The 115,343-nt window shown below is 46.8% G+C and carries 105 protein-coding genes, 1 tRNA gene and 1 pseudogene (2 of these 107 cut by a window edge); 24 read left to right on the plus strand and 83 right to left on the minus strand.

Annotation, left to right across the window (positions count from 1 at the left end; all coding sequences use genetic code 11):
• The 4 genes from Q1B47_RS07570 to Q1B47_RS07585 form a co-directional block, all read left to right on the plus strand.
• Positions 1-1,682: the 3' portion of a WecB/TagA/CpsF family glycosyltransferase gene (locus Q1B47_RS07570; RefSeq protein ID WP_299791130.1), read on the plus strand. It extends 415 nt beyond the left edge of the window; only the last 1,682 of its 2,097 coding nucleotides appear in the window; the start codon falls outside the window, past its left edge; it ends in the stop codon at positions 1,680-1,682.
• Positions 1,683-1,740: 58 nt separating this feature from the next.
• Positions 1,741-3,243, plus strand: a complete 1,503-nt coding sequence (locus Q1B47_RS07575) for an NDP-sugar synthase (protein WP_299791133.1) — start codon at positions 1,741-1,743, stop codon at positions 3,241-3,243.
• Positions 3,244-3,327: 84 nt separating this feature from the next.
• The gene (locus tag Q1B47_RS07580) at positions 3,328-3,726 is read left to right on the plus strand and encodes an adenylyltransferase/cytidyltransferase family protein (RefSeq protein ID WP_299791136.1); all 399 of its coding nucleotides are present in this window, start codon (positions 3,328-3,330) and stop codon (positions 3,724-3,726) included.
• A 17-nt stretch (positions 3,727-3,743) separates the two neighbouring features.
• Positions 3,744-5,051 carry a CDP-glycerol glycerophosphotransferase family protein gene (locus Q1B47_RS07585; RefSeq protein ID WP_299791139.1) on the plus strand — a complete coding sequence of 436 codons (1,308 nt, stop codon included), beginning with the start codon at positions 3,744-3,746 and terminating at the stop codon, positions 5,049-5,051.
• Positions 5,052-5,388: 337 nt separating this feature from the next.
• On the opposite strand, the gene rfbA (Q1B47_RS07590) is transcribed toward Q1B47_RS07585, so the two are convergent.
• Positions 5,389-6,282 carry a glucose-1-phosphate thymidylyltransferase RfbA gene (gene rfbA / locus Q1B47_RS07590; protein ID WP_299791142.1) on the minus strand — a complete coding sequence of 298 codons (894 nt, stop codon included), beginning with the start codon at positions 6,280-6,282 and terminating at the stop codon, positions 5,389-5,391.
• Between the two features lie 707 nt (positions 6,283-6,989).
• On the opposite strand from rfbA (Q1B47_RS07590), the gene Q1B47_RS07595 reads away from it, so the two are divergent.
• Entirely contained in the window at positions 6,990-7,442 is a 453-nt protein-coding gene (locus tag Q1B47_RS07595; protein ID WP_299791145.1) for a transposase, read from the plus strand.
• Positions 7,443-7,595: 153 nt separating this feature from the next.
• Here the strand turns inward: Q1B47_RS07595 and Q1B47_RS07600 are convergent, their stop codons facing one another.
• The 5 genes from Q1B47_RS07600 to cysD all read right to left on the minus strand — a co-directional run bounded on the left by Q1B47_RS07600 (position 7,596) and on the right by cysD (position 13,863).
• On the minus strand, positions 7,596-8,561 hold the full coding sequence (locus Q1B47_RS07600) for a DHH family phosphoesterase (RefSeq protein WP_299791148.1): 966 nt from the start codon (positions 8,559-8,561) through the stop codon (positions 7,596-7,598).
• Between the two features lie 216 nt (positions 8,562-8,777).
• Positions 8,778-9,419 carry an adenylyl-sulfate kinase gene (gene cysC, locus Q1B47_RS07605; RefSeq protein ID WP_299791151.1) on the minus strand — a complete coding sequence of 214 codons (642 nt, stop codon included), beginning with the start codon at positions 9,417-9,419 and terminating at the stop codon, positions 8,778-8,780.
• Between the two features lie 145 nt (positions 9,420-9,564).
• Positions 9,565-11,292: an SLC13 family permease gene (locus tag Q1B47_RS07610; protein WP_299791154.1), complete on the minus strand. Its 1,728-nt coding sequence runs from the start codon at positions 11,290-11,292 to the stop codon at positions 9,565-9,567.
• Positions 11,293-11,386: 94 nt separating this feature from the next.
• The gene (gene cysN, locus Q1B47_RS07615) at positions 11,387-12,796 is read right to left on the minus strand and encodes a sulfate adenylyltransferase subunit CysN (RefSeq protein ID WP_299791157.1); all 1,410 of its coding nucleotides are present in this window, start codon (positions 12,794-12,796) and stop codon (positions 11,387-11,389) included.
• Between the two features lie 161 nt (positions 12,797-12,957).
• Positions 12,958-13,863 (minus strand): sulfate adenylyltransferase subunit CysD, encoded by a 906-nt coding sequence (cysD, locus tag Q1B47_RS07620; RefSeq protein WP_299791160.1) that lies wholly within the window; start codon positions 13,861-13,863, stop codon positions 12,958-12,960.
• 881 nt (positions 13,864-14,744) lie between these two features.
• Between cysD and Q1B47_RS07625 the strand changes: the two genes are divergently transcribed.
• Positions 14,745-16,268: an MBL fold metallo-hydrolase gene (locus tag Q1B47_RS07625; RefSeq protein WP_299791910.1), complete on the plus strand. Its 1,524-nt coding sequence runs from the start codon at positions 14,745-14,747 to the stop codon at positions 16,266-16,268.
• A gap of 102 nt (positions 16,269-16,370) precedes the next feature.
• Here Q1B47_RS07625 and galU read toward each other — a convergent pair whose 3' ends face one another.
• Both galU and Q1B47_RS07635 read right to left on the minus strand, forming a co-directional pair.
• Positions 16,371-17,252: a UTP--glucose-1-phosphate uridylyltransferase GalU gene (gene galU, locus Q1B47_RS07630; protein ID WP_299791163.1), complete on the minus strand. Its 882-nt coding sequence runs from the start codon at positions 17,250-17,252 to the stop codon at positions 16,371-16,373.
• 91 nt (positions 17,253-17,343) lie between these two features.
• On the minus strand, positions 17,344-18,513 hold the full coding sequence (locus Q1B47_RS07635; RefSeq protein ID WP_299791166.1) for a nucleotide sugar dehydrogenase: 1,170 nt from the start codon (positions 18,511-18,513) through the stop codon (positions 17,344-17,346).
• 450 nt (positions 18,514-18,963) lie between these two features.
• Here Q1B47_RS07635 and Q1B47_RS07640 point away from each other — a divergent pair, with 450 nt between their 5' ends.
• The 7 genes from Q1B47_RS07640 (at position 18,964) to Q1B47_RS07670 (ending at position 26,666) form a co-directional block, all read left to right on the plus strand.
• Positions 18,964-20,046: a TDP-N-acetylfucosamine:lipid II N-acetylfucosaminyltransferase gene (locus Q1B47_RS07640; protein WP_299791169.1), complete on the plus strand. Its 1,083-nt coding sequence runs from the start codon at positions 18,964-18,966 to the stop codon at positions 20,044-20,046.
• 72 nt (positions 20,047-20,118) lie between these two features.
• Positions 20,119-21,201: a dTDP-glucose 4,6-dehydratase gene (gene rfbB / locus Q1B47_RS07645; RefSeq protein WP_299791172.1), complete on the plus strand. Its 1,083-nt coding sequence runs from the start codon at positions 20,119-20,121 to the stop codon at positions 21,199-21,201.
• Positions 21,202-21,393: 192 nt separating this feature from the next.
• Positions 21,394-22,290, plus strand: a complete 897-nt coding sequence (gene rfbA, locus Q1B47_RS07650) for a glucose-1-phosphate thymidylyltransferase RfbA (protein WP_299791913.1) — start codon at positions 21,394-21,396, stop codon at positions 22,288-22,290.
• A 3-nt stretch (positions 22,291-22,293) separates the two neighbouring features.
• Complete coding sequence (locus Q1B47_RS07655) at positions 22,294-23,712, plus strand: MOP flippase family protein (RefSeq protein ID WP_299791176.1); 1,419 nt, start codon at positions 22,294-22,296, stop codon at positions 23,710-23,712.
• 2 nt (positions 23,713-23,714) lie between these two features.
• Entirely contained in the window at positions 23,715-25,472 is a 1,758-nt protein-coding gene (locus Q1B47_RS07660; RefSeq protein WP_299791179.1) for an asparagine synthase-related protein, read from the plus strand.
• Positions 25,472-26,149, plus strand: a complete 678-nt coding sequence (locus Q1B47_RS07665) for an acetyltransferase (RefSeq protein WP_299791182.1) — start codon at positions 25,472-25,474, stop codon at positions 26,147-26,149. The genes Q1B47_RS07660 and Q1B47_RS07665 overlap by 1 nt, the downstream gene beginning before the upstream one ends.
• Before the next feature lie 82 nt (positions 26,150-26,231).
• Positions 26,232-26,666 carry a hypothetical protein gene (locus Q1B47_RS07670; RefSeq protein WP_299791185.1) on the plus strand — a complete coding sequence of 145 codons (435 nt, stop codon included), beginning with the start codon at positions 26,232-26,234 and terminating at the stop codon, positions 26,664-26,666.
• Positions 26,667-27,011: 345 nt separating this feature from the next.
• On the opposite strand, the gene Q1B47_RS07675 is transcribed toward Q1B47_RS07670, so the two are convergent.
• From Q1B47_RS07675 to Q1B47_RS07770, 20 genes are all read right to left on the minus strand, one after another.
• A complete protein-coding gene (locus Q1B47_RS07675; RefSeq protein WP_299791188.1) occupies positions 27,012-28,103 on the minus strand; it encodes a DegT/DnrJ/EryC1/StrS family aminotransferase in 1,092 nt (363 codons plus the stop codon).
• Between the two features lie 378 nt (positions 28,104-28,481).
• A complete protein-coding gene (locus Q1B47_RS07680; protein WP_299791191.1) occupies positions 28,482-29,933 on the minus strand; it encodes a hypothetical protein in 1,452 nt (483 codons plus the stop codon).
• Between the two features lie 552 nt (positions 29,934-30,485).
• On the minus strand, positions 30,486-32,651 hold the full coding sequence (locus tag Q1B47_RS07685) for a secretin N-terminal domain-containing protein (protein ID WP_299791194.1): 2,166 nt from the start codon (positions 32,649-32,651) through the stop codon (positions 30,486-30,488).
• On the minus strand, positions 32,644-33,231 hold the full coding sequence (locus Q1B47_RS07690; protein ID WP_299791197.1) for a hypothetical protein: 588 nt from the start codon (positions 33,229-33,231) through the stop codon (positions 32,644-32,646). Before Q1B47_RS07690 ends, Q1B47_RS07685 begins: the two co-directional genes overlap by 8 nt.
• The gene (locus Q1B47_RS07695; protein ID WP_299791200.1) at positions 33,228-33,788 is read right to left on the minus strand and encodes a hypothetical protein; all 561 of its coding nucleotides are present in this window, start codon (positions 33,786-33,788) and stop codon (positions 33,228-33,230) included. Before Q1B47_RS07695 ends, Q1B47_RS07690 begins: the two co-directional genes overlap by 4 nt.
• Entirely contained in the window at positions 33,788-34,903 is a 1,116-nt protein-coding gene (locus Q1B47_RS07700; RefSeq protein ID WP_299791204.1) for a hypothetical protein, read from the minus strand. The genes Q1B47_RS07695 and Q1B47_RS07700 overlap by 1 nt, the downstream gene beginning before the upstream one ends.
• Positions 34,903-35,814, minus strand: a complete 912-nt coding sequence (locus Q1B47_RS07705) for a type II secretion system protein GspK (protein WP_299791207.1) — start codon at positions 35,812-35,814, stop codon at positions 34,903-34,905. Before Q1B47_RS07705 ends, Q1B47_RS07700 begins: the two co-directional genes overlap by 1 nt.
• Positions 35,811-36,512, minus strand: a complete 702-nt coding sequence (locus Q1B47_RS07710) for a type II secretion system protein J (protein ID WP_299791210.1) — start codon at positions 36,510-36,512, stop codon at positions 35,811-35,813. The genes Q1B47_RS07705 and Q1B47_RS07710 overlap by 4 nt, the downstream gene beginning before the upstream one ends.
• Positions 36,509-36,967 carry a hypothetical protein gene (locus tag Q1B47_RS07715; RefSeq protein WP_299791213.1) on the minus strand — a complete coding sequence of 153 codons (459 nt, stop codon included), beginning with the start codon at positions 36,965-36,967 and terminating at the stop codon, positions 36,509-36,511. The genes Q1B47_RS07710 and Q1B47_RS07715 overlap by 4 nt, the downstream gene beginning before the upstream one ends.
• A gap of 1 nt (position 36,968) precedes the next feature.
• Positions 36,969-37,406 (minus strand): prepilin-type N-terminal cleavage/methylation domain-containing protein, encoded by a 438-nt coding sequence (locus Q1B47_RS07720; RefSeq protein WP_299791216.1) that lies wholly within the window; start codon positions 37,404-37,406, stop codon positions 36,969-36,971.
• Entirely contained in the window at positions 37,390-38,592 is a 1,203-nt protein-coding gene (locus Q1B47_RS07725) for a type II secretion system F family protein (RefSeq protein ID WP_299791219.1), read from the minus strand. The genes Q1B47_RS07720 and Q1B47_RS07725 overlap by 17 nt, the downstream gene beginning before the upstream one ends.
• Positions 38,592-40,247, minus strand: coding sequence for a GspE/PulE family protein (locus tag Q1B47_RS07730; protein WP_299791221.1), 1,656 nt, complete (start codon positions 40,245-40,247; stop codon positions 38,592-38,594). The genes Q1B47_RS07725 and Q1B47_RS07730 overlap by 1 nt, the downstream gene beginning before the upstream one ends.
• Positions 40,244-40,645, minus strand: coding sequence for a type II secretion system major pseudopilin GspG (gspG, locus tag Q1B47_RS07735; RefSeq protein ID WP_299791223.1), 402 nt, complete (start codon positions 40,643-40,645; stop codon positions 40,244-40,246). The genes Q1B47_RS07730 and gspG overlap by 4 nt, the downstream gene beginning before the upstream one ends.
• Positions 40,646-40,792: 147 nt before the next feature.
• A complete protein-coding gene (locus Q1B47_RS07740) occupies positions 40,793-41,542 on the minus strand; it encodes a glycosyltransferase family 2 protein (protein ID WP_299791226.1) in 750 nt (249 codons plus the stop codon).
• A gap of 11 nt (positions 41,543-41,553) precedes the next feature.
• Positions 41,554-42,375 (minus strand): glycosyltransferase family A protein, encoded by an 822-nt coding sequence (locus Q1B47_RS07745; protein ID WP_299791229.1) that lies wholly within the window; start codon positions 42,373-42,375, stop codon positions 41,554-41,556.
• Positions 42,376-42,408: 33 nt separating this feature from the next.
• Positions 42,409-43,287: a glycosyltransferase gene (locus Q1B47_RS07750; protein ID WP_299791232.1), complete on the minus strand. Its 879-nt coding sequence runs from the start codon at positions 43,285-43,287 to the stop codon at positions 42,409-42,411.
• A gap of 9 nt (positions 43,288-43,296) precedes the next feature.
• Positions 43,297-44,370 (minus strand): EpsG family protein, encoded by a 1,074-nt coding sequence (locus Q1B47_RS07755; protein ID WP_299791235.1) that lies wholly within the window; start codon positions 44,368-44,370, stop codon positions 43,297-43,299.
• 2 nt (positions 44,371-44,372) lie between these two features.
• Positions 44,373-45,275 carry a Wzz/FepE/Etk N-terminal domain-containing protein gene (locus tag Q1B47_RS07760; protein ID WP_299791238.1) on the minus strand — a complete coding sequence of 301 codons (903 nt, stop codon included), beginning with the start codon at positions 45,273-45,275 and terminating at the stop codon, positions 44,373-44,375.
• Positions 45,276-45,304: 29 nt separating this feature from the next.
• The gene (locus tag Q1B47_RS07765; RefSeq protein WP_299791916.1) at positions 45,305-46,288 is read right to left on the minus strand and encodes an exopolysaccharide biosynthesis polyprenyl glycosylphosphotransferase; all 984 of its coding nucleotides are present in this window, start codon (positions 46,286-46,288) and stop codon (positions 45,305-45,307) included.
• 206 nt (positions 46,289-46,494) lie between these two features.
• Positions 46,495-49,263, minus strand: a complete 2,769-nt coding sequence (locus Q1B47_RS07770; RefSeq protein WP_299791241.1) for an SLBB domain-containing protein — start codon at positions 49,261-49,263, stop codon at positions 46,495-46,497.
• Between the two features lie 881 nt (positions 49,264-50,144).
• Here Q1B47_RS07770 and Q1B47_RS07775 point away from each other — a divergent pair.
• On the plus strand, positions 50,145-51,617 hold the full coding sequence (locus tag Q1B47_RS07775) for a peptide MFS transporter (protein WP_299791244.1): 1,473 nt from the start codon (positions 50,145-50,147) through the stop codon (positions 51,615-51,617).
• A gap of 612 nt (positions 51,618-52,229) precedes the next feature.
• Here Q1B47_RS07775 and Q1B47_RS07780 read toward each other — a convergent pair.
• Together Q1B47_RS07780 and Q1B47_RS07785 are read right to left on the minus strand one after the other, a co-directional pair.
• Positions 52,230-53,333 (minus strand): response regulator, encoded by a 1,104-nt coding sequence (locus tag Q1B47_RS07780; RefSeq protein ID WP_299791247.1) that lies wholly within the window; start codon positions 53,331-53,333, stop codon positions 52,230-52,232.
• A 75-nt stretch (positions 53,334-53,408) separates the two neighbouring features.
• Positions 53,409-54,260 carry a VacJ family lipoprotein gene (locus Q1B47_RS07785; protein ID WP_299791250.1) on the minus strand — a complete coding sequence of 284 codons (852 nt, stop codon included), beginning with the start codon at positions 54,258-54,260 and terminating at the stop codon, positions 53,409-53,411.
• Positions 54,261-54,660: 400 nt separating this feature from the next.
• Here Q1B47_RS07785 and Q1B47_RS07790 point away from each other — a divergent pair, with 400 nt between their 5' ends.
• A complete protein-coding gene (locus Q1B47_RS07790; RefSeq protein WP_299791253.1) occupies positions 54,661-56,892 on the plus strand; it encodes a hypothetical protein in 2,232 nt (743 codons plus the stop codon).
• Between the two features lie 336 nt (positions 56,893-57,228).
• Entirely contained in the window at positions 57,229-57,561 is a 333-nt protein-coding gene (locus Q1B47_RS07795) for an EscU/YscU/HrcU family type III secretion system export apparatus switch protein (RefSeq protein WP_299791256.1), read from the plus strand.
• Between the two features lie 303 nt (positions 57,562-57,864).
• Here the strand turns inward: Q1B47_RS07795 and Q1B47_RS07800 are convergent, their stop codons facing one another.
• The 36 genes from Q1B47_RS07800 to Q1B47_RS07975 form a co-directional block, all read right to left on the minus strand.
• Positions 57,865-58,269, minus strand: a complete 405-nt coding sequence (locus Q1B47_RS07800) for a DUF2802 domain-containing protein (RefSeq protein ID WP_299791259.1) — start codon at positions 58,267-58,269, stop codon at positions 57,865-57,867.
• Between the two features lie 191 nt (positions 58,270-58,460).
• Positions 58,461-58,952 carry a chemotaxis protein CheW gene (locus Q1B47_RS07805; protein ID WP_299791262.1) on the minus strand — a complete coding sequence of 164 codons (492 nt, stop codon included), beginning with the start codon at positions 58,950-58,952 and terminating at the stop codon, positions 58,461-58,463.
• 7 nt (positions 58,953-58,959) lie between these two features.
• Complete coding sequence (locus Q1B47_RS07810; RefSeq protein WP_299791264.1) at positions 58,960-60,054, minus strand: chemotaxis protein CheW; 1,095 nt, start codon at positions 60,052-60,054, stop codon at positions 58,960-58,962.
• Entirely contained in the window at positions 60,038-60,829 is a 792-nt protein-coding gene (locus Q1B47_RS07815; protein ID WP_299791267.1) for a ParA family protein, read from the minus strand. The genes Q1B47_RS07810 and Q1B47_RS07815 overlap by 17 nt, the downstream gene beginning before the upstream one ends.
• Before the next feature lie 30 nt (positions 60,830-60,859).
• Positions 60,860-61,495 carry a hypothetical protein gene (locus Q1B47_RS07820; protein ID WP_299791270.1) on the minus strand — a complete coding sequence of 212 codons (636 nt, stop codon included), beginning with the start codon at positions 61,493-61,495 and terminating at the stop codon, positions 60,860-60,862.
• Positions 61,488-62,603: a chemotaxis response regulator protein-glutamate methylesterase gene (locus Q1B47_RS07825; protein ID WP_299791273.1), complete on the minus strand. Its 1,116-nt coding sequence runs from the start codon at positions 62,601-62,603 to the stop codon at positions 61,488-61,490. The genes Q1B47_RS07820 and Q1B47_RS07825 overlap by 8 nt, the downstream gene beginning before the upstream one ends.
• A 25-nt stretch (positions 62,604-62,628) precedes the next feature.
• Positions 62,629-64,839, minus strand: coding sequence for a chemotaxis protein CheA (locus tag Q1B47_RS07830; protein ID WP_299791276.1), 2,211 nt, complete (start codon positions 64,837-64,839; stop codon positions 62,629-62,631).
• A gap of 15 nt (positions 64,840-64,854) precedes the next feature.
• Entirely contained in the window at positions 64,855-65,592 is a 738-nt protein-coding gene (locus Q1B47_RS07835; protein WP_299791279.1) for a protein phosphatase CheZ, read from the minus strand.
• A 13-nt stretch (positions 65,593-65,605) separates the two neighbouring features.
• Positions 65,606-65,989: a chemotaxis response regulator CheY gene (gene cheY, locus Q1B47_RS07840; RefSeq protein WP_081730747.1), complete on the minus strand. Its 384-nt coding sequence runs from the start codon at positions 65,987-65,989 to the stop codon at positions 65,606-65,608.
• 31 nt (positions 65,990-66,020) lie between these two features.
• Entirely contained in the window at positions 66,021-66,740 is a 720-nt protein-coding gene (locus tag Q1B47_RS07845; RefSeq protein ID WP_299791287.1) for an RNA polymerase sigma factor FliA, read from the minus strand.
• On the minus strand, positions 66,733-67,614 hold the full coding sequence (locus Q1B47_RS07850) for a MinD/ParA family protein (RefSeq protein ID WP_299791919.1): 882 nt from the start codon (positions 67,612-67,614) through the stop codon (positions 66,733-66,735). The genes Q1B47_RS07845 and Q1B47_RS07850 overlap by 8 nt, the downstream gene beginning before the upstream one ends.
• Positions 67,615-67,618: 4 nt before the next feature.
• On the minus strand, positions 67,619-69,016 hold the full coding sequence (flhF, locus tag Q1B47_RS07855; protein ID WP_299791290.1) for a flagellar biosynthesis protein FlhF: 1,398 nt from the start codon (positions 69,014-69,016) through the stop codon (positions 67,619-67,621).
• Positions 69,017-69,027: 11 nt separating this feature from the next.
• Positions 69,028-71,130 carry a flagellar biosynthesis protein FlhA gene (flhA, locus tag Q1B47_RS07860; protein WP_299791293.1) on the minus strand — a complete coding sequence of 701 codons (2,103 nt, stop codon included), beginning with the start codon at positions 71,128-71,130 and terminating at the stop codon, positions 69,028-69,030.
• 227 nt (positions 71,131-71,357) lie between these two features.
• Positions 71,358-72,491 (minus strand): flagellar biosynthesis protein FlhB, encoded by a 1,134-nt coding sequence (flhB, locus tag Q1B47_RS07865; protein ID WP_299791297.1) that lies wholly within the window; start codon positions 72,489-72,491, stop codon positions 71,358-71,360.
• 31 nt (positions 72,492-72,522) lie between these two features.
• Entirely contained in the window at positions 72,523-73,320 is a 798-nt protein-coding gene (fliR, locus tag Q1B47_RS07870; RefSeq protein WP_299791300.1) for a flagellar biosynthetic protein FliR, read from the minus strand.
• A gap of 52 nt (positions 73,321-73,372) precedes the next feature.
• Complete coding sequence (gene fliQ, locus Q1B47_RS07875) at positions 73,373-73,642, minus strand: flagellar biosynthesis protein FliQ (protein ID WP_299791302.1); 270 nt, start codon at positions 73,640-73,642, stop codon at positions 73,373-73,375.
• Between the two features lie 8 nt (positions 73,643-73,650).
• Entirely contained in the window at positions 73,651-74,400 is a 750-nt protein-coding gene (gene fliP / locus Q1B47_RS07880; RefSeq protein WP_299791922.1) for a flagellar type III secretion system pore protein FliP, read from the minus strand.
• Positions 74,394-74,771 (minus strand): flagellar biosynthetic protein FliO, encoded by a 378-nt coding sequence (gene fliO, locus Q1B47_RS07885; protein ID WP_299791305.1) that lies wholly within the window; start codon positions 74,769-74,771, stop codon positions 74,394-74,396. The genes fliP and fliO overlap by 7 nt, the downstream gene beginning before the upstream one ends.
• An 8-nt stretch (positions 74,772-74,779) precedes the next feature.
• On the minus strand, positions 74,780-75,163 hold the full coding sequence (gene fliN / locus Q1B47_RS07890; protein ID WP_299791308.1) for a flagellar motor switch protein FliN: 384 nt from the start codon (positions 75,161-75,163) through the stop codon (positions 74,780-74,782).
• A gap of 140 nt (positions 75,164-75,303) precedes the next feature.
• The gene (gene fliM / locus Q1B47_RS07895) at positions 75,304-76,329 is read right to left on the minus strand and encodes a flagellar motor switch protein FliM (RefSeq protein WP_299791311.1); all 1,026 of its coding nucleotides are present in this window, start codon (positions 76,327-76,329) and stop codon (positions 75,304-75,306) included.
• A 41-nt stretch (positions 76,330-76,370) separates the two neighbouring features.
• Positions 76,371-76,895 carry a flagellar basal body-associated protein FliL gene (gene fliL / locus Q1B47_RS07900; RefSeq protein WP_299791314.1) on the minus strand — a complete coding sequence of 175 codons (525 nt, stop codon included), beginning with the start codon at positions 76,893-76,895 and terminating at the stop codon, positions 76,371-76,373.
• Positions 76,896-77,015: 120 nt separating this feature from the next.
• Positions 77,016-78,806 carry a flagellar hook-length control protein FliK gene (locus Q1B47_RS07905; protein ID WP_299791316.1) on the minus strand — a complete coding sequence of 597 codons (1,791 nt, stop codon included), beginning with the start codon at positions 78,804-78,806 and terminating at the stop codon, positions 77,016-77,018.
• 155 nt (positions 78,807-78,961) lie between these two features.
• Complete coding sequence (gene fliJ, locus Q1B47_RS07910; RefSeq protein WP_299791319.1) at positions 78,962-79,408, minus strand: flagellar export protein FliJ; 447 nt, start codon at positions 79,406-79,408, stop codon at positions 78,962-78,964.
• A gap of 52 nt (positions 79,409-79,460) precedes the next feature.
• Entirely contained in the window at positions 79,461-80,801 is a 1,341-nt protein-coding gene (gene fliI, locus Q1B47_RS07915) for a flagellar protein export ATPase FliI (protein ID WP_299791322.1), read from the minus strand.
• A gap of 104 nt (positions 80,802-80,905) precedes the next feature.
• Positions 80,906-81,880, minus strand: a complete 975-nt coding sequence (gene fliH, locus Q1B47_RS07920) for a flagellar assembly protein FliH (RefSeq protein WP_299791325.1) — start codon at positions 81,878-81,880, stop codon at positions 80,906-80,908.
• On the minus strand, positions 81,880-82,926 hold the full coding sequence (gene fliG / locus Q1B47_RS07925; protein WP_299791328.1) for a flagellar motor switch protein FliG: 1,047 nt from the start codon (positions 82,924-82,926) through the stop codon (positions 81,880-81,882). The genes fliH and fliG overlap by 1 nt, the downstream gene beginning before the upstream one ends.
• Positions 82,916-84,625, minus strand: a complete 1,710-nt coding sequence (fliF, locus tag Q1B47_RS07930; protein WP_299791925.1) for a flagellar basal-body MS-ring/collar protein FliF — start codon at positions 84,623-84,625, stop codon at positions 82,916-82,918. Before fliF ends, fliG begins: the two co-directional genes overlap by 11 nt.
• A 77-nt stretch (positions 84,626-84,702) precedes the next feature.
• A complete protein-coding gene (gene fliE, locus Q1B47_RS07935) occupies positions 84,703-85,035 on the minus strand; it encodes a flagellar hook-basal body complex protein FliE (RefSeq protein WP_299791332.1) in 333 nt (110 codons plus the stop codon).
• Positions 85,036-85,533: 498 nt separating this feature from the next.
• Positions 85,534-86,892, minus strand: a complete 1,359-nt coding sequence (locus tag Q1B47_RS07940) for a sigma-54 dependent transcriptional regulator (RefSeq protein ID WP_299791336.1) — start codon at positions 86,890-86,892, stop codon at positions 85,534-85,536.
• Entirely contained in the window at positions 86,885-88,000 is a 1,116-nt protein-coding gene (locus Q1B47_RS07945; protein WP_299791339.1) for an ATP-binding protein, read from the minus strand. The genes Q1B47_RS07940 and Q1B47_RS07945 overlap by 8 nt, the downstream gene beginning before the upstream one ends.
• A 207-nt stretch (positions 88,001-88,207) precedes the next feature.
• Positions 88,208-89,641: a sigma-54-dependent Fis family transcriptional regulator gene (locus tag Q1B47_RS07950; protein ID WP_299791342.1), complete on the minus strand. Its 1,434-nt coding sequence runs from the start codon at positions 89,639-89,641 to the stop codon at positions 88,208-88,210.
• Positions 89,642-89,930: 289 nt separating this feature from the next.
• Positions 89,931-90,341 carry a flagellar export chaperone FliS gene (gene fliS, locus Q1B47_RS07955; RefSeq protein ID WP_299791345.1) on the minus strand — a complete coding sequence of 137 codons (411 nt, stop codon included), beginning with the start codon at positions 90,339-90,341 and terminating at the stop codon, positions 89,931-89,933.
• A 10-nt stretch (positions 90,342-90,351) separates the two neighbouring features.
• Entirely contained in the window at positions 90,352-90,678 is a 327-nt protein-coding gene (locus tag Q1B47_RS07960) for a hypothetical protein (protein WP_299791347.1), read from the minus strand.
• A 24-nt stretch (positions 90,679-90,702) separates the two neighbouring features.
• Entirely contained in the window at positions 90,703-92,076 is a 1,374-nt protein-coding gene (gene fliD, locus Q1B47_RS07965) for a flagellar filament capping protein FliD (RefSeq protein WP_299791350.1), read from the minus strand.
• 43 nt (positions 92,077-92,119) lie between these two features.
• On the minus strand, positions 92,120-92,509 hold the full coding sequence (locus Q1B47_RS07970; RefSeq protein ID WP_299791353.1) for a flagellar protein FlaG: 390 nt from the start codon (positions 92,507-92,509) through the stop codon (positions 92,120-92,122).
• A 106-nt stretch (positions 92,510-92,615) separates the two neighbouring features.
• Positions 92,616-93,437, minus strand: a complete 822-nt coding sequence (locus tag Q1B47_RS07975; protein WP_299791356.1) for a flagellin — start codon at positions 93,435-93,437, stop codon at positions 92,616-92,618.
• Positions 93,438-93,500: 63 nt separating this feature from the next.
• On the opposite strand from Q1B47_RS07975, the gene Q1B47_RS07980 reads away from it, so the two are divergent.
• Entirely contained in the window at positions 93,501-93,707 is a 207-nt protein-coding gene (locus Q1B47_RS07980; protein WP_299791359.1) for a hypothetical protein, read from the plus strand.
• On the opposite strand, the gene Q1B47_RS07985 is transcribed toward Q1B47_RS07980, so the two are convergent.
• From Q1B47_RS07985 to Q1B47_RS08055, 15 genes and pseudogenes are all read right to left on the minus strand, one after another.
• Positions 93,680-94,504, minus strand: a complete 825-nt coding sequence (locus Q1B47_RS07985) for a flagellin (RefSeq protein ID WP_299791362.1) — start codon at positions 94,502-94,504, stop codon at positions 93,680-93,682. The two genes, Q1B47_RS07980 and Q1B47_RS07985, sit on opposite strands and share 28 nt — an antisense overlap.
• A gap of 66 nt (positions 94,505-94,570) precedes the next feature.
• The gene (flgL, locus tag Q1B47_RS07990; protein ID WP_299791365.1) at positions 94,571-95,761 is read right to left on the minus strand and encodes a flagellar hook-associated protein FlgL; all 1,191 of its coding nucleotides are present in this window, start codon (positions 95,759-95,761) and stop codon (positions 94,571-94,573) included.
• 58 nt (positions 95,762-95,819) lie between these two features.
• A complete protein-coding gene (gene flgK / locus Q1B47_RS07995; protein ID WP_299791368.1) occupies positions 95,820-97,736 on the minus strand; it encodes a flagellar hook-associated protein FlgK in 1,917 nt (638 codons plus the stop codon).
• A 76-nt stretch (positions 97,737-97,812) separates the two neighbouring features.
• A complete protein-coding gene (gene flgJ / locus Q1B47_RS08000; protein ID WP_299791372.1) occupies positions 97,813-98,826 on the minus strand; it encodes a flagellar assembly peptidoglycan hydrolase FlgJ in 1,014 nt (337 codons plus the stop codon).
• Between the two features lie 178 nt (positions 98,827-99,004).
• Positions 99,005-100,096, minus strand: a complete 1,092-nt coding sequence (locus tag Q1B47_RS08005) for a flagellar basal body P-ring protein FlgI (protein WP_299791375.1) — start codon at positions 100,094-100,096, stop codon at positions 99,005-99,007.
• Between the two features lie 12 nt (positions 100,097-100,108).
• Complete coding sequence (gene flgH, locus Q1B47_RS08010) at positions 100,109-100,798, minus strand: flagellar basal body L-ring protein FlgH (protein WP_299791378.1); 690 nt, start codon at positions 100,796-100,798, stop codon at positions 100,109-100,111.
• Positions 100,799-100,808: 10 nt separating this feature from the next.
• Positions 100,809-101,597, minus strand: a complete 789-nt coding sequence (gene flgG, locus Q1B47_RS08015; RefSeq protein ID WP_299791381.1) for a flagellar basal-body rod protein FlgG — start codon at positions 101,595-101,597, stop codon at positions 100,809-100,811.
• A gap of 11 nt (positions 101,598-101,608) precedes the next feature.
• Positions 101,609-102,352: a flagellar basal-body rod protein FlgF gene (gene flgF, locus Q1B47_RS08020; RefSeq protein ID WP_299791384.1), complete on the minus strand. Its 744-nt coding sequence runs from the start codon at positions 102,350-102,352 to the stop codon at positions 101,609-101,611.
• Between the two features lie 206 nt (positions 102,353-102,558).
• Positions 102,559-103,920, minus strand: a complete 1,362-nt coding sequence (flgE, locus tag Q1B47_RS08025; RefSeq protein ID WP_299791387.1) for a flagellar hook protein FlgE — start codon at positions 103,918-103,920, stop codon at positions 102,559-102,561.
• A gap of 145 nt (positions 103,921-104,065) precedes the next feature.
• The gene (flgD, locus tag Q1B47_RS08030; RefSeq protein ID WP_299791390.1) at positions 104,066-104,881 is read right to left on the minus strand and encodes a flagellar hook assembly protein FlgD; all 816 of its coding nucleotides are present in this window, start codon (positions 104,879-104,881) and stop codon (positions 104,066-104,068) included.
• Between the two features lie 13 nt (positions 104,882-104,894).
• Positions 104,895-105,311, minus strand: coding sequence for a flagellar basal body rod protein FlgC (flgC, locus tag Q1B47_RS08035; RefSeq protein ID WP_299791393.1), 417 nt, complete (start codon positions 105,309-105,311; stop codon positions 104,895-104,897).
• A 2-nt stretch (positions 105,312-105,313) separates the two neighbouring features.
• Positions 105,314-105,712 carry a flagellar basal body rod protein FlgB gene (gene flgB / locus Q1B47_RS08040; RefSeq protein ID WP_299791396.1) on the minus strand — a complete coding sequence of 133 codons (399 nt, stop codon included), beginning with the start codon at positions 105,710-105,712 and terminating at the stop codon, positions 105,314-105,316.
• Positions 105,713-105,966: 254 nt separating this feature from the next.
• Positions 105,967-106,100, minus strand: a pseudogene (locus Q1B47_RS08045) (chemotaxis protein CheR); the annotation flags it as partial.
• 20 nt (positions 106,101-106,120) lie between these two features.
• The gene (locus Q1B47_RS08050; protein ID WP_299791928.1) at positions 106,121-106,960 is read right to left on the minus strand and encodes a protein-glutamate O-methyltransferase CheR; all 840 of its coding nucleotides are present in this window, start codon (positions 106,958-106,960) and stop codon (positions 106,121-106,123) included.
• Between the two features lie 123 nt (positions 106,961-107,083).
• A complete protein-coding gene (locus tag Q1B47_RS08055; RefSeq protein WP_299791399.1) occupies positions 107,084-108,004 on the minus strand; it encodes a chemotaxis protein CheV in 921 nt (306 codons plus the stop codon).
• A gap of 211 nt (positions 108,005-108,215) precedes the next feature.
• Between Q1B47_RS08055 and flgA the strand changes: the two genes are divergently transcribed.
• The 3 genes from flgA (at position 108,216) to flgN (ending at position 109,791) form a co-directional block, all read left to right on the plus strand.
• Positions 108,216-108,923 carry a flagellar basal body P-ring formation chaperone FlgA gene (gene flgA / locus Q1B47_RS08060; protein WP_299791402.1) on the plus strand — a complete coding sequence of 236 codons (708 nt, stop codon included), beginning with the start codon at positions 108,216-108,218 and terminating at the stop codon, positions 108,921-108,923.
• A gap of 106 nt (positions 108,924-109,029) precedes the next feature.
• The gene (flgM, locus tag Q1B47_RS08065; RefSeq protein WP_299791405.1) at positions 109,030-109,359 is read left to right on the plus strand and encodes a flagellar biosynthesis anti-sigma factor FlgM; all 330 of its coding nucleotides are present in this window, start codon (positions 109,030-109,032) and stop codon (positions 109,357-109,359) included.
• A 6-nt stretch (positions 109,360-109,365) separates the two neighbouring features.
• Positions 109,366-109,791 (plus strand): flagellar export chaperone FlgN, encoded by a 426-nt coding sequence (flgN, locus tag Q1B47_RS08070; protein ID WP_299791408.1) that lies wholly within the window; start codon positions 109,366-109,368, stop codon positions 109,789-109,791.
• A 311-nt stretch (positions 109,792-110,102) separates the two neighbouring features.
• On the opposite strand, the gene Q1B47_RS08075 is transcribed toward flgN, so the two are convergent.
• Both Q1B47_RS08075 and Q1B47_RS08080 read right to left on the minus strand, forming a co-directional pair.
• Positions 110,103-110,549, minus strand: a complete 447-nt coding sequence (locus tag Q1B47_RS08075; RefSeq protein WP_299791411.1) for an LPP20 family lipoprotein — start codon at positions 110,547-110,549, stop codon at positions 110,103-110,105.
• Positions 110,546-111,172: a FlgO family outer membrane protein gene (locus Q1B47_RS08080; protein WP_299791414.1), complete on the minus strand. Its 627-nt coding sequence runs from the start codon at positions 111,170-111,172 to the stop codon at positions 110,546-110,548. The genes Q1B47_RS08075 and Q1B47_RS08080 overlap by 4 nt, the downstream gene beginning before the upstream one ends.
• A gap of 368 nt (positions 111,173-111,540) precedes the next feature.
• On the opposite strand from Q1B47_RS08080, the gene Q1B47_RS08085 reads away from it, so the two are divergent.
• The 4 genes from Q1B47_RS08085 to Q1B47_RS08100 form a co-directional block, all read left to right on the plus strand.
• Positions 111,541-113,319: a GSCFA domain-containing protein gene (locus Q1B47_RS08085; RefSeq protein WP_299791417.1), complete on the plus strand. Its 1,779-nt coding sequence runs from the start codon at positions 111,541-111,543 to the stop codon at positions 113,317-113,319.
• Between the two features lie 280 nt (positions 113,320-113,599).
• Positions 113,600-114,766 carry a flagellar assembly protein T N-terminal domain-containing protein gene (locus Q1B47_RS08090; protein ID WP_299791420.1) on the plus strand — a complete coding sequence of 389 codons (1,167 nt, stop codon included), beginning with the start codon at positions 113,600-113,602 and terminating at the stop codon, positions 114,764-114,766.
• Positions 114,767-114,961: 195 nt separating this feature from the next.
• Positions 114,962-115,037: transfer RNA gene (locus Q1B47_RS08095), tRNA-Arg, on the plus strand.
• A 211-nt stretch (positions 115,038-115,248) separates the two neighbouring features.
• A protein-coding gene (locus Q1B47_RS08100) for a hypothetical protein (protein ID WP_299791422.1) crosses the window boundary here: on the plus strand, positions 115,249-115,343 show its start. The gene runs 772 nt beyond the window's last position; the window shows 95 of its 867 coding nt (coding positions 1-95); its start codon is at positions 115,249-115,251; its stop codon lies beyond the right edge, outside the window.

Below are 115,343 nucleotides of genomic sequence, written 5' to 3' on the forward strand. Positions count from 1 at the left end.
GCTTCGAAGATCAGGATAGTGCCATTACCGATGCACATAAAGGAGCGGTGAACTATCTGCTTGCCATATCCAGAGCCGTCATCATCTGGTTATGTTCAAGCCCCGATGCTAACAAGCATGTGAAAACGATCCCCCTGTTTGGTATCCAGCTGAATAATTTGAGCATGGAGGAGCTGATCTCAAGCATCATCAATCGGGCAGGTCAGCCCCAAGTCAAACACAGTGATAAACAGCACATGACTCAATATGCATTTGTTAATGCTGACTGCATGAATATAAGCCAGAAGCACAGCCAATACCGTCACTGTCTGCAGCATGCCTGTGACATGGTGTTCGCCGACGGCTCCGGGATCAGGCTGGCAAGTCTCTGGAAAGGGTTAGCACCAAAAGACAACTTAAATGGTACCGACATGTTTCCGAGACTGTGCCAACAACTTGCCGATGAAGGACTCTCACTGTTTTTACTTGGTGGTGAAGATGGCATAGCCGCAGCGGCAGCAGAAAAAATGCAATGCCGATTCCCGACACTCAAGATAGCCGGCACCCACCACGGGTTTATCGATAAGCCAAAACTTAACGATAACGTCATCAAGCAGATAAACGAGTCAGGAGCGGCGGTACTACTCGTCGCCATGGGTGCCCCGAAGCAGGAACTATGGCTTGCCGAGCATAAACACAAACTCGATGTGGCCGTTGGTATCGGAGTTGGCGGCCTGTTTGACTTCTACGCCGAAAAAGTGAGGCGCGCACCACTGTGGATGAGACAGATAGGAATGGAGTGGATATGTCGTCTGTCAGAAGAGCCCGGACGCATGTGGAAGCGCTATATCTTAGGAAACCCCCTGTTTATCTACCGGGTGCTAAAAGAGATCCGCAAGGAGAGAGCTGAAGCCGTCCGGAGAGATAAGCCTCTTGCTTCGGCTAAGCTCAACCTGAGCCATTCAGACGGGAGCACGGCCATCGAGCCTGGCATGAAAGCCAACCATACCGGTTCAGAGAGCATCACAGACCTGACGAATATTGAAACGAAAAACTTGGTCGCGCTCAACCGCTGCCAGCGTCAACGAATAAGCAGCAAGCTGACCAAAATTTTGAAACGTGGGCTCGACCTGGTTGGTGCCTCCAGCTTGCTGTTAATTCTCTCTCCCGCACTGATATTAGTAGCGTTAGCGATCCGAGCCGAGTCCAAAGGACCGGTACTATTCAGCCAACAAAGAGCCGGGAAGAATAACGCCCCGTTTACCATGTGGAAGTTTCGCTCCATGTATCAGGATGCCGAGCAGAGGCTGAGTAAACTGCAAGCTGAAAACGAGATGCAAGGTGGCGTACTGTTCAAAATGAAACGCGATCCCCGAATCACCCTTGTGGGCCGGATAATAAGAAAAGCCTCCATCGATGAGCTGCCTCAACTATGGAATGTGATCCGCGGAGAGATGTCTCTGGTGGGCCCTCGCCCGGCGCTTGAATCAGAGGTCAAACAATACTCACTGAAAGACAGAACAAGGTTAGCGGTAAAGCCCGGCATTACCTGTATCTGGCAGGTAAGCGGGCGTTCCGATATCCCCTTTGAGCGTCAGGTTGAGCTTGATATCGATTATATCTATCAACAATCAATGCTTACCGATATCTGGTTATTACTCAAAACTATCCCCGCAGTCCTGTTCGCAAGAGGGGCATATTAGTGTGAATGAGAGAGCACTAACTTAAATGACAATCACCTTTAACGATGGAGAGTAACCCATGCAAGCCATAATCTTTGCTAACAGACTAGGAGATGAACTCTCACCTCTGAACAGGCACTACTGTCCCGCTCTCCTGCCCGTAGGCAACAAGGCGGTCATTGAGTATACGTTAGAGGATATCTCATCAGCTGGCATAACACAGGTCAAACTCGTCATCTCCCCCCAGGCAAGAGAGATAGAACAACATCTGGGCACTGGTAATAAGTGGGGAGTCGATATTGAGTACTTCCTGAGTAAACCACAGGAGCAGACCACTTCAGTATTGAAGCGTCTGTCACTCGATACAGAGGAAAAATTACTGCTGGCCAGAGGTGATATATTCCGCTCGCCATCGATAGGCCAGTTTATCGAATTCTCCAAAGCGTTTCCGGATAATTTTGTTCAAGCCAAAATGGCCAACCAAAAAGCGGGCATGATGTTATTACCGGCTGCGCTGCCACATGTAGCCAACCTTAACTGGCCTTTGGCCGGGCAAAGCTGTGGTGAAGCAGTCGTGACACTTGTTTTACATGGACACTGCTGCATGCTGGACAGTTTCCAATCCTATATAGATACCAACCTGAGCCTGGCAGCCAACCAATACCCATCTTTGACACCGATGGAGCGCTGTTATCAATCGGCTAATCCCGAACAGGATTTTTATGTTGGCGCAAAAGCGCATACCGGACAATTAAACAAGCAAAGCGGATGGGGAATTATCGGAGCAAACGCCCGGATCGATCCCAGCGTAACCCTGAAGAACGGTGTTTTAGTCGGCAGCAATTGCCTGATAGACCGAGAAACGACACTGAATAACTCTCTGGTGTTGCCTCATACCTATGTGGGCGAAAACTTAGAGATAAGAGACAGTATTCTAAGTAAAAACTTACTGATAAATGTGAGAAGCGGAGCCACCTTAGAGATAGATGACCAAGCCCTGATAGGCTCGAGTCAAGCCGGTGAAATTGATAGCTCAAACAGAACAAGCTTAACCACAAGAAGTTTACTCCTCATTTTACTCATGCTTAGCCTGCCTTTGTGGCCCCTGATTCAGGCGTTTTCATTTATCAAATATTTCTACCGAATGGAGAGAAAGTCGGCCAAGGTGCTGTACAAACCAATACAAGCTTCAGTGATCACACAAAGCCACCGAGATAACTCAGGCCACGCTTTCCAGACGTGGAGATGGAACATCTCGCCCAAGGTATTGGCGCTGCTCCCTCAGCTCAGACACGTCATAAGCGGCAGATTAGATCTTTTCGGCGCTTCACCTGAAGTTCGCCACTCTCAAGGCCTCCAAAACCAGCGTCTGGGGGTACTAGGGCCGGTGCAGCTGCTTCTCGATGAATCATCACCAGAGGAGGAGCGAACTCTGTTGGCACTAGAGTTTGATGCAGATAAACGCCACGGTAAATACCTGTCACTTCTATGGCGCTCCCTGCTGATACACGACGGCCAGGAAAACCAAAACGAAGTGGACGGAGCGAGTTTAAATCGAAGGCAGTCAATGTCAAACCGGTGACCCCCCCCTCACAAGGGGAGAGTAATTAACAAAAATTTGCTTTGAGAAAGCTGAGGCAAAACACCAAAGTTCGAGGAGAGGGCCATGAAGACAATTATCACTTACGGCACATTCGATCTGTTTCATTTCGGTCACGTTCGCCTGTTTCAGCGCCTCAAGGCTCTGGGCGACAGACTCATCGTCGGAGTGTCGACCGATGAGTTCAACGCTCTAAAAGGCAAGGCCGCTTTTTTCAACTATCAGCAGAGGGCCGAGATTGTTGCAGCATGCCGCTACGTAGACCTAGTCATCCCTGAATCAAACTGGCAACAGAAGCAAAATGATATCAGCAACTTAAAGGTAGATATTTTCGGTATGGGCAGTGATTGGGAGGGAAAGTTCGACTCACTCTCGGCCCTGTGTCGGGTCGTCTACTTAGACAGGACCGGCAACATCTCCACTACAGAGATAAAGAGCAACCTCTCTCAGGTTAATGGCCGATAGATAAAAGCGAGAATAAAATGATGAATTTAATGGCTGCCATATTAAGAAAGATCATCTACCACTGTTTAGGTTTCTGTCCGAGAATGAATAAAGCCGTACTTGGCAGTTACAAGAACCAGTTTTCAGACAATGCCAAATATCTGTGCCTTCACTGGCAGCAGACCCGCTTTATTCGGGCTATCTGGATTGGAGGAGATAAAAACCTGATTAAGCAGCTGCGTCAGCAAGGCGTTGAAGCCTACCACCGCAGGAGCCTTAAGGGGCTATATCATTGCCTGACTGCCAGATACTATTTTTATAACACCTATGTGGGCGATATCAATCAGTATGCCGCCAAAGGGGCTATCAAGGTGAATCTCTGGCACGGTTCTCCGCTAAAGAAGATTGAGTTCGATATCAAGACCGGTCCACTGGCTCACATGTATCACGCCAGTGGAGCACTTGGAAGGCTGCATAACACCCTGAAATTCCACCAGCAACATGTCAGTCCCGATATCATGATGAGCCCCAGCCCGGTTATCGACTCCCTTTTCAGCTCGGCTTTCAGGGTCACTCCTGAACAGGTGATCCGAAGCGGTAATCCCAGAACCGACTATTACAGGCGATACCCCAAGCAAAAGCAGTCTCTGAAGAGCATTTTTAGTGCCCAATATGATCGGGTGATCTTATATGTGCCTACCTGTCATGATGTCGAACCGATCACTTGCCGGAATTCGGCTCATAATAAAAAAGAAGCCGAACCCATGAGCCATTACAATAAAGGCTTCGACTGGCCCAGGCTCTCGAAGCAGTTACAGCAGAAAAACCAGCTGTTTCTGATTCGCTTTCACCCCAATGAAGCCCACCTCGGAAAGCAGTTAGCCAGATACCCCAACATCCTTGATATTTCATCCTGGCAGGATGTTTACGGAATATTGCACGAAGTCGATCTGTTGATCACAGACCAATCATCCCTGTTTATCGATCTGCTTCTGCATCGGGTGCCCATCCTTTTTTACCGCTTCAATCAGGCTGAGCAATCTACTCAACTCAGAGAGACCTACGACTATGCAGAGTGCTTACCCTTAGTGGGAAGGATTTGTACAGACAGCAACTCTTCATCAAATAGCGCCATACATTCATTCCCCGCACTATTGAAAAGGTTAAACCAGGATAAGTGCTTCAATATCGACAAGGAAACTGAAAAAGAGTATCAATTGCTGCGGCAAATTTATTGGCAGAGTGAAGATAACGACGCCTTTTCGACGATAGAAAATGAAATTATCGGATTTAGCCCGGCTAAAGCCGGTCCTACACAAAAGACAGATCACCTAAGCCCCCTGTAGGAGCACGCTTCAGCCTCGAAGCTTTTGGCCATGTCTGTATCATCCTTCCCGGCTGAAGCCGGTCCTACACAAGGGACAAACACCTAAGCCCCTTTAGGAGCGCGCTTCTGCCGCGAAGCTTTTTACCATGTTTGTATCATCCTGACCGGCTAAAGCCGGTCCTACACAAGAGACAAACACCCAGCCCCTCCGTAGGAGCACGCTTCAGCCGCGAAGCTTTTGGCCGTGTCTGTATCATCCTTCCCGGCTAAAGCCGGTCCTACACAAGAGACAAACACCTAAGACCCTGTAGGAGCACGCTTCAGCCGCGAGCTTTTGGCTGAATTGTTAATCCCCCCTAACGGCTGAAACCGGTTCTACAAGGGTCATCTAACAGGTTCAACAGATACTCACCATACCCGCTTTTCAACAAGGGCTTTGCTAAGGTTTTCAATTGGGCACCATTAATTAAACCCAGCCTATAAGCAACCTCCTCCGGACAATTCACTTTCAAGCCTTGTCGCTTTTCGATGGCTGCAATAAATTGCGTTGCTTCAGACAGGGCATCTGGAGTGCCCGTATCAAGCCAGGCAGTCCCCCTTCCCAAAATATTTACGCTCAGCTCTTCGGCCAACAGATAAGAATTAATGACATCCACGATCTCCAACTCATTACGAGCCGACGGTTTAACTTGCTTTGCAAAACAGGAAGCTCGATTATCGAAGAAATACAAACCAGGCATCGCGTATTGAGATTTTGGCTGTTTCGGTTTCTCATCAATCGACAAGACCTTACCAAAGTTATCAAAAGAAACGACGCCATAGTCACCAGGATTAGCAACGTGATAGCCAAATACCGTAGCACCTTTGCTATTTAAGCTAATATCGGTCAATAAAGTGCTCAGCGCATCACCGTAGAATAGGTTATCCCCCAAGATCAGTGCACAAGCCTCACCATTGAGAAAGGGTTCGCCAATAATTAATGCCTCTGCAAGTCCGTTTGGCTTTGCCTGCTCTGCATAATGCAGGGATATCCCCCATTGATTACCATCTTTTAATAAACTTTCAAACAAAGGCTTATCTGTCGGCGTACAGATGAGTAAGATCTCGGTGATCCCCGCCTGCATCAGGGTTGCCAGAGGGTAGTAGATCATCGGCTTATCATAGACAGGCAGTAGCTGTTTACTCACAACTTGCGTTATAGGGTAGAGGCGAGAGCCGGTTCCACCCGCTAAAATAATGCCTTTTCTCATCACTGCTATTTTCTTCAAAAGAGGTTACAGCGAAGTGTACAGTTAAAAGGTGAGCATTCAAAGCTGTCACATAACCTCTTATCATCCTTCCCTGTAGGAGAGTGCTTTAGCCGCGAACTTTGGCCGTATTTGTATCATCTTTCTCGGCTAAAGCCGGTCCTACAACAAAAGACAGATATCCAGCCGCCCTGTAGGAGCGCGCTTCAGCGCGAACATTGGCCGTATTTGTATCACCTTCCCGGCTAAAGCCGGTCCTACAACAAAAGACAGATATCCAGCCGCCCTGTAGGAGCGCGCTTCAGCGCGAACATTGGCCGTATTTGTATCACCTTCCCGGCTAAAGCCGGTCCTACACAAAAATAAACACCCAGCCCCCCCCTGTAGGAGCGTGCTTCAGCGCGAACATTGGCCGTATTTGTATCACCTTCCCGGCTAAAGCCGGTCCTACAACAAAAGACAGATATCCAGCCGCCCTGTAGGAGCGCGCTTCAGCGCGAACATTGGCCGTGTTTGAACCATCCTTCCCGGCTGAAGCAGGTCCTACACAAAAATAAACACCCAGCCCCCCCTGTAGGAGCGTGCTTCAGCCGCGAAGATACTGGCAAAGGAAAAGTGCTGATGATTTCCACACGATATTTCAGATATGCGAATTTTTAAACTAAAGTAACTTTTACCAAAGGTATTTCAAAACCTAGAAGGATCTAGTGATGAAACATGGAAAAGACTTAAGGGTTGGAAGATACAGTAAAGACAATAACTATTATTTTGTGACAACAAATACCCATAACAGAGAGCCACTTTTCCTCGATTTCTGCTGCGCTCGCATTGTCATTAATAGCCTAAAACAAACTGACGAACTAGAGATTACCAACACAATAGGTTTTGTCTTGATGCCCGACCATCTTCACTGGCTTTTTCAGTTAAATGAGACAGCCGACTTAAGTCACGCCGTAGGCTCAATAAAAGGACGTAGTGCGAAACTAATTAATACACAATTAAATAGAGATAAGCAGGTTTGGCAACCTGGTTTTTACGACCATAACCTTAGAAAGAGTGAAGATATTAAACAGATAATGCGGTATATAGTCGCTAATCCCCTAAGAGCTGGCATTGTCAAAAATATTGGGAGATATTCTCACTGGGACTGTATTTACCTTTGAATCCGCAGGGGGTAATGAATTACGAACCATCCTTCCCGGCTGAAGCCGGTCCTACACAAAAGCAAACACCAAGGCCCGTCTGTAGGAGCGCGCTTTAGCCGCGAAGCTTTTTACCGTGTTGGTATCATTCTTCACGGCTTATATTAAATGCCTTTAATAAAACGCTTCCACCGCTTGAATAAAACCGGCAATCCCCTCTTCAGGCAACGCATTGATACCTGCGGCGGCAGCCCTGCCACCTCCGGTCTCAAACTGGCTACAGATATCCCCCGCTCCCTGCTTATTCGACAATGGCGCACGCAGAGAAACGGTATAGCTGCTGTCGCTATTTGCCGTTAATACGGCATGCGCAGAGTCAGGGCTTTGATTGGCCAACAGATTGCCATACACACCACTTATCCGCCTGGCCCATGCTTCATCAGGGAGTTCAAACAGAGCCAGTTTATCACTGCTATATTGAGGTTTTATGGCTAACACTTTCTCCATATCCTCCTGATAGGCTTGTTTAAGGCAATAGAAGGGAGAGTGAGTATCGGCAATCACATCGAAAGGAGAGGAGTATTTCAGAAGTGCCCGGTAAAGGGACGCTGGGTGAAAGTGCAGATCTTCAACTGCAGCGCCATAGCCGTTGTAATTGATCAAGGTACCCAGCTCTTTCAACTGCCCGGACTGCTCAACGGATAAACCAGCCGCCTTTGAAAGCTTGTCAGCCTTAGCAATAAGATTATCTCCATAAGCGGCGGTAATGGCCCAATGATGAAACTGTCCATCCAAAAGCCTGTCTATGATCAGCGCCGTACAGGTGTCGGGATCAAGATCGATATGGGCATCTAATAGCTTGCTCTCAGGAATCTCGTCGGCTCTGTGGTGATCGGCATAAAAGAGTTCGGCCCCCTCTTCCAATACCTTAGTTAAACCCGGTTTATTCTTCTCCATAGAGATATCGAGCACAGTTAGCTTATCGGAGTCAGATATCTCGACTCTTTCAGTAAGCTGCGTAAGCAGATTGATATCCCGCTTAACACCCGTCATCAATTCACTCTCAACAGGATTTGCCAACCTCAGTTGTAGTAGCGCAATAATGCCATCTGCATCACCATTAAAAATATCGTAATTCATGAAAATCCTATAATCAGACCTATCCCTCTGTAGGAGCGTGCTTCAGCCGCGAAGCTTTTGGCCGTGTTTGAATCATCCTTCCCGGCTAAAGCCGGTCCTACACAAGAACAAATCATCTCTCCCCCCCTTGTAGGAGCGCGCTTCGGCCGCGAACTTTGGCCGTATTTGTCTCATCTTTCCCGGCTAAAGCCGGTTCTACAATTAACCTCAACCGGACTACACTTTGATATAGCCACTCTCTTTCAGATAGCTTACAACCTGCAGTGCACACTCTTGGATAGACTTTTCTGCAGTCTTTACATGTACTTCAGGACTGCTTGGCTGTTCATAGGCCGAGTCTATGCCGGTGAAGTTCTTTATCTCACCGGCGCGGGCCTTCTTATACAGGCCTTTGGGGTCGCGCTGCTCGCATACTTCGATAGGCGTGTCGATATAGACCTCGATAAATTGCTTATCGCTGAGCAGGGCTCGTACGCAGGCTCTGTCTTCGACAAAGGGAGAGATAAAAGCGGTTGAGACCAGCAGGCCGGCATCGACAAACAGCTTAGAGACTTCACCTATCCGGCGGATGTTCTCAACCCGGTCGGCATCTGAGAAACCAAGGTCACCATTTAAGCCGTGACGAACGTTATCGCCGTCCAGCACATAGGTCTTACACCCTAAATCGTGCAGCATCCTGTCGACGGCATTCGCGACAGTCGACTTTCCCGAGCCGCTCAGGCCGGTAAACCAGAGCACCGCCGGAGCATGGCCATTGGCCGCCTCCCGCTGGTCATGGGACACACTCGCCTGATGCCAGACAACATCGGAGGATTTTTCATTCACCACTTCTATAACTTTATATTTTTCTTGTGTCATTTCCTATCCATTTAAATCATTCCCGACTAAAGGCTGAACCTACACCAGAGACAAATACCCAACTCCTCTGTAGGAGCGTGCTTCAGCCGCGAACCTTGGCCGTATTTGTATCATCATTCCCGGCTAAAGCCGGTCCTACAAACATCTAAAACGGAAAAAATATCGGCACAGCGATCAGCACAATAGTGGCATACACCAGGCTGACGGGCAGGCCAACCCGGATAAAATCCATCAACCGATACTGGCCAGCATTGTAGACCATCAAATTCGTCTGATAGCCGTAGGGGCTGATAAAGCTGCCACTAGCTGCAAATGCCACAGTCATAACGAAAGGCAAGATGTCGACGCCGAAACCCAAGGCGATACTGTAAGCGATGGGAAACATCAGCGCCGCTGCGGCATTATTGGTCACCAACTCTGTCAGCATCCAGGTCATCAGATAGACCAGAATCAAGGCCAGATAGAGGTGCTCTTTATCGGTGACGCCGTTGACCCAGTGAGCCAATAGCTCAACCACACCTGTGTTGACCAAGGCATGAGAGAGCAGAATCGCCGATGAAACGATAAGCCAGATATCGACAGGGAAACGACGAACGATCTCGTTCACATTGAGGCTTTGACTAAATATCATGACTCCCAGGAGTAATATTAACCCCTGCAGCATCTCAATCACCCCCGTTGCCGCCAAAGCGATAGTCAAGATGAAGCCACCGATAGAGAGCCAGGCTCTGTGGCCATTGATGCGTGTTTCGGGTTCGATCCCACTGATAACGATGAAGTTTTTACTGATATTACGACGAGTTTTAAAGTCCTCACCCACGGCGAGCATCAAAAAGTCACCGGCCTTAATCACCACCTCGCCTAACTTGCCCGATACCTCTTCGCCATCACGTCTAATCGCAACCACAGCCGCATCAAACAGGGCCCTGAAACCGGCCCCTTTTAATGTTTTCCCTATAAGCACACTTTCCTGCTTAACAACAACTTCTGTCAGGTTTGAGTCTAACAGACCATTTTTCTCGGCAAACATCTCGAGCCCGGAAAACTGACTCAGCTGCATCACCTTGGTGATATCACCACTGAAGATGAGCCTGTCACCGAGCTGCAATACTTCGGTCGGGGTAACCGGACTGATTAAACGTCCACTTCTCACCACTTCAACCAGAAACAGGGATTCGAGATGTCTTAAGCCATTATCTTCCACCGAGCGACCAATCAGTTCAGAGCCCTTTACCACCTTTGCATCGATAAAATAGCCTTTAGAGCAGGTCTCTTTATGCTCAATTTCAGGTAACCAACGCGATGCAGCCCTCAATACCAAGCCACAAGCGAGTACTAATATCGTGCCGATGGCAGTAAAGGAGAAGAAGCTCAGCGACTGCCCCTGCGCATCGATATAGAGACTGTTCACAATCAAGTTGGTGGAGGTACCGATGAGAGTTAGCGTTCCCCCCAAGATCGCGGCATAGGAGAGAGGCAGCAGTAACTTACTGGCAAGATGATGTGGGTTATTTCGAATAGGAGAAAGCAAGGTAGCGACCACGGCAGTATTGTTCAGCACAGCCGAACTCAGCGCGGTAATGCCGAACAGGCGTAACCAGGTAGAGTTGTAACTGTTTACTATCACTTTAGAGGCGATGACACGTAGCAAACGCGTCTTCTCCAGCGCAAAAGAGCACAAGATCAAGAGCACGAGCGTGACTAACCCCGGGTTCGACATGCTGGACAGCAACTGCTCTTTAGAGACCAGGTTCAAGCCGACCAGAGTCAACAGAGCCACACCGAACACCAGTGCCGGTCGGCTCTGAAACCGGATCAACCCCACAATCGTCGTGAGGAAGATCCCGATAGTTAGATAAGCATCCAGAGACATAAAATCCTATCTTTTCAATGTAGGACCGGCTTTAGCCGGGAACTATAATTCAATCAAAAGATTCGGGGCTAAAGCCCCTCCTACATAAAAAACCTTAACCCTTCGATATATCCTTCGCACCCCAGTGTGGGAAGTGCTTACGGACCAGTGCGTTCATCTCTAACTCAAACTCAGAAAACTCATGGGCTTTTACCCTCTTTCCTTCGACAGAGTTTCTGATCATGCCCGCACCTACGGTGACATTGGTGAGTCTATCGATAACGATAAAGGCACCTGTCGAGCGATTCACATCGTAAGCATCGAACTGCACCGGTTCGGTCACAGTGAAATGACAGTTTCCAATCTCATTGAGCTCGAGTTGCCCGGCCGATTGCTTCTCCAATGTGTTGACATCTACCTTATGGTTGATGGCATCGGCATAACCATAAACAGATTTGCTTCCAAGCTTAATGGCATATTCACGATCGACGCAGAGCGGCTCCTCAGTCATCCAGACGACATCGGCTTCAAAGTTACTCACCGAATGCGGCCTGTCATGAGGGCGCACCAACATATCACCACGGCTGACATCGATCTCATCTTCAAGTGTCAATGTCACCGCTTCACCGGCCCCGGCCTTCTCCAGTTCACCATCGAAGGTTACGATTGACTTGATACGACTCTCTTTCCCCGAAGGCAGTGCGACAACCGTGTCACCGACACGAATTTCACCCGAGCCAATATTGCCACAGAAACCACGAAAATCGAGATTAGGACGGTTAACATATTGAACCTGAAAGCGAAAAGATTCACTACTATCTTGCTTCACAGAAACGGTATTTAGCAATTTGAGTAAGGTAGAGCCCGGATACCAGGTCATCTGCTGACTTTCATTTACCACGTTATCACCTTTAAGTGCCGAAATAGGCACGAAACGAACATCGGTAAATGACAGGTCTTTAGCAAACTCGCGATACTCTTTCTTAATCTTCTGATAGGTCGACTGATCATAATCCACAGCATCCATCTTATTGATGGCGATGATCACGTGCTTAATGCCTAACTGAGAGCAGATAAAGCTGTGGCGACGGGTCTGCACCTGCACGCCATGACGGGCATCGATCAAGATAATGGCTAGGTCACAGGTTGACGCACCGGTTGCCATGTTGCGGGTGTACTGCTCGTGACCCGGCGTATCGGCGATAATAAACTTACGCTGCTCGGTGGCGAAGTAGCGATAGGCGACATCGATAGTGATCCCCTGTTCCCGCTCAGATTGAAGGCCGTCTACCAACAGAGCCAGGTCGAATGCTTCATCTGTGGTATTAAAGCGTTTCGAGTCTTTCTCAATCGCCGCCATCTGATCTTCAAAGATCATCTTACTATCGAAGAGCAGTCGACCGATCAGAGTAGACTTACCGTCATCGACACTACCACAGGTCAAAATTCGCAGCATATCTTTGTTTTCATGGACTTTCAGATACGCTTCGATGTCAGAAGCAATCAAATTAGAACTGGTGGTCATTTTTCTTCCTTATCTGTGAGCTTCGAGCTTAGAGCTTCGAAAAAGTTTGCTCACGGTTAATTCGATATTCAATTTTTCAAAAAAGCACTAAACCGATGTAGTGACCGGTTTCTCTGTAGGAGCTCGCTTTAGCCGGCCCTATTTCTAAATCGTTCCGCGATTTAGAAATACCCCTCCATCTTTTTCTTCTCCATCGAGCCGGCCGAGTCATTATCTATGACACGTCCCTGACGTTCTGATGTGGTGCAGAGCAACATCTCCTGAATAATTTCCGGCAGGGTTTGTGCCTGAGATTCAACAGCACCGGTTAAGGGGTAACAGCCTAAGGTTCTGAAACGCACCATCTTGGTCTGCACATCTTCACCGGCCTCGAGTGGCATACGCTCATCATCGACCATGATAAGGGTGCCGTCACGCTCCACCACGGGGCGCTCGGAAGCCAGATAGAGAGAGGGGATCTCAATATCTTCCAGATAGATGTACTGCCAGATATCCAGTTCGGTCCAGTTAGATAGCGGGAAGACACGGATGCTCTCGCCCTTATCGACCTTGCCGTTATAGATGTTCCAGAGCTCAGGACGTTGATTTTTAGGATCCCAGCGATGCTTACTGTCACGAAAGGAGTAGACACGCTCTTTGGCGCGGGACTTCTCTTCATCGCGGCGTGCACCACCGAAGGCGGCATCGAAACCATGCTGATCGAGCGCTTGCTTAAGCCCCTCTGTCTTCATGATATCGGTGTGCTTAGCACTGCCGTGAGTGAAGGGGTTGATACCCATCTCCATGCCGCGGGGGTTTTTATGTACGATAAGGTCGAAACCGTACTTTTGTGCCATATTGTCACGAAACTCGATCATCTCCCTGAACTTCCAGTTAGTATCGACATGCATCAAAGGAAACGGGATTTTCCCCGGGTAGAATGCCTTGCGTGCAAGGTGCAGCAGAACTGAGGAATCCTTTCCTACTGAATAGAGCATCACAGGGTTATCAAACTCGGCGGCGACTTCTCGCATAATTTGAATCGACTCAGCTTCCAGCTGCTTCAGATGGGTTAGATGTTTTGACATATCGATTTCCGTGTAAACGATTGTAAAAATTACTTTTTCAAGCTTGCACTTCACTGTTTCCAGGTAGCGGTAATTGAGTGTTGTCACCAGAGCCTATGCATCGGCTACAACTATTCATTAACCTGCCACCTCACATAAGTTAACATACCATGCTCTAATCAAAGAGAAGCAGCTCAAATACAATCCAGACTAAAATATCGTCAGGATGACGTCCTGAAATCATCATACCCACGGCGGAAATGATTTTAAAGTTATAAAGGTGGCAACACTTATACCAAAATGGAATATGAAGTTCTCAATTGAACCTTTACCCTCTATATCTTTGATTAATCGGGAGCGCTCTACCCGTTGTAGGAGCGTGCTTCAGCCGCGAAGCTTTTGGCCGTGTTGGTATCATCCTTCCCGGCTGAAGCCGGTCCTACACAAGAAACAAATCATCTGGCCCCTTGTAGGAGCGCGCTTCAGCCGCGATTGCTCTTGTTATAGGTGTGTTTTTATCATCTTTCCCGGCTAAAGCCGGTCCTACACAAGAAACAAATCATCTGGCCCGTTGTAGGAGCGTGCTTCAGCCGCGAAGCTTTTGGCCGTGTTGGTATCATCCTTCCCGGCTGAAGCCGGTCCTACACAAGAAACAAATCATCTGGCCCCTTGTAGGAGCGTGCTTCAGCCGCGAAGCTTTTGGCCGTGTTGGTATCATCCTTCTCGGCTGAAGCCGGTCCTACACAAGAAACAAATCATCTGGCCCCTTGTAGGAGCGCGCTTCAGCCGCGAAGCTTTTTATCGGAAGCACGGAAACCGCTTGCTCTCTCTTTGAAAGGCGATATATTCAGATTAGATAGTGACAAACATACAGGGAGTGTATTTTGCCAAAAGCTCAAGCCATGCCTGCAGAACTAAAAGTCGATATCATCCACCATGGTGCGGTGGATGGCGTCACCGGCTCCTGCCATCAGCTTATTATCAATGAAAATAGCAGCCTGCTTATCGACTGTGGCCTGTTTCAGGGAGCGGAAACGGCCGGTGGCTCTAATGCCGAACAGTTAGAGATAATATTCGATATAAGCACTGTCACCGCACTCTTGATCACTCACTGCCATATCGATCATGTAGGGCGTATTCCTTTTCTTTTAGCAGCCGGATTCAACCAACCAATTTTTGCCACTACGGCCACGGCGGCACTGCTGCCTATGGTCATCGAAGATGCTATCCGGGTTGGTGTCACAAAAGATAAACGGCTTATTAAACTGTATCTGAAACAGTTGAAGAAACTGCTGGTACCAGTCGAATATAACCTGTGGTTTCCACTTGAAGTCCCTTCTCAAAAATCCGATAGAAACGCCGACACAGATGACAACAGGCAGAGCGGCTCCAGGTTTAATAAGGCTAAGGCAAAATTTAAACCTGCCGGTCATATTCTGGGTTCGGCCTACATAGAGATAGAGCTCAGCAACCCAATAACTGATAAACCCGGCAGCAAAGCATCGAGCATGCATAGAGTCGTTTTTTCGGGCGATCTGGGAGCAACTTATACACCACTGCTTGCCAGCCCGAAGAGCCCCTACCGGACAGATACATTGATCATAGAATCCACCTATGGCGATAAAAATCATCAGGGACGAAAGAGACGAACGCAAAGCCTTAGATCTGTGATAGAGAAAGCGGTGTCAGATAATGGCGTAGTACTCATTCCCGCCTTTAGCATAGGCCGAACACAGGAGCTGTTATATGAGCTCGAGCAGATCATTTTTCAGCAGCATAAGCTCTCCAAAAAGCAAGAACATAGCAAAACATGCCAATCTCAGATGTGGGAAAATATTGAGATCATCGTCGACTCACCTCTGGCGGCAAGCTTTACGAAAAAGTATCTCGAGTTCAAAGAGTTGTGGGACAAGGAGGCAAGGCAAAAGCTTAAACACCACAGGCACCCACTGGACTTCGAGCAACTCTATACCATAGACAGCCATGAAGAGCACCTGGCAACGGTAGAGTATCTCTCAAAAAGGGACAAACCCGCCATCGTTATCGCCGCCAGCGGCATGTGCAGCGGCGGTAGGATAATGAACTACCTGAAGCAGTTTATCGAAGAGCCGACCGCCGATATCCTGTTTGTGGGGTATCAGGCTCAGGGAACGCCAGGCAGGGATATTCAGACCTATGGCCCTAAGAAGGGCTATGTCGTTCTTGAAGGAAATAAACGGGATATAAAGGCCGGCGTACACACCATCAGCGGCTACTCAGCCCATGCAGACCAGGCGAACCTCATCAACTTCGTCAAACGTATGCACCACAAGCCCAAGCATATCCGCATCGTCCATGGTGATGATGAAGCTAAAGCTGCACTGGCGGCAGAGTATAAAAAACTCTTGCCCGAGGCTGAAATTGAGATAGGAATACACCGGGAGTAATAAGCGCCCTCCTATGTAGGAACGCGCTTCAGCCGCGAAGCTTTTAATAACAAACAAGGCGGCTCGCTGGTAAAGCCGGTCCTACACAAAAAGCAAAGAGCATTAATCCAGCAATGCGGCTAGCTGGGCTCTAAATTCATCACCTAACTTCTCATTGCGAAGGCCATACTCGACAAACGCCATCATGTATCCAAGCTTGTCACCGCAATCATGTGATTTACCTGTCATATGAAAGGCTTCAACTGTATCTGACTCGATCAGCATATCGATCGCATCGGTGAGTTGAATTTCATCACCGGCACCCGCTGGTGTTCTGGCAAGCAGATCCCAGATCTTTTCAGATAATACATAACGCCCCACAACCGCCAGATTTGAGGGTGCTTCATCGACGTCAGGCTTTTCAACCATCTTTGAGATGGCTGCCGAATCTCCAGCCGAGAGCTCCACACCACCACAATCGGCAATGCCATACTTATTGACATCACTGGCAGGAACCGGAGCCACCATGATCTGGCTGCATTGAGACGATTTGTAATGGCCTATCATAGAAGCTAAATTTTCACTGGTTTGATCGGCGGTATACTCATCTAAGATGACATCGGGCAGCACAACGGCAAAGGGTTGATTACCGATGCAGGGTTTAGCACATAAGACGGCATGCCCCAGACCTTTTGCCTCGCCCTGGCGCACATGCATAATGGTCACATCTTTGGGGCAGATAGCCTGAACTTCATCCAGTAACTGGCGCTTAACCCGCTTCTCCAGGGTAGACTCGAGCTCGTAGGAGGTATCGAAATGGTTTTCGATAGCATTTTTACTGGCATGGGTCACCAGCACAATCTCTTTGATCCCCGCCTTTACACATTCATTGACGATATACTGAATGAGCGGCTTGTCTACCAAAGGTAACATCTCTTTAGGTATGGCTTTGGTTGCAGGCAGCATACGGGTACCAAGTCCTGCAACCGGAATGACGGCTTTCATTTTTATCCTTAAATGAAAAGAGCTTAACTAAATTGATAATTAAGTTAAGCTCAAAAAAATTTCTACAAACTATCTAAACAGAAGCAATGAGTTACATATCATTTCCGAACAGATCCCGAGTGTAAACCTTGTCGGCTACATCGGCGATCTCTTCAACCATACGGTTCGACACAATAACGTCGGAGATCTGCTTAAATTCAGCCAGATCTTTAACTACCCGAGAGTGAAAAAATTCGGCATCATCGAGCACAGGCTCATAGACGACCACTTCGATTCCCTTGGCCTTGATACGCTTCATAATTCCCTGAATCGAAGAGGCTCTGAAGTTATCTGAGCCACTCTTCATGATTAAGCGGTATATGCCAACCCTGGTAGGGTTTTTCTTAATTATCGCATCGGCAACAAAGTCCTTACGAGTCGTATTGGCATCGACAATGGCACCGATCAAGCTGTTAGGCACATCGGCATAGTTTGCACGTAACTGTTTGGTATCTTTAGGTAAGCAGTAACCGCCATAACCAAATGACGGGTTGTTGTAATGGCTGCCTATACGAGGGTCTAAGCCTACCCCTTCGATGATCTGACGCGTATCTAAACCATGTGTTTCGGCATAGCTATCAAGCTCATTGAAATAGGCGACACGCATTGCCAGATAGGTATTGGAAAACAGTTTAACCGCTTCGGCTTCCGTCGAATCGGTAAACAGCAGAGGAATATCTTCTTTAAGAGCCGCTTCAGATAACAGATTTGCAAAAACCGTTGCACGTTCGGAGCGTTCACCTATGATGATGCGAGATGGATGCAGGTTATCGTATAACGCTGAGCCTTCACGCAAAAATTCGGGCGAGAAGATAATGTTATCGCACTTAAACTTTTCACGAACAGACTCGGTAAAGCCAACGGGAACTGTTGATTTAATCACGATAGCGGCTGAAGGGTTTATCGCCAACACATCCTCAATGACACCTTCTACAGAAGAGGTATTGAAGTAATTGGTTTCGGGATCATAATCCGTCGGCGTAGCAACAATCACATAATCTGCATCGGTATAAGCAAATTGCTTATCACAGGTAGCGATAAGGTTTAATGATTTAGTCGCCAGATAATCTTCAATCTCCTTATCGGAAATAGGCGATTTTTTATCGTTGATTAACGCGACTTTCTCTTCAATGATATCAACAGCTACAACTTCATTATGTTGCGCCAATAACACGGCATTAGACAGGCCTACATAACCTGTACCTGCAATAGCAATTTTCATTTTAAAGTCTTCCCAGAAAAATATTCGCGTACGTTACCACTCCAAAAGCAAAATGTCTCGGTCGGGCAGCACATAAAGCAGCTGATTTTTGATACTTTAGGGAGGATTGGATGAAATATCACGCCCCGATTAAACTGCAAACCAAAGGAATTCAAATATAAATGGCTGCAACTTAAGTAATAATCAAGAACTCCTGACTACTCAGTCAAGAGCCAATTACAAGTAAATGACTCAATTTCCCATTTTGTTTCGTTAAAATAGCCACACAAAGTCTACACAAAGAGCCTGCAGTTTCATTACACCGCCACTACAACCCCCTGCAGTCTCCCCAAAAAGCACAACTCTTAAATTTAAAAAGAAAAGTTTTTAGTCAAAAAATATTGGGTTTATGGCATCATACGCAACCGAAAAATAGATTCGGCCGAATATATCGCCATAGGCAGTTACAAAATGATCATTCATATTTTTGAGAATATTCCTCATCATTACCATAACTTTATTAAATTTTTCATAAACCATTGTGGAAATGAGTTCAAGCATAAAGTCTTGATCGAAAGCAGCAGTAACACCAATAACGATGAGGAAAATGTCAGACTACTGAATGAGTTGGGCTGCCAAGCTGCAATTTATCGGAATCACCAGCAACTTATTTTGCTGATGAAACAGGAAGATAAAAACGCTGAGTTCATTTTTCATAGCCTGCTGAACCGCAGACTATGGTTAAAACTACTATTAACAAACCTGCCGAAAAGAAGCAGTTGGGTGAGTTGGGGAGCAGACACATATCAATACCTTATAAATAAGCAAGATATGAAGCAACATGTCGCCAGAATGATTCACAGTATCACGTGTAATAGAATGCACTATGTAAAGTCGCTCAACCCCGGCGATGGTAAACTAATTAACCAACTACTTGGGCGCAAGCAGGTCGAAACACTTCCCTACCCTCTGGTCGGTGTTGAAAAACCAGAAACTCTGGACTCAAAAAGCCACAAGACTCAAACAATTTTGCTGGGGAACTCTGCGGCAAAGAGTAATAACCACTTCGAATTACTCGATTCGATTAAGCATCTGGCAACAGAAGATATTAGCGTCCTCATGCCACTCAATTATGCCGGAACCCAGGATTATATCCATAGCGTCATAACCCAGGGAAATAAACTCTTCGGAAACAAGTTCCAGCCTATCACTGAGATGCTCTCTAAAGCAGAATATGACAATCTGCTAGCCGGTGTAGACATAACTGTATTTGCACACGATCGACAGCAAGGTTTATACGTGGCCTACTACATGATGTTACATGGAAAAAAACTTTTTTTAAAAGCATCAACCAGCACGTTTGAGAACTTTAAAAGCTATCAGTTTGATGTACATTCATTAGAGAACCTCAGCCAGCTTACATATGAGCAATTAAAGCAAACTGATCCGGTAAAACAGGTGACAAACCAGAACATTTTACTGGAAAACTTTACCGAAGCAGCCTTAGCGAGAAAATGGCATCACTTTTTTGGAAAATTAAGTCAGCAACACTGAATTGATTACACTGTAAATGTTATAATGCGCGGTTCGCCAGTAGCACTTTCAAAGAGACAACAGGTTTAAAAGATGAAAACTATCATAGTCACAGGTGGGGCCGGCTTTATCGGCAGCGCGTTAATTCGCTACCTGATCACAAGCACAGACACTAAAGTTATCAATATAGATAAACTCACTTATGCCGGTAACCTGAGTTCGCTCGATAGTATTGCCAGCCATCCGAATTACTCTTTTATTCAAGCCGACATCTGCGACAACAAAGCGATGAAGCAGGCATTTGAAATCCATAAGCCTGACTTTATCATGCACCTTGCGGCGGAATCCCATGTTGATCGTTCCATAGATGGGCCTTCAGAGTTTATTCAAACTAACATTGTCGGCACATACAACTTGTTGGAAGTCGCTCGCGAATACTGGCAAAACTTAGATGATGAATTAAAGCAAGCGTTTCGATTTCATCATATCTCAACCGATGAAGTATATGGTGATCTTGGAGACAGCGGTAAGATGTTTACCGAAGAAACCCCCTATGACCCCAGCTCTCCCTATTCGGCTTCTAAAGCCAGTTCAGACCACTTAGTTCGAGCTTGGCAGAGAACCTATGGCCTTCCCGTAGTGATCACTAACTGCTCTAACAACTATGGCCCATATCACTTCCCGGAAAAGCTGATCCCACTGGTAATTATCAATGCATTAGCTGGCAACCCCTTGCCAATATATGGGGATGGCAGCCAGATAAGAGATTGGCTATATGTTGAAGATCATGCCCGCGCTCTTTACAAAGTAGTTTCAGAAGGAGAAACCGGCGAGACCTACAATATCGGTGGTTTCAATGAGAAAACGAATCTGGAAGTGGTTACCACTATCTGTACTATCTTAGATGAGTTGATCACGAATAAGCCTGAGACCGTTATCAAAAGTGAAGATAGCTCATTTTCCAGCTTAATCACCTACGTGAAAGACAGACCCGGTCACGACTTAAGATATGCGATTGACGCCAGTAAAATTTCCAAGGAGCTAAACTGGCAGCCCCAAGAAACATTTGAATCAGGGATCAGGAAAACGGTACAATGGTATCTGGCCAATGAGAAATGGTATCAAGCTATACTCAACGGTAGTTATCAGGGGCAAAGATTAGGGTTAATGGACTAACAAAACTCAAAGTTTCATATAGTTAAAGATATTGAGCTTAGATTAAATGTGCTTGGTTCTTTATCTGTATGCTCAGTGGCAACTTAGCAGTCTTTTCATTATTCATTTTCTTAAGCTAAATCGGGTTATCTATATATTAAATAATAGATAACCTCGCAGATCATTATTTAATACAGGTTTAACAATATCGTGATTCAGAAACGAAAAGGTATTATTCTTGCTGGTGGTTCAGGCACTCGACTGTATCCGATCACAATTGCAATAAGTAAACAGTTGGTTCCGGTTTATGACAAACCAATGATTTACTACCCTCTATCTACACTAATGCTCGCTGGAATCGATGAGATCTTGATCATCACAACTGCCAAAGACCAACCTCAATTCAAGGCGCTCCTGAAAGATGGCTCCCAATGGGGTATCTCAATCACCTACGCAATACAGGAGCAGCCTAATGGTTTAGCCGAAGCATTAACCATAGGTGAAGAGTTTTTAGACGGAAGTCCATGCGCATTAATTTTAGGCGACAACATTTTTTACGCCAGAGACTTCTCTAATGTTCTAAAACGCGCTAATGACAGACAACAAGGTGCCACTGTATTTGGCTATCACGTTGCCGATCCGGAGAGATATGGCATTGTCGAGTTTGATAAAGATTTAAAGGTGATCTCCGTCGAAGAGAAACCTGAAAAGCCAAAATCTAACTATGCGCTTACGGGGTTATACTTTTATGACCATCGCGCCGTTGAATACGCAAAAAGCCTATCGCCGTCTGTACGTGGCGAGCTTGAAATTACCGATCTGAACAGAGTCTACCTGGACAATGACGAGCTTTACCTTGAGATGATGGGCCGAGGCACCGCCTGGCTAGACACGGGAACACATGACAGTTTAGCGGAAGCAACCCAGCTTATTGCTACCATAGAGCGTAGCCAAGGCTTAAAAGTTGCCTGTCCAGAAGAGGTGGCTTATCGTCGCGGCTTTATCGATAAGCAACAACTGGTGGCACTGGCCAATAAACAACTGAAAAGTGGTTACGGTAAATACTTGCTACAAGTCATCGAAGACCCTTTCTATCAGCCTGCGAACTAGTTAATGAGCATAACTAAAACCGCGGCAAAAGGTTTTTCGTGGACAGCCAGCTCAACATTGATTCGAGCTGGATTACAGATCGCGCAACTATTAATCGTTGCGCGATTTCTTTCGGCTGCAGAACTGGGCGTATTAGCAATTGTGAACTTAGTCGTTGGGTTTGCTCAGATTTTTGGTGATGCAGGCCTGTCCAATGCCATTATTTACCATAAAGAGCTAAACGCTAAACAGCTTAATCACCTCTATATTATTAACATCATGTTGGGCCTGGGCTTAACGATGTGTGTCGTGTTATTGGCGTTACCAATCAGCTTCTTCTTCGATATGCCCGCTCTGAGCCAACTACTCGTCGCGCTATCTCCCGTTTTCTTTATACGAAGCTTTATCCAGCAGCCAATGGCAAGGCTACAACAAGAGTTTAAATTCCGAGTTCTGGCCAAAGCTGAGACCATCGCCGCAGTTATCGGCTTTATCAGTTTGCTCATCTGCCTCCAACTTGAACTACGCATGACGGCAATAGTTCTGAGCCAGCTCATAGCGGCAAGCTGTCTGGCCTTCATTATTCTGAAGACCTCTGGCTGTAAACGCCCCCAATTAGAATGGCCTGAATGGAAGCCTATACGCAAACCAATCAAGTATGGTCTGTACCAGTCGGCAGAAGCCTGTGTGAACTTTTTCAGTGCTCAATTTGACCAACTCCTCATTGGTAAACTGATGGGCGCCGAAACCCTTGGTATCTACTCCTATATCAAATCATTAGTATTCAGACCTGCCATGCAGTTGATCAATCCGGTTGTACATAAGGTAACGTTCCCGCTGATGTCTCACTATAAAGATCAACACGCCATCGGGGATATTTATTGGCAGATACTCAGAGTCTTAAGCTTATTAAACCTGCCCCTTTACATGGCGTTTGTACTCTACCCCGAAGCCATTCTAGGGCTGATATTTGGTGAGAGTTGGGTCGAGCATGGGATGATACTAAGGTGGTTAGCGGTTTATATGCTTTTCATCTCCTTGATCAACCCTATTGGCGCAATGTTAAGAGCCACGGGAGAGGTTAAGCGTGGCTTTTGGTGGAATATTGTTGTCACGATAACCCGCCCTGCAATGGTTTTAGTCGGCTACCCTTTTGGCTTAATCTGGATTGTCAAAGCACTCGTTTTCCAACAGATCATACTGTTTTTTGTTCATTGGCTGGTGTTAGTAAGACCAGTCAGTCATCTATCCTTTATGCGCTTTATCAGCGCATTTAAACAATCAATATTATTATGCCTTGTGTCGTTACTAATGGTGCTCAGTATTAAATTTATACTACCAAGCATCGCAGATCTGACCCAGGCAGTGTTACTCGCAGGTGTTTACGGCCTCATGCTGCTACCGATAGCAAGAAACATCATTCAAGAGATTAGGAACAAGTAATTATGCCAGGTATTACAGGCTTCGTTGGCGAATATGCCATTTCATATGATGCAGCACCTTTTACTGAGCTATCAGGAGAAGTCGTAAAGCAGTTTCAGCAAAATAAACTGCAACTGGCGGTAACTGCGATAAAGCAGGATATTGGTTATAACTACCTGGAAACCGAAGAGCACCTTATCATTCTTGATGGTGACATCTTCTCAATCGCGGGTAAGGACGCTGACGAACCTCTGATGGTGATTCTACAAGCCCATAAAAAAGGACAACTTTCAGAGCTACTAGCCACAGTCAATGGTTACTTCTGCCTTTTAATTCATGATAAAAATGAAGACAGAGTGCAGCTAGTCTCAGATCGCTTCGGTATTAAGCCCCTGTACCTTGCTTATGAAAACCAAGAGTTAATTGGTTTTTCATCTGAATTCAAGGCATTGGCTTTGCACCCGAAAACTAAACTCACTATTGATAAAGACGCCCTGAGTGTGTTCACCGAACTCGGACATATGCTTAATCAATCAACCTGGTTTGATGAAATTAAACGCCTCGCGCCGGCCTCGATTATCACTATAGATACATCATCTGGGAGCATGGAGACAGAGCTATACTGGCAGTGGGGACAGATCGAGCCAAACTCTGAGATAAGCTTTGAAGAGGCCACAGATAAGCTGTATCAGGTTTTCGATCAGGCTGTAGGTCGCTGTATGAGAAGCATTAAACAGCCAAACCTTGCTGTCACCCTCAGCGGCGGATTGGACTCCCGCGCGATATTGGCTGCCGCCACAAATCACTTTAAAGGTAAAATATCGACCTACACCTTTGGCCACCCAAGCTGTGAAGATGCCATCATCGCAAAACGGGTCGCCGAGGTGGCAGGCGTCAGTAATACACTCCGCACGATAGATCAAAAAAATTGGTTTGAAGGCCGTGATAAAGGGATCTGGAAAACCGATGGCATGTTTAATGTCTTACACATGCATGCATTAGGCTCTGTCCCCGAAATATCACAAGAGAGTAATTATCTTTTGAATGGCTATGTCGGTGACGCAGTCCTTGGCGGAAGCCTGTTACTGGAACAATGTGAAGATGTTCCGGTATCGAAAGAGATCGCAGCGAAGAAATTCCCTGGCCTTTCACAACAGATTGTTCTGAACCCTGACTATTTCTCTGCTAAGAAATATGATCCACTGTTTCTTTACAATCGAGGCGTGCGCTTTACCGCTGCCGGCACAGATCTACTAAGCGGGCAACTGCATAACCTCAAACCATTTATGGACAACGATCTGATCGAATTTATCTACTCGGTGCCCGACAGTTACCGCAAGAAAAGTCGACTCTACAATGCCATGCTACTGAAGTATTATCCTGAATATTTTAAAGATATTCCGTGGCAACAAACCGGTAAGCCCATCACATTACAGAGTGAAGAGAGTGCTGTGCCAAAAGTCACTATAAAGCGTAGATTAATCAACTTTATCAAGGCTACACCCTTTGCGGGGATTGCCCATATAATCTATAGAAAGACGATAGCAAACAAAGGTTACACATCCTATACCGACTGGATGCAGCAACCTGAATTCAAAGCAGAGATGAACCGTTTATTGCTGTCAGATAGTGCACCGATCACTCAGCTAATTCCGGTAAAAGAGCTGGAGCAGAAGCTTACTCAGTTTTATCGCACCAAACCCAATAATGCAGACAGTATCGGTAGCTTAATCACACTGGCAATCTATCTGGAGCAACTGAAAAAGTTCAGGAGTTTTTAATGCAAGCTAAGGTTTATGTCATAGGAAGTAGCGGACACGCCAAGGTCGTTATCGACGCGATAGAGGCCGAAGCCGACTATGAGGTAGGGGGTCTAATCGATGACTTCAAACCGGCCGGTGAAACAGCTTTAGGTTACCCGGTAATTGGAAAGCTGGAGCATATCGCCAAGCTTGTACAACAAACTGAATCCGAAAAACCCGTTAACCTGTTTATCGCCGTCGGCGATAACTATAACCGTAGCCTTATAGCAGACAAAATTGATGCCATGGCACTCAAGGTAAACTACATTCATATACAACACCCTAAGGCCAGCATCAGTAAACACGCAAAAATTGGCCCCGGCAGTATAATCATGGCCAATGCCAGCGTAGGTCCTGAAACTCAAATAGGTACCCACGTAATCATTAACCATAATGCCAGTGTTGACCACGAATGCACACTGGGCCATTTCAGCAGTGTTTCTCCAGGCGCGGTACTGTGCGGCAACGTGCAGCTTGGTGAACAGTCAGCGATCGGAGCCGGCGCTACCGTTATTGAGAAGGTCGTTATTGGTAACAATTCAGTTATCGGCGCTGGCTCTGTTGTTATAAAAGCGATAAAAGATAACCAATTGGCTATTGGCAGCCCGGCAGATACAGTTAAAACTCGCGAGCCGGGTGAAAAATATTTAAAATAACTGTTGTCCAAGACAATAACAATCTTGTTCTTGGTACTGCCGTTTGAATGATTTTTTCATCTATTACATTTAAGGTTATAACATGCTCAAAAAGCTGCTCTCTGCACTCTTAATATCACTCATCACAATTAGTTCAAGCTTTGCTTCCACAACAGAGCTTATGCAACAGGCAGAAAATGGCGATAAGCTTGCCGCTTATCGACTCGCCAGCCATTATGACAAACAGACCGTCGATACCGATAACAACCAGAAACTAGCGGTGAAATGGTTCAAAAAATCAGCAGAGGCGGGATTTGAAACGGCGCAGATGGTGCTGGCATTTAAATACGCACTGGGTAATGGCACAGAAAAGAATATGCAGACGGCTTATACCTGGTTTGCAGTTGTCGCAGAAACCGGGAATGAAACAGCCATAGCTTACCGCAATAAAGCGGCGCTTGAGCTTACACCAGAGCAGATCTCTTCTGCTGAAAAACAGGCTCGAGTGTGGATCAAGAAGTTAGCCACTAAAAAATAAAAAAAATAAAACGACTTAAAAGGTTATACCTTCTACTATGGAGTAGCACTTCACTGAAGTGCTACTCCTCGGAAATGTTACTGCCTCAACTCCCTCGGCAATAATATCAGACATTAATATCAGACATTAATATCTTCCACCTAATTTCATTAGCTGACATCAAAGCTCAAAAAAAACGACGCAAGTCAACGCTGACATTATTCCATGTATTTGGTATGACAAAGTTAACAAAGCAGGTATGCGTCCTCTTTCTCCAGAACATTCAGATTCAATGAAACCTGCGCTCAAAAGAGATATAAAGCTCACCTTGCTTCTTATTCTTATACCGGCTATTGAGATCGCAACTTAGCGAACGGCTCTTAATGCCCGCTTCACCAAGAGACAGATATCCTCGACATCATCGCTTGTTATATCGGCATAAAGAGGCAGACAGAGCACGCGTCGACTTATCTCATTTGCGATAGGGGTATCCCCCTGCATGCCATAGCAGGGCACCTCAGACAGGCTGGGATAGAAGTAGCGGCGCGTCTGAATCCCTGATTCAGTCAACAGAGGCATTAACTGTAATAGCTCCTGCTCTGAGCGACACAATACAGGCATATAAGCCCCATTAACACTGCTGTCTCTTGCCCACCGCTGGAACTCGAACTCGTCAGCAAGCCGCTCTTGGTAGGCGTTGACGCAGGCGATACGATGGCTCTGACGAGCCTCGATATCATCGAGCAGGGCGAGCCCCATTGCCGCATTAGTTTCATTGAGCTTGGCGTTGATGCCAACCAGTTCCGGATACTGTTTACCATCGAAGCCAAAGTTAATCAGTTGCTTGGCTTTGATAAGGTCCGCTTCATGTTTAAAGATGATCGCGCCGCCCTCGACGGTGTGAAATATTTTGGTCGCATGTAGGCTCAGGGTGCTGGCATCGCCCCAGTTTAATATTGACTCGCCTTTATACTTGCAGCCAAATGCATGGGCCGCATCATAGATAACTTTGAGCTTATGTTTCCTGCTCAAACTCTCCAGTTTCTCGACATCGCATGGGTTACCAAATACATGGGTGGCAACGACACCATCACAGCTATCGGCTAGCTCATCAGAAATACAATCAGGGTCGATATTAAGGCTAGCCTTATCAATATCGACAAACTGACAGCTATGGTTTTGCCAGGCAAGTGAGCTGGCCGTGGCCGCAAATGAAAACGGCGTGGTGATCACCCTCTCCCCCAGATTCAGTGCACGGTATGCCACCTGCAATGCCAGCGTGCCGTTGGAGACCAGCATTAGATGTTTAACACCCAGATACTCTGCCAGGCGTCGCTCCAACTCCTGATGCAGCGGCCCGGCATTGGTCAGCCAGACATTGTCGAAAACGGATTTAATGTATTGCTGGTACTTTTCAAGTTCAGGCAAGACGGGACGAACGATAGGGTATTTAATCATGGACAGAATCAATTTAAACCAGAAGTTAAAGGTCAAGCTATAAGCGATAAGCTATAAGCTATAAGGTTCGAGGAGCTGGTTAAGAATCTTACAACAGGATCCTGGAATGAATTCAGGATGACGAGAAAGCTTAATCCCTCAAACTGCAACGTATTCTAACAGGAAGCAAGATAATGTATAGGCTAAGCATAAAGAAACATACATAAGGAACTAGTCCCTAGGTACTATCACTCAGGAGAGAGTCCTTTCACAAAGCGTTTTCACGCACCTTACTTATCATAAGAACAGAATTAAGTAGCTAGAAGGCTTGTAGATATGGTAAATCTCAGGCAATAAAAAAGCAGGCCTAAGCCTGCTTTTTACAACTAATAAGTAATATTACTTCTTAGTTGTATTCATAACAGCACGGTCGCCAGCATTGTAGTAAAGTGCGCTTACTTCAATGTTCTCTTTTGGTGCGTTAACGATGATGTCGAATGCTACATCACCTTCGATACCCGCATCACGTAGAGCAGCTGTGATGTTAGTCTGAGCTTGCGCCTTAGCTGCAACACCTAGAGTGTAAGACTTAGGAGCAACCCATGCAGCATCGTTCTGTGCATATACTAGTACTTCGATGTCACCATCTTGGCTAGAAGTGTTAGACACGTTAACGATTGGAGAGTAACCATCGCGGAAAGGCATGAATGGAACGTGTACAACTGCACCATTTAGCGTCCACTCACCAGCAGCTGCATCATTCAATAGAACGATATTTTGAGCTTTAGTGGCTGCATCTGTGTAGTTTAGCTCAGTTGATACAACAAACTTCTGAGTTTGAATTGCAGCATCAGCTAGACCAGCTTCACTACCTTCAACATCGATAGTAACGGTTACGCCACCATTAATCTTGCTAGAACCGTTTGTAGCCACTTCAACGCGGTCATTATATACAGTAACATCTAATGCAACTGGAGTTCCTGCATCATCAAAAGCTGTTACATTTGATGTAGTGATAACACCAGTTGTCTCATCAGCTTCACCCAGGAATGAGAAATCACCAGTGATGATATGCTCAGCAGATACCGGTGTCGCTTTCTGTGAGAAAGCGTAGTTTGCTGAAGGGCTAGAATCTGGAATTACTGTACCTTCAAGATCAGTAGATGTAAGAACTAGATCATCAACTGTTTCGTTAGTCGTTGTATTAACGTAGAAGTTTAGACGCTTAGAGTTAACATCGATGATAGCATCAAGCGGAGTTGAAACTTCAGCAGTGAACTGGTCAGCAGTAGAGAAAAGAGCAGCAGTATTGGTCTTTTCAACATCTAATGGGAAACCATTAGATGTTTCTGCTGCGTAAGTTGCATTAACAGCACCTGAAGCTAGAATTGACGTGTTAGTGAACATCAAGCCACCAAAGTCAATAACTGCACCTTTAGTTGTTGCAACAGCATTTGGTGTAGTTGGATGAACAGTAAGTGTTAAATCAGTAACACGGAAAGTTAACTTGTTTGCTTCTGTAGACAGAAGACCTAGAGTCATAGATGAATTAGCTGCATCATTTTGAACAGGATCTAATGTAATTACTGAAGTAGCAGCAGTGTTAGCAAGGCTTAGATCGCCGCCAGCAAAAGTAACAGTGATGATATCATCTACTTTATACTCAGCATTCAGAGTTACAGAGATTTTATCAGTAGCTTCGCTGTTTGTGTTGTTACCATCGATAGAGGTAAACGCAGTTGCAACAGCACCTTGGTTTGAGATAAGTGCTTCAGGAGTAACTACAGTAGCAGCAGAAGCAGCCATAGATACTGATGAGATTGCTAACGCGATTAGCGATTTTTTCAACATTTTTATCTTCCTTAAGAAAGTTTCATGAAACTGGAAGGGTGTCCTTCCCGATGTCTCGATTATGGCCGCCTTAAAAGGCCGTCGCCTAAATACCCTAAGCGACCCAACCGACTTGATTCTATGGGGGACAACCACAAGTGTCAAGCCTATTGAATCGCAAATTGTGCAAACAACACAGTAATTTACCTACAGTGTTCAACAATTAAGCAACATAAAGAGGTAAAACAAGCTCAACCTGTGTTAAACCAAACACTTATGAAATATAAGCATCTGTTAAACATTGTCAGATATTGTGAACAAGTCACACATCCATCACAACCTGAAATCAATTTAAGTATCAGTTTGTTAAATGAAATCTGGTTAATATTTAAAACACAATACCAGAGTTATACTGCTAGCTATGGCCGGGAAACAGGCTCAGCCACAGCAGCCTCTAGTCTATACCGAGTATATAAGGGTTCGGCTTACCGGAACCCTGCACCACTCCTCATTATCAATATGAATATTATGTTAATCTGTCCGAACTTGATTGAAATCAAACAAAGTTATCCTTTATTTAACCACTCCCTGCGTATCGGCTGGCTCACTGTCATCATTTAGCTCATCAATATCACTATCTGTGCGTTTTAAAAGCTCCCTTCCCGCCTCAGACTCGGTAAGATTACTCTGTTTGTCTTTGATATCTAAACTGTGAAGTTGATCGGTAAATGAAGCCTTGATGTCGTCCCACTCCTCTGATGATTGGATAATTTTCGGTGTCACCATCACCACCAGTTCTGTTTTGGTGACGGTATCGACATTAGAGCGAAAAGCACCGCCTATCCAGGGGAGATCACCTAAAAGTGGCACCTTAGACTCAACGAAGCTGTTATTTTCACTGATAAGCCCACCTAAAATCACCGCCTGTCCCGTATTGGCTACCACCTCGGTCTGAATACTGCGATCGAAAATAGCCGGCGAATCAGAGAAAGTACTACCGCTTGTGGCCTGATTACTGATCGACTGATTAATCTCCATGATCACCACCCCCTGACTATTTACAGTGGGTGTGACCGAAAGCTGTACCCCGGTTTTACGATACTGAATCGTGGTCGTCTGGCGATCGCCATCGGGATCGGATGTGGTCTCACCCGCAACAGGGATATCGGTGCCCACGTTCATGGATGCACTGACGCCATCGCGGACCACGACACTGGGGCGAGACAAGACATTCACATGACTGTTACTGGCAAAGAAGTTGGCAACGACTGAGCCGTCGGCACCTTTTAAACCAAAGCTGAAGCCGCCCATCTTCTCGACGCCGAAGGCACCTTTAGTTCCTATTGATAACTCACCGCTGTTGAAGGCAAACTCCACCCCCTGCTTAAACTCATCGGTGAGGGTCACCTCGGCTATCATCACCTCCAGCATCACCTGCTTAGGCATCACATCCATACGCTTGATCAGTGGCAACAGACGCTGGTACTCCAGACCCGATGCCTGAGTGATCAGGGCGTTAGATCTGGGATCAACCACTAAACGCACCTTGTCGTTGCTGGCGACGCCTGAACCAGTAGGCTTACCCACCGTCTTGGCGCTAGTCTCCCCCTTAGGAGAGTTATCACTGTTGCTATTCGATTTGCTGCTGGTACCCGAGATCAACGGCTCCAGGCTCTCGACAATATCGCTGGCACGGGCATAACGCGGAATGTAGGTAAAATACTGTATCTCTTCGACCAGCGAGGGTTTATCCAGCTGTTCTAACCAGAAAGCGGCGCGTTTCAGCAGGTCAAAATCATTGGCAAACAGGATAACCGAAGAGATCCGCTCAATAGGAAGCACGGTAACGGCATTTTGCTGAACGTTCTCCCCTTTGACTTTAATTCCATCACTGTTTAACACCTTAGAAAGATTATCGGCAAGTTCATTAGTGGGTACAAATTGAGATTTATAGATGCTGACCTGACGATTTTGAAACATGGGGGCATCAATCAAATGGATAAACTCCAACGCCTTAATGATCTCGGCGCGTCGCCCAAGCAAGACGATCGCATTTTGATCATAATCGACCGACGCCTTGACATTGGCAAGTTGCTGAATCGTGCCGTTAACACCCGACTTGATCGGAAAGTGGAGCGGGACGATCTGGTTGATATCCACGGATGTTCTGGGAACATCGGTTATGTCACGCCCATAACCCAGCACGATATTACGACCCGATCCACCCTGCTCTTTATTGATATAGAAGATGCCATCATTGAAGTTGAGCAAATAGCCGCCATCGGTCAACACTTCATCCACCAGGCCAAACAACTTACGCTTAGAGATAGGTTTTTGAATATTGAGGGTGATGCCACTGGTGTCGGCCTTGGCTTCACTGCCGAGAATATAGCTGACCTGCAGCACCTCCCCCATCACATAGTGCAAAAATTGATTCAGCGGCAGCGCATCGGCTGCGATGGTCACTTTCTCGGTATCACTGAACTGCTGAGTCAGATCTATCTCTTTTCCTGTTGCTTTCCTATCCACTTTAAGTGACGGCAAATTTTTATATGCAATAGTGGACTCATTGGTCGAATCCTTTGCCTTAACTGGCAGAGTTTCGTTTTTTTCAACAGCTTGATCACTACCATCAAGATAAGAGTCTGCAACGGCAACGGGCTCTGTCGGCAAGGTGCTACAAGAGGTCACGGATACCATGGCTACCATAAGTAACGACAAACTAAACTTGTTACGCATTATCTACACTTCCCTTATCACGACTTTTCTTATACATGAGTAAATCGATAACTTGTTCACCACGAACCAATACCACCGATGTATGCTTTAACTCTTTGACGGTGAACCCCTCGAAGGTATCACCCTGCTTTAACTTTAACCATGAGGTCTGCCCACTTTCGTGCTCGCTTCGCTCGAGTAAGGCGAAATGCTGGCGCTCGTTGATCACCGCTTTGAGCCTCAACTGAGATGTATCTGTATAGAGATCGAGCAGATCCCCGTGTTGGCTATCGATATCGGGGATGACTTTCTTACTTCCCCCGGCTTTATCGTCTTGTTTCGCCGCCTGCTCCTCGGCCAGTTTTCGTGCCGCACTGTCATATTTACTGTACTGAGCTAACAGCTCATCTCTCTGCTGCTTAGTTATCAGCGCAATTCCCGATAGCTCATCCAGTGTCAGCTCGGTCGATATAGACTCGCTCTCACTCGAATCGATCCAGACACGCTGTGAAAAATCACTGACAGAAATCAATAAGGTTCCGGCTATAGCTGCCAGGACATACTTCGAACCCAGCAAATTTATCCAGTTTGCAGACATCATTTGCTTAACTCACTCTGCATATAAAAATTTAGTGTCATCTGCCCACTCGCCTCACCGATCTTTGTCTTACCCTGCCGACGAAATGCGAAATTAAAATCGGCTACCTCGACCCATTTTGGCCTGGACTCCAGCTCAGCCATCAAGTTCGGAAAACGAACGCCATCGCCCATAAAACGCACCTGCAATTGATATAAGGTCAGGTCAAACTCATCGAGCTGCTTGGTTATCAACCAGCCAATACCGGACACTTTCAATCCGTAGTTTTGAATGAGACTCTCAAGCTGTTTCTGTTGCTCCAGTTTAAAGGCATTTTCACTCTGATATGGATAGAGGCGATCACGGTTTTGATTTACCTTTTCACGCAAGGGTTCCAGCAGAGGGGCAATCGTCTGTTGGTTTGCGACAGCCCGCTCAGCCTTAGCCAATCGTTTCGATTCAAGCTGCAGCTCGATTTTTTGATTGTCCTGCCACTCGACAAGAGGCACCCCTATAAACCTGGCCAGTACAAGGCTAACCAAGAGGGTTAAAAGATAGGGCTTCTCTTTAAAAATATCCATCAACTCAAGCCTCCCTTTATCTGAAAGCTTATGGTGAAGGACTCTTTCTTGCGACTTTTATGTACCTGGTTATCAAATTTAGCGTCGATAACATTAGGGTTTGCTACAAGCGCCTCGAGCAAACTGGTCGCTTTCGACGTTTCACCGATAAGCACGAAACGTTCGCCGCGATAACGGACACTGGTAAAGCGTGCCTGTTGCATTAAGGGCTCGATGACCTGCCAAAATGGGGTCTTTATCGACTGAGTCGAAATAAATGCCTGCTGTTTGTTAAGCTCGGCAGATAATTGATTAAACTCTGTCTGTATGTTCAGTGCCTGCTCGACCTCATCGCGATTGTCATCCAACTGCGCATCCAGCCAGAGCCCTTGAACGCCGAGGTAAGCCGAGCTTAAAGTTAGATATAGAGTGGCTGTAACCAACGTGGCCAAAAGGACAGGCTTTAGCTCCTGTGTCCACTGGGTCGAACTATCGCTCTTTACCAGAAAGTTAACCGGATATTGGGTTAGTAGTTTAGGCAGTGTCTGTATGACGGTCTGAGCATGCAGAATGTCACTTACCTCGTCAGGGGTAACTACATCAGGTCCGCCTGGTAATGAGATCCCCGATGCCATGGCGAAGCTGGCCGTATTTGTTATTAAGCCGCCTTTTGGTGCAGAAACAACCCCGAAAGGTGTGCGGGTTATATACAGCTGCCCCTGTTTAAAATGGGTGATGAGAGTACTGAACAGCGGGCAGTTAAAACCAAATACAAAACTTTCCGGTAGTATCAATTTGCAATCGGGCAGATGTGGATCAAAAAACCACTGATTCGTTGCCGTCTGCCCCTCATGAGATGGATAGACCACATGCTGCTGGTAACCAGGTTGTGATTGGGCTTCCAGCTTTAGAAGCTTAATAACTTCCTTCCGGTCATCCAGTGGGTAGGTCTTACTAACCTCCTGATAGTGCCCTCTGGCAACGATAAGTACTCTGGGAACAAAGCTGTCATCCGCTTTTTTCCACGACGCTACACCTTCACCGTTGAGTTGCAGCCGAAACAGACCGTGATCGTAATAGCCGACACCAGCCATAGCGAACACTTTCGTCAGCATATTTTCAAGTTTTTTCATCATTACCAAATCGTTTCTAGGTTTTCGACAACAGTGCCACTCTTATCGGCATATCTTTCTAACTTTACTGTTCGTTGTTTTTCGAGTGTCACTTCACCATATTGTACCCTAAAGGTTATCTGAAATATGTTACCCGGAGACAAGGCGACACCAATATTGTCATATACACCCGTTGACTGACTAAATTCTGCCCGGGTTAGTGTCCCGAGCTCTCTTAAATTCAATACCGATTCGGCATCGCTGTTAAGAAAAGCCTGTAACACCGGCTTTGGCGCAAACATGGGGTTAAAATAACTCGTTTGCACGATAGAGAGATTAGATGACAATGTTTGCCAGTTTATCTTCTTGGCCCCTTTTACCAGCTGCATCTCGGTTTTCAAGCTAATGGGGCGATTTCTGGGCCCCAGCTCATAATCTCCCTTCTCGGCCCCGTTTAATCGGGTCAGATCGTCTTTATCCTGCCAATCTAACAAGCTATCGACAATAACACTACTTTCATTTTCATCTGCCCCCAGTTGCTTCAGGGTATTTCGAAGCAGTAAACGGTCTGGGGTTCGAATATTGATTAACCCCGCAACATCCTGGATCTCAACGCTGGCATATTCATCAATAGCTATAGGTTTGGCATAAAAGTTATAGTTCTTCGGCAGTGGGTTATTAGCAGATATTGAATAGTCTTTACTCAGTAGCTCAAAGATCACGCGTGACTCGGCAGATTTCAGGTGCAGAGTTGCATTCGCCCTGTCATCAGCCAGCTTAGCCACCGCTATCTGTTGACGCGATGTCAAGGTAAGGTACATGGCCAGAACCGAGATTATTGCGCTAATCAACAGCACCTGTAACAGGGCTATCCCCTTCTGCTTGACCGGGCCTAACTTCCTCCCTGTCATTGAGTCCCTGTACTTTACGTTCACATCGACTCCTCAGCCAGGATGCGCTCGGCATCGGACGGAAGAGAGGTCATAAACAGCAGTTTCTGTTCAACAGCCTGTGCGGTGTTATAGACGATTGAAAGCTTAATAGCTTCAGGAAATAACCGTTTCTCTTTAGCGTTGAAAGAGTGCTGCCACAGCTTAGATGCCACCCCCATGCCCGATTGTTGTAGACTTTTATCCTGAGAGTTTTTCCAACCGTAATAGTTAAAGTCCAATGCAGAGACATCTTCGAGAAGTGTCAGTCTGAACGTAAATGTGAGATCTTGCTCGTAACTATCCAGTAGTACTGTATTTGAGGCAACCTCCTGATAGACGAGCTGCTCCTTCCCCTCCTGGGTAGACTCTATGCTGAGCTGATAGATCACACTATCTGAAGTAGACACACCGTAACGGCTTGCCGCCCTGAGATACTGCTGCTTTCCATCCAGATATAGCGCACTTTTTTTATTACCCTCACCACTATCTACCAGTAAAGGGGCTGTACTAGCAAACACCCGGCGAACCAGTTCGACATTTCGAGTAAACTTAGCAGTTTGTTCGTAACGACCTAACTCTTTTCCCCAGTTTCCGGCGAACAAGCTGAAGCTATAACTCGCAACGAAGAGCACTAAGCTAAGTAGTGCCGTAGAGATGAGTAACTCTACCAGAGTGAAACCCGACTGCTGTCTATTCATCATTGATTTAGATCCCAGCTGGTTTCCAGATAACGGTACTCCCGTTGGTAGTCGTCATATTCAACATTAACGATAACCTGCCAGAGTTTAAACCGCTTAGCCTGAGCTTCCGTTATACCTGACTCTGCAACACTTCGCTGTGGCGGAGCTTGATAGTCAATAACCTCAGCCGACCAGGTATAGCTGGACAACCCCATACCGTCCCGGCCGTTTAACGAGAGTGTTTTATCTTGCCCGTTACTCTGAATATCGCTGTCGATACTATCGATAATTAGCGGCAACAGACCATTGACGTAGATACTGCGCTCAGCCTTATGGCTGGATAGTACAGCACCACGATAGATTAAGGTGGTAGTCGATATGACCAGAAACAGAATAAAGCCGGCAATTAACACCTCCATCAAGGTGAAGCCAGTATTTTTGCTGTAATTTAGTTGAAAAGTGTTTGATATTGGCATATTAACGCTGCATCATTTTCTGAACATTAATCGAAAACTGCTTATCCGTTAATTGATATTCAACCGTATCGGCCGATGGGAAACCGTTCTTGTTTAAAAGTAGAGTCTGGGGCTGAAAAAAAAGAGTCTCGAAAGTTATCAAATCGATCGGATCTGTATCCGCTGAATTACCTTCCAGCTCGAGCGGAGTGGCGGCATAAACGACAACCTGATGCCCCTGAAGGTTAACCGAAAGCGGTGTTCCACGATTAAATGCACTGAAACTGGTCTTAATCAACCAGTTTTGCAACTGCTTCTCTTCAGTTTTTACCGTGACCTTATCTAAATTATTAACCGCCAACGGACCAACTAAACTCAACAAAACGCCCATGATGACCAGGATCACCATGAGCTCGATCAGAGTAAAGCCCTGAGATTTGTGGCTAAAACCCAACATCATTCACCGCGACCATACTCATCAACATGACAACAACCACGCCACCAACTATTCCGCCCATCATGAGGATCAATAATGGCTCGATAAGTGTGGTCATTTTCTCGGTCCAGGTCTCGAACTCTTGACGACTTCGGTTAGCTATCTCATCAAATACTTTGGCCAGATTACCTGACTCTTCACCCACTTCCAGTAACGAGATATAAAAATCGGGATAGAGTGATGTCTGTTTAAGCGATGGCGACAGGCTGTGACCATGCTTTACTTTGTTACGCACAATCTCCATCTCTCGTTGCAGTACCTGATTTTTAATATTGCCCTTGGCGAGATCGAGTGCCTTATCAATTGGCAAGCCGGCCTCGAGCATCATGGCAAGCGCGCTGTTAAAGCGGATCCGCTCTGTCGTTAGCACAGAGCTTGATAGCCCGGGAACCTTTAAAAGAGATTCCTGCCACGCTTTTACAAACTTTGGTTGTTTGAATAGGTGGATAATCCCAAATACTCCCCCGACTAAGCCCAAAGCCATAAAGACTTGGTAGTCCTGCATCCAGTTACTTAAGCCTAACAATGCCTGGGTATACCAGGGCAAGGTTTCCGGCTCGCTGAATAATACCGACAGCTTAGGAACGATGAAGTTAAAGATAAATACGATACAGAGCACGCAAACGGCTAAAATCACGAACGGATAGGTCAATGAGGAGATGATCTTTCGCTGTAGATCCCGTCTGAACTTTAGATCCTCCGCCAACTTGGCAAAGATTTCGGGAAGCTGGCCCGATGCCTCACCGAGTTCTACAAGGTTGATGTAGAGAGGATCAAATACCTCATCATGCTCTGACATAGCCTGAGACAGGCTCTGCCCTTTAGAGATACCACTACTGATAGAGGTTAGCAGCCTGACCAATGCCGGCTGAGCCTTTGAGCGTCGAATAATGTCCAGGCCTTTATCGATTCGCACACCACTGGATAGCAGCAAACTCAACTCAGCCGTTAAAAACTCAAGATCCGCTAACGAAACCTTCTTGTTATTACCAAAAAGGTTTCCGGCAGACTCTTTGTACTCTTTGATCTCTGAAGGTAGCAAGCCCTGATTTTGAAGCTCAGTTAACGCCGCCGCTTGGCTAACAGCTTCAATCTGCCCATCAGTCTTAGCACCTGCTTTATCATATGCCTTATAGATAAAAACTTTCATTATCCCGCTACTCGTAGCACTTCTTCGACCGTCGTTTGACCAAGCAGGGCCTTATAGAAGCCATCTTCAAGCAAATTACGCTTACCGCTGTCACTATTGTGCTTACGCGCTTTAGCAATAAAGTCCGAATCTTTTGGAAGCTTCATTATCTCTTCGTCACAACGCAGGTATTCATTAACCGCTATTCGCCCCTTGTAGCCGGTATGGCCACAGGCTTCGCAGCCAACACCTTTAACTAAGTTAATTTTTTTGATGTTGAATTTGTCAGCCAATGAACTTAAATCATACTTAGCCATTAAGTCTGCAGCCTCAGGATCCGGCTGAGCACAATGCTCACAGGTTCGACGTGCAAGACGCTGCGCTACGATGGAGACTAATGCGGCGTTAAGTAGAAATTCATCGACACCAAGATCCAGCAGTCGGGTATAGGCACTCGCTGCATCATTGGTATGCACCGTTGAGAAAACCAGATGACCGGTTAATGCGGATTGCATTGCAATACGTGCCGTCTCTTTGTCTCGAATCTCACCTAACATAATAATGTCGGGATCTTGTCGAACGATACTTCTCAAGCCGGCGGAGAAATCGAAACCGATATCACTGTTGACCTGTACCTGATTGATACCTTCGAGTTGATATTCAACCGGGTCTTCCAACGTAATAATTTTTACATCATCGTTGTTTAGTTCATTTAAAAAAGTATAAAGGGTCGTCGTTTTACCGCTACCTGTCGGGCCGGTTAGCAGGATAACACCCGCTGTTTTGGCTAGGTCTTCATTGACATATTGCTGAATATCATCTGCTAATCCAAGCACCTGCATATCATAGGTGACAGACTCTTTGCGTAGGAAACGCATAACGACACTTTCACCCTCATTCAAAGGCAGAGCCGACACACGAATATCCAACTCCTGATTCGCAATTTTCATCGCAATTTTGCCATCTTGCGGACGACGGCGCTCCGCGATATCCATTCCTGACAGAATCTTGAGTCGGGTAACAATAGGAAGTTGCATTCTCGGCGCCAAACGCTCGACCTCATGCAAAACACCATCGATACGATAACGTACACGATAGCGCCCCTGATAGGGCTCAAGATGCATATCTGAAGCACCTTGCCTCAAACCTCTTGAAATTAAAGAGTTCAACAAGTTAACCGTCGGAGCTTCAGAGGCAAGCTCTCTTAACCTCTCCTCCTCGTCACCGATAACAGAATCATCTCCCATTCCTGTATCGGCCACGTTAAAACGCGCATTCAGAGTTTGGATATCGGCTTCACTGCCAATTAATATAGTTGCTGTAATGCCATTTCTTCTGATGAATTCATTCGCAGAAAGGTCAAGCGGATACTTAGCAGCAAAGGTCCAATGATTATCGGCTACGCTCAGCGGTGTCCAACAGGCTGCTTTTAGCAACTCTATAGACTCAGAATCGATTTGAGGAACATCGCGCTCAATCCAGTCGGTTATATCAACTATAGGAAGAGAAAAATACCGACTATAAAGTTCTGGTAAATTATCTTCAGGCAAGCTTCCCAGATTAACCAGGATCTGTTCTAAATAACCACCATATTTCGCCTGGTAGCTTATAGATTTATCGAGATCTCTCTGAGTTACCTGAAATTCAGTTACAAGAAGCTCTGCTAATGAGATCATTTATGCACGATATCCGCATTATCGCCTTCTCCACCCGGCTGACCATCTTTACCATAAGAGGCCATATAATAGGGGTTCCCATCCTCTCCAGGCTTCTTGTAGACATAAGGATTGCCCCATGGATCCAGTGGCAGTGCCTTAGGCAGATAAGGTCCATCCCAGGTAGGTTTGTCACTCTTACGAAGCTCATCGAGTGAATCCGGGTAGTCACCATTATCGAGTCGATATGTATCCAAGGCCGTTTGGAACATCTGCATCTGTGCCGAAGCCGTTTTCTTCTGAGAAGAGCTGACCTTAGAGAACATAGCCGGTGCAACCAGAGAGGCTAAAAGGCCAATAATAACAATCACGATTAGCAGTTCAATCAGTGTGAAACCGCGCTTTTTAATTTGATTCATTCGTATACTACCGAAAAATAAGTTGGTGAGGATATTAGCAATGTTAATAGCCCAACAGCAACAGTTGGACCAAGATTATCTATTCCAAGTCTGCCAGTGTAACCGAATCGAGACACATCTGGCTGAAAGTAATGAATATGTAACTATTTATATGCGATTTCGAATCGCGTTATAGGCATAAGATACAAAATAGTATGCCGACTTCATGAAAGGCAGCTTTTCAACTTCTCTGTATACTCGCCATTGGTATTTTGCCGCAGTCACTTTGTTTGATGAAACCGTCGATACACCGACATAGTAATCCGCTAAACACTCTTCAATACCATATGCCTTATCAATCTTTCTAAGTATTTTTAGCCAAAGTCCAAGATCTTGTCTTTTAGAGATGTTCGGCATATAAACCTTGCCCAACTTTTCAGTATCGTAACAGGCGGTTAAACAACCGATACTGTTTGTCTTAAGGGTGTCGGAATAGGTGACAAATTCAGGAACATTCATGAAACCGAGTTCACGCCCATCTTCATGTACTCGCCTATAGCTTGTATAAGAAAGCGCAATATCTCTGTTTTGCATAAATTTAATCTGCTTCTCAAGTTTTTCTGGGTGCCAGGTATCATCGGCATCAAGAAAGGCAATATATCGGCCATTGGCACTACTGATTGCACGGTTACGCGTAACTGCAGGACCGGCATTCCAGGTACGCTTAATTAACTTGATTCTACTATCTCGATTTGCGAACTCTTGAATCACTGCACAAGAGTCATCACTTGAAAAGTCATCGGAAATTAGCATCTCCCAATTTTGATAACTTTGGCTTAGAACAGATTCAATAGTTTTTGCAACCGAAGTTGCACAATTAAATGATGGAGTGATGATCGATACTAAAGGACTAGTCATATTTACGTTTATTACAATTTATTTGTTTTATCAGACTGAGACATAAAATATCCCTTTAAAAGGGACATAATCGGAGATTGATTAACCAAGTTAAATTTACTCCTATTTTTGAAATAAAAGTAAAAGACTGCAGCAAGACCAATGGTAGAGCCATATATCTCCCTAAAAGCGACCCCACGACAAATGAGTGTATCAGCCTTATCAAAGACCTTACCAGAAGACAATATTGGATGATGTCCAATTACAATTGGTCTATAAAAGAGCTTTGCTCCGGACTTAATCAGCCGGGATAGGAAAACAGGCTCTTCACAAGCCGGTAAACTTGTACCCGCTCCTAAATACTCAGGAAATGTAATATTTTTTTTCTGCAGTGATGTTAATCGAATTGCCATTTCAATCGATCCAATTTTCAAGATACTTTTCAGATCATGGCGCTGTGCTTTGACAGGATAGTCTTTCAACAGTTTACCGGAATCATACTCAGAGATTTGAAAACTGATCATGTCAGCTTCTGGCTGCTCACGAAAAGCTTGGGCAATAATCTCATAGAAATTAGGGACTAAAGTGACGTCATCGTCCATTATCAGACAAATATCCCCACAAGCTACTGAAACAGCTTTATTTCTATTTCTAGACAAACCTTTATTATAAAGTGAGTGGTAACTAACATCATCACGTTCTTGTGTAAGCTTATTTATAACCTCAACATAATCATCGTCACGAGAGCACTGATGTACCACCGTATAGCAAACGTTAACGTTAGGCTCTCTTAAAACCCTTTCAACTTCCTCAATTCTGGGACCATATGTTGAAATTAAAACATTTAAAATCATTTAATACCTGTAAGAGTTGGGTTTATATTTCGGTTAAGCCAGTTTTATCTTTTTCAGATGATCTAACGTTATTTTTAACCAGTTTAGGTTCCGTTGTAAGTATAAATTAAGCGCAGACTTATAGTTGTCAGCGTTTACAGTCTTGATAAAGTTGTAAAATCCGTACTTACTACCGGAGACTTTAGTCTCTAATAAAGCCATAGACTGTAGCTGCTTAGCATTTAATATATCACGATTTTTGTTAATGAATAACCTATAACCCATAAGCTTTTTCTTGTTGCTTGATGAGATTCTTAAGCCGCCATGATTGGTCTCTAATACATAATTTCGAGCGGAGATTTTTAATGCTAAAGGCGTTTTACGCAGTAAACGAACCCAAGTATCGTAATCTTGAAAAGCTGGCATATTAACATCAAAACCACCAACCTGTTCAAATTTAGCTTTTGTTGTCAGCACTTGATTACCAACCAGGTTATGATGCAACAACTTTTCGAGCCCAAATTTTCCAGACTGAAACCCAAAATTACGATCGATTAGGTCGCCATTCCCCATCAACTCTTGGACATTTGCACACACAAAAGCATATTTTTCGTCGTATGCAGCCACCAATTGCGAGACACGCTCAGGACAAAAGTAGTCATCGTCATCTAAGCCGGTCACATAGTAGCCATTTGACGCTTCAATTGCCCTATTTCGAGAAAAGCACGCACCGGAGACTTTCTCATTTTTAAGATAAACGAAGTCATATTGCTGTTGTAATTTCTTCACAACCTCTGAAGTATCATCGGTCGACGCATCATCGACAACAATGAGTTCTATTGCTGGATAATCTTGCTTAAAAATTGAATCAATAGCTCTAGTAAGCAATTTACTTCTGTTTTGGGTGATTAAATAAACAGTTACTAACTTCATTCTGCTCCTCTAATAGAAAGTAATAAATTGTGCGGTTAAAAATAGATTCTTTAATAGCCAGGTAAAACCAAATATAATTACTATGATAGACTTTAAGATATTACTGCAGTTTACTCGATTAAAAGATGTCATAAACAAATAAACTTCATAAGGACAAAAGAGATAGAATAATCTTAAGGATAACAAATTCAGCTCATGTAAGGCTGTCATGCCTAAAAAGCCAATTACAAACGCAGTCAATGTAACATCAAAATGCTTGGATGTTCCTCTTAAATAGCGGTTATCCAACATACAATATGAGATTAATATCAGGTCAAATAAAATTGCTAGGCTCATTAAATTAGTAGAGCCAGACTGAGTTATCATGTAGTTAGCCACTCGATACATAGACGTACTATATGGGGCTAAGAAGTTGGCAAACTCAGACAAAAAATCAACATTAGCTAATATTAAAAAACAGGCAATAAAAAAGAAAATGTAGCCTGATTTCCACTGAAAACCTCTAAAGGGCCATATACATAAAAAGAGTATGGACATACTGTGAAAACTAGCTGCAAGCAAGGCAAAAAGTAAAAAGGACCAGTGCCTTCCTCGAATCATATGTATGAAAGCATACATACATATCGCTACCGCCACCCCCTGCCGAACAATATTGTACTGAAGAGTTAAAAATGTAAATGTACAAGTATATAAAAAGAATAGAACAGGGCCTAACCTTTGGTCCAAAAGATTGAATGCAGAATAAACCGTCAGCAAAGTGCAAAAATTAAGTATAAAGAGAAAACCATTAAAAGATACACCTAGCTCCTTTAATGTAGAAGCTACAAATACAAATCCAATTTCAATCCTTTTAGCTTCAAAGCCAAAATGACCTGCTTCGACAGCACTAAACAAAGGCTTAATATCCGCAAAGATTTCACCATAGCGAATAGTATCAGTTCCAATTGATAGATCCCTATAACCTATAAAATAAGCGGTCAATACTATCAATGGCAAGAAAAATATTATTCTAAAGTTTTTAAGTTGCGCAGCTACACATGCATATAATGCTGTAATTACGCCAATTAAAATATAAAAAGACAATGCTATCTCTTTCTAAGGTAGTTCAATAGAATAATAAAAACAGCAAATATAGTACCTAAGAAGGCAAATAATATGCATATCAAAGCTCTTCGAGGTGAGTTTTTTTCTTCTGGGATCACAGCAGGATCCACAACTTTAAATGCATACTCACTTTGTGCTTCTGCCAGCATCAATTTTTTCGTTTGCTCTTCAATTAACTGATAAAAAATCTTGTGCATTTCGGCAACGTTAGTTTTTGCCAACTGCTCATTTAGATAATATATGTTTCTCTTTACTTCTTCGATATCATATATCTTTAACCAGTGGTTAAGATCTGCAATAATCCACTCAACCCATTGACTAGCTAACTCTGGTGATTTTGATTGAAAACTAATCCTTATAAAGCCGCTTTCACGAACCTTTTCAAAATTTAAATTCTCATTAAAGACTTTATGAGCTTCCCAAGCAGATGGTCTTGATTGCTTAGGCGGTTTGACCACTCTTACCCATTTCTTATTTTTTTCATCATATAGGCTTTCGTCATATGTTATTGAATTTGTTTTAGAGTCCCAAGTATCAAGAGCCATTAGGGGGGCAAGTATTTCTCTCTTCTCAATGAACTTTTCGGAAAAAACCCTTGAACGTAATACCTCAAGGCCGAAAGCAGTTTTATCTCCCATTCCACTTCCGACATTAATCCCGGTGAGGGCTGCAATGCCACCTAACTGACCAACGAGGCTTTGCATTTGACTGTCAGCGTCATTAGGAGAAACTAACACTTCAGCCTTATAGATATTTGGCAGGCTGAGAGAATAAACAACTCCTGTAACCGAAAAGAAACAGACTATAGCTATAAACAGCCACTTCTTAGCCCATAATTCTAGAAAAAGATCCTTTAAATCTAGCTGAAAATTCTTACTTGTCATAACCTAAAAACCTATTTACTAAATTAAAATCAACGACCAGCACCAAACAAAACAACTTTTACAGTCTTCAGTAAAACTTTAATATCGAGTAAGGTGCTGTGATGTTTAATATAGTAAATATCGTATTTGTGTTTCCAAACGGCATCTTCTACTGATGCCCCATAAGGATAACTGACTTGTGCAAGTCCTGTAACGCCTGGTTTAACGGCATGACGAAATCGGTAATATGGTATCGTTTTTTCTAAATCTGATATAAATACTTCGCGCTCGGGTCTGGGGCCAACAATTGACATCTCACCTTTGAGAATATTAATGATCTGAGGCAGCTCATCGATACGGGTTTTACGAATAAACTTACCGACCTTAGTTACCCGAGCATCATTCTTTATCGCCCACTGTGCGCCGGATTTTTCTGCATCTGTTCCCATAGAGCGAAACTTAACAACTTCAAACTCATCGTTGTACTGACCTACCCGCTTTTGCCTGTACAACACAGGACCAGGGCTTTCAAGCCTTATCGCCAGAGCAGTAAGGATAGCTACCGGCAAAGCGATAACAGCCAAAATCAAGGCCGCCATGATATCGATTGTTCTTTTAGCCAGCTGAGTTCTTTTAGTTGATAAAATTGAAAATGCCTTTTGATGCAAAAAATAACCACTATGTAAGAGGTGTACCTCGGTGTAACCAAGACGAGTATCTAAATAACTCACTAAAGGTTCTACCCAGGCGCCAAGCTCTGTGGCTTTAACCAAAAAATTTCTTTGACTCTTGGTCAGACTCGCACTTTCAAAATGACAGATAACCTTTTTGTCATAACTATCGAGAGAGTAATCATTTACAACAATATCGAACGAATAATCCTGTACGATCTTACCGATCTCTAACTCTCGATCTTGCGGGCAGTACACATAAATCACTTTTTGAGTCAATGCTTTGCCTTTCGATTTTATTCGATTGACAGGCCCCTTTCTGGCAACCTTTAGCTCTTCATTCTCAATTGATCTATCTACCATAAAATCCATTAAACCACCGCATTTATTACTGAAAAAGGTATGCATCACTCCGACTCGATTAATGCATACCTTCTCTGTTAACACATAAAAAATAACTTATCGATTATGGACCAATTTCGTTATCAATGCATTCGTGAAACTGAATAACGTTGAAATAGGTACACTTTGATAAACTTTTAACTGCAAAAAATAATCAATAAGATAATTTAATTACCTAAATTGGCTACTGTAGCAAACGCAACCGCCGTATTGTAGATGATACTCGTCACCTGAGTCCAAAGCGCTAAATTATCTTTGTACTCGGTATCGAGCGGTACAATGATAGTGTCGCCTGGTTGCAAGCTATCTTCCCCGCTAAACCACATTGAACGACTAGGGAGCATAACCGAACCATTTGCCTTAATCACGTAAGTTCTGCTGTCATCGGCCCGCTCCCTCACACCACCGGACATATTAAGGTATTGATCAAGGGTTAACCCTTCCTTAAATCTGTGAGTCGCGGCATGTTGCACCTCCCCCATCACGGCAATCGTTTGCTTAGTTGAGGGTACATAAAGCACATCTGAATCTTCTAATTGAAGGTCGGCTTGCTCTATCCCTATTGAGATTGCAGAAAGATCTACAACCAGGCGCCCTACAGCTTCGATATTCTCAAGATCTGTAAGCATCATTCTGGCGTCGGAATAATTAACTACATCACCATCTTTTGAAACACCACGAGTGGCGATGTCTCTGCGAAGCTGGTCGGCAAGCTTCTTAATTTCAAGCTGCTCCTGCTGACGTACCGATTCGCGCACAAACACAGATGATGGCAAGTAAGCGAATCTTGTAAATCCGCCCGCCCTTTCAATGACCTCTTTCAAGGTCTCACCTCGGCGGATGTTATAAACCCCCGGAAAGCGCACCTCGCCACGGATCTCAACCGACTTATTCTCCTGCCACTCAGGTGTAGTCATGACGGTTAGAATATCTCTGCCTTTCAGCCTCTCGTTTGCCTGTTTGTCTCCGTTAAGGGCAGACAGTAGATCAATATTCTTATGGGAGATACTCGAACCATCAGACACTGTAATGGTACGCGTAAGCTCGGCTCTGGCTGTATACGCCCCCTCTTTCAATCCGCCAGCGGCTTCAACAATCTCTGATACTCTTGCATTGACGGCTAGTGGATACATTCCCTCATGGTAAACCTGGCCCTTAACGGCGACAACCTGAACTCCTTCGCCTGAACGACTCTGGTGATTCAATTTCATAATGATGGGATACAGCAACTCGCTGCGATTCATCAAGCCACTGAGTTTGATAAGTTCAGGATCTTCAAACAGGTTGGCCATCATTCGGTTGACTTCACCTTTGATTGCTAAAGCTTCGTCATCTTCTACCTGCTCTTTCGCTACTACTACGCCGCCAAGCTGGGAACGATTGCTCAACTTTTGATTATCAAGCTGTGAGAAACCAGCTTTAAAAAGATCTTTCGAAAGCGAGTTATCACCGACAAGTTGTACCACCTTCTCGACTCTCTCCCTAACGAGTTTATTAAGCTCGAAACGGTTTTGAGCATCATCGTTGAAATTAAACACCATAACGATATCACGTGGGCTAAGTTTCAAGTCATGATCGCTGGACTTATTTACAATTGCCTGAGAAGGGGCAAACTGATGCACCTCGATATCACCATGTTTATTGATCTCTCTTATGATAATGGCGTAATCAAGATCAGCAGAGGGCTCTAAATCCCCCCACACAGATGGCAGCAGGTCACTCACCTTCTGACCTTGATACCACTGATACTTGCCAGGACGAACGACAGCACCTACGACAGTAATGGCATCTTCAAATTGCATCGTCGCCGTTTTGACTTTTACAACATCACCGGCTTTCGCCTTCGCGGCGCGGCCTTCATCAGTCGTCAAATCAACATTTTTTATCGATTTCAATCCTTGATTGTTATATCGCTCAACACTACTGCTCTTAGGGTAGGCACCGCCTTTAAGGCCACCCGCCATGGCGATAACTTCCCCCATGGACTCATTGCCTTTTAGTTCATAGATAGCCGGGCGACGAACTTCACCATCAACCGAGACCAAACCACCGACCGATGGAATAAAGACAACATCACCGGAACGAAGGCGCATGTCGTTAGATGCATCCCCCCGCATTAAGAGGTCATAGAGATCTAATGTGCCTATCAGCTTGCCTTTACGCTTGAGTTGAATATTCCTCAGGGAACCAATTTCTGCGACACCACCGGCAACAAACAAAGCCTGAGTAATGGTTGAAAGGCTTGAAACCGTATAAGAACCAGGTTTATAAGCATCACCGGCAACGAAAATGCGGATAGAGCGCAGCTCGCCCATGGTAATGTTAGACTCAACACCTATCATCTGTTGCTTGATGCGCGCAGATACCGTCTTACGCAAGTCTTCAAACTTCAAGCCGGAAACTGAGATTGGCCCCAGTTCTGGAAACTGAATGATGCCATCACGGCTGATAACTAAGTCGTACTCTTTATTCTCTTTACCATAAAGCTGAACCTTGATGTTATCTCCTGGGCCAACCAAATATTCACTCGGCACCGGAATATCCGATACAGGCGCAAAGGTCGTCGGCTCACCTTCAAATAGATCGTAACCAAATGGTTTTAGCTTTTTAGTATCTTTATCTTTTTGATCTTTGAGGAACTGAGTCACTTCATCAACAATGATCTGTTGCTCTTTCATCTCTTTGAGCTTTTCATCTTCCACTTCTCTTGGATTAACAAGTTGTGGATTTTCGAAGCTCTGTTGGGAGGACGATCCGGCATCAAGCATGGCGGGGTCCAGCCCATATTGCTTGGCGACTCTCTCCTGCTCAGCTTTAGGTAACTTCTTGAATTGCTCTATCATCTGCGGTGACGGAGTCACAGCCTGAGCTGCACCACCGACTAAACATATAACACCTATGCTTGCTATAATGAGTTTTTTGACTTTTAGTAACACCGCACTCTCCGAAGTTCAAACCGAAACACCAGGGCTCCATGCCAGAGGCCTAGCTAAAAAAAGTAAAGCAACAAATTCAAAACTATGAGTTTGCCTTAATGAATAAAATGCGCAAAAAAACCAAGAGCCAACTCAGCCTAATTTCGAAACTGAGAGCCTGTGACTTTCTCTACACTGAAAAATCCGCACGATTATACTGCATAATACCTCTCAGTACAGTAGAACATTGAAACAATCTAACACAGAGGAACAGAATACTCCCCCTGATGAACAATTCAGCTAATTTGTTGGAAAGTATTAATAAACTTATCGGTATACAGCCCTCCCCCTATCTGTAATTTGTCATGATCCGATGCATTGTAATTTTTCCTCATTTTGCCAGGCTCACAGCCAGACAACACAGCATACAGAAAATGCAAACAAAAACCCCGCGAAGACCCAACAAAAAAGCAACAACCATTGTGATTTGGTTTACATTCTAAAGAGATACATAACGTTGAAGACAAGTGGGCATTTTCATATCTGTATCACATTTATAATTCCTACATCTCTTGTCCCCCTTGTTAATTTAAAAATTCCTAAAACAAGCCGAATATGACTAATTACTCGCCATTCGGCCCATCTAAATTGACATTTACAAGCTTAAAAGGGTATATAAGGTGGGTTTCGTAGGATTTATAGCTTCAAATAGTAAAAATATAACAATAGTCTGTAGCGTACTTGTTAGCGGCCTGGGTGTATAAGGTTTATTTAATCATAGGTTTAATATGAATTAGCACCCAATTGGCATGTAAGGTTACAAGACTGTAAAACAAAGTAGTATCATTTTTCTGTGGCGACATTTGTCCCGCAGGCAATCACAAGCGAAGGTGGAAGACTTAATGAGCGTAGCAAAACCTCAGGGGACGATGCTAGGGCATCCGAAGGGATTGTTCCTGCTGTTTACAACAGAGTTATGGGAACGATTCAGTTATTACGCAATGCGTGCGATTTTGGTGTTATACCTCGTAGACGCAGTGCAGACTCAAGGCGGTCATGGTTTGGGCTGGACCCAAGCGGATGCACTGTCACTTTACGGTACCTTTACCGGACTCGTTTACTTAACGCCTCTCATCGGTGGTTGGTTAGCCGATAATTATCTAGGTCAACGTCGTGCAATTGTTCTCGGTGGTGCCTTGATGGCAGCCGGTCAATTCATCCTGGGTACCCCTCATGCCTGGGTTCAGGGCATGGAAACCCAGGTCTTCTATGTAGGCTTAGGTGTGCTTATTCTTGGTAACGGTCTGTTTAAGCCAAACATCTCAACTATGGTTGGTGACCTTTACGAAGAGGGCGATCATCGCCGTGATGGTGCATTCACCATCTTCTACATGGGTATCAACGTAGGTGCTTTCCTTTCAGGTATTATCGTAGGTTCTGTCGTAGCCTATTTCGACGGTAACTTCCAGGCAGGCTTCATCTGTGCCGGTATCGGTATGGTCTTGTCGCTGGTTATCCAGTTCGTTTTCGCACAACGACTACTTGGTGATATCGGACGCGTGCCGGCAGCAAAACTTGAAAAAGAGAAAGCGGCCGAAAACGGTGAAGTACGCAAAGAGCCTCTGACTAAGGTTGAGCGTGACCGCATCAAGGTCATCATGATCATGGGTCTGTTCACTATCATCTTCTGGGCTGGCTTCGAGCAAGCCGGTGGTCTGATGAACCTGTTCACCAACGACTTTACCGACCGTATGATTGGCGGCTGGGAAGTTCCAACAACCTGGTTCCAGTCTTTGAACGCCATGTTCATCGTTATCTTTGCGCCGGTTATCGCCTCTATCTGGATCCGCCTGGGTAAGAACGAGCCTAACTCACCGGTTAAGTTTGCCTTAGGTCTGTTCCTGCTGGGTGTTGGCTTCCTGTTCATGATCGGTGCCGTACTTGAGATGGGCGGTAACCCTGATGCTAAGTCAAGCATGTGGTGGTTAGTAGGTGCATACTTCTTCCATACCATGGGTGAGCTATGCTTGTCTCCTATCGGTCTGTCAATGGTGACTAAACTTGCTCCGCTTCGTATTGCATCACTGATGATGGGTGCCTGGTTCCTGTTCGTTGCTGCCGCAAACAAGATTGGTGGTATCGTAGGTTCATTCATCGGCCATGGCGGCGCCAAAGAGGAGCAACTTGCTAACGCAATGTCTATCTTCGCCGGTATCGCTATCACATCAGCTATCTCAGGTATCATCCTCTACTTCATGGCTGACAAGCTTGTTGATTGGATGCATGGGGCCGAAGATGGTCACCACCACACCGAAGAGGAAGCGCTGGAAGAGGAGATTGCCGTTACTGCCGAGCATGAAGGTATGCAGCATTAATGGAAGTTTCCAGGTTCTAGATTACTAGTACTGAACGCTTAAAATGAATAAACGCCGCATAGAGATATGCGGCGTTTTTTGTTTTTGGATAAAAGAAGACTGTGTAGAACCGGCTTTAACGTAAGACCGGCTTTAGCCGGAATGGTTTCAACCTACATCACCGTCGATTCGTAGCCAAGAGCTTCGCAGCTGAAGCGCGCTCCTACAGGGAGGGTTAATGTAGCACCGGTTTTATGTGGGATCAGTGTTTATGTAGGACCGGCTTTAGCCGGGAATGGTTTCGACCTACATCACCGTCGATTCGTAGCCAAGAGCTTCGCAGCTGAAGCGCGCTCCTACAGGGAGGGTTTATGTAGCACCGGTTTTATGTGGGATCGGTGTTTATGTAGGACCGGCTTTAGCCGGAATGGTTTCGACCTACATCACCGTCGATTCGTAGCCAAGAGCTTCGCGGCTGAAGCGCGCTCCTACAGGGAGGGTTAATGTAGCACCGGTTTTATGTGGGATCGGTATTTATGTAGGACAGGCTTTAGCCGGGATTGATTTCGAAATAAAATTGCACACCAATCATTCGAACAAAGAACGCCGAACAGCGCAGCGTCGTCTTAGCTTTTAAAAAGAAAGTTGCACATAACCACCGGTGGGGGTTTGGGTATCGTAAATGAGCCCATGGAATTGATTATCGAGTAACATCTGCTTGTGAACGGGTTTGCTTGAAGAGATACACAGCTGCTCTCCGGGCAATAAGGTCCTGAACTGGGCACTTGGGTGCCCCCAGTCCAATATTCCAAGCTGAAGAGAGTCTGAGAGCGCGAGAGGGGTTAACCCTTCGTTGTTTCGAATGTAACAGCGTAAACCTTGGCCGGCTTGCGCAATCGATGCACGATACTGAGTGAGTTCAACCACCACGTAAACGATGTCGATACAGATATCCAGACCCGACTTGCTCATGCGCTCATTGAGGTAGCTGAGCATATTGTAGGGCTCGATGATCGCCTGTGTGGTGCCGTTACGGAACAACTTCAACTTCTGATTAACGAAGCTCTTCAACAGCACACTGGCAAATGCCGCCCTGTTATCCTGGGGATGAAAATGAGCCATATACATCACAAGATGCTTATCGCCCACATTAACTGTATCGATAAAGTAAGCACTTACCTCATCTGTCTTAAACAGGCTGTAATCGATTTTAGCGGTAAGGTAGTTGATCTGTGACGGAGGAAAGAGTTGCTGTTGAACACTCTTTGCCGCTTCGGCATTTTGCTCTAACAGCGCAAGATTATCCTGTAGCTCCTGGTATGAAAGCTCTTCGATATCTTCCAGCTGCACATCTTTGGTATGTCTCTCGTCGAGACACTGCTTAATCGCATTTTCGATGAGAAACAGATCGGAAACCGGCTTGACTAAGTAATCACTGGCTCCTATCCGCAGCGCTTCAACGACATCAGCCATGACCTGGTTACCCGATATGACGATTGATGGTGTACGGGGATTTAACTCAGACATCTTCTTGAGCATGACCAGTCCACCCATTATCGGCATACTGAGATCGGCCAATACAATATCAAAAGCTCTCTGCTTAAACTTTTCCAGCCCCTGTTCGCCGTCGTCTGCCTCTATGACCGTCGCACCTCGGCTATCGAGAAACGATGCGACGATACGACGAAATACAGGATCGTCTTCAACAAGTAAAATGACTAAATCTTTTAGCGCCATATGGGTCCTTATCAGAAGGCTCATTTTCCGGTGACTTTGTCCGGATGCCCGGGATATCCCCCCACAAGGCCTTCTTTAATCTAATTCCTGCATAAACTCATCTAACAGCTCATCTTCATCGAGATCGACAGGCACATCACCATCATACACCTTATAGTCCATATGTTGAAAATATGCTTCCTTAACAAAAGTATAAGGGTCTAATGCGTTGTCGACTAGTCTCTCCTGATCGATAGCTGCAGCCCGTCTATGTAGGTTCTCAAGCCCCCACTTCAACAACGACTGCCATACTGTTATCTCCGATAATGGAAAGTATAGGCTATCAACCCAGTCTGAAGCGATCTCACGGGTAACATAGGGGCCTAAAAACGGCGCCATAAAGTAGGGGCCATTGGGTACACCGTAATATCCCAGGACTTCGTTAAACTGATCCTGCTTACGATGCAGCCCCATCATATCGGCTACATCAATGACACCGAGTAACCCCATGGTGGAGTTAATTGTAAAGCGGCCGCCGGCATTAGCCGCCCAACCCCACTTGCCCTGCAGGGTGTTGTTCACCATGGCACTGGGTTCGTCCAGATTAGATACAAAGTTGTTGATACCTGTCTTAACAGGCCTTGGTACATAATCGTTATAGCCATGAGCAACCGGACGATAAAAGTATCGGTCCAGATACTGATAGTTAAAGTCCCACATTGCCCGGTTGAAACCTTCGATAGGATCCCTCGGGTCATTATAGGTGACCGTCACTGCTGCACTGTTTACTTGCAGGCCTTCAGATTCGGCGTCACCGGATTTCACAGCAAGGGCGGCAGAACCGACTTGTACACCTCCGGCTTCCTGTCCGGGTGTGTTTAATTGCGATGCTGAAACGGGAGCAACGCCAAATACTGCTATAACCAGCATTATCCATTTAAACTTCATATTTTTCTCTTTGGTAAAACAGCTGAATCCATTTCAGCCGTTACTGCTTACGATTAACACAAACCTGAAACTGTTTTGATGCTAGATTTAAGAGTAAGCCATAGTCACGCAAGGCACGGAAGCTCAACTTAAATTGTATGTTTACATTGACTCTTGGCAGGAAAAACTAAAGTAAGCCTCTGCCTGAGTCGATAATGAGTAGTAACACTAAAAAAATAACCTAATTAATTTGCAACTAGACTACTCAGTATGATTTTAGCTTGTAAGGCGATAAGGATACTTGTCCAAAAAAATAGATCAAATTTATTATCGCAAAAATTGTAAGCACCGATGAAAAAGTAACGGAAATCAATCAATGCCAGGACCTGTCAACACACAAAACCCGAATAGACCCAATCCCATGACAAGGGGAACCCGGGGTATCCGGTTACAGGCAAGCACCGTCTCCCAATCCGAGGGGCAAGTTCAGCATCAAACGACAGCACCCGAGCCCAAAGCCACGGCTTCTCAGCCTTCAACCACCAAGGTGACGGCCTCATCCACGACTTCACAAGCGGCAACGACTCACTCTCAGACCTCTTCAACAGCCGCCAGCGGCGCACAATCGGCGCCGGTCAAAATGGAGCACCAGGGCCTGAGGGCCGCCGTTATACAGTTTTCTTCGAAGATAGACCAAATTACTTTAGATGGTGCCAAATACAATATTGATTTTGCATCATATTCAAGCCGCCGTACTGCACAAAAAGCAATAAGCTACCTGATCAATACTAGTCAAGAGTTTACAAATCCTCAAAAGCCCCGGAGCGATGGCGCATCGCAAATGCGGCAGACCGCATATGATAAACATTCATTCCCTGCTCAACTCATAGCTCTGGGCAAACCGATAACGGTGAGCCTGCCCGATGGACTCAAGAGTTTAATCAATCAGAACGGCATCGATCTCAATCAGCTGAGACTGTTGAGCTCCCGCCCTCAGGGCTACCCCTTGCCTGCTGCGCGTATCGAATCCGGCTCACTAATTTTATCCAACGGACTGTCACAGCTTTTGCCGCGAGCCAGCCTGTCGGCGCTTGCTGACGCTAAGGGCTCTGTTCATTCGGGCTCAGGCCTGCGCCTTGATGTGATCCCAACAGTCAGCTTTCAAAACCGCCAATGGGTGTTACAACTAACCCCTGTCATAGAGACCAGCATCGTATCGCTCAACACCGATTCTGAGGCAGCCGGGCCACGCCTCTCCCCCGGCGGAGGTGAGTCACAACAGGTGTTGGCCAAACCAGAACTGTCTAAGTTATACGCGACCTTAATAAAAGCACTGGAGAAGCTCCCTTACAAAGATGTTGCCGCTTTGAACCCTAAAAGTGCAGCCGATGCCGCAGTCAGGCAGACGCCCAATGAGGGAATGGCGAAAACCGAGACCAATGCAGGCTCACCGAAACCGGGCGCAAACATTAATCCGCAACTTAACATTAAGGCAGTAGCTCCTTCCCCCCTGGCCGGTAGAGAGGTTAGCGGCAAAGGGATGGTCGGCGCAGCGATCTCGGCGCATACCGATATGAGTGGCAAAGCTCAGCTCCCTCCGGAAATACTCAACCAAACACAACCAATTAAAGAACCTGGTAAGCAGCAGAGTAAGCCCACTAACATTACCGGAGTTCAAAGCGCACTTCGTGAAGAGGTTAACCGACAAGTTGCTAACCAGAAACCGGAGCAGGCGTTACCCGTTGCAACAACAAAACAAGATATTGCCCGCTCCGCAGAGCTCAACAGAGAGGTGATGTTATCGGCTCTGAACAAGGCATTTGGTAAAGCCGGAGGGCTGCCGCAAAGTACAGAAAAAGCGGCTGAGCCGCAAAAATCGCTCGCATCGCAACTGTTCAAACTCTTGCCCCAGATCCAACCCTCTATGTTGCGAACCCTGGCACTGCCGAGCAAGGTACAGGAGGAGTTAGTGGGCCTACTGCACTTAAATTCATTAGCTGAGGTAAATCCAGGTGCCAGAGCCAGCATGTCGCATATGAACTCTGTATCTCTGCTTTTTCAACTCCTGCTTGGGGTTAAGGCGATGGCTTTACCCAATAGAGCGGGAGGCACCGGTGGCGGTAAATTAGCCTCAGCTACACAGAAGTATCTGCAAAAGCTTCAGGGGCAATCGGGGGTTAATCACTCCATCTTATCTATGTTCGATAAGGCCGGTACGACCGATACTATGGCTAAACTGGTCAACAACCTAAATCTCTACTCCCACGCCAGCAGCGATAGCAATGGCCAGGTAAACTGGTACTTTACCCTTCCCTACTCACTAAACCAGCAGCAGGACCAACTGGAGGGAAACTTCACCAAAGAGAGCGATAGTCAGGATGAAGATACCGAGCCTAACTGGCGACTTCAGCTTAAATTTAATTTAGTTCAGGGGCCACTGCTGATTAAGACTCACATCAGGAATAACCGGCTTGAGATGATCTTCAATGGTGAGAGTGACAGCCTGTTAAACAGAATTGACCTGTTACTGCCACCGCTTATGGAAAAACTAACCGATATTGGCTTAACACCGGACAAGGTTGAAACCAGGCGAACCAAGGTGCCGGCAACGCTACTCCCCGGTGACCATTATCTGGTTAAGATTAAGGCTTGATTATGTAGGAGCAGCTTTATGTAAGACCGGTTTTAGCCGGGAAGGATGGTAACAATACAGGCAGAAGCTGACGGCTTCGCCTGTAAAAGCTAAGACGATGCCAACAAGTTGGCTTAGCAAGCAGAGACGACACTTGCTATGCAAGTTAATCGACGCTTCGCTTGTGTAGGACCGGCTTTAGCCGGAAATGGTTTCGACGTACATCACCGTCGATTCATAGCCAAGAGCTTCGCGGCTGAAGTCCGCTCCTACAATGAGAAACAAATGGTTAGTGTGAGACCCGATAGCCGGAAACGGCTTTGAAAGTCCAGCAAACCATCTAATATTGAGAAAGATATGAAGAGAGACGAAAGTAACGGTCAAGAAAACCAACAGACAGAGCGACAGGCCGTCGCTTTGGGTTTCGATGGGCACAACACACCTAAAGTTACCGCGAAAGGGACGGGATTGATTGCCGAAGAGATAATCGCATTAGCCGAAGAGGCAGGCGTTCATATTCATAAGAACCCTCATCTCAGTGACTTTTTACAACGTTTAGAGCTTGGCGAAGAGATCCCCAAAGAGCTCTATTTTCTCATTGCCGAGTTAATTGCATTCGTCTACATGCTTGACGGCAAGTTTCCCGAACAGTGGAATAATATGCATAAAAAAATTGTTGAGGAGGTTTAAAAGAGAGACGCACACCTTGTGTGCTAATTGACGGCTTCGCCTGTAAAAGCTGGGACGATGCCGATAAGTTGGCTTAACAAGCAGGGACGACACTTGCGATGCACGTTATTCGACACTTCGCTTGTGTAGGACCGGCTTTAGCCGGGAATGGGTTTAATCTATTCAGGCTGCCAATTCTATTGCAGCTAAAGCTTCGCGGCTGAAGTACGCTCCTACAAGGAAGGTCCTAATAGCACAGCGTCGTCTTAGCTCTGACAGTTCCAAAGGAACGCCGAATAGCGAAGCATCACCTAATTCTTACTCTTACCCTTTCCTATGTAACCTGATAAGCAACTCGGCTTCAGCCCTGGGTATCTCGCACTCATTGATTAACTCATCTACGCCGGCGCCCAAATCGACCATCTTCATCGCTCTTGTATAAAGTTTTGCCTGCGGGTCTTGTTGGTTGGCCTCATCGAGCCTGGCATCTTGTTGAGACGCTTTCTTCTCAAGCTCCAGCATGCGCTTTCCAACCCCTATGGTGCCGCTTCTCAGCTCCTGCAACTCACGCTTTACCGTTTCACGCTGACGATCACTCTCTTTAACTAACAGAGTGAGGGCTTCCACCTTCACCTTGAGCTTAGCGGTTTGCTTTTGCTGAAAGAGTGCCAGGCCTAAACTCACAATCACATACACCAGGGCTGCAATTAAGATTTCATTACCGAACATTGATTTATAAAACTCTTTTAGATGAAGTAACTACATAGATAATGAAGTAACTTTATAGAAGATACAAGATTTCAGGCCCCGGCAAAAACCGGAACCTGAAAATAGACCAGCAAATTTGTGAAACTAATCTCCTCAAAAGCTGACTCATCAAGGGGACAAGTAGACAGCTCCCGGGGTCTGAAGCGCATCAGTTAGAGCTGAGACAGCTCCATCCACTCTTCATCAGAGAGCAACTTATCGAGATCCACAAGAATAAGTAACTCATCGTCTCTGTTACTCACACCCTGGATAAACTTAGCACTCTCCTCAGTTCCTACGTTCGGTGCATTATCTATCTCTGAACCACGCAGGTAAACGACTTCAGCAACACTGTCGACCAAAATACCGATAACCTGTTTTTCGGCTTCGATAATGACAATCCTGGTTGAATCATCGACTTCGGCAGAAGCTAAACCGAAACGCGAGCGCGTATCTATGACCGTAACAACATTACCCCTGAGGTTAATAATACCCAGAACATAGTGAGGAGCACCGGGAACGGGTGCAATTTCGGTATATCTCAATACCTCTTGAACCTGCATGACATTGATGCCATACGTTTCATTATCGAGTCTGAAAGTTACCCACTGCAACACTTCATCGTCTTTATTTACCGCTACCGCTACTTTATTTGCGTCTGTCATATCTACCTCAGCCAACAGGATCCTGACTACCTAAACCTGAATTTAATAACTCTATGAGTGCTTGCACATGCAATATGCCACACATCTGCTCTTTTACAACACCAGCCAACCAAGGACGCTTCCCAGCTTTGCTCCGCCAGTTGACCTCAGATTTCGTGATTCTTACTGCATTTACCAGGGACTCACACGTCAATCCCCAGTTGCTATCTTCTAATAATACAACATATTGATAGTTTACGGATTCAGCTAATGCTTCGTCATACTTTTCCGGCATAACCCAGGCACAAGTATCGACCACATTCAGCTGCGAATCTCTATATGTTTGGACCCCCTTGTACCAGGGAGGCCTTCCCATAATGTGATTAATCCTCTCAATTTTAACTATTCCGCCAAGACTCACTAACGGCACGGCCAATGTCAGCCCTGCTACCTTAAAGAATAGTACCTGAAACTCATCATCGAGCATTTCAAGAAGATCTTTTGTCACTTTAGGTGGTATTTCACCTAACTGTGTCTTTAATTCTACATCATGTTCCTGTTTTTGCTTGATTTCGGTCTTTATCTCTGGCCGAACCGCAACTTCAGGCTTTACTTTTATCGATTCCTTAGCCGGAGCCGGTTTAACCTTTGCAACCGTTTGATTCTCAAGCTTAACAACTGATTCTGTTTCAATCTGTGGCTCAGGTTTGAAAACCGGCGCTAATAGTTGCTCCAGCGCTAACTTATCCAGGTTAGCATCTGTCTCCCGGACTTTAGATTTAGGTAACGCCTGCGACTCAGCCTGACGTTTCTCTTTAGGCTTGAGCTGAGTTTGTAGTGTATCTTCACTCCGTAAAACCGATGCATCAAAGGCATTGGCTTGCTGCACCTGTGAGGTTTCGACCTCATGGCGGGTGACATCAGGGCTATGGTTGTCAAAGTTTTCCGCCTCACCGGACAAAGGCTCGGCAGTCGTCTCCTTGACTGTCGACGCGGCCTCTATATCCGGTATTACTGAGATATCGGCCTGAGCCTCTTCAACTTTAGCCCCCTGCTCCTCCTCTACCTCGGTCAGCAGCAGAGAAAAGTAATCATAAACGGCTTCATCAACTGAGGTGGTCATGAGAAAGCTCCCCACTTAGCAGGTGATCTAACAGCCTTTCGTAAGCTTTCACTCCTCGGCTACTGGCGCAGTAGTGTGAAGCCGGCAGGTGAGCTAAGCTGGCATCTCTGAACTTAGTATCAACCGGGATCACATCCGGCCAGAGCTTATCACCATATTTTTCACCCAGGTGTTGCAGTGCAGATGAAGCCGCCTTCGTTCGCCTGTCATACATGGTTGGAACAACGGTATAGTTATATTTGGTTTTCTTAGAGCGCCCCATCAGGATCATAGTTTTAACCATACGATCAAGCCCCTTGATGGCGAGGAACTCAGTTTGAACCGGCACTATGATATGCTGACTGGCGGCAAGTGCATTGACCATCAACACACCTAAGACGGGTGGACAGTCGATAAGCGCCACATCGTAATCACCTTCAACTAATGACAGCAACTTCTGTAAGATCAAGCCCATTCCGCCCTGGTGTCCCAGAGACCTATCCAAGGTGGCTAACGCCATCGTCGATGGCAGAAGATCGATACCTTCCACATCCGTAGAGACGATATGGCTCTTTACACTCTCTTTTGTGAGCTGCTTGTGAGCTAAGAATACATCATAAAGGGAACCGGGAACCTCTTCAGAGTCGATGCCAAGGTAGTAGCCAAGTGATGCATGAGGGTCGGTATCTATCATCAAAACCCGTTGTCCACGCTTTGCCAGCGCCCCAGCTAAACTGGCAACCGTAGTCGTTTTACCCACGCCACCTTTCTGGTTTGCTATGGTCCAGATCTTCAAAAAAATCCCCTCAATTTTACTACCATTATTCTAATTATTTTCCCGCGTTGTCACTCTTATACCACCATGAGGCAAACTGATCACCTTTACCCCATCTTCATTTTCAGAAATGGTTAATGGGACCGCCACTAACTCCTTCTGTTCGGTATCGGCAAGGTTCGAATCGGGTTTCGCTGTAACGGGCTCAACTACGGAGCCTGGGTCGGAAGCTAGACTGTTATCAGTCGCTCTTACTGCCGGCCCCTCACTGCTCTGTGGTTTAGAGTCTTCAGTTAAGGTGCGAGCCAGACTCGTTGGGACAACTATATCATCCTGTCCTGTTTCTGCAGCAGTGTTTGCCCCATCGGGGCCGGATTTGTGAACCGGAGATGATACGTCAAGACCCGGGCCAATCGTTACCTTCACCTCTTGCTGAGGTTTAGCGTGAGATAATAGCGCTTGAGTCGCCTTAGGGTGCTCGGCCATCCACTTTGCAACCACTTCCGCCTGCTCGTCGGGAACCATTAGCAACACCTGGCTGCTTTTCAACCTCTCCACCTCGCTGAGCAGGAGCTCATTCTTATGCCGCACATCGAAGTAGAGAGTTGTCGAAACAAAAACGCCGATGGAGAGTAAAAAAATAATCAGAATAGAGAAAGTATTCAGCTTTCTCTTGGCTCTAGCCATGAGTGGACTCTCTCAAGATAGCTTCGGCCATGTCATCCAGCGCTATCGATTGACTCGATAACCCTGCGGCTGTAACCGCCTGGGGCATCCCATAGACGATACAGCTGGCTTCATCCTGCGCCCATATGGTTGCACCGGCGCTCTTAAGCATTCTTGCCCCCTCTCGACCGTCCGCTCCCATTCCGGTTAATACCACGGCCAGCGTCTCTCTGCCCAAAATTTTTGAGGCAGAGGCAAAGGTAATATCCACGCAAGGTTTGTAGTTCATGTCGGCGCTACCGGCAACGATTTTGATCCGGCCATGGCTGCCGCCTCTCTCGAGCATCATCTGCATTCCGCCCGGAGCGAGATATGCGGTGCCGGGTCTGAGCTGATCACCGGACTGAGCCTCTTTAACCTGAATTTTACACAAACCATTCAAGCGACTCGCAAATGCCGGAGTAAAGGCTGCGGGCATATGCTGAATAAGCAAGATAGGATGAGGATAGTTGGCCGGAATTTGGGTCAATATCTTCTGCAGCGCAACGGGTCCCCCCGTCGATGTTCCAATCAGTAGTAACTTATACTTCTTACCGGATGCTCTTTTAACCACAGTTCCCCTGACAGGCGCGGGAGCCGGCGTTACCGAGCGGGAGATCTGAGGCGATGTGGTAGACTTAGCAGACTTTGAGGGAGCCGGAGTTGTGGGCCGGGTTATGGGACGGTAGACCCGTCTGCGGCCTAAAGCTTTGACCCTCTGTTGTAGCAGCAGAATCGCTTCATCTTTATTGGTAGCAATATCTTCGAACCGCTTGGGCAGAAAATCCAATGCTCCTGCCTCTAGCGCATCGAGTGTCGCCTTAGCACCATCTTGAGTCAATGAAGAGAACATCAAAATTGGAGTAGGTGTTGTTCCCATAATTTCACGGACGGCTGTTATACCGTCCATTACGGGCATCTCGATATCCATGGTGATCACTTGCGGCTTAAGCTGTGCCGCCATTTTTATGGCTTCCATACCATTAGAAGCTGTGCCGATGACCTCTAACTCAGGATCTTTAGCAACAATCTCACTAACCCTTCGACGAAAAAAACTGGAATCGTCAACAACAAGAACTTTAATGCCCATTCAATTTCCTATACCGCATTTTACTTTATCGTTTTGCGTAATTTTTCAGCAAACCAGGTACATCAAGGATTAACGCGATTCCGCCATCCGATGTTATGGTGGCACCAGCCATCCCCGGTGTTCCATGCAGTAAGGTACCCAGAGGCTTAATAACCACCTCCTCTTGCCCGATAAGTGAATCAACCACAAAGCCAATCTGCATTGTCCCTAGTTGAACGATAACGACATGACCATGCTCTTTATCACCATGGGTGAAACCGGTACCCTTTCGGCTCAACCACTGCTCCAGATAGAACAGAGGTACTGCCTTTTCACGCACAATCACGGTTAGCTGGCCGTCGACGATATTGGTCTTGGTCAGATCAAGGTGGAAGATCTCACTGACGCTGGACAGTGGCAGTGCAAATACCTGAGTCGCGACCTCGACCATCAAGGTTGGCATAATCGCGAGGGTTAACGGCACCTTGATCTCCAGTCGTGTACCCTTACCCCGAAGCGAGTCGATATGGATCGTTCCGTTCAGTTGTGCGATACGGGTTTTTACCACGTCCATACCGACACCACGGCCGGAGATATCTGAAATCTCAACCTTGGTTGAGAAGCCTGGCGCGAAGATCAAGTTGTACGCGTCCTGATCTGACATCCTGGAAGCGGCATCTTCGTCGAGTACACCACGACTAATGGCGATCTCTTTAAGCTTGTCGGGGTCCATTCCGGCGCCGTCATCCTCAATCTTCAACAGGATGTGGTCACCTTCCTGGCTGGCAGAGAGGGTGATAGTTCCCGTGCGAGACTTTCCGGAAGCTTCACGTTCGTCCGGCATCTCAATACCATGGTCCACCGAGTTCCTTACCAGGTGAACCAAAGGATCCGCAAGCGCTTCGACAAGGTTTTTATCTAAGTCGGTATCTTCACCGATCATTCTCAGATCGATCTCTTTATTCAGGGTTCGAGCCAAATCACGAACGACTCGGGGGAAGCGACCGAAAACTTTCTTAATCGGCTGCATCCGCGTCTTCATCACTGCACCTTGAAGATCGGCAGTGACCAGATCCAAATTAGCCAGTGCTTTAGAGAGTTCCTCGTCATCACGATTAACCCCTAAGCTGATCAGACGGTTTCGAACCAGTACTAACTCACCAACCATGTTCATGATCTGGTCTAATCTGGCCGTATCGACACGAACCGTAGTTTCGGCTTGCGGCATATTAGCCGGAGCGGCTTTAGCTACGGCCTTTGGTGCCGCTTTAGTGACCGGGGCTTTTTCAGCCGGCTTGGTAACGGCAGCCTGTGTGGCAGGTGCTTTGGGAGCTTGGGTTGGACTCTTAGGCTGGCTGGCTACGGGCTCTGTTGTTACTGCCTTAGGGGCTCCGCCAGCGCCATGCAGTTCATCGAGCAACTTTTCAAATTCGTCATCTGAGATATCATCGGAATCGACGGCCGGAGGTGCATCTTCCTCTGGTGAAACAACTTGCGCTCCCTTACTCTTGAATTGACCTGAACCGTGCAGCTCATCGAGCAGTGATTCAAACTCATCGTCTGTAATATCACCGCTTGGAGTTTCATCAGGCGCAGCAGGCTGTACAGCTTTAGCGCCTGTTGGCCCCTTAGCCGCACCATGAAGAGCATCGAGCAGGGCCTCAAACTCTGATTCATCTATCTCATCGATACTACCGTCACCAGAGCCGGTACCAGCTTCAGGCGTTGGGGATTCGACGGCAGGAGTCTCATCGAACAGCTCTATTCCCGAGTCCTGTTCGGCGGGAGTCTCATCGAATAACTCTACCGAGTCATCAGCAGGTTCCTCAGCAGCCGGTGCAGATGCCCCACCTTCACTGGGAAGAGGCGCTCCTGAACTCAGTAACTTCAAGTTTTTTAATAACTCTTCGTCTGCAGGATCTTGTTCGATCCCAGCCTGGGTTTGAGCAAACATTGAGTTGATGGCATCCACTGCTTGCAGAATAATATCCATCAATTCTGAAGATACATCACGCTTACCGGTTCGCAACAGATCGAAGGTATTCTCAGCTTCGTGGCAAACATCGACCATTGGGGTCAGGCTAAGAAATCCGGCTCCGCCTTTAACGGTATGAAAGCCTCGAAAGATTGCGTTCAGCAGTTCGGTATCTTCTGGATTATTTTCCAGTGTGACTAACTGTTCAGATAAAAGCTCTAAAATTTCACCAGCTTCGATCAAAAAGTCCTGCAGTATCTCTTCATCAACATCAAATGACATTAATATGACTCCTAATTAGAAACCCAGACTCGAAAGCAGATCATCGACTTCGTCCTGACCTGTGACAACATCTTCACGTTCTTCGGCATTAATGATGGGCCCCTCTGCCTCAACATCACTGCTCACGGATGATGCGTCCTCGCTAACGGGCTGTTCACCAAATACAGTTAGCATTGAAACTAAGTTATTTTCGACTTCCCGTACTAAGTCGATAACCCGACGAATCATCTGCCCTGTTAAATCCTGGAAATCCTGAGCCAATAAAATTTGATTTAGTAGCTCTCTTAAACGAATCGTATCCAATTCACTTCGATCAACAAACTGCTGAATATCATGACAAAGTGCCTTAAACTCATTAAGTTCAATGTCACGCCTCATGAGCTTACCCCATGTCGGCTTTACCGATTGGATGTTGGTTGTCAGAGCCTCTGCTAATGGCAGACACTCCTCAACAGCATCCATGGTCTTATTTGCAGCCTGCTCTGTCATGTCTATGACATAAGTTAAGCGTTCTTTTGCGTCGGGGATCTCAGTGTTCGCTAATTTAACCAGTCTGTCATCGACCTGAAAATCAACAATGGCACTGTGAAGCTGTCGGGTCAGTCTTCCGACCTCATCGAACAGTTCTTTTTGAATTGGCGTTGCAATTTCCCTAACTAACTCATCCGCTTTATCCTGCTCACCCTGGGTAAGCAGCTCGACAAGTTTATTTGCTTGCTCTAGCGTAATGAGCCCTGAAGTAATAGCCTGCATAGCACAACCTTGATTATCCGAGTCGTTCGAAAATTTTGTCTAACTTCTCTTTTAACGTAGCTGCTGTAAAAGGCTTCACGACATATCCATTCACACCAGCTTGCGCTGCTGCAATGATCTGCTCTCTTTTCGCTTCTGCAGTAACCATCAGCACAGGGATGTGCTTTAACTCGTCATCTGCACGAATCGCCTTAAGTAGATCGATTCCCTGCATACCGGGCATATTCCAATCGGTAACGACAAAATCAAAGTCGCCTTTCTGCAACATAGGCAGTGCTGTTGAACCGTCATCTGCTTCTTGAGTATTGTTAAAACCCAAGTCTCTTAACAAGTTCTTGATGATACGCCTCATTGTTGAGAAATCGTCAACAACGAGAATCTTCATATTCTTGTCCAAGGTTTCCTCCGCGGAGCTCTTTAATTATTACTTATGTTTTTGTCCAATGCTTTAGTTTAGCTTTAAGTCTCAGCATTGCCTGACTCAGTATCTGGCTTACCCGTGACTCGCTAACTTCAAGAATGGCCCCAATTTCTTTTAAATTCAGTGCTTCGTCATAATAGAGCGACAAAACCAATCCATCTCTTTCGGGTAGAAGCTTGATCGCCTCCACCAGTGCCTTATGAAACTCTACATCCGCAATCGACTCAAAGATGTCGTCTTGCTGTCCCTCATCATGGCTCACCACATCGACAGACACGCCCAGGTCTTCAATACCAACCACTTTACCAACAGAAACATCGTTAAGGATATGATGGTACTCATCGAGCGACATATCAAGACGTTGCGCTATTTCAGTGTCATTTGCATCTCTGCCTAACTCTTGCTCGAGCTCATCGATAACCTGGGCCACCCGTCGCTGATTACGATGTACAGACCGCGGAACCCAATCTCCCCGACGGATCTCATCAAGCATCGAGCCCCGGATCCGAATACCAGCAAAGGTCTCAAATTTTGCCCCTTTGCTGCCATCAAACTTTGCTGACGCTTCGAGCAGCCCCATCATTCCGGCCTGCAACAGGTCATCGAGCTGTACCGATGCCGGCAAACGAGCCAGCAGATGATGGGCAATCTTTTTAACCAACGGTGCATACTGTTCAACTATTGAGGCTTTATTATCTAAACAAGTATACGCAGCCGCTTTACTCACTCGCTCTATCCTCTTGATATTCTGGTCGTTGCACTAATCGCTCGACAAAAAATTCAAGGTGGCCACCAGGTTGCTGAGGTATCGGCCAACTAATAATCTTATTAGCCAAACCATGATAAGCAATCGTCGCCGGCGATTTAGGATATGCTTCTACAATCAGTTTTTGCTTACGTACCGATTTCCGCAAGTTCTCATCGAACGGTATAGTTGCAACCAACTCTAAGGCAACATCTAAGAAACGATCCGTAACTTTACTAAGTTTAGCAAAGAGTTCCATCCCTTCCCGTAAACTTCTCACCATATTGGCAACTATTTTAAAACGGAAAACACCGTGCTCACGACTCAAAATCTTTATTAAGGCATAGGCATCGGTAATCGACGTTGGTTCGTCACACACTACTACTAACACATCTTGAGAGGCACGGGAGAAACTCAATACCATATCTGAGATGCCTGCCGCAGTATCGACAATTAAAATGTCAAATTGAGTTCGCATCTCACTAAAGGCCCTGATTAAGCCTGCATGCTGCGCCTGAGACAATTCAACCATAGCCTGCGTACCGGAGGTAGCCGGAATTATCCCGATACCTTTAGGCCCACGAACAATAATATCGTCAAGCTCAGCATCACCCGACAATACGTGCGATAAGTTACGATCGGCCCGCAGACCAAGCATAATATCCACATTTGCCAAACCTAAGTCAGCATCCAGGACTAATACACGCTTGCCTTTTTCAGCCAGAGCAACGGCGGTATTGATAGAAACACTGGTTTTACCCACGCCACCTTTACCACCGGAAACGGCTATTACTTTTACTTTTTCGTTATAAGGTTGATTCATCATACGTAAACCACTTGCTTGATCCCGACTCATTGCTTTACTCAAATGCATAGGCCCTTTCATCTGACCGTTCATTGTTCTGTACTATCTGTTGATCTTTCTTGTCTAATACCGATAACGCTTTGTTTGCCAAGGCCAAGGTATCAGCAACTTGCATATCTTCCGGAACTCGTTGACCGTCAGTAACATAACTTAATGGTAACCCACTTTGAATCAATACGCTCAATGCCGGAGCCAAAGAAACTGATTCGTCGAGTTTTGTCAAAACGGCTCCGGAAAGAGGGATTCGTTTAAACTGCGCTACCGCATCCTCTAACACTCCTCTCTGCCCTGTAGAAGACAGTACCAGATAACTGCGTATAGGTATCCTGCTATTTGCAGCTAAATTATCAAGTTGTTGAAAAAGTCGGATATCCCGTTGACCCATACCCGCCGTATCTATCAATACTAGCTTGCGATTCCTGAACTGATAAAGAATTTGCTCCAACTCATTGAGATCATGTGCTTGCTTTACCGGACACCCCATTATTTTGCCATAGGTTGCCAATTGCTCAAAGGCTCCTATGCGATAATGATCGGTCGTAATCAATGCAACTTGATCTGCACCATGATGTGCAACATATCTTGCGGCTAATTTGGCCACGGTTGTGGTCTTACCCACACCTGTTGGTCCAACAAAAGCGACAACACCACCCTGACGAACGATATCATCACCTTGATTATCTAACATATTCGCTAGGCTGCGGGGCAAAGTGCGTACCAGTTCAGCCGGTGTATAGTGCTCACTCAGATCGGAGAGCTTTGTTGCCACAGCAGGCGAAAACTCTGCCTCCAGCAACTTACTCTCTAACATGGCGCCCACCGGGTTCACCCTGCTTTTCTGCTCTGTCAGCAGCGAGGTCACCTGATGAGTCAACAGATTGCGCAAAGAGGCCAGCTCTTCACGCATTGCATCTAACTCCTGGCTGGCTGGAGCCTTGCTCTCATGGCCGCCTCTTGGATTAAACGATCTTGCCTCGGGCTCTGGGGCTCTGTTTGCAACAGACGGCGCCTCTAACCCCTTAGCCCACTCCGGCATCTCAAGCTCATCACTCTTTTGATGGGACTGCTGATTGACCCGGCTCTGTTGTCGCTCTAACAGCGCCTGAAGTGAATCGGCTGCCGGTGCCGGTTTTACTTTCGATTCGGTTCGAACGGCTCTTTTCGACCCGAGTGAAATCTTCTCCTCGGCCAGTTCCAGAAATGACGGCGTTGGTGCAGGTTGCGCTGGCTGCTGTGCTTTAGGCTTAGGATCATCGTAATCGACAGCAGCGACAATCTCTATGCCGCCGGTCACCTTCTTATTCGACATAATCACAGCATCAGAACCTAAGGTCTCTTTAACCTGGGCGAGAGCTGTGCGCATATCTTTTGCTAAAAATCGTTTTATCTTCACTTACACACCCTCTACTGGCCAACAGCAGATACAATTCTAATCTGCTTCTCATCGGGCACTTCCTGATAGGAGATCACCCTTAGGTTTGGAATCGTATGTTTTACAAACCTTGATAAGGTTGAGCGTAACATACCCGATGTAAGCAATATTGCCGGTTCCCCAACCATCTCTTGCCTCTGTGAGGCATCTTCTAAAGACTTCTGCATGCGCTCTGCAAGGCTGGGCTCAATATTCGGACCTTCACCGCCCGTTGCTTGCATTGATTGATGCAACATCTGTTCCAACTCTGGCGCCAATGTAATGACAGGTATCTCCGTCTCGGGGCCACTGATCTCCTGAACGATCATGCGTTTCAGTGCAATACGTACCGCAGCGGTTAATACCTCGGTATCGGCACTCTTACTGCCATACTCTAACAGGGTCTGTACAATGGTCTTAAGGTCCCTGATAGAAACACCTTCATTAAGCAGGTTCTGCATCACCTTAACAACCGAGCCTAATGGCATGACATCCGGAATGAAACCATCGACAAGCTTAGGCGAGTGCTTACCCAACATCTCCATCAACTGCTGAACCTCTTCGTAGCCCAGCAGCTTGGCTGCATTATTGGTTAACAGTTGACTCAGGTGAGTCGCTACCACTGTCGCCGCATCAACCACAGTGTATCCCAACGTTTGTGCATGCTCCCTGAGTTCGGGGGCTATCCACACTGCTTCCAAACCAAAGGCGGGATCGGTAGTTTCGATTCCATCTAACTTGCCGTACACCTGGCCCGGGTTGATCGCAAGTTCGCAATCATGCCTGATCTCGGCTTCGCCGGAGGCGACGCCCATCAGTGAGATACGGTAGGTGTTGGGTGAAAGGTCGAGATTATCACGAATATGTACCGCCGGAACCAGGAATCCAAGCTCCTGAGACAGTTTCTTTCGTACCCCTTTGATTCGGCCCAGCAACTCTCCGCCCTGCCCTTTATCGACCAGAGGAATGAGTCGGTAACCCACCTCAAGCCCGATAGTGTCCACATGCTGAACATCGTCCCAGCTAAGTTCTTTAGGTTGAGCGGCATCGCCCTTCTCCGCCGGAGAGGTCTTAGCAAGCTCAAGCGCCTTCTCGCGGTCGCTCTCCTGTTTACGGTGGATAAAGTAAGCGACGGCGGCAGTAATGACAGCGAAAGTTAAGAATGCAATATGCGGCATGCCGGGAACAATACCCATGATAAATAATACGCCCGATGCGATAGCCAGGGATTTGGGGCTGTCAAACATCTGACTCATCATCATCTGCCCCATATCACCGGACTCGTTCTGACGTGTCACCATCAACGCTGCGGCAATAGAGAGAAGCAGTCCGGGGATCTGCGCAACCAGGCCGTCACCTATGGTCAACAGGGTATAGATCTCAACGGCGGTCGAGAAATCGAGCCCATGTTGAACCATACCTATGACAAAGCCGCCTAAGATGTTAATAACGAGGATAAGGATACCCGCTATCGCATCACCTTTTACAAATTTTGAAGCACCATCCATCGCACCGTAGAAATCGGCTTCTTTGGTCACCTCGGCGCGGCGTACTCTCGCCTGATCTTGATTTAAGACACCGGCATTCAGGTCGGCATCGATCGCCATCTGCTTACCTGGCATCGCGTCCAGGGTAAAGCGGGCACTCACTTCAGAGATACGCCCGGCACCTTTTGTCACAACCGCAAAGTTGATGATGATAAGAATAAGGAAGACGACCAGACCCACGGCATAGTTGCCACCGATAACCACTGAACCGAAGGCTTCAATCACCTTACCCGCCGCGTCACCGCCATTATGACCCTCCAGCAGAACGACTCGGGTAGAGGCGACGTTAAGCGCCAACCTGAGCAGGGTTGCGACAAGTAACACACTGGGGAAGGCGGCAAAATCGAGCGGCCTGTCGGTATAGATAGCGACGAGCAGTACCACGAGTGCTAATGCGATATTGAAAGAGAACAGAATATCGAGCAGGAATGCAGGTATTGGCAGTACAATCATCGCCAAGGCTGCCAATACAAGCAGCGGTGTACCCAAACCTTTAAAGTTAGCGGGTTTTATCTGCTTCAATTGACCTAGGCTTGCTTTAACATCCATTCAAAAAGAGTCCAAACTTTGACATCTAGCCCTTATTCAGCAATTTTTAAGCCAATATGGGGAATTTATAATTAGAATTTTCAGCTGCGCTACTATACCGTTAAACACACGGTAAATGAACGGCTTAATATCTCAAATAAGCAATATAATGCTAAAAGCGGCCGAAATGGATAAGAATGCAGCCATTTGACAGATTAAATCCTTATTGCCAATCACTAAAGTAGCCCCTAATACTTTAGATCCTCAGGGATAGGTTGATCTCTCGGTATAGGAGTCGGCCGCTTACCGCCATGCTTCTGATATTGCCGCAGCTGGAAGACATAGGCGAGCACCTGCGCTACCGCTGTGAAAAGTCCCTCGGGGATCTCCTGATCGATCTTGGTGGTATGATAGATAGCACGTGCCAGAGGCGGCGCCGAAACGATGGCAATCTCATGTTCACGAGCTATCTCACGTATCTTAAATGCCACCTCATCCACCCCCTTAGCCAGAACGAAAGGTGCTGTCGTCTTTGCGGCGTCATACTTTACCGCAACGGCATAATGTTCCGGGTTGACCACAATCACATCCGCGTTGGGCACCTCTCCCATCATACGACGCTGAGCCATCTCCCGCTGCATCTGCCGCACCCGTCCCTTAACTTCCGGCTTACCTTCGGTATCTTTATACTCATCCTTTACCTCCTGCTTAGTCATTCTCAGCTGCTTACTGTGGTTCCAGATCTGAAATGGGACATCGATTACGACTATGATGATGGTGGAGGAACAGAGGATGATAAACATCCAGATAAGAAGATCTAAGGCGTGATACACATTGCCGGGAAGGTGTTCCCGTGAAAGCGCGAGGATATCATCAAAGTAGTAACTGAGAAGAAAATAGGCCGACAAGGCCACAACCGAGAACTTAGCCAGGCCTTTCGTCAGCTCAACCAGAGCCTGAACACCAAACATCCGCTTGAAACCGTTTATCGGATTCATCTTATCCGCCTTAGGCATAAACGCCTTAGTGGAAAAGGTGATACCGCCCAGGACTATGTTGCCCAAAAATGCCATAAGCGTGAGTATTGCAATAAAGCTCAACATAGGAAATGCGAGCTCCTTGCCTATGACTGACCAGATCAAAAAGAGCTCATTGGTATCGAAGATCTGCGTCCTGTCCATAGTAAAGAGCATCTCCATGATATTATAGAGACTCTTAGCGATACTTGGCCCTGTCATGGCGAAGCCGATTGCCGCGGCCATCAAGACTGCTGAGGTGCCTAACTCCTTGGAGCGGGCGACCTGACCTTTCTCCCGGGATTGCTCCCGGCGCCTGGGGGTCGCCTCTTCGGTTTTTTCTTGACTGCTGTCATTCTCAGCCATAAGTTAGCTCCCGGATCTAACGTTCGCCAGATTAAAAAAGACCATCGACATTACATTGAAGTTGCAACACATCACAAAGCAGTAATTGAGCTGCACGCCACACCTCACCAAAATGCGCCATGATCGGGGTTAAGGTTAACCATAAGATTATCAAACCACTAACCATGGTCACCGGAAAACCGATGGCAAAGATGTTGAGCTGTGGAGAGGCTCGTGTCATTACGCCGAAAGAGAGGTTAATTAACAGCAGCGCCACAATGGCGGTGACGGACATAGTTAACGCCGCGCCGAACATATAGGCGCCCCATTCGGCTAACAGCTTGTAACTGGTTATACTGAGCCCCTGATCTGAGATAGGGATCGTCTCGAAGCTGACAACCAGCATCCTGATCAAGACCAGGTGACCGTCTACACTCAGAAAGATCATGGTCGTCAGCAGCAGGAAGAAGTTACCTATCACAGGTGTCTGTTGACCCGAGGAGGGGTCAACCATAGAGGCGAAACCCAGACTCGTTTGCATACCGATTATTTGACCTGTTAATACAAACGTCTGCATAACCAACAGGGTAACAAACCCCATGGCGACTCCGATCAATATCTGTTGCGCGGTCACAAATACCGAAGAGAGGGCGAACAACTCAATATTTTCAACCGGTGGTAAAACCGGAACGATGGCAAAAGTGATCGTCATCGACAGCAGTAAACGGACTCTGGCCGGAGTAGTATTAGCGCCAAATACAGCCATCACCATCAGCATGCTGGACACCCGAAAAAGCGGCCACATATATGAGGCTATGGTATCCATGATGGTGCCGATTAAAATCTCCATCAGCTAAGAGACTTTTGTCGAACGACAGGCCGGGCAGTGTGGTAAGGCTTCATCAGCCGACTACCTGCGGGATCATATTCACCATCTGCAGAAAAAACTCCATCATAGTCTGAATCAAAGTATGACCCAGAAACATCAAGGCAAGCAGGGTCGTCAGCAGACGGGGAAGAAAACTTAAGGTCTGTTCGTTAATAGATGTCGCTGCCTGAAATACAGCAACGATAAGGCCAACAATAAGACCGGGAACAATGATCAGGGAGACAATTGTCACGATAACCGTTAACGCTTCCCGGAATATGTCGACCAGTGATTCAGGACTCATAAGGACTCCTAGGGTCCGAAGCTGTTGGCCAGGGTTCCCATCACTAGGCTCCAGCCATCGACGAGAACGAACAACATGATCTTAAAGGGGAGCGAGACAATCATGGGAGACAGCATCATCATACCCATGGCCATCAAAATACTGGCAACCACTAAATCCAACACCAAAAAGGGGACGAATAACATGAACCCTATCTGAAATGCGGTTTTCAGCTCACTGGTGATAAAAGCGGGAATGACCACACTCATCGGCGTCTCTTCGGGAGAGTTAATATTCTGATAACCGGAGATCTGAATAAAGGTATCGAGATCCGTCACGCGAGTCTGGGCCAGCATAAACGTCTTTATTGGTTCTTTACCCTTCTCGAAGGCCTGTTCTATGCCGATACTCTCATTCATATAAGGCTTTACCGCATCATCGTAAACCCGGTCAAAAACGGGCGACATGATGAAAAAGGTCAAGAAGAGGCTCATTCCGATCAGCACTTGATTGGAGGGGGCCTGCTGCAACCCGATGGCCTGCCTGAGAATAGAGAGGACAACGATGATCCGGGTGAATGAGGTTAACATGATGACCATGGCCGGGAGGAAGCTCAGTGAGGTCATCAGCAACAGGATCTGCATGGTCACAGAGTATTGTGTCTCACCCTGAGGGCCGGTGGTAACAGTGACGGCCGGCAGTACGCCGCTTTGTGACAGCGCCTCCGGCGAGATCAGTAACAAACTTAATGCAATAAAAATCAGGATCCGTTTCATGATTGTTTTGACTTGGCTTGAATTAATCGGTTGGCAAATGAATCCGTCTCTGTATTCACCACATTTTCCAGCTTATCTATTAAATTAACCTGTTGAGGCGTCACGCCCAGCAGGTACTGTTGACCATCGACCTCGACTAACACCACCTTCTCTCTCTGTCCCAGTGACGTAGCGGCAACCACCTTAAGTACATTACTGCTTGCCGGAACCAGGTTGAAACGTCTGACAATATAAGCCAGGACAAAGATGAGTATGAGGACAAGAATTAAGCCGCCCAACATATTTGCCAGGGTGGACAGTGCTGAGTCCTTCTCTACTCCGGAAGCGGCATTCGCTGTCGTAGCAGCACCAGCTGCCAGCAATGAGATAATCATATAAGCCTTTATTTCAGCTTCTTGATTCGTTCTGTCTGACTGATCACATCGGTCAAACGAATACCAAATTTATCATTGACGACAACTACTTCGCCATGGGCGATCAGTGTACCGTTGACCATAACATCCAGCGGTTCTCCCGCCACGCGATCTAACTCGACCACTGAGCCCTGGTTGAGCTGCAGCAAGTTCCGGATACTGATAAAGCTACGGCCGACCTCCATCGAGATGGTCACCGGAATATCCATGATAGAATCCAGCTTGGCAGCATCCTCTTCAGACAGCGCCGAAGCTGTGTCGGTTAACTCGTCGAGCTCAACAGCCTGTGCCTCTTCTAAGGCTTGCTCCGCCATGGCTTCAGCCCAATCATCGCCTGTATCTTCTGTGCTCATCTTTTGTACCTTAAATATTTTTGAATAAGTTAACTTTTAGTTTCGAGTTTCAGCCAGTATTAAAGGTTAAGACTCTTAGAGCCGGGCCTTAAGCTGCCCCGTTAACCTTTTATATACCCGTAACTACCTGCCTGCTAAACCTATAGCTCTTTTGCTTCTCTGGCCTTAGCCCTTCTGGTCACCAGTTGCAGCTCACTCTTAGCGGTTTCAGGTCTTGGAATCATTTCACATATTCTCAAGGCTAAATTATCGCGTGCCGTCCCCAGCTTACACCGGTAAGTCGGCAGGTCCTCGACTCTCATAACAATATGCTCAGGCAGTTCAACGGGGATCACATCCCCCTGTTTAAACTCCATCACATCTTTCAGCCTGACCTGATGCTCAACTACGGTCGCATCTATGCCTACCTCTACATCCATAATTTCATCTTTCAGAGCCTGTGACCAACGCAGGTCGGTGTCTTGAGTATCACTCTGCACACCGGCATCGAGCAGTTCTCGAATAGGTTCGATCATCGAGTAAGGCATGGTGATATGAAAATCACCACCACCGCCATCGACCTCAATATGAAATGAACTGACCACCACGACCTCGGTCGGGCTTACAATATTTGCCATGGCAGGGTTAACTTCTGAATCGAGGTAATCAAACTCGACATCCATGACCGGTGCCCAGGCATCTTTATAATCTTCGAAGATAATTTTAAGCAGTAATTGAACAATACGACGTTCGGTAGGTGTGAACTCACGCCCCTCAATCTTTGCATGGAAGCGACCATCCCCGCCAAAAAAGTTATCCACCAGAATAAACACTAACCTGGCTTCCATGGTGATCAGTGCCGTACCTTTCAAGGGGCTGAAGCGCACCATGTTGAGACTGGTGGGTACGAACAGAGTATGAACATATTCACCGAACTTCAGCATCTGAACACCATTAATAGATACTTCGGCGGCTCGGCGCATCATATTGAACATACTGATCCGCAAATGGCGGGCAAAGCGCTCATTTACGATCTCAAGCGTAGGCATACGTCCACGGACAATACGATCTTGTGAAGAGAAGTCATAGGAGCGGGCATCAACCCCCTCATCTACCTCATCTTCTTCTACGTCATCTACACCATGCAGTAACGCATCAATCTCGTCTTGGCTTAATAGATCACTCACAATAATGCCTTTTTAACTTTTCAATAGAGTACGTTTTTGAGTTACTGCATAACAAAACCGGTAAACAGGACTTTTTCGACCACTTTTCGTCCGGTTACGGGTTGCAGGGTATTTTGAACATTGAGCAGGGCAAGCTGGCGCATCTCATCCTTGCCGGCGAGTGAGCTCAATTTCTGCACATCAGCGCTACTAAACGTAGTGAGTAACGCATCTTCGATCAACGGAATATGCTTCTTTATCAGAAGGTCATCTTCACTTCCGCGAACCATTAGCTGAACTTTAATTTCAACCAGCCTTGAACGGTTCGCACCAGGCAGGTTAAACAGGAAAGGTCTGGGCATACCCACATAGTAGGCTTCACCGGTATTGGCAGGCTCTTCTGCCTCGGCAGCAACCTCTTCAGAGCCAGCAGACTCAGGGCTATCACTCGAACCCATGAAAAACCACAGCCCACCACCGACCAGCAGCAAAACGACAAGTCCTATGGCACCAAAAATCACCAATTTTTTCTTACTTTTCGGCTCTTGGCTCTCCTCGAGCTCTAAAGATTCTTCTTCATCAGCCATCTGTATTCCCTTTTAAAAGAGGTAACTGAACGGTGTACACATCTACTGCCCAGTATTATATCTTGTCCCGACCAGAATTAATTTTCAATAACTGGTTTACTTGGGCTATAGGTTACCTGCTTATGCATAATAATCTATACCTGAACTATAACTTGTTGTCTGATTTGTGCTTAATAATGGATCTTCTGCTGTAATTTCATCCATGTCACTCCCATAACCACCAGAGCTCTCACTGCCGCCATCTTCTCCGCGCTCACCTTGCCCCATATTGTCCTGAGACACATGGCTGTCAGTTAATTGCATTCCCTGTTCGGAAAGAAGATCTTTTAACCTGGGGATCGCCTGCTCAATGAGATCCCGGGTTTGATGTTGGCTGACCTGAAACTGGACCTGTGTCTGCTCTCCCTGAACCTGAACCCTCACCATCATCTGACCTAACTCCGGTGGATCCAGCCTGATCTCCGCCTGATGAACCCCCTGGCTCACCATGGTCATCAACTGTTGCCTCATGACGGGAGAGAATCGCTGGATCATATCCTGCATCATATTCTGCTGTTCACTTCCCTGTCTTAACGACAACTGAAATTGAGGCAGATCGGTACGATTGACAGCGGGAGACTGAGTTTGCGCCGTTGTCTGGAAGGTTTTAATATCGGCCGCAAGATCACTCTGGGCAGGCGAGAACTCCAATCCCCCCTTAACCGGAGTCAACTGTACCGACAACTCGGCTCCCTTTAACTGCTGAGCAGTAACCTCGGTGCTCTGAACTGACCCTTTACTGTTAACCTGAATGTTTTTATCGACCTCGATGATAGACTTCTCACCCAATATATTGTTCAGCTTGGTATCAAGCGGCCTGACCTCGATTGGTTTAGTCTCAACTGGCTTAGCCTCAAGAGGCTTGGCTTCAAGAGGCTTAATTTCACCACTCTTAGGCTCAACATACTTAATATCGCTGCTCTTTACCTCACCGACCTTTGCATCGACGAGTTTTGCATCTACAGCTTCATTACCCTTACCAGCCGTAGCGGTTAAGGTTTCTCCCTTTACAGACTCAGCTCCCTTACCATGAGCCTGTGCGTCAGCGACACCGGTTACGGCGGCACCTGCAGCCCCCGTGTTAACCGCCTTAACGCCCTGCTCAATAGCGCTGCCCTGAGTATCGGCAGACTTATTCATTTCAGCTTGGTTAGTCCCCATCGTGGCATTGCCGGCGAGTACCTGTTGGAAATTAGTTGCCCCGCTATTAACCAGTGCCACAAGCTCAGTTAACTTCTCAGCAGGCAGAGCCAGTAGCTCCTTCTCTGACAAGCCGGTTTTAGCGCTCAGCAACTCAATCATCTCTTTATCCAGCCCTTCGGCAGACAGAAGTTCGGCTTGTTCAGCTGCCTCTGTAGTTAATCCGGCGCTCGTCGCTTGAGATAACTCATCCAGTATCAGTTCATCTCCCTGAACTGTGGCCGATAGCAGCTGGTTCGGGGTGATCGCGAACTCTGAATCTGCTGAAACTTTTTGTGCTGCCGAGTCACCGCCAAGCGGCAATAGTTTACCGCTGAATCCCAGGTTACCGGTATTATCGAGTTCGCTGGCAAGTGTAAGCTGCGCCAAAACATGCTCCACATCTGCCGCATCTGCTTCACCGCCCTCGAGCTTATCATTGCTCTTTGCCGGTTCCCTCTCCCCTTCAGCTAGCTCTTCCGTGCTGGTTTCTTTTGTCTGACTTGACTTTGCAGATGGTTTATCCGCTTGGTTGCTCGCTTGTTCAAGAGCAGCATAAAAATCATTCTTTTCAGAAGGTTGAGAACCAGATGATAGACTTTCAGAATCTGCACTTTTCTTAATACCGGAAGCAGTACTCTTCTCTGCACTCATCTCAGCATTAGGTAATAGTACACTTGTCATTTCCCGCATGAAGCCTCCATCAGCCGCCACCGTCCAGTTGTGATATGGACCAGCACATGGCGTCAAATTATCGACCGTAATAGGTCAATCTACAATTTCACATTCATTACAAGCAATTAGAATGCCAACAGTTGAGTAGGGGGTAAAAGTACAGGATGATATGCCTAACGGGAACGCTTGCGGTAAAACTGCTGTGATGCGAACTCATCGATCAACTTCTGCTCCCGTCTCAGTTCGGCTTGTTGCGCTTTCTCGGCCTTATGAGCCAACAGAAGTTCCACCGCCTTGCGTTTTTGTTGCTTCTCCTGCCAATACTGTTGACGGTGGAGTCTTTGATTATCGGCTTCGGTAATAGATACAAGCTGCTTAGTGATCGCATCATCGATCTGGCGAACGAATTGATGAAACTGATGATAATAACTGGCACTAATCGTTTTACCATGATTAGTCTCCATCTGTTTCATATAATCGAGACGATAGTTTCTCAAGGCATCCAGCTGACTCTGGCACTTCTGCAGCGCGAGTTGAGCCGACTGCAACTGCAGCGCAGCCTGCTCTTCGGCCTCAGTGGCCAGCTTCAAAACTGTATCTAACGGATCGTGCTTGGCCATTAATATTCCTGAGATAAGAGATGATACCAGGTACTAGAGCCTGGATACTTGTCTATACCTTACACTGAGCGCCTAACTGAGAGAGCATCAGTGTACTGCTATCGAAGCTGATCGCCTCTTTCATTGTTTGTCTGAGAAAGGCGTTCATCGCCGGTTGTAAACGAATGGAGTTATCAATTCTCGGATCGCTACCTTGAGTATAGGCACCGATAGAGATCAGGTCTTTGTTCTGCTGGAACAGTGAATAGACCTGCTTGACGCAGCGCATAGACTCCAGGTGTTCGGGAGTGATCACCATTGGGGCTACACGACTGATTGACGCCTCGATATCGATAGCCGGATAATGCCCGGAATCTGCGAGACTACGTGACAGTACAATATGACCATCGAGAATCGCCCTGGAGGCATCGGCTATGGGATCCTGCAGGTCGTCCCCCTCAGTCAAAACCGTGTAGAAAGCGGTGATAGACCCCTGGCCCGGTCCGCCATTTCCGGCGCGCTCCACCAACTTAGGTAATTTTGCAAATACCGATGGCGGATAACCTTTCGTAGCCGGAGGCTCGCCCACCGCCAGTGCTATCTCACGCTGCGCCTGGGCATAACGGGTGAGGCTATCCATCAACAGAAGTACGTTATAACCAAGATCTCGGAAGTACTCGGCAATTCTCGTCGAAGTTTCACAAGCCCGTAGTCTCATCAAAGGCGATGTATCGGCAGGTGCCGCCACAACAACAGAGCGGGCACGCCCTTCTGCTCCTAAGATCTCTTCGATAAACTCTTTAACTTCTCGTCCACGCTCCCCCACAAGCCCGACCACAATCACATCAGCAGTGGTCCCCCTTGTCATCATTCCAAGGAGTACACTCTTACCGACGCCCGAGCCGGCAAACAGGCCCATACGCTGCCCTTTACCCACGGTAAGCATGGCATTGATAGCTCTAACCCCAACATCCAGTGGCTCGGTAATTGCCCTTCGAGCCAGAGGATTAATCGCTTGTGCATGTCTCGGCGCCTTCTGCTCAGTTTGCAGGCGGCCCAGACCATCGAGAGGATGACCATTACCATCGAGCACTCTGCCCAGCAGCGAAAGGCCAACATTCAGACCCGCCTGTTCACCCAATGGAGTGACCTTCGCGCCCGGAAGTACCCCACGTAACTCTTCGATCGGCATTAGGTAGAGCAGTTCATCGTCAAAACCGATAACCTCGGCAATCAGCTCCCCCGCCAAAGTTTCGATGCTGCACAAACTACCTATGGGAGCCCGACAACCGGTGGCCTCGAGCGTCAGACCCACAACGCGAACCAGTTGACCGCTCGCCTCTGCAACGAAGGGATGAACCTTATTGACCTGATGCTTTAATTTACTTAGCAATTGATTCTGGCGGCTACGCATTATCTTCTTCGCCTGCTCCTTGAGTCCCACAGCGGTTTAGTTGCCGGCTGTAGCGGAAGGTTTGCGCGCCGGTCACTGTGAGACAGGCCTGCATCCCAAAATAGTTAGTTATCACTCACCTCACCGGAAGCCGGCTCGGCGATATCGGGCACATCGGCTTGCCCCTGTTGCGGCTTGTTATCTGTCTGGTCGTTAGCCTCGGCACTCCCTTCCCCGCTTTCGACCATCTCGGCCGATGAGGGTTGATTCGAGTCTACCTGGGAGTCGAGCGCCTCTTTCTGCTGATGAATATTTTGCTCTAAGTGATGATTATGACTCTCTAACTCCTCAAATACCGAGGCAATTCTTGAGTCTAAGCGCATATCCACGCTGCTTCTTTGACTATTGATAATACAGTCGCCTGGAGTCAAGCTGGGATCGGCTTCGAGTTCCCAGCGGTTTTTCTCTAACTGGTTGGCACTATACAACTCCTGAACCAGCTGCAGATCATCCGGAGTCAATCGGATCACAATACCCTGCTCTTTTAGCGGCAGCGAGTCTACCCCCAGCCTTAAAGCAGACAAGATATGTTCAGGGTGGGTTTTCAGTTCATGGCCAATGACGGCCCTGGAGAGTTTCATTGTCAGTTGGATCAACTCCTGCTCTATTTCACTGTCGAGCAGTTGCATCGGCTTTTCAAATTGCGAGAGCATGGACTCGAATCGGTTAATCAACACCTTAGCCTGTTCGACTCCCTCCTGATAACCTTGCTCTCGTCCCTGCTCAAACCCTTCACTGTGTCCCTGTTGTAACCCGTCCAGGCGACCACTCTCGACACCCGCCTTGTACCCCTCCTCTTTTCCTTCGGCGAATCCGTCCTGCTCAGCTTGCTTTCGAATATCTTCAATTTCGCTCAGAGTCGGAGGAGTGAATGGCTGCTCCTCCTCTGCAGGCTCATGCTGTACGGCTTTATGACCAAACAGGTTTGAAACATCTTCCGGGATTGGCTGAGTAACATCAGGAATTTGCCAATGACTGAAATCTGACTCTGCTTGTGCCTGATCCTTATCTTTCGGTGTATCCGGATTATCAGGTTTCATTATAAGAACTCTTCACCGCCACCGCCGCCCAACATAATCTCTCCACTATCGCTGAGACGTCGTGCAATAGAGAGGATCTCTTTCTGAGCCACCTCGACTTCACTGATCCTGATTGGTCCCATAGCCTCGAGATCATCCCTTAATAGCTCTGCGGCACGCTTAGACATATTACCCAGAATCTTATCCTTAAGTTGGTCGTCTGCACCTTTGAGCGCTTTCATCAATACATCTTGTTGGATCTCACGCAGCAGAACCTGAATACCCATATCGTCGACATCGATAAGGTTCTCGAAGACAAACATCAGGTCCTGGATCTGTTGAGCCATCTCCTCGTCAGATTCCCGCATGGTCTCCATCAGTTGGCTCTCAACCCCGGTATCGAGGTAGTTCATGATATTTGCAGCCGCTTTCAGTCCACCCATCTTAGCGGCTTGAGCACCACCTTGACCGGCAAACTGTTTCTCCATGATATCGTTTAACTCTTGTAATGCTGCCGGTTGCACCTCTTCCAGGTTCGCTATTCGCATCATCAGATCAAGGCGGGTATTTTCCGGTGATTGAGCAAAGATCTCTGCGGCCTGATCGGGTTCCAGATATGAGAGAACGATGGTTTGGATCTGCGGGTGTTCATTCTGAATGATAGTAGCAACCTGACGCGCGTCCATCCATTTGAGCGACTCCAGGCCTTTAGCGCCGCTCCCCATGATGATCTGCTCAATCAGGTTACCCGCTTTATCTTCACCCAGGGCTGCTGTCAGCGCCTTACGAACGAACTCTTCGCTGTTGAAACCAATCGAAGAGTACTTTTGAACTTCATCGAGAAAGAGCTGGTGAACGGCAATGACCTTCTCCTGGCCAAAATCCTGCAACGCGGCCATGGCCATACCGACCTTCTGAACCTGCTTAGGCTCGAGATGCTTCAGAATTGAAGCCGCGTCGGCTTCACTTAAGCTCAGCAGTAAAATGGCTGTTTTTTCGATCCCCGTAAGGTCATCAACTTTAAAATTGCCACTTTTCTTAACTTCATTCTCGTTATCATTGCTCATTATCTTGTAACCAACCCTTTACGACCTGTGTCGACAGCTCCGGCTCATTTGCCACCAGCGCTCTAATCGCTTTAATCATATCATCATCTTTGTGAAGATCTGGTATCAAAATTGAGCCGTCATCGGCATAACTATACTCGGCTTCAGGTCTGTTTAACATGCCTAAGGTGTCTGAAGCATACTGATCCTCAATCTCTGCCAGCTCATCACCAAATCTAGGCTCTTCCGGCAGTTTGGTAGTATCCGGGTAGATGAGTCGCTTCAACATAGGCCTTACGACAGCAAGAATAAGGACCAGAATAACGATACCGCCCAATGCCAGCTTAATCGCACGCCAAAACCATGGTTGTTCCCACAGTTCGGGGGCTGGCAGCTCTTCAATCAACTGATCCATGAAGGGAACGGTCACAACCTCTATCATATCGCCACGTTGGGTATTGAAGCCCACCGCCCCCTCGAGTAAACGACGGATATTCGATAACTCCTGTTCGGTTCGCGGCACTCGGTTTACCTGGCCATCTTCACCGGCGCTTCCGGATTTAAAATCAACGGCGACAGATACACTGACTCGTCTCACTACACCTATCTGCTGCCTTGTGTGACTGATGGTAGTATCGAGTTCAAAGTTACGTGTCGCTTCTCTGTGAGATGAGCCCGTTGGTGATTTAGACTCAGCCTCACCCTGGTTATTTAAGGCCTCTTGGGGAATATTGGCTTCCATCGGCGGCTGATTAGACAGTGCTCCGGGTATGCCGCCTGTAGTGGCCCCATTGGAGCTGTTCTCCACTGTCATTTCGCTGCGAAGGGCCGGGAGATCCGGATTAAATCGCTTTGCGGTCTGCTCAACAGAGGTAAAGTCCATGCTGACATCGACTTGGGAGGTAAAGTTTTCAGGCCCCAGGATTGGCATCAATATCGATTCGACCTTGTTGCGGTATTCTGCTTCTTTCTGTTGAACCAACTCCTGTTCGCGACGCGCTCTGGCCGAGACGGCGTCCTGACTACCTGAATTGAGTAAGCGACCATTGGAGTCTGTCACCGTAACACGTGTCGGCTCAAGCCCCTGAACCGCAGATGCCACAATATCGACTATTGAATCCACCTCTTCCTGCCCAAGATTTCCCCGGCGGGCATTGATCACAACTGTCGCGCTGGGCTTAGAGCGGTTGCGGGCAAACACGTTCTCTTTAGGTATCGCCAGAATTACCTTTGCACGAGTCACACTTCTGAGCTCTTCGATAGCTCTGGCTAAGTTCTGCTCCTGGCTATGTTTCAGTCTCGCCTGTTCCATTCTCTGGCTGACACCGAAGCCACTGTCCTGACTGAGGTAATCACTCGCACTCGCTGCACCATCGACGCCTTCACGACTCAGCATCAGTTTTACGTCCTGATACTTGTCTTCAGGAACCTTAACGACATCGACATCTATCTCATACTTAATCTTATTTTTATCGAGTACATCCAGTACCTGGATCATCTCCTGGGTAGACATCTTTCCAAGTGGTCGATATTCAGGCTCCTGCGCCCATAACATGACAAATACTGCAAGTGCCAGACAGATTGCAAGCGCCAGGATCATCGTCACCTGACGTAACATGTCGACTCCGCCAAAAGAGCTCAAGCCACCAGACTTGTTTTCTTCCTGTACACCACCCGCAACGCCATCGCTTGCCAATGTGGAATTTGTACCTACGACCATATCTGTACTCACAATAGATACCTGCTTTTTCTATCCATAACTATTTGGTATTCGCTCAAAATATCAGTTGGCCAAAATTATACAGGCATACTCATAATTTGTTTATAAGCTTCGACAAACTTGTTTCTGACCTGAACCGTTGCCTCAAATGCGACGCTGGCTTTCTCTCTGGCAATAACGGTATCGGATAGGGTAACGCTTGTGTCTCCCATATCTAATCTGCTCGCCATGGAGGAGGAGTTAGCCTGTAACTCACCTACCGTGCCTACGGCCTGAGAGAGGAGTTCACCAAAGTTACTGCCGGAGGTATTGTTCACCTGCCTTGTAATTTGAGTATTGATCCCACTTGCTGGAATTTCACCGCTTAGTGACTGCATCTCTTGCAGTAATGAATTGGCACCGATTTGCATAACCTGCTCCCTATCGTCGTCCTTCCAAAAGCAAAGTGACGAATAGTTGACGTAAAATCATAGATAGTTATGGAGATGCAATAAGTTTGCCAGATTGTAATAAAAGGGGAGAGAGCTATGAAGAGTGAAGGCTGAGACGATGGCCTTCGGCCTGTCGCTGCGCGGACGGCGATGCCTGTTCGACGAGCTGCGCTCTGGAAGAAAAAGAGACAGCAACGAACATTCAATTTCTTTTTAGCCAGCAAAGCTGATGTCAATTAGCTCACGCAGTGAATGTCGTCTTAGCTTATACAGCCAGCGAAGCTGGCGTCAGTTAACTCACGCAGTGAGTGTCATCTTAGCTTATACAGCCTGCGAAGCTGGTGTCAGTTAACTCACGCAGTGAGTGTCATCTTAGCTTATACAGTCAGCAGAGCTGGCGTCAGTAAGCTCATACAGTGAGTGTCGTCCTAGCTTATACAGCCAGCAAGGCTGGCGTCGATTAACTCAAGCCTTCTTTTAAGCCGGGATCTGTATTCCCATATCACGCATCTTGGCCATCTTATATCTGAGGGTACGGGCGCTTATTCCCAACTTCTCGGCAACCAACTTGCGACTTCCCTTACACTGATTCAAGGTCTCGAGAATGATGACATGCTCCTGAGCCTTCAATTCATCACCCAAGCCGTCAAGCTCGACCGGCTTAGTCTCCACCGTCTGGGCCGTTTCAACCACCTCCTGATTCAGCAAGCCATCTTGTGAGTCGATAATGATATCGCTAGCTGAGATAACCCCTGCGCTATGAAGTATCAAGGCTCTTTGGATCACATTATCCAACTCCCTGACATTACCGGGCCAGCGGTGGGTCAGCAGACGCCTTGAAGCACTTTCATCGAGTTCAGGTACCTGAGTTAATCCCGATGAGGAAGCGTGTCTTCCCAACAGGTGTCTCGCCAGGGGTAAGATATCTGCCGGTCTCTGGTTTAATGCAGGCCAGGTCAATGGAAAGACATTGATTCGATAATAGAGATCCTCACGAAACTCACCGGCGCTTGCCATCGACTTAAGGTCACGATTCGACGTCGCAAGCACCCTGACGTCCAGCTTGATGTTCTTTCGCCCACCGAGACGCTCAACTTCACGCTCCTGCAGTACGCGTAACAGCTTGGCCTGAAGCCCTAACTCCATCTCTGAGATCTCATCGAGCAACAGGGTTCCTCCCTGTGCCTGCTCAAACTTACCGGGACACGCCTGATAGGCTCCGGTAAACGCCCCCTTCTCATAGCCGAACAGGGTCGCTTCAAGCATATTTTCAGGTATGGCGGCACAGTTAATGGCAACAAACGGGCCTTCGACACGACTGCTGTTTTGATGGATATAGCGTGCAAGGACCTCCTTTCCTGAACCACTCGGGCCCATGATCATCACAGAGGCATCGGATGCAGCGACCTTCTGAGCCAGCCCCAGCAGTGCAAGACTCTTATCATCGGCGACAACGGGTTGGTCTTGCACCAGCTTAGGCTTCATGTACCGGGAGACCTGGTTTAACAGCACCTCGGGAGCGAAGGGTTTAGCCAGATAGTCCACGGCCCCTAACTTAATCGCGTTAACCGCATTATCTATCGTCGCATACGCCGTCATGAGAAGCATAGGTATCTGAGTGTGTTGCTGTAGATAGTTGAGCAGGCCAATCCCCCCTATCCCCTCCATCTGCACATCGCTTATCACCATATCGAATACATCATTTTTCAGCGCCAGGATCGCCTCCTCCGCAGAGCCAACATCGACACACTCATATTGTGCCAATAACAAGGTATCTAACAGGGCTTCCCTGAGAGAGTTATCATCCTCTACTAAGAGTATTTTTCCTTCAGACATGAGTCGACTCCTCATTAGCTTCGGCTAGTGGAGCTTGTATTAGCTCTTTTGCATCGGCTGATTGTTCAATTTTCGGGAAGCGTAAAGAAGCGGTGCAGCCTTTTCCTTTTTCACACCTGAACTGGATCTTACCGCTATGGTTGGCGACCACCGACTGAACCACGGCGAGACCGAGCCCGGTTCCCTGTGGTTTAGTGGTAAAGAATGGCTCTAGTACCTTCTTCTGCATCGCCTTATCTAAGCCTTTTCCGTTATCTATCACATCGATATGAAGTTCATGGGCAGATTCATGCCCCTTAAGCTCAACACGCGTCGCTCCGGCTTCAATACTATTGACAACAAGGTTATTGATAGCCGAACTCAGGGCATTGGCATTGGCAAGAAACTCACCATTAGACTCATCGATAAATTCGAGTTCACAGGCGTGCTTGGCAGCTATGGGCTCACAGTTTTCCAGCACACTGACCATGATCGAATCGACAGTCTCAGCCACCCCCTGCTCCTGTTGACGTCCCTTGGCCATCAGCAACATGTCGTTCACCTGATGCTCCAACTCATTTAGGCGGTCAACCAACTTCGTCTGAAAACGGTTTCTGGAAGCATCAGAGATCCTGGGGCTGGCCAGGTTCGACGCGTATAACAGGGCTGCTGTCAGTGGCGTTCGCACTTGATGAGCAAGGGTTGCCACCATCTTGCCTAACGCAGAAAGACGCTGAAGATGTGATAAATTCTTCTGCAGCAGACGGGTTTCGGTTAGATCCGTCAGAACGATCAACTGGCCGGGATCCGGCGTCAACGGTGTTATTGCCAGCTTTACCCTACGGCCATTTCTAAGTGAAACTTCATGTCCGTCATCATCTTGGGGAGAAAACGCCCGGTTGATGATCTGGATCCATCTCAGTCCTTCCAATGGAGCGCCTAACAGTTCGATAGCTACGGGGTTGGCGTCCGTCACCACCCCATCCCCATTGATGATAACGACTCCCGACGGCATAGCCTGAAGAATCCGTTCCATCCTGTCAGACATGTTGGCAGCCGGCGCTGTTTCCAACCATCTTGGAGAGTGCTGATTTAACGTATCGAGTTTAATTTGAGGACTTACGGACATATCCACTCCGTCAAAAAGTTGCTGCTAACGGAGGTTCTGCATGAATTGTGCCAAGAAGGGAAGGTGCTAGGTGTGAGGAGGTTCGCAAGCTCTCTTAAGGACTGTAGCCAGCAAAGCTGGCTATTTTAGAGAAGGACCTAGGAACGAGGTTAGAGGTAAAAAGATCTAGGAACTAGGAACTAGAAACTAGTTCCTAGTAACTTTTATTTAATCTTTACCCATACCGTATTTTCTCATCTTCTCGACGAGGGTCGTACGTCTTATCCCTAACATCTCAGCCGCACGGGCAACGACATTGTCTTGTTGTTCGAGTGCCTGCCTGATCATATCTATCTCAAGCTCTGCCAGCAGATCTTTCAAATTAACGCCTTCCGGCGGCAACTCACTCGGGAAACGCGTTTCGGGAATATCGACCGGCTCATCGTTACTGAAAATAGAAGCTAACGCATCACGTTCAAGCTCCTCTTCACTGACTTCGACACAGTATTCAGGTACATCGATATGACGGTATTTAGCGGGAAGGTCGTTCACATCCACCAATCCGCCCGGATAAAGGATAGTGAGACGCTCTACCAGATTAGACAACTCCCTCACATTTCCCGACCAGGCATGCTCTTTAAGAGACTCGATGGCTCTTTGTGTGAAGCGTACTTTACCGCGCCCTTCGTTATAGACACGACTCACCAACTCCTGCAGTAAAAGTGGGATATCGTCCTTCCTTTCACACAGGGCCGGCATCTCGATGGGGAAAACGTTTAATCGGTAATAGAGATCTTCACGAAACTCACCGTTAGTGATCATCTCTTCGAGATCTCTGTGTGTCGCTGCTACAACACGAACATCTGTAGTAATGGACTTAGTGCCGCCCACACGTTCAAATATCTTCTCCTGTAGCACACGAAGTAACTTCACCTGCATCTGCAGAGGCATATCACCTATCTCATCGAGAAAAAGCGTGCCCTTCTCTGCCAGCTCGAAACGCCCTTTACGGGCACTGATCGCGCCGGTGAAAGAGCCTTTCTCATGGCCAAACAGCTCACTTTCGAGTAGTTCAGCCGGAATAGCACCACAATTGACCGGGATAAACGGGCCATCGCGACGATCGGAGATATAATGGATATTACGTGCGACCACCTCTTTACCGGTACCAGACTGACCCAGCACCAACACGGTAGCATCCGAGCCGGCCACCTGACTGATAAGATGTCGAACCTGAGCGATGCCATCACTACGTCCTACCATACTCCGGAATAACTTGGTCTGATTGACACTGGTTGGAATATCGGGACGTTTAGCCTGGCCAAAGACCTGACAGAAATGAAGCAGCTCGGTCAACTGAGGATAGTTAAGTGGCTCCTCAATATGACCTAAAATATTCGATGCCGTAACGCCAGTTACCTCTCCGAGCAACAATATGGGTTGCCAAGGTAAGCTTAGCGCCAGAGACTGAAGTAACTCTTTAGATTGAGTTTCGGCAGAAATAACCAAGGCTCTGAAGCGGGTATTCTGTACTCGCAGTTCAAGCTTGTCGACTGGGACCAGTTCAACCTGCTCACCTAAAAACTCAAATACACACGACAAGCGATTGATTCGCTCAGACTGGTTACCGACAAGTAGAATTCGTTGATCTGTTTGCATCATTAAAAAAGCCGTAAAGCGCTCGTTATTATTCGCATTAATTATTAGTGTTTGTTGCCTGAAAAGCTGCGTAGTGTTTCCAATACAAACCGAATAAAATCACTACTGTGAGGAATAGTGTATTATCAGCAAGCTATTAGCAAGTCCCTGATGCATTTAATGCAAACCTGAATTGATTTTAGCTGCACTCCATTGATTTTAGCTGAAATATTCGACGAATCCAGATTCGATTGTCAATTTATTGACTTTTGACATTTTTTTGGGGGTTTCCCCCCATAAATCAATTTGAAATTTATACGGCTTCGGTGTGTGATGCCATATGATGCTGCTCGGGCGGAATGGCGTCCCAGCCCTCTTTGATGGTTTTAAGGATCTCTGAAACATCATCGATCGCCTGAACATCATTATTCAAGTTGGCTTCAGAGATTCGACGTAACATAAAATCATAAAGATCGCTTAAATTGGTCGAGATCTCGCCACCGGCTTCCATATTCAAGCTGTTATTTAAACCGGTAATGATCCCTATCGCCTTACCGATATAGATCCCTTTGTTGGCAACATCATTATTCTCTATCGCATAACGACTCTGAGCTAAACGCTGCAGGGCACCTTCAAACATCATCTGAATGATTCTGTGGGGGGAAGCAACGGAGATTTCACTCTCAACTGAGACTTTACGATATGATTGTAGTGACTTTCTCATATATACCTACCTATTTGGCACCTATTGACTTGTAAACATTAATTTGGCGTTTACTTTTTTTCCCAAGATGCAAAAGCTCCTGCCTGTGCTGTAATACACCTCTCGCCTGTTGCTCAAACTTTTGAGTCAAGGCTAATTGATCTTCCAGCAGCGGCTTATCCTCATCAGTTGGAGAAGTTAACATCTGGTCGAGTAAAAGTTGACGCTCTCCAACTAACTTCTGCAAATTCAATACCAACTCATCAGCAGTCTCGTTCTCGGCAGGAATTTTTTCCAGCTCAACCAAGATTTCTGATAGCGAGTGGTTCACTTTTTCGAGCTCAGGCAGAATCTGCAAGAGGCCTCCTGTTTACAATATTAGTTAGCTTTGAGTTTTAACCACACCTGGCAGTGAATTTAAGCCGCCAACGATTCCGGCCGCCTGCTGGTTTAAGTTACCAACGATCAGATCCATCGCATTAAACTGTTTCATCAACCTGGCCTCGAGCTGTTCCATCTTGAGGGTAAATGCCTCACGTTGATCATCCAGTCGCTGTTTATCACTGGTATAGGCATTATTCCGGGTATCGATCAAACCGGTGACAGGCTTAACATAACCTTCAACCAAGGTATCTAACTGAGTAGCTAAACCGGTATCTTTTGTCGCAAACAGCCCCTCGATACCACTCATATTCTCAGCAATCGCCGTATCCAACTTAGAGCTATTGACTGAAAGTTTGCCATATCGGTCGGCTTCGATGCCGATATCATAGAGGGCTAGCGTCTCACCATCGACATCGACTCTGGAGCTGATCATGTTTCTCAACTGAGATTCAATTGAGCGGATCATGGAATCCCCCTGCAGAGCTGCAGCCTCCTCCTTCTCGGCATCATAAGAGGAAAGTTTATCGATAGTATCAATCAAACTGTTATACGCATCGACAAAGCCCTGCACATTATCTTTTACCGCGTCTTTATCCAGCTCAACCTTAACAACTGTGGTTTCATTCAGATCGGCATCGGTAAGACTAAGTGTCACGCCGGTAATCGCGCCCTTAACCTCATTGGTCTGAGAGGTCAGTTTCTGGCCATCGACATGAACAATTGAGTTTTTTGCCACCTGAAGTTCGGTGAGGTTTGCCCCGCCGAACATATCGTTAAGACCTGTCCCCACGGTATCGTTAGCAACAACGCTTATCTGGCTATCTGTGCCCTCTGTATCTGAGCTTAAAACCAACCGGCTTCCCGCATCACTGGTAATGATCGTTGCCGTAACGCCTACGTTATCGCTGGCACTATTGATATTTTTAGCGATATCTTCGAGTGAGTCGGTAGCGCCGACAGTGACAGAAAAACTGTTACCGTTTACCGTCAGATCCAGGCTACCCTCTCCAACGGGAAGACTTGGATCGGCAACATTGATACCGGCAACTTTATGCTCCTGAGCCAGTTGCTCAACCTTGACATTATAGCTACCGGTTTGAGAAGTTTTATCTGCTGTAGCGGTAAGATAGCTACTTTCACCGGTAGAGACCGTTCTCTGGTTTAAGCTGTCCCCATCTTTGAGTTTTTCCAGTGCATCCTGAAATGTAGACAGAGAGCTCTTTAATGTACCGATAGCCGATACTTTTGCATCGATCGTCTGCTCAGTTTTATTGAAGATTGCTTCTTTAGGAACCTTTTCTGCATCAACAAGAACACCGACAATAGTGTTAATATCGAGCCCCGAACCTATTCCCGTTGCTGTTAATGCCATATAAACCTCTAACTAAAAACTATATTACAGCCTTGCTTAAAATTTAGGCTTCCGTTTGCATCAGAAGACCCGTTACCTCTGTCAGCTTTCGTGCTAGCTTCAACGCTTCTTCGTTGGGGATCTGTCTAATCAGATCACCTGACTCGATGTCCATAACGCTGACAACGTTTGTACCTGAATCTTCATCGATTTTAAATGCCAAGCCCTTACGCATAACAGACATCATACCAGAGAGGTCTTCGACCAAAGACTGGAGCTCTTTCTCATCTAACTTTGGCTCTTCAGAAGCGCTCTTTTCAGCTTCCTCCACGGCTTTAATTACCGTGTTAGGCTCAAGCTCAGCCCCCTCTACAGCCCCAGCTTTAGCGGTTGCTGTAGCTATCTCAGCCTTAGCCGTTGCCGTACCGGATGAGCTTGTAAAATTGATATCCATGACCATACTCCTCCTAACTTACCCAGTCTATCCCTAAACCATTAAAGGGAGATCCGTTACCGAACCTCCCTTTCAACTATCAACTATAACCCTGTTACATTATCAATTATAGTAATGATAGCGCCACTTGAGGTAACTGGTTAGCTTGCGCCAGCATTGCTGAACCAGTCTGCTGCAGAACCTGATTCTTCGTCATAGTTGAGGTTTCCTTAGCGAAATCCACATCTACGATTCGGCTCTTAGCGTCGGCTACGTTAGCCTGAGTGTTAGCACTGTTACTGATGTTGTGAGACAGACGGTTCTGAATCGCACCTAAATCAGCGCGTTGAGTATCGATGGTCTTAATTGCTTTATCGATAGCACCAAGAGCTGAAGCTCGGTTTGCAGAAGTTGCATTAGCTAACGCTGCAACTGACAATGATGTCTTATCTGTCTTCTTAACCACAACTCGAATATCTTCACCATCCTGGTGACCAACCTGGAAACCTTTACCTGTGTTAGAGAAAGTACCAGTCATCAACTTAGTGTTACCGAACGCGGTAGTAGTACCAATTGCATCGATCTCATTTGCTAACTGGTCCATCTCAGCTTTCAGTGCTGCAAGGTCATCTGCGCTGTTTGCACCGTTTTCAGACTGAATGGTCAGGTCACGCATACGTTGAAGCATGTTTGTCTGCTCCTGCATCGCGCCCTCTGCAATCTGTGCGATTGAGATAGCATCGTTTGCGTTACGCATACCAACTTCCAGACCTCGAACCTGACTGTTCAGACGGTTCGAAATTGCAAGACCCGCGGCATCATCTTTGGCGCTGTTAATACGCAGACCACTTGATAGACGCTCCATCGAGGTTGCAAGTCCAGTACTAGAACTGTTTAAGTTTTTCTGGGCTTTAAGCGAAGTAACGTTTGTATTTACTGTAATAGCCATGATTGATTCCTCTTTATACCTGACTTAAGAACTTGCCTGTCTACTTAAGCCAGGCGGAGCTAATTGGTTACAGTATATTTAACGGCAGAGGAATTTTTATCTTTAGCAACTTTTATCAAAAAAACAGCAAAAAAATTAAAACACTTTAAAATCAACAACAAATATTCTAATTTTTTAGAAAAAACGCTTAAAGTGGCTCTTAAAATGAAAAAAATAGAGCCACTTCATCGCGGAAACCATGCTTATCCAAGTAAAGAAAGGGCAACTTGAGGAAGCTGGTTTGCCTGTGCAAGCATAGTCGAGCCAGTTTGTTGCAGAACCTGGTTTTTAGTCATCACAGCGGTCTCTTTGGCAAAGTCCACATCCACGATACGACTCTTTGCATCGGCAACGTTAGCCTGAGTATTAGCACTGTTACTGATGTTATGCGCCACACGGTTTTGAACAGCACCGAGATCCGCACGTTGAGTATCGATTGTCTTAATCGCCTTATCGATAGCAGTCAAGGCAGAGGCACGGTTAGCCGAAGTTGCGTTATTCAAGGCTGCAACCGACAATGATGTCTTATCTGTCTTCTTAACCACGACTCGAATATCTTCACCATCCTGGTGACCCACCTGGAACGCCTTACCAGTGTTTGAGAATCCGCCTTGAAGCAGCTTAGTATTACCAAAGGCCGTACTGGTACCGATATTATCGATCTCAGTGACCAATTGATCCATCTCCGCCTTCAACGCCGCCAGATCTTCGACACTGTTCGCACCGTTTTCTGACTGAATGGTCAAATCACGCATACGCTGAAGCATGTTAGTCTGCTCCTGCATCGCACCTTCAGCGATCTGTGCAATAGAGATAGCATCGTTAGCATTACGCATACCTACCTCAAGACCGCGAACTTGTGAATTAAGACGGTTAGAGATGGCCAGACCCGCGGCATCATCTTTGGCGCTGTTAATTCTCAGACCACTGGATAGTCGCTCCATTGATGTCGCAAGACCACCAGTAGAAACATTCAAATTTTTCTGCGCCTTCAGTGAAGTCACATTGGTATTTACCGTAATAGCCATGTTAATTTCCTCTTCTTGGTTGTACTGCCAAGACTTAGACCTTGGCTAAAAAACTCGTTATAAATTTTAAATATAATCAAACAGTGAAACTGACCCTACTTTGCTGAACACGTTAGAAACCGCATTCAACGCCAATTGTTGCTTCTCATACTCAGTAATTGCCGAGGCATAATCTAAATCTTCCAACATAGATAACGCCGAACTATTGACAACCTTCTCCTCTACATGAGTACTGTTATGGCTCTCGAGGCTCTTAAGGCTATTGCCTGCGACTCCCCGCTGAATACTTATTTGATTGACGCCACTATCAATGTTATTCAATACTTGTGCCAACTCGGCCATTCCTTGAGGAGTATTTATTTTATTCGGCGACTCCAACAGAGTGATCGCATCATTAATGGTGTCGAAGATACTCACACTGGCAGCGGGATCGATACTGAAACTGTCTCCGGGCGCAGGCATACCGTCGAGCTTGACCTCCAGGCCGTTATAGACAATAGGATTACTCGAATCGAAGTTCACCTCTGTCTGCACTAAGGTATTTGAGCCATCCCGTATCTCTAAGTCCGCTCCAACCATAGTAAAGGTAAAGGTTTGCTCCACATGGATAGCGGGGTTGGTGATTTTGGCGCTTTCTACTTTAAATTCACCTGTTTGGGTCGCCAGATAATTGGCGCTATAATCTCCCATACCACTGGGAGCATTCATAAAAGCGTCATCTCCCGGAATATTGGTGCCTATGGTTACTCCCGATGCCACTACCGACTGTCTGACGCCATTATCACCGCTGTAGACTATGTTTCCCGTCGCGTCGAACGCAAATGGCTGCTTACCCGTTTCGTTACCGGCAAACATATAGTTACCGGACTCATCCTTGGTATTGGCAACATTAAGCAGTTCATCCAGCGTTCCGCGCAGCTCATCGGCAATCATTTGCCGCTCGGAATCGGCAAGTCCGCCGTTTACTGCACGCATCACCAACTCTCTGGTCGATCCCACCAGCGTCTCTGTAGTGCCTAACTTACTCTCAGTGATCGCCAGGCGGTTAGTTGCATATTCGATGTTCTTAACAAACTGGTCGACCAAGGCATTTTGCTGGTTAAGATTATCGATACCGACAGCGGCAACGGGATCGTCACCGGCAGTATTGACTTTCTTGCCGCTCGATAGTTGATCTAAGATTTTACTGGTAGAAGACTGCCTATCCAGGACACTGGTGATACTCTGGTTAAACATCTGAGCAGTTGAAATTCTCATATCGTTCCCCTATCTCGCCGAGCTAATCTGAACGTTAAAAATAGTCATTTCACTTTCCCTATCGAGTCGAGCTGAATAGGGTGTCGAAAATATCCGAAGCGGTAGTCATGATCCGTGCCGATGCCTGATAGGCTTGCTGAAAGCGCAGCAAATTTGCCGCCTCTTCATCGATATTAACTCCGGACTCACTCTGGACTCTGGTATAGGCCTGTGAGTAAACAGCCTGAGCAGAACCCACCGCGACCTCTGCCGCCTTTGTCTTACCACCGACACTCAACTTGGTACCTTCATATACATCGGCCAGAGTCGAAGTGCCGCTGTTCATCAACTTAGCTTCGCTCAGCTTAGACATGGCGACAGAGTTGGTGTTATCACCGGGAGCAAAAGAGAGATCGAAGGTAAACCTGTCTGTTGCCGCCGCCGTCGATGTCACATCGAAAGTGAAGCCATAGGCACTGATTGAAGGTGGAACGAATGCCGCGGGAGCACCGAGAGAGGCACCTGTCGAATCGAAGACTTCAAACGTATTCGCGGCTGTATTTATCTCGAACGTCAGTTCTGATCCTGTGAGTGGGAAGCCGGCAGCCGCCCTGTTATCGATACTCACCATCTCTATCTCTGTATTACCTGAGTTCGCCGTATCGGCAGTGATCTTAGGCGCAGCCGCCGCGATACCTTTAGGATCAGTCATCACAACACCGATACCGGCTGCGGCGCCTGAGGCGGGTCTTATCTCAAATGTGTCACCATCTGCTAAAGCACCGGAATCGATATGAATAGTAAAACCACCGGCACCATCGAGCTGCGAACCGTTTAGGGTCAGCGGCGTGATATTGCCGGTCAAGGTGTCTTTTAGCTCATAGGTAGCGGGAGCCGTATAGGTAAGCTCGTAGCTATCACCGGACAGGAGCCCGGCGTCATCGATGTTGACTCTTAGCGCCGCAGTCCCCGTATTGGCTGCAAACCCCGCAACCCGGCCTACCGACATGGTGGGGTCGTTGATATCCTTGAAAATATCTTTACCCACTTCACCATAGAGATCGAAGCCCTCTTTCTGAGCTTGATTGAATGCGTCGGCGACTCCAAGAGACAGTTGACCAAGCTCCTGTTGTGCCTTGACTAAGGTCTCGTCACGAAATTCAAATAGCGCGCCGATCTGCCCACCGAGTTTTGAGCCATCGATGACCTGACTATGAGTGCCAATAGTCGCTAAAACTCTTGACTGGTCGGGATAGGGATCTCCGGTCGTTGTGCCGATTGAGGAGGAGACTTCAGCTGAAACCAACATAACGGCGCCGCCTAACATGACACTCTTCGCCCCAGATTCCAGCGGGATGACATTAACTTCCGCGTATTGGCTTAACTCCTGGATCAAAGCGTCTTGCTTATCGAGAAGCTGAGGATCTTCTCCCTGAAACTTCATCAACTCTTGGTTGATATGTCCAAGCTCCTTGCTAATCTCATTGATTCTATCTGTAATGCCTGCGATCTGGTCATTGGTCTGTTTCATCTGGCCATCGAGGTGAGATTGCATCTGATTTAAACTAGAGGCCAGTTGACCCGCAGCCCCCAGAACCGTGCCCCTTATCCCCAGATCATCGGGAAGGTCGGACAGACTGTTTAACCCCGCAAAGAGATCATTGAGTCCTTGTGGCACAGCCTTGCCGATTTGAGAAAAGAGCTGATCGAGTTCACTCATCTTGGTGAATGTCGTCTCTGCTTCACTGACGGTAGTTTGGCCTATTCGAAGCTCTCGTGCGGCATAATCGTTATAGATACGCTTTACATCGCTGATATAGGTACCAGCACCATAGAACTCACTCCCGGTGCGCTGTGATTCGAGGCTTGACTGCTCGGCAACCTGCCTGTGATAGCCCTGAGTATTTGCGTTAGCGATGTTATTACTGGTCACCGCCAATTGTGACTGTGAAGCCAAAACGCCGGTACGGGCAATATTCAGTAGATTCATAGACATCAGCAGTTACTCCTATCGAATCTACCAGCAGGCCAGCCCACACGCTCAGTTATCCTATCCATACAAAACATCACTTTCATGGCTGTACTCCCGGTATAGATACCTTGAGATCCTGACTAATGGATTTCATCACTTTTATCACTTTATCGGCATAATTGGGGTCGGTTGCATAACCGGCATCCTGCAGCGCCCGAATAAACTCGTTTGGACTCGCAGCCTTTTTCATCGCTTCCTGATATCTCGGTCCCTCCGATACAAAGGAGACAAAATCATCGAAGCTCTGTTTAATATCGTCATAGACTCTGAAGTCGGCTTTTTGCTTAACCGCAACCCCCTGCTCAAATTCCAGGGTACTTACCATTGCCTTATTTCCCTGCCAACGTTTATCAGCCTTGATATTAAACAGGTTATTACTGGAGTCTCCACCGGCGCGCTTAACCATCTTCTGACCCCATCCGGTCTCGAGTGCCGACTGGGCAATAAGCACCTCAGGTTTTGTTCCCAGTGCTGCCGCGGCTTTTTCAGCATGAGGATAGAGCTTAGATACAAAATCCTCAGGGCCGCTAAATATCATTTCCGTTTTTGTCACCTCAGACGGCAAACTCTTGCCAGTTAAGATGCTTTCAAGGGGATCACTTCCGCTTTGGCCGATGGGCTGGTTGCCCGGAGCGTTGACACTCTTGCCAGGCAGAGTACCGACCGCTCGACTCATGACCGCCCCCTGAGCCATCTCATTACGTTGAATATCTCCCCTTAGTACAGAGGCGGGAGTCACATTGCTGGTTTGCGGTGAAAGCTGTTGAACCATAAGATCGGCAAGCCCCAACATCCCCTTGTCCGACAGATTCACTGACATCTGTTGATCGTGCATCTGCTCGTAAAACTTGGTGTATTGACTATTCATAGGGCTGTCAGATTCAAATACCGCATTGGCATCACGCATGCTTTTCATCAGCATCTGAACGAAGATCCCTTCAAACTGTTGAGCGACCTCTTTCAGCGCCGCCTTATCATCTTTCTGGGCCTTAGATCTAAGGGAGTCCAGACCTCCGATATCCAAAAAATGAGATGAGTTCGACAGCTTTTGCATAATTATTCCAGGAGTCCCGACAATATTCAGACGTTAGTACACCTACACTGCAAACTGCGTACCAATTCAGCTTGTAATTTGTATTTAATAGGGAAATTTGTGGAGGGAGATCTAAGAGAGTTCAGATGAACACTGAACTCTCATATATAGAGGTGGGATAAAATTGGCCGGGCAAAAATCAGATAATGATCAACTCACCGTGCAACGCACCTGCCACTTTCAAAGCTTCAAGAATGGCAAGTACATCCGAAGGTGCAGCCCCGACCAGGTTTACCGCCCTGACCAGCTCATCTAATGACGTGCCGGGATCAAACATAAACATGCGGCTATCCTCTTCGCTGGCATCGATAGTGCTGTCTGTGGTCACAACTGTCTGTCCGCCTGCAAGCGGGTTAGGCTGTGATACCTGCGTCGCTTCGGCAATAGTCACTGTCAATCCGCCATGGGTGACAGCCGCAGGCAATAGGCGAACATCTTTACCTACAACGATAGTACCGGTGCGGGAGTTCACAATCACCTTCGCAGACTCAGACGCCGGCTCGACCTCAATATTTTCGAGGGTAGCCAGAAAGGAGACCCGCTGAGAAACATCCCGCGGAGCACTCACCTGCACAGAGGCGGCATCGAGTGGCCTTGCCATTCCAGGACCGAGCAGGTCATTGATTGCATCGGCCAGACGCTTGGCCGTTGAAAAGTCGGCGCGACGCAGATTAAAGGTTAGGTGATCACCTGTAGAGAAGGGAGTTGTAACCGTTCTTTCCACCATGGCTCCATTGGGGATACGGCCTACAGTCGGTGTATTTTGAATGACTTTAGAACCATCTAGCCCCTCAGCACTGAACCCACTCACCACCATGCTTCCCTGGGCAATCGCATACACATTACCATCGACCCCCTTCATGAAAGTTTGCAGCAGGGTTCCGCCCCGCAGACTCTTGGCCTCACCCAAGCTTGAAACAGTAACGTCAAGAGTTTGACCCGGCTTGATAAATGCCGGCATTACTGCGCTGACCGCTACGACTGCAACATTCTTAATTTTCGGTCTGAGGGTGTCGGGTAGATTAATGCCGAAGTTTTTCAGCATGGTTTTAAATGTTTGCTCTGTATAGGTGGTTTTCTCCCCCGTACCGGGCAGACCTACTACCAGGCCATAACCGATCAACTGGTTACTTCGCACACCTTGCACATTAGCGATATCTTTAATGCGTTGAGCCTGAGCCGAACCGCAAACAAGCAGCAAAAGGAATATTGAAAATAGCTTAATTTTCATGATAATGACTCCTTAAAAAGGCCACCAACTGCCCATGAAGAAAGAGCTTAGCCAACCCACTTTCTGAACCTCGGCAAATGTACCGGTACCACTATATTGAATGCGGGCATTAGCAACACGCTGTGAGTCAATCGTATTATCCGGCCTGATATCCTGAGAGCGAACGATGCCGGTAATTCGAACAAACTCATCACCGTTATTGATGCTGATCCACTTCTCGCCGCGAATCACTAAGTTACCGTTATTCAGCACCTGCATCACATTGGCAGAGATGCTGCCTGACAGGCTGTTACTCTGGTCGGCGTCCGACTCTCGCTTGGTATTCATGCTGTCTTTGTATCTGAGATCGATAGGCTGACCGCCGATAGTGATATTTTTACCGCCGGCATGGATGGGATCGAGTGTTAAATCTGTCCCCTTCTTAATCTCATTAGCGGCACTCTTCTTAGCCTGTGTCGACTCCATCAACATCACAGTGATGATGTCACCGACCTTAAGTGCCTTGATATCGGAGTAGAGACTCGACGCCTGACTGTCCTGGTACATAGAGCCCGTCGCGGCAATCTTAGTCGGCGGCGCCTCAGGATAGACCGGCGCATAGTAAGGATCGTCCGCAATCGGCTTCTCACCCGTTGAGCTACAGCCCGTCAGTACCGGTGAAAGTACTATGGTTACCGCAAGTAAAATTGATAACTTACCCATAACTACGCCTCTACAGGTTCTGGTTCACGTAAGAGAGCATCTGATCAACCGCCGAGATAACTTTTGAGTTCATCTCGTAGATACGCTGACTCTCGATCAGGTTTACCAACTCTTCGGTCACATTGACGTTAGAAGTTTCCAGCGCCCCCTGACGTATGGCTCCCATACCATCGAGTGACGCAGTCCCCTGAATTGGTGTGCCGCTGGCACCGGTCTCTGTGTAAAGGTTTTGTCCCATTGGGTCCAAACCGCTTGGATTGATAAAGTCAGACATACTCAGCTGTCCTACCACCTGACTCTCGGCGGTGCCCGCTGTTTTAACTGATACTTCACCCTCGGCCGACACGGTAATACCAGTAGCATTTTCCGGAATTGTAATGGCAGGCTGAACAACATAGCCGGAGCCGGGTGTCACGATCTGTCCGGTATCATCGAGAGTAAACTGACCATTACGGGTATACGCGGCGGTGCCGTCGGGAAGCTGCACCTCGAAGAATCCGGGTCCTTCGACCATCAGGTCCAACGAGTTATCGGTGGTAAGCATATTACCCTGAGTAAATACTTTCTGAGTGGCAACGACTTTGGTACCCGCACCGACATTTAAACCGTTAGGCAACTTAGTGTTGGAAGCGCTCACGCCTCCGGCCTGATTAACCGTCTGATACAAAAGGTCTTCAAAGACAGCACGGCTCTTCTTGTAACCAACAGTGCTTGCATTAGCAACATTGTTAGAAATCACCGAGATATCTGTTTGCTGAGCGTCTAACCCAGTCTTACTTATCCATAACGCGGGATGCATAATTTTGACTCCTAACTAACACGCATTAATGAAGAGGAGGCTTTATCCATCTCTTCGGCTGTTTTCATCATTTTGACTTGCATCTCAAATTGACGTTGTATGTCGATGAGATTCACCATCTCATCGACAGCATTGACATTACTTCCCTCTACCGCACCACTCTCGACGGCAACCAGGGGATCGGCGGGAGCGTTCTCTCCCGACATCATTCTGAACAGGCCATCTGAGCCTCTCATCATATTCTGATTACCCGGGTTAACCAGCTTGATGCGGCCCACCTCCTCTATAACCTCTGCGGTCGCCCCCTGAGGCCTGACAGAGATGATACCGTCCTGGGCTATCTCAATCTTTTCTATTGGCAGTGGCAAGACGATGGGACCGGCATCCCCCATTACAGGGTTTCCGCGATCGTTACGAAGCAGGCCTGTGGTATCGAAGCTCAGGCTTCCCGAACGGGTATAAGCTTCTCCGCCATCATCGCCCTGAACCGCTATCCAACCATCGCCCTTAACCGCGATATCGAGATCCCGACCGGTAGTTTTAATAGGGCCGGATGCAAAATTTGCCGACGGGCTCTCGGTCATGGCGAACACACGTGTGGGTAAGCCTTCTCCAAAAGCCTGCATCGAACGCGCCTGCTCCATATCGGCTTTAAAACCGTCGGTATTGGCATTAGCCAGGTTATTTGCACGAACCGCCAGCGAGTTCATATTCTGCTTGGCGCCGCTCATAGCGACGTAGAGTAGTTTGTCCACCAGCGCCTCCGTCAATCTTTCTGCTATTACTATCGAATAAGATAATAAAAGCAAACATCATGCCAGATTGTTCACACTAGATAACTTTGCAGTTGAAAGGTTGTAACAGATGAATCAAGCCGTTAGGTATCGGTAATGCAAGAAGATAAGAGGTTGAGCGGCAAGGCGCTGCCGCCGGCAACGCCTTAACTATTTCGGAAAAGATATTATCTGATCTGCAGTACTGTCTGCTGCAGGGTGTTATTCACCTCAAGGGTTCTCGAGTTTGCCTGGAAGTTACGCTGAGCCGAAATAAGATCCACAAGTTCGGTAGTCAAATCGACATTCGACTGCTCGAGGGCCGATGAACGTACACTACCGAATGTGCCGCTGTTAGCCTCACCGGCGAGTGCCTCACCGGAGTCGAGACTGGCTTTCCACGAGGTGTTACCCACCTGAGTCAGCCCCTGCTCGTTAGCAAAGCGAGCCAGTGCGACCCTTGCCAGCGCGACTGTCGCACCGTTACTGTAGCTGGCGTTGATCAGGCCATCTGCGCCGACCTCGACGTTGGTCAAACGGCCGACCGTAGTACCATCTTGTGTCAGTTCGGTCACTTCGAAGGCCGATGCATACTGAGTCGGGGCTTCAAAATCTATGGTCAGGGTTTGCGAGCCGTCGGTACCAGGCCCAAGTACATCGGCACCACCATTGCCTAAGGTCACGGTAACTATGGGATCGGGGTTGGTTCCGGTATGAGAACCTAACTCATTAAACTTAACGACCGCCCCCTTCCAGCCACCGGCAGTTTCCGCATTACCTGTGCCATCCGCAGTACCGTCACCGTTAGTATCGGTTTGATAAGTCGCTGTTGCACCAGCCAAGTCCACCTGCTTACCATCGACCGCATAGAAGGCAACCCAGTTACTCTCGCCGTTATAGGCCGCATCCGGTGGGCGGACGAAGTAGGTGGTCATCACATGGGGCTCACCCAGTGAATCATACATGGTCACAGCGGTAGAGTTGTTATAGGTATCACGATCAAGCGGATCGAACAGCGCCGGATCATAGGTCGGGTCACCGGCATTGAGGTTCATCTGTATGCCGATATTCTCGGTTTTCTTTGGGCTACCGGCAGTATCCGGTATCCTGACAGGCTTTGTTTCGGTTAAGCTGACAGAGGTCGAGTTTCCGTCTTTATCCACCTCGAATGTCTGCAGGAAGTTACCCTGAGAGTCAACAAGATAGCTGTTAGCGTCGACCTTAAATGCTCCTGCACGGGTATAGCTCAGGTCTTGTGAGCTCAAGCCCGATGAGGTGACAAAGAAGCCACCACCATTGATCGCCATATCTAGCGCATTATTGGTAAATTGCAGACTGCCCTGATGGAACTGCTGCGCAACCTGACTGGTTGTGGCGCCGCCACCCACTGCGGTCTTACTGTTGGCAAAAATTGAGTTTGCATACACATCTGCAAATTCGGCCCTCGACTCTTTAAAGCCGATACTATTGACGTTAGCAATGTTATTTGCCGTGGTATTCAGATCTTTCTGCGCTGCAGCGATACCACTCAATGCGATGTTAAAAGACATAATTCACCTCAATTTTGATTCATTCTGACTGACTTCAATCAAGCCGGTCATTAATCGTTTCTTCACTGGATACCTGAGACAAACAGGCCCAGATAAATTCTTTTATTAAGCTCGCATGGCTCATGCAAACTTAATCGACTATTGTTTAACTCTCAGAGACAGCCAACACATCGCCAATCTTAATACCACCGACACCGCGCAGATTAAGAATCGCGCCGGTACTCGCGGTGCCCAGGGAGACACTGGTCACATGGGCATAGGTTGAAACCGGAAGCTCCTCGGTCGTACCGTCGACACGACCACTGGCCTTAATGGCGTAGTTACCCGCAACAACCGGCTCACCATTGGCTCCCAGTCCATCCCAACTCACATCCACGTTACCACCGGCACTACCATCTATTGTGTAGGACTTAACAAGCTGTCCCTTATCATCTTCGATTCGTACCGTAATGGTATCTATCGCTTCCGGTGTACTGATGATGCCATTCAGGGTGGGATCTTCTGCCGAAACATGTCCCGTATCTGATGGAATAAGCACCTTTTGGCCCACTAAGCCTGAGGCCTGCAGTGCCTGACTCGAGGTCATCACAGAGTTAAGGTTAACAATCTCATCATTAAGGTTTTTAATACCGTCAACGGTCGAGAAAGATGCCATCTGGGAGATCATCTGATCATTATCAACAGGCTTAAAAGGGTCTTGCATCGACAACTGTTGACTCAAGAGCGAAAAGAAATCTTCCTGAGTCAGCTCCTGACTATTAGGCTCCGGAATCGAAGACTCTTCGGGTAACCTGATACTGTCGAGAAAAGGGTTACCCGTTGTCGAGGTCTGCTCGGTCGATTGCGTCGTTGCAGCTTGAGCGGACGAAGCACTCGCCTGCTGCGCCGGCGCTACACTATTTTGCGTCTGACCAGCTAAGGGTTGAGCACCTGCACTGTTAAGTGGGTTGATGAGGCTCACGTGTTACCTCCTGCTATTTGCCAATTCTTAAGGTCTGTTGAAGCATAGATTTTGCCGCTTCAGCAACCTGTACATTCATTTGATATGAGCGTGATGCAGAGATCATGTCGGCCATCTCCTCCATCACGTTTACATTGGGTTTATAGATAAAGCCATCGCCATCGGCCATAGGGTGATCCGGTGAGTACTCTTTCTGTAACGGGGCATCGCTTTCAACGATTCCTTTAACCGCTACCGACTGAGATGACTGCTGCTGATGGTTCGCCTTCGCCATCTCGGCTTCAAAAATTGGATGGCGGGCACGATAAGTTTCATCGACACTACTGGATACCGAGTCGGCATTGGCGATATTACTCGCTGTCGTATTTAGCCTGACAGATTGAGCCGACATCCCTGAGCCTGAAACATTGAAGATATTAAATAAGCTCATAACTATTCTCCCCGCAGTGCCTTCTTCAGGCCTGAAAACTTACTGTCTAAAAAACCAAGTGACATCTGGTACTCGAGCGCATTTTGCATAAACTCTGATTGTTCCTGTTGAATATCCACTGTATTCCCGTCACCGGTATCGGGCTGATTCGGTATTCTGTAAGCCGTGTTCTGTCCAGAAAGTGCGGTCAAATCAAAATGCTTAGCATCGGTTCTGCTCATCCCAAGTCCACCCTGACGACTCGTTGCGGCCTGCATCGCCTTATCGAAATCAAGATCCCGTGCCTTGTAGTGAGGAGTGTCAGCATTGGCGATATTCGAAGAGATGATTTCGGCACGCTGTGAACGGATCCCCAATGTGTATTGGTGAACACCCAATGCTTTATCAAAATTAATCGCCATAAAATTGCCTCCTCAGCTCGATGCTAAAAACAAAGCAATAGTTATGCCAAAAACACAGGCAGGAGGAGAATGGCTCAAGCTAAACACAAGTGAGGTGGCTGAAAAATCAGTTGCAGCCCCACTTAGAGAGAAAATTGGAGGTTTAACAGTCAACTGTCAGTAGAGTGATTTACTCCTTTTTCAGATAGCCAACTTGTTGGCGTCTGGAAGTGAGGTTGCGAGCGTCCCTAAAGGCACGCCGTGCCGCCCTGCCGTTAGACTCTCTTCTGGTAATAGATGCGCGGATCACAGCGAACCATATCAAATTCATCGCTGTTACCAGATTAGCACCGGCAATTGACTCCGAAGCGCCAAGAAAAAGGATACCTTTCGGATTCAAAGCGGCAGCGGAACTGCCACAGGAAAGATTTAGACTTTCTTCTGGTAATAGATGCCCGGATTACAGCGAACCATATCAAATTCATCTGTCAGACCGGCAATTGATTCCGAAGCGCCAAGAAAAAGGATACCTTTCGGATTCAAAGCGGCAGCAAATTGCCGCAAGATTTTTGCCTTTGCCTCTGGGGCAAAATAGATGAGTACGTTTCGGCAGAAAATAATATCGAACTTACCAAGTAGTGTGTAACTCTCAAGCAGGTTATGCGCCCTGAAGTTAACAAAACGTTTCACATTATCTTTTACGACCATAGTTCCGGCATCGGTCGCGGTAAAGAAGTTCCGCTTTCGCTCTTCAGATAATCCCCTGCCCAGGGCTAAGTTGTCGTACTCGGCATTTTTACAGCGTTCGAGCATTGAGGGGGAGAGATCTGTCGCCAGGATCGACGCACTTCCCGGCAGGGTTCCGGGCTTTTTCTGTTGGTACTCGAGAATCGTCATCGCCAGAGAGTAAGGCTCCTGACCCGACGAACAAGCGGCAGACCAGATCTTAAGTGGACGGCCGAGACGAGAATATTCGGGTAACAAGGTGTTAGAGAGTAACTCAAATGGATATCTGTCCCTGAACCAAAGGGTCTCATTTGTCGTCATAGCATCGATAACTGAGGCACGAAGCTGGCGCTCAGTTGGTTTCATCGAATGTTTAACAACTTCCGATAAAGAGGGGAGATTATATTTCCCCATCAAAGGTGCTAAGCGACTACGTACCAAATACTGCTTATTATCGCCCAGCACAATTCCACTGTGTTGTTCCAGAAATAGTCTAAATTGTGTGTACTCATTTTCAGCAAGTGATTTATTCGGCACCTTGATATCCTAATATCAATAAAACAGACTATAACAGCGTTACAGTAATCAGATAGAGCGCAGCGTTATACATGAGCTAAGTAAAAGAAACAAGCTTAATATCAACTCACTGCACTCAATTATGAGTCATTATAGACTCAAATGCTTATTCACTGCTGCTGCAAGCTCATCCGGGTTAAATTTCGCAATAAAATCATTAGCGCCGACTTTTTGAACCATAGCCTGATTAAATACGCCGCTTAATGATGTATGCAATACCACTTTAATATCTTTTAACTTAGGGTTATCCCTTATCTCTGCAGTTAAAGTGTAGCCGTCCATTTCAGGCATCTCAATGTCTGAGATGATCAAGGGAATTTCAGCTGCTACATTGTCCATCTCTTCGGCAATTTTATTAAGTTTATCCAGCGCATCACGACCATCGATAGCGGTATCTATCTGTAAGCCCAGGGACGAAAGTGCCCTGATGATCTGTTTACGGGCCACCGCCGAATCATCGATAACCATGATGTGGAAGTGCTCTTCCCTGTCTATGGTAAGTTTTTCATCAAGTTCCTGACTGATGTCGGTCTTAACCGGAGAGATCTCGTCGAGGATCTTCTCGACGTCGAGGATTTCGACCAGTTCCCCCTCAATCTCTGTTACCGCGGTCAGGTAGGAGTATCTTCCCGCCCCCTGTGGAGGTGGTAGAATTGCCTCCCAGTTCATATTAATAATTCGCTCGACAGAACTAACCAGGAAGCCTTGTACGCTGCGGTTATATTCCGCGATGATAATGAAGCACCCTTCAGTATTCTCGATAGGACGACCGCCGGTAGCGGCACTCAAGTCGATCACTGAAATGGTATTGCCACGAATATGCGCCACACCTCTGACAGTGTTATTTAACTTAGGCAAGCTGGTAAGGGGCGGGCATTGCAAAACCTCTTTAACCTTAAAGACATTGATACCGAATCTTTGACGGCCATTTAGTTTAAATAATAAAAGCTCTAAACGGTTTTGCCCGACTAACTGCGTGCGTTTATTAACTGACTCAAGAATGTTTGACATAGTACTCTTGCCTTGTCGACTTTTGGATGCTCACCCATTACCCACGACTTAGTGAGTATAGGCATACTAATTGCTTTATAAAATACATCTCATAACCTGACCAAATAATTGTCAAGTTTCTGACACCTTCTCTCAAAAAATGAGAAGAACAAAGTTCCGGTCACTAAGAAAGTATAGGTGTAATCTAGCGAATCAAGCTAGTCTATTCATTATGAAAGTAAAATATGTGGTCTATTTAATCATTTTATTCCAATCAACACATGCTTTTAGCTCACAAGAAGCGACTGTGCCCTCTCTATCGACCATTTCTAACTTAGCTATAGCCGTCATCGAAGAAAAAATTAACGTTGCAGAGCATGCCAAAGTCAAAATCACACCTCAAAGCCTGGATTCCAGATTAAAGCCACCTCTTTGTTTACCGCCTGTAAAGGCTGAACTGGCGACCAATCGAGCCATAAAGCGAAATAATACGGTAAAAATAAGCTGTGACAGTCCTCAACTTCAATATCCCTGGCAGATCTTTTTGTCAGTGAGGGTTGATGTGCTATACCCGGTGGTTGTTTCAGTAGAAACGTTAGGCCCGGATGACCTGATATCCAGTGGAGATGTTGCTATTCAATATGTAGAGCAAACCAGTTTACGGGGACAACAATTTGATAAGATAGATGATGTTATCGGGACCCGGGTAAAAAGGAGAATTCCTCCTAACCAGCCCATCTTCATCAACAACCTCTGCTTTGTATGCAAAGGAGATACGGTCTCAATTTATGCACGTTCAAAAAATTTCGAAATAAAAACAGTAGGAGAAGCACTGCGTGATGGTAATTTAGGTGATAGAATTCGTATAAAGAACAGTTATTCCAATAAGAGTCTTGATGCGAAAGTCACCGGAGTCGGTGAAGTTGAAGTCAGAATGTGAGTTCGGCCTGAACAATCTCAAGATTTGATAAAAAATAACTAAAGCTCTGTTAAACATTGCCGATATACGTGTATGTTCTTCCATTTTTTGATTGTTGGAGCCTAAGATGGCTATTGATATTAAACAAGTAAATACCACAGCGCACACTCATGTGGGTAAGGCTAAAGCCGATGTTGCCAAAGGCAGCAGTCAGGCGAGTCAGGGAGCTGCAACGGCTTCAACAAGCACCCCACCAAAGAGTGACTCTGTGTCTATCACCTCTCAGGCACAACAACTACAGAGCACTCAGGCGAAACTGGCCAATATACCGGAAGTTGATCAGGGTAAGGTTGAAGAGATAAAACTCGCTATTGCTGAAGGAAGATATAAAATCGACCCTGAAAAGCTAGCCACTAATATTGCTCAATTCGAAAATGAGCTGAAGGATCTCAATTAATACTCTATGAGCCAGATAAGTAACATCATCGAGCTGCAGCATAAGCTGCTTGAAGAGCTGAAAGTAACGATAACTCAAGAGAAGAGTGCATTAGTCGAGCAAAACGCCGATCTTTTACTCTCACTGGCCACTGCCAAAGCTAAGTTACTCGATGATATCAAAGCAAATGATGTAACTTTATCCACTCATCCGGAAAAATCACTGCTGGTCAGTGAACCTGACTTAGCGGCTAGAGTCGACTCTGCTAAGGGATTGCTTGCAGAGTGTCAGCAGTTAAATATTGAAAATACCAGCTTAATCGAGCTGAATATCGCCAGTATCAACCGCTTCTCACAAGCACTTCAAGCCAGCAGAAATGCATCCAGCCTTACCTATAACGATAAGGGTAAGACCTCCACCATCTCGACACTGGGTAATAACTTAAAGGCTTAAGATCAGCGGCGAGTATAGATAGCGCAGACAAAGCTTCGAGTTGCGACGCAAAAGCAAAGCCCCCTTCCCCTGAATTCTGGTTAGTAGAAAATAGCAGATAGATCCCGTCGAAACTCGCGGATTGTACTTTGCTTGCCGATACTGACAACCAAACCCGGTGATTTGACTTTGCTCTTTATATTAGAGTGGCAAGCAGATCCCCGCTCAAAAGCATTGCGGGGATGACGGAGGAGGAAAAGCGTAGTCACAGCTCGTAACTCTTAGCATGTCGCTTGTAGCTCATGACTCGTAGCCCGTAACTCGCAGCGGATTTAAAAATAGGTGATCTCTTTTATCTTTTGTGGCCTGTTTTGTTGTTGATAGAGCGCCCACACCTGTGCGAAATCCAGTTCAAGCTCGGTCACATAATGGTCACCGGCAGGGTAACTCTTTACCACCTTAGCGCCTCGTATCAACCCGGTCACCGATGCCTGAATGCTGTCATCGGTCAACATCCAATCGTCAACCCTGCTCGAGGCTGAGAGCTGCTGGCCATATACCTGCTCGGCTAACTCCCGGTATGCGGCAACCTTTGACGCCTGCATTGCCATTAAGACCTGCTGGGATTTAACCTCCGATGGTTGAGTATCCAAAGGTGCATAGCCTATTGCGGTCAGCTTAGGAAAACTTTCAGGCGCCTGGGTTTCCCACTCTATGTATCTGTCTTTAGATGAGCAGCCCGCTATCAGCACTGCAATCAACATCAGCCAAATTCTCATTTCGTATCACCTTTCACTTGAACCTCTTGCATTCCAACACTGCTATCTCGGTATAGCAGCCCCTCTTGTGAGACAACTTTTTCAGAGTGCTTCAGATAACCGGGAAGTTCCTTAATTGAAAAACTCCCCTGAGAGGCGGAGACGACACGATTATTGGTGACATTAACAATTCTGGAGTTTACTACGATGCCTAGGTTATTCAGGCTCATGGTTGACACCAGAACATGCTCGACGGCTATATCCGCGGGCAGTTGCCTCCAATCCCGGGTCAATAAAAAGTCCCCTTCAGGTGTGACCCTGATGTTATCTCCCACATTGATATCGACCAGGCTAAATTGATTATCGTGCAGCGCGGAGATAAAACCTTGCTGCAGCTGCAGACCCACGGCGTTAGTGCTTTTCAGATCATCCAATAATACCGGTGTCGCAACTAACAGTGGCTGATTTGACCTCAGCTCATCATTTTGTCTCACCAGCTCATTCACTATCTGTTGAGACATATGGTTAATTGCCGATCTCTGCGGCAACCTATTGCCGCTGACAAGCGGGTCGATATCCGGGCTTTCACTCTGAGCACAAGCGCTAAGCATTAAAGCGGATGATAAAAACAGAACTATACGCATAGCCGAATCCTAAACTTACCAATAAAAAGCGATGACATCGCAGCGTCCAAAAATTGGCGATATCGAAGATAATTCTCTCACAAAAAGCTATTCTCACTCACATAAGAAACGAAGCAAGTATCGCGCCAAAGATTAAAACTGTTCCTGCCAAACAGGTACAGTCCTATCCTCAATTCTGTGTATGCATGATCATCGGCTTGATTATGAATAACTTTAACCAAACAGCCCTGGTTTTGCCTGCAGGCACACTTATTGCTTTAGCATTTCAAGTGTAAATTTATTGTCAGTCAAACGTCGGTGGAATGCCAACCTCAGGTCAGCACCTAACCCTCCTGACATCTATTTTTTTAATATGAAGAGGTTGTATCATGAAGAGCGCAGGTTTTACCCCCTACAGCAATAAAGGCGAAAACACCTTTTGGCGCACCGGCGTTGCGAATATTAAGCTTGGCCAAGAGATATTCACCCAATTACATCAAATCGATTTAGGCATCGACAACCCGAGGATTTCATCCATCGGGTCATGTTTCGCGCAACATGTAGGTAGGTGGCTTAACGCCGAGGGTTACACATTTAACCAGAGCAAAATTGAAACCAATCAGGTATCCAGTTTTGCTTTCGGTAATCTCTACACTCCAAGGTGTCTGCTGCAGTGGTTCGATATGGCACAGAGTGAATCTGCTCTTAACAAGAGCCAGGGAATCTACAGCGACGCAAAGAGGTTTTATGACCTGCTCAGGCCCAGTTTCAACCCGGAAGGCTTCGAATCACAAGCCTCATTAATCGACGCCAGAGTGGCGGCCGCGACAGAGATGGTAGAGACAATAGCAGTCACTGATGTTCTCATTTTTACTCTGGGATTAACTGAAGCATGGAGAGACAGTGATAATCTCTTTTACCCAAGTTGCCCCGGCGTTATTTCGGGTGTTTTCGATGATTCATTATATAGCTTCTATAACTTTAGCTATGATGAGATCCGATCAGACCTTGAAGAGATAGCCATCCGCCTCAAGGCTATTAACCCCGATATAAAGATAATTTTAACTGTCTCCCCGGTACCGTTGACGGCAACGGCGACAGATAAGCACGTTATGGTTGCCAATCAGCACTCAAAATCGACACTTCGCGCGGTAGCCGGCTATCTGGCCGATAGCGGCTCAGACTTTGACTACTTTCCCTCTTACGAGATCATCACCGTCCCCTGCGCTGAAGATTTCAGGTTTGAGCGCAACCTAAGGTCTGTGACCCCCAAAGCGGTAAATTATGTGATGCGTCATTTCGGTTCAGTTCTTGGAAAAGAAGAGCTAACGACAGAGAACACAAATCAAGCCCCTCCAGCGCCCCATTCAGATAATAGTGATGAAGTCGTCTGCGATGAGGAGATGCTGGAAGCCACAAGAAAATTGCAGGACAACTCAGAGCAACAGCCTCTGACAGAGCTCACCCTTTTTGGTGACAGCCATATAGGTAAGCTCTCCACATCACTCAGCAACATGGGGGTTCAACACTGTGGTGGTATGGTGATGAATGGTTCAGGTTTCGCTCAGAAGAAATTTGCCCTATGTGATGACGAGTATTTTGTACCGCTGGAGAGTGCAGATTCGCGCAAGTTATGGTCTGTGATTTACAACAACCTGCACGCTCATGAACAAAGTGGGTCACCGATTAAATCTACTATCATCACCAACCTGGGAATGCAGACCCATCAATCGATATCCAGGTTCGCAACCTGGTTCAACATGACCTACACCGAACCAAGAGGAGAGGTCACTACCAAAGATTTTGTCGATTATTTCAATGAAGATCTCACCGAGCAGCTTTCGATAATCCTTAAGCTTCATGATATAGGACACAGGGTGATTGTTGTTTCAGATCCCCCTTTCAGCAAGTACTTTGAAGAGTCACAATCAACCTCTGAATTAATCTATTCCTACTTCGATGCGATGGAGTATGTATGGAACCAATTTGGTGTCGGCTTCTTTAATGCAACCAGGGCATTTAATGAGGAGGTTTTGGATCCCGAAAATTATGCATCAGATATACAGTTCAGAGATGGGGACCATAACTGGATCCATGGCAACGACAGGTACTATGCCTGGCTCGCAGACAAACTAATGGCACTCGTTAATCAACCAAGTCAGGATTAACTGACACCTATGTGATCAATACCTTATTGAAGTACAGCCAGATTCAAACATAATCGAATCTGGCTCTGTCAAACGCTGAAATACCCAATTGAATAAACCCGAGGCAGCGAGCCTCTTCGATGTCACTTCCGGAGTCAAGGCTTGTCAAAAAACATAAGGCATAGAAATTGCTTACTACTAATAACGGCAGATAACAGTCAAGTGACAGCGCAATAACTGTCATTTTTATGTCGATTCATAATCTCTTAGCCGCTATCGACGATAAAAATTGGACCAATAGATGAAACGAATAATACTGCTCCTCCTTACCTTAGTATCACTCTACTCTCAGGTCGCATTAGGCGCCTGGACCGTAGTCAAAGGCGAGGCCAATGTAGTTAACGGAAATGTTCCAAAGGCCCGTGAAGACGCGATTCACCAGGCGCTCACCTATGCCACACTTAACAGTGGTGCCAACTTTACCAGCACTAAACAAGTTAAAAATGGCCAACTTGTTGAAGATAGCTTTGCAATTGAAAACCAATCTCAGGCAGCCAAAATAGAGCTGATCAATGAGCTGCTGGAGGGGGATAAGCTTACCGTCATGATCAGAGTCGATGTCATCAGCGCCGATGGCAAAGAGAGTCAGTGTGATAGCCAGTCGCTTAAGGCTGCAATATTAGTCCCGCAGTCGCTGATTAAAGACAGGGCTCAGCTACGCTACGGTAATATCGGTTTTTTTGAGAAGGCACTTTCCCAACGCATCGCGGACACCATAACTCAGAGTTCTCAAACCAGCTTTCCCCATATTCATGCAAACGAGCGCTTAGACATAGATCAGGCGCTGGTCGACATCCGGGGATATCGCCTGCCGAGTTGGTTGAGTGAGATAACAGACAGCCAATATGTGTTACTGCCTGAGATTATCGATATCTCGATGGATCCGGCCCAGAGCCATATGCTTGGCCTGTGGAGCAGCGATCCGAACCGTCAGTTTCAGATCCGTCTTTCACTCTACCATGGAATAAGTGGTGAAAAGATCTGGGAGGAGAGCTACAACACCTTCGCCCCCTGGGAATTCGAGCGGCAAGAAACCGTGCCCTCCAATCATCAAAGGTTCTGGCAATCGACCTATGGGAAAACCATCGACAAAGTGCTTGCACAGGCGATAGAAGATATCGATACCAGCTTAAGCTGTCGCCCTATTCTGGGACAGGTCGTTGCCAAACAACATGACAGGCTGATCATTAATCTGGGACGGCGCCACGGAATACGTGTAGGTGATTCATTCCAGCTGATCCTGCAACAAAATTTTCCAGACCGATTCGATAAGATGAGAGCGGTTGCAGGAAAGAGCCGTGCAACGGTGAAGATTGATCAGGTCACACAAGATACCGCTACCGCCGTATTAGTTGGCCAGAAAGCCTCCTTCAATGTGCAGATAAATGATATTGCGATAAAGATGTAACCTAAAGACTCTCGCGGGTGCAGCCACACACATAAGTTAAAATGACAATTGATAGTGACAGTTGGAAATAGCAGGTATATGCACTCGCGATAAGCTCTTCTCCCCCTTTAGTTTTGAATAAGAAACAAGCAACTAAATTTAAAGCCTTTTCATCCCTCTTTTCATCTGGGCTAAAACCAGTATAATCAGTTTCGTCTCCCTATAGCTCAACAGGATAGAGCAGTCGCCTCCTAAGCGATCGATCGGGGTTCGAGTCCCTGTGGGGAGACCAATTAGCACTTTTTGACCTGCAAAATCAACACCTTAACAAAACCGCCAAATCCTGTATCACCCCTGTATCACCACGCGCAGACGGTTTTTTAGCATGTTTTGTTATAACCATTTCGAATAACCTCAGTTTTACTGCATTAACCTCCGTTGTAGACTTTTTGCCCCATTTCTAATAGTTTTGTCTTATTCAAAGACAAGGAAGTACCTCTACAATGGGTGAGTCTCCAGAACAAAATATTAATGAACAAATAAACTCTTCAAATCAAATCAGTAATTCTATGAATATATTGAGTGGAGATGAACCAAC

Origin of the sequence: uncultured Shewanella sp. (assembly GCF_947501225.1) — a bacterium.
GTDB lineage: Bacteria > Pseudomonadota > Gammaproteobacteria > Enterobacterales > Shewanellaceae > Shewanella.

Coding starts and splice junctions, on each gene's coding strand:
- Q1B47_RS07575 (WP_299791133.1), top strand. CDS start 1,741: ATGCAAGCCATAATCTTTGCTAACAGACTAGGAGATGAACTCTCACCT.
- Q1B47_RS07580 (WP_299791136.1), top strand. CDS start 3,328: ATGAAGACAATTATCACTTACGGCACATTCGATCTGTTTCATTTCGGT.
- Q1B47_RS07585 (WP_299791139.1), top strand. CDS start 3,744: ATGATGAATTTAATGGCTGCCATATTAAGAAAGATCATCTACCACTGT.
- rfbA (WP_299791142.1), bottom strand. CDS start 6,282: ATGAGAAAAGGCATTATTTTAGCGGGTGGAACCGGCTCTCGCCTCTAC.
- Q1B47_RS07595 (WP_299791145.1), top strand. CDS start 6,990: ATGAAACATGGAAAAGACTTAAGGGTTGGAAGATACAGTAAAGACAAT.
- Q1B47_RS07600 (WP_299791148.1), bottom strand. CDS start 8,561: ATGAATTACGATATTTTTAATGGTGATGCAGATGGCATTATTGCGCTA.
- cysC (WP_299791151.1), bottom strand. CDS start 9,419: ATGACACAAGAAAAATATAAAGTTATAGAAGTGGTGAATGAAAAATCC.
- Q1B47_RS07610 (WP_299791154.1), bottom strand. CDS start 11,292: ATGTCTCTGGATGCTTATCTAACTATCGGGATCTTCCTCACGACGATT.
- cysN (WP_299791157.1), bottom strand. CDS start 12,796: ATGACCACCAGTTCTAATTTGATTGCTTCTGACATCGAAGCGTATCTG.
- cysD (WP_299791160.1), bottom strand. CDS start 13,863: ATGTCAAAACATCTAACCCATCTGAAGCAGCTGGAAGCTGAGTCGATT.
- Q1B47_RS07625 (WP_299791910.1), top strand. CDS start 14,745: ATGCCTGCAGAACTAAAAGTCGATATCATCCACCATGGTGCGGTGGAT.
- galU (WP_299791163.1), bottom strand. CDS start 17,252: ATGAAAGCCGTCATTCCGGTTGCAGGACTTGGTACCCGTATGCTGCCT.
- Q1B47_RS07635 (WP_299791166.1), bottom strand. CDS start 18,513: ATGAAAATTGCTATTGCAGGTACAGGTTATGTAGGCCTGTCTAATGCC.
- Q1B47_RS07640 (WP_299791169.1), top strand. CDS start 18,964: ATGATCATTCATATTTTTGAGAATATTCCTCATCATTACCATAACTTT.
- rfbB (WP_299791172.1), top strand. CDS start 20,119: ATGAAAACTATCATAGTCACAGGTGGGGCCGGCTTTATCGGCAGCGCG.
- Q1B47_RS07655 (WP_299791176.1), top strand. CDS start 22,294: ATGAGCATAACTAAAACCGCGGCAAAAGGTTTTTCGTGGACAGCCAGC.
- Q1B47_RS07660 (WP_299791179.1), top strand. CDS start 23,715: ATGCCAGGTATTACAGGCTTCGTTGGCGAATATGCCATTTCATATGAT.
- Q1B47_RS07665 (WP_299791182.1), top strand. CDS start 25,472: ATGCAAGCTAAGGTTTATGTCATAGGAAGTAGCGGACACGCCAAGGTC.
- Q1B47_RS07670 (WP_299791185.1), top strand. CDS start 26,232: ATGCTCAAAAAGCTGCTCTCTGCACTCTTAATATCACTCATCACAATT.
- Q1B47_RS07675 (WP_299791188.1), bottom strand. CDS start 28,103: ATGATTAAATACCCTATCGTTCGTCCCGTCTTGCCTGAACTTGAAAAG.
- Q1B47_RS07680 (WP_299791191.1), bottom strand. CDS start 29,933: ATGTTGAAAAAATCGCTAATCGCGTTAGCAATCTCATCAGTATCTATG.
- Q1B47_RS07685 (WP_299791194.1), bottom strand. CDS start 32,651: ATGCGTAACAAGTTTAGTTTGTCGTTACTTATGGTAGCCATGGTATCC.
- Q1B47_RS07690 (WP_299791197.1), bottom strand. CDS start 33,231: ATGATGTCTGCAAACTGGATAAATTTGCTGGGTTCGAAGTATGTCCTG.
- Q1B47_RS07695 (WP_299791200.1), bottom strand. CDS start 33,788: ATGGATATTTTTAAAGAGAAGCCCTATCTTTTAACCCTCTTGGTTAGC.
- Q1B47_RS07700 (WP_299791204.1), bottom strand. CDS start 34,903: ATGATGAAAAAACTTGAAAATATGCTGACGAAAGTGTTCGCTATGGCT.
- Q1B47_RS07710 (WP_299791210.1), bottom strand. CDS start 36,512: ATGATGAATAGACAGCAGTCGGGTTTCACTCTGGTAGAGTTACTCATC.
- Q1B47_RS07715 (WP_299791213.1), bottom strand. CDS start 36,967: ATGCCAATATCAAACACTTTTCAACTAAATTACAGCAAAAATACTGGC.
- Q1B47_RS07720 (WP_299791216.1), bottom strand. CDS start 37,406: ATGATGTTGGGTTTTAGCCACAAATCTCAGGGCTTTACTCTGATCGAG.
- Q1B47_RS07725 (WP_299791219.1), bottom strand. CDS start 38,592: ATGAAAGTTTTTATCTATAAGGCATATGATAAAGCAGGTGCTAAGACT.
- Q1B47_RS07730 (WP_299791221.1), bottom strand. CDS start 40,247: ATGATCTCATTAGCAGAGCTTCTTGTAACTGAATTTCAGGTAACTCAG.
- gspG (WP_299791223.1), bottom strand. CDS start 40,645: ATGAATCAAATTAAAAAGCGCGGTTTCACACTGATTGAACTGCTAATC.
- Q1B47_RS07740 (WP_299791226.1), bottom strand. CDS start 41,542: ATGACTAGTCCTTTAGTATCGATCATCACTCCATCATTTAATTGTGCA.
- Q1B47_RS07745 (WP_299791229.1), bottom strand. CDS start 42,375: ATGATTTTAAATGTTTTAATTTCAACATATGGTCCCAGAATTGAGGAA.
- Q1B47_RS07750 (WP_299791232.1), bottom strand. CDS start 43,287: ATGAAGTTAGTAACTGTTTATTTAATCACCCAAAACAGAAGTAAATTG.
- Q1B47_RS07760 (WP_299791238.1), bottom strand. CDS start 45,275: ATGACAAGTAAGAATTTTCAGCTAGATTTAAAGGATCTTTTTCTAGAA.
- Q1B47_RS07765 (WP_299791916.1), bottom strand. CDS start 46,288: ATGGTAGATAGATCAATTGAGAATGAAGAGCTAAAGGTTGCCAGAAAG.
- Q1B47_RS07775 (WP_299791244.1), top strand. CDS start 50,145: ATGAGCGTAGCAAAACCTCAGGGGACGATGCTAGGGCATCCGAAGGGA.
- Q1B47_RS07780 (WP_299791247.1), bottom strand. CDS start 53,333: ATGGCGCTAAAAGATTTAGTCATTTTACTTGTTGAAGACGATCCTGTA.
- Q1B47_RS07785 (WP_299791250.1), bottom strand. CDS start 54,260: ATGAAGTTTAAATGGATAATGCTGGTTATAGCAGTATTTGGCGTTGCT.
- Q1B47_RS07790 (WP_299791253.1), top strand. CDS start 54,661: ATGACAAGGGGAACCCGGGGTATCCGGTTACAGGCAAGCACCGTCTCC.
- Q1B47_RS07795 (WP_299791256.1), top strand. CDS start 57,229: ATGAAGAGAGACGAAAGTAACGGTCAAGAAAACCAACAGACAGAGCGA.
- Q1B47_RS07800 (WP_299791259.1), bottom strand. CDS start 58,269: ATGTTCGGTAATGAAATCTTAATTGCAGCCCTGGTGTATGTGATTGTG.
- Q1B47_RS07805 (WP_299791262.1), bottom strand. CDS start 58,952: ATGACAGACGCAAATAAAGTAGCGGTAGCGGTAAATAAAGACGATGAA.
- Q1B47_RS07810 (WP_299791264.1), bottom strand. CDS start 60,054: ATGACCACCTCAGTTGATGAAGCCGTTTATGATTACTTTTCTCTGCTG.
- Q1B47_RS07820 (WP_299791270.1), bottom strand. CDS start 61,495: ATGGCTAGAGCCAAGAGAAAGCTGAATACTTTCTCTATTCTGATTATT.
- Q1B47_RS07825 (WP_299791273.1), bottom strand. CDS start 62,603: ATGGGCATTAAAGTTCTTGTTGTTGACGATTCCAGTTTTTTTCGTCGA.
- Q1B47_RS07830 (WP_299791276.1), bottom strand. CDS start 64,839: ATGTCATTTGATGTTGATGAAGAGATACTGCAGGACTTTTTGATCGAA.
- Q1B47_RS07835 (WP_299791279.1), bottom strand. CDS start 65,592: ATGCAGGCTATTACTTCAGGGCTCATTACGCTAGAGCAAGCAAATAAA.
- Q1B47_RS07850 (WP_299791919.1), bottom strand. CDS start 67,614: ATGAGTCGGGATCAAGCAAGTGGTTTACGTATGATGAATCAACCTTAT.
- flhA (WP_299791293.1), bottom strand. CDS start 71,130: ATGGATGTTAAAGCAAGCCTAGGTCAATTGAAGCAGATAAAACCCGCT.
- flhB (WP_299791297.1), bottom strand. CDS start 72,491: ATGGCTGAGAATGACAGCAGTCAAGAAAAAACCGAAGAGGCGACCCCC.
- fliR (WP_299791300.1), bottom strand. CDS start 73,320: ATGGAGATTTTAATCGGCACCATCATGGATACCATAGCCTCATATATG.
- fliQ (WP_299791302.1), bottom strand. CDS start 73,642: ATGAGTCCTGAATCACTGGTCGACATATTCCGGGAAGCGTTAACGGTT.
- fliO (WP_299791305.1), bottom strand. CDS start 74,771: ATGATTATCTCATTGCTGGCAGCTGGTGCTGCTACGACAGCGAATGCC.
- fliN (WP_299791308.1), bottom strand. CDS start 75,163: ATGAGCACAGAAGATACAGGCGATGATTGGGCTGAAGCCATGGCGGAG.
- fliL (WP_299791314.1), bottom strand. CDS start 76,895: ATGGCTGATGAAGAAGAATCTTTAGAGCTCGAGGAGAGCCAAGAGCCG.
- Q1B47_RS07905 (WP_299791316.1), bottom strand. CDS start 78,806: ATGCGGGAAATGACAAGTGTACTATTACCTAATGCTGAGATGAGTGCA.
- fliJ (WP_299791319.1), bottom strand. CDS start 79,408: ATGGCCAAGCACGATCCGTTAGATACAGTTTTGAAGCTGGCCACTGAG.
- fliI (WP_299791322.1), bottom strand. CDS start 80,801: ATGCGTAGCCGCCAGAATCAATTGCTAAGTAAATTAAAGCATCAGGTC.
- fliH (WP_299791325.1), bottom strand. CDS start 81,880: ATGAAACCTGATAATCCGGATACACCGAAAGATAAGGATCAGGCACAA.
- fliG (WP_299791328.1), bottom strand. CDS start 82,926: ATGAGCAATGATAACGAGAATGAAGTTAAGAAAAGTGGCAATTTTAAA.
- fliF (WP_299791925.1), bottom strand. CDS start 84,625: ATGGTCGTAGGTACAAATTCCACATTGGCAAGCGATGGCGTTGCGGGT.
- fliE (WP_299791332.1), bottom strand. CDS start 85,035: ATGCAAATCGGTGCCAATTCATTACTGCAAGAGATGCAGTCACTAAGC.
- Q1B47_RS07940 (WP_299791336.1), bottom strand. CDS start 86,892: ATGTCTGAAGGAAAAATACTCTTAGTAGAGGATGATAACTCTCTCAGG.
- Q1B47_RS07945 (WP_299791339.1), bottom strand. CDS start 88,000: ATGTCCGTAAGTCCTCAAATTAAACTCGATACGTTAAATCAGCACTCT.
- Q1B47_RS07950 (WP_299791342.1), bottom strand. CDS start 89,641: ATGATGCAAACAGATCAACGAATTCTACTTGTCGGTAACCAGTCTGAG.
- fliS (WP_299791345.1), bottom strand. CDS start 90,341: ATGAGAAAGTCACTACAATCATATCGTAAAGTCTCAGTTGAGAGTGAA.
- fliD (WP_299791350.1), bottom strand. CDS start 92,076: ATGGCATTAACAGCAACGGGAATAGGTTCGGGGCTCGATATTAACACT.
- Q1B47_RS07970 (WP_299791353.1), bottom strand. CDS start 92,509: ATGGATATCAATTTTACAAGCTCATCCGGTACGGCAACGGCTAAGGCT.
- Q1B47_RS07975 (WP_299791356.1), bottom strand. CDS start 93,437: ATGGCTATTACAGTAAATACAAACGTTACTTCGCTTAAAGCCCAGAAA.
- Q1B47_RS07985 (WP_299791362.1), bottom strand. CDS start 94,504: ATGGCTATTACGGTAAATACCAATGTGACTTCACTGAAGGCGCAGAAA.
- flgL (WP_299791365.1), bottom strand. CDS start 95,761: ATGAGAATTTCAACTGCTCAGATGTTTAACCAGAGTATCACCAGTGTC.
- flgK (WP_299791368.1), bottom strand. CDS start 97,736: ATGTCTATGAATCTACTGAATATTGCCCGTACCGGCGTTTTGGCTTCA.
- flgJ (WP_299791372.1), bottom strand. CDS start 98,826: ATGCAAAAGCTGTCGAACTCATCTCATTTTTTGGATATCGGAGGTCTG.
- Q1B47_RS08005 (WP_299791375.1), bottom strand. CDS start 100,096: ATGAAAATTAAGCTATTTTCAATATTCCTTTTGCTGCTTGTTTGCGGT.
- flgH (WP_299791378.1), bottom strand. CDS start 100,798: ATGGGTAAGTTATCAATTTTACTTGCGGTAACCATAGTACTTTCACCG.
- flgG (WP_299791381.1), bottom strand. CDS start 101,597: ATGCATCCCGCGTTATGGATAAGTAAGACTGGGTTAGACGCTCAGCAA.
- flgE (WP_299791387.1), bottom strand. CDS start 103,920: ATGTCTTTTAACATCGCATTGAGTGGTATCGCTGCAGCGCAGAAAGAT.
- flgC (WP_299791393.1), bottom strand. CDS start 105,311: ATGAGCTTATTTAATATCTTCAATGTTTCAGGCTCAGGGATGTCGGCT.
- flgB (WP_299791396.1), bottom strand. CDS start 105,712: ATGGCGATTAATTTTGATAAAGCATTGGGTGTTCACCAATACACATTG.
- Q1B47_RS08055 (WP_299791399.1), bottom strand. CDS start 108,004: ATGTCAAACATTCTTGAGTCAGTTAATAAACGCACGCAGTTAGTCGGG.
- flgA (WP_299791402.1), top strand. CDS start 108,216: ATGAAAGTAAAATATGTGGTCTATTTAATCATTTTATTCCAATCAACA.
- flgM (WP_299791405.1), top strand. CDS start 109,030: ATGGCTATTGATATTAAACAAGTAAATACCACAGCGCACACTCATGTG.
- flgN (WP_299791408.1), top strand. CDS start 109,366: ATGAGCCAGATAAGTAACATCATCGAGCTGCAGCATAAGCTGCTTGAA.
- Q1B47_RS08075 (WP_299791411.1), bottom strand. CDS start 110,549: ATGAGAATTTGGCTGATGTTGATTGCAGTGCTGATAGCGGGCTGCTCA.
- Q1B47_RS08080 (WP_299791414.1), bottom strand. CDS start 111,172: ATGCGTATAGTTCTGTTTTTATCATCCGCTTTAATGCTTAGCGCTTGT.
- Q1B47_RS08085 (WP_299791417.1), top strand. CDS start 111,541: ATGAAGAGCGCAGGTTTTACCCCCTACAGCAATAAAGGCGAAAACACC.
- Q1B47_RS08090 (WP_299791420.1), top strand. CDS start 113,600: ATGAAACGAATAATACTGCTCCTCCTTACCTTAGTATCACTCTACTCT.